General features: G+C 67.8%; 109 protein-coding genes and 1 tRNA gene (1 of these 110 only partly in view). 67 read left to right on the top strand and 43 right to left on the bottom strand.

Features of this window, described 5'->3' with window-relative positions:
* The 6 genes in view from VAPA_RS00540 to fahA are tightly spaced (at most 39 nt apart) and all read left to right on the top strand, a layout consistent with a single transcriptional unit that may run on beyond the window.
* A protein-coding gene (locus VAPA_RS00540) for an ABC transporter substrate-binding protein (protein ID WP_021004814.1) crosses the window boundary here: on the top strand, positions 1-669 show its 3' portion. Its footprint begins 276 nt before the window's first position; only the last 669 of its 945 coding nucleotides appear in the window; its start codon lies beyond the left edge, outside the window; its stop codon occupies positions 667-669.
* A complete protein-coding gene (locus VAPA_RS00535; RefSeq protein WP_021004813.1) occupies positions 666-1,448 on the top strand; it encodes an ABC transporter ATP-binding protein in 783 nt (260 codons plus the stop codon). The genes VAPA_RS00540 and VAPA_RS00535 overlap by 4 nt, the downstream gene beginning before the upstream one ends.
* Positions 1,441-2,211 carry an ABC transporter permease gene (locus VAPA_RS00530; protein ID WP_021004812.1) on the top strand — a complete coding sequence of 257 codons (771 nt, stop codon included), beginning with the start codon at positions 1,441-1,443 and terminating at the stop codon, positions 2,209-2,211. The genes VAPA_RS00535 and VAPA_RS00530 overlap by 8 nt, the downstream gene beginning before the upstream one ends.
* Positions 2,208-3,005: an ABC transporter permease gene (locus VAPA_RS00525; protein WP_021004811.1), complete on the top strand. Its 798-nt coding sequence runs from the start codon at positions 2,208-2,210 to the stop codon at positions 3,003-3,005. The genes VAPA_RS00530 and VAPA_RS00525 overlap by 4 nt, the downstream gene beginning before the upstream one ends.
* 39 nt (positions 3,006-3,044) lie before the next feature.
* Complete coding sequence (locus VAPA_RS00520) at positions 3,045-3,851, top strand: cyclase family protein (RefSeq protein ID WP_021004810.1); 807 nt, start codon at positions 3,045-3,047, stop codon at positions 3,849-3,851.
* A 19-nt stretch (positions 3,852-3,870) separates the two neighbouring features.
* On the top strand, positions 3,871-5,196 hold the full coding sequence (gene fahA, locus VAPA_RS00515; protein ID WP_021004809.1) for a fumarylacetoacetase: 1,326 nt from the start codon (positions 3,871-3,873) through the stop codon (positions 5,194-5,196).
* 58 nt (positions 5,197-5,254) lie between these two features.
* On the opposite strand, the gene VAPA_RS00510 is transcribed toward fahA, so the two are convergent.
* The 3 genes from VAPA_RS00510 to VAPA_RS00500 form a co-directional block, all read right to left on the bottom strand.
* Positions 5,255-5,330, bottom strand: a tRNA-Gly gene (locus tag VAPA_RS00510).
* Between the two features lie 54 nt (positions 5,331-5,384).
* Positions 5,385-6,293: an NAD(P)/FAD-dependent oxidoreductase gene (locus VAPA_RS00505; protein WP_021004808.1), complete on the bottom strand. Its 909-nt coding sequence runs from the start codon at positions 6,291-6,293 to the stop codon at positions 5,385-5,387.
* A complete protein-coding gene (locus tag VAPA_RS00500; RefSeq protein WP_021004807.1) occupies positions 6,283-6,744 on the bottom strand; it encodes an RrF2 family transcriptional regulator in 462 nt (153 codons plus the stop codon). Before VAPA_RS00500 ends, VAPA_RS00505 begins: the two co-directional genes overlap by 11 nt.
* Positions 6,745-6,860: 116 nt before the next feature.
* On the opposite strand from VAPA_RS00500, the gene VAPA_RS00495 reads away from it, so the two are divergent.
* From VAPA_RS00495 to VAPA_RS35385, 4 genes are all read left to right on the top strand, one after another.
* Positions 6,861-7,697, top strand: coding sequence for a hypothetical protein (locus VAPA_RS00495; protein ID WP_230558938.1), 837 nt, complete (start codon positions 6,861-6,863; stop codon positions 7,695-7,697).
* On the top strand, positions 7,661-7,978 hold the full coding sequence (locus tag VAPA_RS35010) for a helix-turn-helix domain-containing protein (protein ID WP_021004805.1): 318 nt from the start codon (positions 7,661-7,663) through the stop codon (positions 7,976-7,978). Before VAPA_RS00495 ends, VAPA_RS35010 begins: the two co-directional genes overlap by 37 nt.
* 115 nt (positions 7,979-8,093) lie before the next feature.
* Positions 8,094-9,128, top strand: a complete 1,035-nt coding sequence (locus tag VAPA_RS00490) for an alpha/beta hydrolase family protein (protein WP_021004804.1) — start codon at positions 8,094-8,096, stop codon at positions 9,126-9,128.
* Between the two features lie 174 nt (positions 9,129-9,302).
* A complete protein-coding gene (locus VAPA_RS35385) occupies positions 9,303-9,866 on the top strand; it encodes a hypothetical protein (protein ID WP_021004803.1) in 564 nt (187 codons plus the stop codon).
* 52 nt (positions 9,867-9,918) lie between these two features.
* Here VAPA_RS35385 and VAPA_RS00480 read toward each other — a convergent pair whose 3' ends face one another.
* The 5 genes from VAPA_RS00480 to VAPA_RS00460 form a co-directional block, all read right to left on the bottom strand.
* On the bottom strand, positions 9,919-10,359 hold the full coding sequence (locus VAPA_RS00480) for a MaoC family dehydratase (protein WP_021004802.1): 441 nt from the start codon (positions 10,357-10,359) through the stop codon (positions 9,919-9,921).
* A 10-nt stretch (positions 10,360-10,369) separates the two neighbouring features.
* Positions 10,370-11,668, bottom strand: a complete 1,299-nt coding sequence (gene boxA, locus VAPA_RS00475) for a benzoyl-CoA 2,3-epoxidase subunit BoxA (RefSeq protein WP_021004801.1) — start codon at positions 11,666-11,668, stop codon at positions 10,370-10,372.
* 128 nt (positions 11,669-11,796) lie between these two features.
* Positions 11,797-13,224 carry a benzoyl-CoA 2,3-epoxidase subunit BoxB gene (gene boxB, locus VAPA_RS00470; RefSeq protein WP_021004800.1) on the bottom strand — a complete coding sequence of 476 codons (1,428 nt, stop codon included), beginning with the start codon at positions 13,222-13,224 and terminating at the stop codon, positions 11,797-11,799.
* A gap of 34 nt (positions 13,225-13,258) precedes the next feature.
* Positions 13,259-14,935 carry a 2,3-epoxybenzoyl-CoA dihydrolase gene (boxC, locus tag VAPA_RS00465; RefSeq protein WP_021004799.1) on the bottom strand — a complete coding sequence of 559 codons (1,677 nt, stop codon included), beginning with the start codon at positions 14,933-14,935 and terminating at the stop codon, positions 13,259-13,261.
* 129 nt (positions 14,936-15,064) lie between these two features.
* Positions 15,065-16,015: a helix-turn-helix transcriptional regulator gene (locus VAPA_RS00460; protein WP_021004798.1), complete on the bottom strand. Its 951-nt coding sequence runs from the start codon at positions 16,013-16,015 to the stop codon at positions 15,065-15,067.
* A 199-nt stretch (positions 16,016-16,214) separates the two neighbouring features.
* Here VAPA_RS00460 and VAPA_RS00455 point away from each other — a divergent pair, with 199 nt between their 5' ends.
* The 11 genes from VAPA_RS00455 to VAPA_RS00405 all read left to right on the top strand — a co-directional run bounded on the left by VAPA_RS00455 (position 16,215) and on the right by VAPA_RS00405 (position 29,460).
* The gene (locus VAPA_RS00455) at positions 16,215-16,688 is read left to right on the top strand and encodes a 4-hydroxylaminobenzoate lyase (protein ID WP_021004797.1); all 474 of its coding nucleotides are present in this window, start codon (positions 16,215-16,217) and stop codon (positions 16,686-16,688) included.
* A complete protein-coding gene (locus VAPA_RS00450) occupies positions 16,685-18,235 on the top strand; it encodes a 3,4-dehydroadipyl-CoA semialdehyde dehydrogenase (RefSeq protein WP_021004796.1) in 1,551 nt (516 codons plus the stop codon). Before VAPA_RS00455 ends, VAPA_RS00450 begins: the two co-directional genes overlap by 4 nt.
* 35 nt (positions 18,236-18,270) lie before the next feature.
* Entirely contained in the window at positions 18,271-19,818 is a 1,548-nt protein-coding gene (locus tag VAPA_RS00445) for a benzoate-CoA ligase family protein (RefSeq protein ID WP_021004795.1), read from the top strand.
* Positions 19,819-19,954: 136 nt separating this feature from the next.
* Positions 19,955-20,758: an alpha/beta fold hydrolase gene (locus VAPA_RS00440; RefSeq protein WP_021004794.1), complete on the top strand. Its 804-nt coding sequence runs from the start codon at positions 19,955-19,957 to the stop codon at positions 20,756-20,758.
* Positions 20,755-21,927 carry an ABC transporter substrate-binding protein gene (locus VAPA_RS00435; RefSeq protein ID WP_021004793.1) on the top strand — a complete coding sequence of 391 codons (1,173 nt, stop codon included), beginning with the start codon at positions 20,755-20,757 and terminating at the stop codon, positions 21,925-21,927. Before VAPA_RS00440 ends, VAPA_RS00435 begins: the two co-directional genes overlap by 4 nt.
* 154 nt (positions 21,928-22,081) lie before the next feature.
* Positions 22,082-22,954: a branched-chain amino acid ABC transporter permease gene (locus VAPA_RS00430; RefSeq protein ID WP_021004792.1), complete on the top strand. Its 873-nt coding sequence runs from the start codon at positions 22,082-22,084 to the stop codon at positions 22,952-22,954.
* A complete protein-coding gene (locus VAPA_RS00425; protein WP_021004791.1) occupies positions 22,951-23,925 on the top strand; it encodes a branched-chain amino acid ABC transporter permease in 975 nt (324 codons plus the stop codon). The genes VAPA_RS00430 and VAPA_RS00425 overlap by 4 nt, the downstream gene beginning before the upstream one ends.
* The gene (locus tag VAPA_RS00420) at positions 23,922-24,671 is read left to right on the top strand and encodes an ABC transporter ATP-binding protein (RefSeq protein ID WP_021004790.1); all 750 of its coding nucleotides are present in this window, start codon (positions 23,922-23,924) and stop codon (positions 24,669-24,671) included. Before VAPA_RS00425 ends, VAPA_RS00420 begins: the two co-directional genes overlap by 4 nt.
* 1 nt (position 24,672) lies before the next feature.
* Positions 24,673-25,374, top strand: coding sequence for an ABC transporter ATP-binding protein (locus tag VAPA_RS00415; RefSeq protein WP_021004789.1), 702 nt, complete (start codon positions 24,673-24,675; stop codon positions 25,372-25,374).
* 148 nt (positions 25,375-25,522) lie between these two features.
* Positions 25,523-27,562, top strand: a complete 2,040-nt coding sequence (locus tag VAPA_RS00410) for a sigma-54-dependent Fis family transcriptional regulator (RefSeq protein WP_021004788.1) — start codon at positions 25,523-25,525, stop codon at positions 27,560-27,562.
* A 95-nt stretch (positions 27,563-27,657) separates the two neighbouring features.
* A complete protein-coding gene (locus VAPA_RS00405) occupies positions 27,658-29,460 on the top strand; it encodes an NAD(P)/FAD-dependent oxidoreductase (protein WP_021004787.1) in 1,803 nt (600 codons plus the stop codon).
* Between the two features lie 31 nt (positions 29,461-29,491).
* On the opposite strand, the gene VAPA_RS00400 is transcribed toward VAPA_RS00405, so the two are convergent.
* The gene (locus VAPA_RS00400) at positions 29,492-30,202 is read right to left on the bottom strand and encodes a Crp/Fnr family transcriptional regulator (protein WP_021004786.1); all 711 of its coding nucleotides are present in this window, start codon (positions 30,200-30,202) and stop codon (positions 29,492-29,494) included.
* 146 nt (positions 30,203-30,348) lie between these two features.
* Between VAPA_RS00400 and VAPA_RS00395 the strand changes: the two genes are divergently transcribed.
* The 4 genes from VAPA_RS00395 to VAPA_RS00380 are packed head-to-tail and all read left to right on the top strand — an operon-like array spanning position 30,349 to position 35,089.
* The gene (locus VAPA_RS00395; protein WP_021004785.1) at positions 30,349-31,272 is read left to right on the top strand and encodes a beta-keto acid cleavage family enzyme; all 924 of its coding nucleotides are present in this window, start codon (positions 30,349-30,351) and stop codon (positions 31,270-31,272) included.
* Between the two features lie 50 nt (positions 31,273-31,322).
* The gene (locus VAPA_RS00390) at positions 31,323-32,315 is read left to right on the top strand and encodes a Bug family tripartite tricarboxylate transporter substrate binding protein (protein WP_021004784.1); all 993 of its coding nucleotides are present in this window, start codon (positions 31,323-31,325) and stop codon (positions 32,313-32,315) included.
* Between the two features lie 10 nt (positions 32,316-32,325).
* Positions 32,326-33,270, top strand: a complete 945-nt coding sequence (locus VAPA_RS00385; RefSeq protein ID WP_021004783.1) for a 3-hydroxyacyl-CoA dehydrogenase NAD-binding domain-containing protein — start codon at positions 32,326-32,328, stop codon at positions 33,268-33,270.
* A 1-nt stretch (position 33,271) separates the two neighbouring features.
* The gene (locus VAPA_RS00380; protein WP_021004782.1) at positions 33,272-35,089 is read left to right on the top strand and encodes a feruloyl-CoA synthase; all 1,818 of its coding nucleotides are present in this window, start codon (positions 33,272-33,274) and stop codon (positions 35,087-35,089) included.
* Between the two features lie 23 nt (positions 35,090-35,112).
* Here VAPA_RS00380 and VAPA_RS00375 read toward each other — a convergent pair whose 3' ends face one another.
* Entirely contained in the window at positions 35,113-36,030 is a 918-nt protein-coding gene (locus tag VAPA_RS00375; protein ID WP_021004781.1) for a LysR family transcriptional regulator, read from the bottom strand.
* 134 nt (positions 36,031-36,164) lie between these two features.
* Between VAPA_RS00375 and VAPA_RS00370 the strand changes: the two genes are divergently transcribed.
* From VAPA_RS00370 to VAPA_RS00360, 3 genes are read left to right on the top strand one after another with little or no spacing between them, the layout of a single operon-like run.
* Positions 36,165-37,532: an MFS transporter gene (locus tag VAPA_RS00370; RefSeq protein ID WP_021004780.1), complete on the top strand. Its 1,368-nt coding sequence runs from the start codon at positions 36,165-36,167 to the stop codon at positions 37,530-37,532.
* Positions 37,533-37,542: 10 nt separating this feature from the next.
* Entirely contained in the window at positions 37,543-38,052 is a 510-nt protein-coding gene (locus VAPA_RS00365) for a GAF domain-containing protein (protein WP_021004779.1), read from the top strand.
* Positions 38,049-39,296 carry a metal-dependent hydrolase family protein gene (locus tag VAPA_RS00360; protein ID WP_021004778.1) on the top strand — a complete coding sequence of 416 codons (1,248 nt, stop codon included), beginning with the start codon at positions 38,049-38,051 and terminating at the stop codon, positions 39,294-39,296. Before VAPA_RS00365 ends, VAPA_RS00360 begins: the two co-directional genes overlap by 4 nt.
* Here VAPA_RS00360 and VAPA_RS00355 read toward each other — a convergent pair.
* The gene (locus tag VAPA_RS00355; RefSeq protein ID WP_021004777.1) at positions 39,280-40,671 is read right to left on the bottom strand and encodes an aminotransferase-like domain-containing protein; all 1,392 of its coding nucleotides are present in this window, start codon (positions 40,669-40,671) and stop codon (positions 39,280-39,282) included. The genes VAPA_RS00360 and VAPA_RS00355 overlap by 17 nt on opposite strands.
* 137 nt (positions 40,672-40,808) lie before the next feature.
* Here VAPA_RS00355 and VAPA_RS00350 point away from each other — a divergent pair, with 137 nt between their 5' ends.
* From VAPA_RS00350 to VAPA_RS00340, 3 genes are all read left to right on the top strand, one after another.
* Entirely contained in the window at positions 40,809-42,095 is a 1,287-nt protein-coding gene (locus tag VAPA_RS00350) for a hydroxymethylglutaryl-CoA reductase, degradative (RefSeq protein WP_021004776.1), read from the top strand.
* Between the two features lie 107 nt (positions 42,096-42,202).
* A complete protein-coding gene (locus VAPA_RS00345) occupies positions 42,203-42,655 on the top strand; it encodes a hypothetical protein (protein ID WP_021004775.1) in 453 nt (150 codons plus the stop codon).
* The gene (locus tag VAPA_RS00340; protein WP_021004774.1) at positions 42,652-44,040 is read left to right on the top strand and encodes a tripartite tricarboxylate transporter permease; all 1,389 of its coding nucleotides are present in this window, start codon (positions 42,652-42,654) and stop codon (positions 44,038-44,040) included. The genes VAPA_RS00345 and VAPA_RS00340 overlap by 4 nt, the downstream gene beginning before the upstream one ends.
* A gap of 63 nt (positions 44,041-44,103) precedes the next feature.
* Here VAPA_RS00340 and VAPA_RS00335 read toward each other — a convergent pair whose 3' ends face one another.
* Positions 44,104-45,438, bottom strand: a complete 1,335-nt coding sequence (locus tag VAPA_RS00335) for a hypothetical protein (protein WP_021004773.1) — start codon at positions 45,436-45,438, stop codon at positions 44,104-44,106.
* Positions 45,439-45,521: 83 nt separating this feature from the next.
* Here VAPA_RS00335 and VAPA_RS00330 point away from each other — a divergent pair, with 83 nt between their 5' ends.
* From VAPA_RS00330 to minE, 5 genes are all read left to right on the top strand, one after another.
* Positions 45,522-45,944, top strand: coding sequence for a hotdog fold thioesterase (locus VAPA_RS00330; protein ID WP_021004772.1), 423 nt, complete (start codon positions 45,522-45,524; stop codon positions 45,942-45,944).
* An 86-nt stretch (positions 45,945-46,030) separates the two neighbouring features.
* Entirely contained in the window at positions 46,031-47,317 is a 1,287-nt protein-coding gene (locus VAPA_RS00325; protein WP_021004771.1) for a solute carrier family 23 protein, read from the top strand.
* Positions 47,318-47,438: 121 nt separating this feature from the next.
* Positions 47,439-48,215 carry a septum site-determining protein MinC gene (gene minC / locus VAPA_RS00320; RefSeq protein WP_021004770.1) on the top strand — a complete coding sequence of 259 codons (777 nt, stop codon included), beginning with the start codon at positions 47,439-47,441 and terminating at the stop codon, positions 48,213-48,215.
* Positions 48,216-48,270: 55 nt separating this feature from the next.
* Complete coding sequence (minD, locus tag VAPA_RS00315) at positions 48,271-49,086, top strand: septum site-determining protein MinD (RefSeq protein WP_021004769.1); 816 nt, start codon at positions 48,271-48,273, stop codon at positions 49,084-49,086.
* A gap of 3 nt (positions 49,087-49,089) precedes the next feature.
* On the top strand, positions 49,090-49,368 hold the full coding sequence (gene minE, locus VAPA_RS00310; RefSeq protein WP_012745230.1) for a cell division topological specificity factor MinE: 279 nt from the start codon (positions 49,090-49,092) through the stop codon (positions 49,366-49,368).
* A gap of 51 nt (positions 49,369-49,419) precedes the next feature.
* Here minE and VAPA_RS00305 read toward each other — a convergent pair whose 3' ends face one another.
* Together VAPA_RS00305 and VAPA_RS00300 are read right to left on the bottom strand one after the other, a co-directional pair.
* Positions 49,420-50,337: an alpha/beta fold hydrolase gene (locus VAPA_RS00305; protein ID WP_021004768.1), complete on the bottom strand. Its 918-nt coding sequence runs from the start codon at positions 50,335-50,337 to the stop codon at positions 49,420-49,422.
* A 216-nt stretch (positions 50,338-50,553) separates the two neighbouring features.
* Entirely contained in the window at positions 50,554-51,156 is a 603-nt protein-coding gene (locus VAPA_RS00300; RefSeq protein WP_021004766.1) for a TetR/AcrR family transcriptional regulator, read from the bottom strand.
* A gap of 191 nt (positions 51,157-51,347) precedes the next feature.
* Here VAPA_RS00300 and VAPA_RS00295 point away from each other — a divergent pair, with 191 nt between their 5' ends.
* A complete protein-coding gene (locus tag VAPA_RS00295) occupies positions 51,348-52,292 on the top strand; it encodes a CysB family HTH-type transcriptional regulator (RefSeq protein ID WP_021004765.1) in 945 nt (314 codons plus the stop codon).
* A gap of 114 nt (positions 52,293-52,406) precedes the next feature.
* Positions 52,407-52,667 (top strand): hypothetical protein, encoded by a 261-nt coding sequence (locus tag VAPA_RS00290; RefSeq protein ID WP_021004764.1) that lies wholly within the window; start codon positions 52,407-52,409, stop codon positions 52,665-52,667.
* 100 nt (positions 52,668-52,767) lie between these two features.
* Here VAPA_RS00290 and VAPA_RS00285 read toward each other — a convergent pair whose 3' ends face one another.
* Positions 52,768-53,208, bottom strand: coding sequence for an RcnB family protein (locus tag VAPA_RS00285; protein WP_021004763.1), 441 nt, complete (start codon positions 53,206-53,208; stop codon positions 52,768-52,770).
* Between the two features lie 218 nt (positions 53,209-53,426).
* On the opposite strand from VAPA_RS00285, the gene VAPA_RS00280 reads away from it, so the two are divergent.
* Both VAPA_RS00280 and VAPA_RS00275 read left to right on the top strand, forming a co-directional pair.
* Positions 53,427-53,609, top strand: a complete 183-nt coding sequence (locus VAPA_RS00280) for a hypothetical protein (RefSeq protein ID WP_021004762.1) — start codon at positions 53,427-53,429, stop codon at positions 53,607-53,609.
* A 51-nt stretch (positions 53,610-53,660) separates the two neighbouring features.
* Positions 53,661-54,299, top strand: coding sequence for a GDSL-type esterase/lipase family protein (locus VAPA_RS00275; RefSeq protein WP_021004761.1), 639 nt, complete (start codon positions 53,661-53,663; stop codon positions 54,297-54,299).
* A gap of 9 nt (positions 54,300-54,308) precedes the next feature.
* Here VAPA_RS00275 and VAPA_RS00270 read toward each other — a convergent pair whose 3' ends face one another.
* From VAPA_RS00270 to VAPA_RS00255, 4 genes are all read right to left on the bottom strand, one after another.
* Positions 54,309-54,827, bottom strand: a complete 519-nt coding sequence (locus VAPA_RS00270) for a class IV adenylate cyclase (RefSeq protein ID WP_021004760.1) — start codon at positions 54,825-54,827, stop codon at positions 54,309-54,311.
* Positions 54,828-54,963: 136 nt separating this feature from the next.
* The gene (locus VAPA_RS00265) at positions 54,964-55,329 is read right to left on the bottom strand and encodes a hypothetical protein (protein ID WP_021004759.1); all 366 of its coding nucleotides are present in this window, start codon (positions 55,327-55,329) and stop codon (positions 54,964-54,966) included.
* The gene (locus VAPA_RS00260) at positions 55,326-55,931 is read right to left on the bottom strand and encodes a cob(I)yrinic acid a,c-diamide adenosyltransferase (protein ID WP_021004758.1); all 606 of its coding nucleotides are present in this window, start codon (positions 55,929-55,931) and stop codon (positions 55,326-55,328) included. The genes VAPA_RS00265 and VAPA_RS00260 overlap by 4 nt, the downstream gene beginning before the upstream one ends.
* Positions 55,932-55,944: 13 nt before the next feature.
* Positions 55,945-56,451, bottom strand: coding sequence for a DinB family protein (locus tag VAPA_RS00255; RefSeq protein ID WP_021004757.1), 507 nt, complete (start codon positions 56,449-56,451; stop codon positions 55,945-55,947).
* Between the two features lie 86 nt (positions 56,452-56,537).
* On the opposite strand from VAPA_RS00255, the gene VAPA_RS00250 reads away from it, so the two are divergent.
* Positions 56,538-57,962 carry an FAD-binding oxidoreductase gene (locus tag VAPA_RS00250; protein ID WP_021004756.1) on the top strand — a complete coding sequence of 475 codons (1,425 nt, stop codon included), beginning with the start codon at positions 56,538-56,540 and terminating at the stop codon, positions 57,960-57,962.
* 79 nt (positions 57,963-58,041) lie between these two features.
* Here VAPA_RS00250 and VAPA_RS00245 read toward each other — a convergent pair whose 3' ends face one another.
* The 9 genes from VAPA_RS00245 to VAPA_RS00210 all read right to left on the bottom strand — a co-directional run bounded on the left by VAPA_RS00245 (position 58,042) and on the right by VAPA_RS00210 (position 65,451).
* Positions 58,042-58,944: a CsgG/HfaB family protein gene (locus VAPA_RS00245; protein WP_021004755.1), complete on the bottom strand. Its 903-nt coding sequence runs from the start codon at positions 58,942-58,944 to the stop codon at positions 58,042-58,044.
* A gap of 108 nt (positions 58,945-59,052) precedes the next feature.
* Entirely contained in the window at positions 59,053-60,000 is a 948-nt protein-coding gene (locus VAPA_RS00240; protein WP_021004754.1) for a ParB/RepB/Spo0J family partition protein, read from the bottom strand.
* Positions 60,000-60,548, bottom strand: coding sequence for an RBBP9/YdeN family alpha/beta hydrolase (locus VAPA_RS00235; protein ID WP_021004753.1), 549 nt, complete (start codon positions 60,546-60,548; stop codon positions 60,000-60,002). Before VAPA_RS00235 ends, VAPA_RS00240 begins: the two co-directional genes overlap by 1 nt.
* 40 nt (positions 60,549-60,588) lie before the next feature.
* Positions 60,589-61,503, bottom strand: a complete 915-nt coding sequence (locus VAPA_RS00230) for a ParA family protein (RefSeq protein WP_021004752.1) — start codon at positions 61,501-61,503, stop codon at positions 60,589-60,591.
* A gap of 7 nt (positions 61,504-61,510) precedes the next feature.
* Positions 61,511-62,125, bottom strand: coding sequence for a LysE family transporter (locus VAPA_RS00225; protein ID WP_021004751.1), 615 nt, complete (start codon positions 62,123-62,125; stop codon positions 61,511-61,513).
* 116 nt (positions 62,126-62,241) lie between these two features.
* The gene (gene rsmG, locus VAPA_RS00220) at positions 62,242-62,883 is read right to left on the bottom strand and encodes a 16S rRNA (guanine(527)-N(7))-methyltransferase RsmG (protein WP_021004750.1); all 642 of its coding nucleotides are present in this window, start codon (positions 62,881-62,883) and stop codon (positions 62,242-62,244) included.
* Positions 62,880-64,838, bottom strand: a complete 1,959-nt coding sequence (gene mnmG / locus VAPA_RS00215; protein WP_021004749.1) for a tRNA uridine-5-carboxymethylaminomethyl(34) synthesis enzyme MnmG — start codon at positions 64,836-64,838, stop codon at positions 62,880-62,882. The genes rsmG and mnmG overlap by 4 nt, the downstream gene beginning before the upstream one ends.
* Before the next feature lie 281 nt (positions 64,839-65,119).
* Entirely contained in the window at positions 65,120-65,266 is a 147-nt protein-coding gene (locus tag VAPA_RS34770) for a hypothetical protein (protein WP_021004748.1), read from the bottom strand.
* Entirely contained in the window at positions 65,266-65,451 is a 186-nt protein-coding gene (locus tag VAPA_RS00210) for a DUF1328 family protein (RefSeq protein ID WP_021004747.1), read from the bottom strand. The genes VAPA_RS34770 and VAPA_RS00210 overlap by 1 nt, the downstream gene beginning before the upstream one ends.
* 187 nt (positions 65,452-65,638) lie before the next feature.
* On the opposite strand from VAPA_RS00210, the gene gstA reads away from it, so the two are divergent.
* The 4 genes from gstA (at position 65,639) to VAPA_RS00190 (ending at position 70,240) form a co-directional block, all read left to right on the top strand.
* On the top strand, positions 65,639-66,247 hold the full coding sequence (gene gstA / locus VAPA_RS00205; protein ID WP_021004746.1) for a glutathione transferase GstA: 609 nt from the start codon (positions 65,639-65,641) through the stop codon (positions 66,245-66,247).
* A 152-nt stretch (positions 66,248-66,399) separates the two neighbouring features.
* Positions 66,400-67,185, top strand: a complete 786-nt coding sequence (locus VAPA_RS00200) for an enoyl-CoA hydratase/isomerase family protein (RefSeq protein WP_021004745.1) — start codon at positions 66,400-66,402, stop codon at positions 67,183-67,185.
* Entirely contained in the window at positions 67,182-69,044 is a 1,863-nt protein-coding gene (locus VAPA_RS00195; RefSeq protein ID WP_021004744.1) for an acyclic terpene utilization AtuA family protein, read from the top strand. Before VAPA_RS00200 ends, VAPA_RS00195 begins: the two co-directional genes overlap by 4 nt.
* A 92-nt stretch (positions 69,045-69,136) precedes the next feature.
* Positions 69,137-70,240: an alkene reductase gene (locus tag VAPA_RS00190; protein ID WP_021004743.1), complete on the top strand. Its 1,104-nt coding sequence runs from the start codon at positions 69,137-69,139 to the stop codon at positions 70,238-70,240.
* 44 nt (positions 70,241-70,284) lie between these two features.
* On the opposite strand, the gene VAPA_RS00185 is transcribed toward VAPA_RS00190, so the two are convergent.
* Positions 70,285-71,691 carry a sensor histidine kinase gene (locus VAPA_RS00185; RefSeq protein WP_021004742.1) on the bottom strand — a complete coding sequence of 469 codons (1,407 nt, stop codon included), beginning with the start codon at positions 71,689-71,691 and terminating at the stop codon, positions 70,285-70,287.
* The gene (locus tag VAPA_RS00180; protein ID WP_021004741.1) at positions 71,688-72,377 is read right to left on the bottom strand and encodes a response regulator transcription factor; all 690 of its coding nucleotides are present in this window, start codon (positions 72,375-72,377) and stop codon (positions 71,688-71,690) included. The genes VAPA_RS00185 and VAPA_RS00180 overlap by 4 nt, the downstream gene beginning before the upstream one ends.
* Positions 72,378-72,520: 143 nt before the next feature.
* Between VAPA_RS00180 and VAPA_RS00175 the strand changes: the two genes are divergently transcribed.
* From VAPA_RS00175 to VAPA_RS00160, 4 genes are all read left to right on the top strand, one after another.
* Positions 72,521-73,399, top strand: coding sequence for an alpha/beta hydrolase (locus VAPA_RS00175; RefSeq protein WP_021004740.1), 879 nt, complete (start codon positions 72,521-72,523; stop codon positions 73,397-73,399).
* Positions 73,400-73,412: 13 nt separating this feature from the next.
* Positions 73,413-73,709, top strand: a complete 297-nt coding sequence (locus VAPA_RS00170; RefSeq protein WP_021004739.1) for an acyl carrier protein — start codon at positions 73,413-73,415, stop codon at positions 73,707-73,709.
* Positions 73,706-74,932, top strand: a complete 1,227-nt coding sequence (locus VAPA_RS00165; RefSeq protein ID WP_021004738.1) for a beta-ketoacyl-[acyl-carrier-protein] synthase family protein — start codon at positions 73,706-73,708, stop codon at positions 74,930-74,932. The genes VAPA_RS00170 and VAPA_RS00165 overlap by 4 nt, the downstream gene beginning before the upstream one ends.
* Positions 74,933-74,999: 67 nt before the next feature.
* The gene (locus VAPA_RS00160) at positions 75,000-75,482 is read left to right on the top strand and encodes a GNAT family N-acetyltransferase (RefSeq protein WP_021004737.1); all 483 of its coding nucleotides are present in this window, start codon (positions 75,000-75,002) and stop codon (positions 75,480-75,482) included.
* A gap of 13 nt (positions 75,483-75,495) precedes the next feature.
* Here the strand turns inward: VAPA_RS00160 and VAPA_RS00155 are convergent, their stop codons facing one another.
* Positions 75,496-77,739: a heavy metal translocating P-type ATPase gene (locus VAPA_RS00155; RefSeq protein WP_021004736.1), complete on the bottom strand. Its 2,244-nt coding sequence runs from the start codon at positions 77,737-77,739 to the stop codon at positions 75,496-75,498.
* Between the two features lie 141 nt (positions 77,740-77,880).
* On the opposite strand from VAPA_RS00155, the gene VAPA_RS00150 reads away from it, so the two are divergent.
* On the top strand, positions 77,881-78,075 hold the full coding sequence (locus VAPA_RS00150) for a heavy-metal-associated domain-containing protein (protein ID WP_021004735.1): 195 nt from the start codon (positions 77,881-77,883) through the stop codon (positions 78,073-78,075).
* Positions 78,072-78,476 carry a Cu(I)-responsive transcriptional regulator gene (gene cueR / locus VAPA_RS00145; protein WP_021004734.1) on the top strand — a complete coding sequence of 135 codons (405 nt, stop codon included), beginning with the start codon at positions 78,072-78,074 and terminating at the stop codon, positions 78,474-78,476. The genes VAPA_RS00150 and cueR overlap by 4 nt, the downstream gene beginning before the upstream one ends.
* Positions 78,477-78,487: 11 nt before the next feature.
* Here cueR and VAPA_RS00140 read toward each other — a convergent pair whose 3' ends face one another.
* Entirely contained in the window at positions 78,488-79,438 is a 951-nt protein-coding gene (locus tag VAPA_RS00140) for a YcjF family protein (protein WP_021004733.1), read from the bottom strand.
* A 567-nt stretch (positions 79,439-80,005) separates the two neighbouring features.
* On the opposite strand from VAPA_RS00140, the gene creB reads away from it, so the two are divergent.
* Together creB and creC are read left to right on the top strand one after the other, a co-directional pair.
* On the top strand, positions 80,006-80,788 hold the full coding sequence (creB, locus tag VAPA_RS00135) for a two-component system response regulator CreB (RefSeq protein WP_021004732.1): 783 nt from the start codon (positions 80,006-80,008) through the stop codon (positions 80,786-80,788).
* Positions 80,785-82,224: a two-component system sensor histidine kinase CreC gene (gene creC, locus VAPA_RS00130; protein WP_021004731.1), complete on the top strand. Its 1,440-nt coding sequence runs from the start codon at positions 80,785-80,787 to the stop codon at positions 82,222-82,224. Before creB ends, creC begins: the two co-directional genes overlap by 4 nt.
* Positions 82,225-82,229: 5 nt before the next feature.
* Here the strand turns inward: creC and VAPA_RS00125 are convergent, their stop codons facing one another.
* The 3 genes from VAPA_RS00125 to creD all read right to left on the bottom strand — a co-directional run bounded on the left by VAPA_RS00125 (position 82,230) and on the right by creD (position 86,830).
* Positions 82,230-82,835, bottom strand: a complete 606-nt coding sequence (locus VAPA_RS00125) for a hypothetical protein (RefSeq protein WP_041945959.1) — start codon at positions 82,833-82,835, stop codon at positions 82,230-82,232.
* Positions 82,836-82,913: 78 nt separating this feature from the next.
* A complete protein-coding gene (locus VAPA_RS00120) occupies positions 82,914-85,301 on the bottom strand; it encodes a penicillin-binding protein 1A (RefSeq protein ID WP_021004729.1) in 2,388 nt (795 codons plus the stop codon).
* A 47-nt stretch (positions 85,302-85,348) separates the two neighbouring features.
* Positions 85,349-86,830, bottom strand: coding sequence for a cell envelope integrity protein CreD (gene creD / locus VAPA_RS00115; RefSeq protein ID WP_021004728.1), 1,482 nt, complete (start codon positions 86,828-86,830; stop codon positions 85,349-85,351).
* Between the two features lie 209 nt (positions 86,831-87,039).
* Between creD and VAPA_RS00110 the strand changes: the two genes are divergently transcribed.
* The 8 genes from VAPA_RS00110 to VAPA_RS00075 all read left to right on the top strand — a co-directional run bounded on the left by VAPA_RS00110 (position 87,040) and on the right by VAPA_RS00075 (position 95,522).
* Positions 87,040-89,115: a VIT and vWA domain-containing protein gene (locus tag VAPA_RS00110; RefSeq protein ID WP_021004727.1), complete on the top strand. Its 2,076-nt coding sequence runs from the start codon at positions 87,040-87,042 to the stop codon at positions 89,113-89,115.
* A gap of 21 nt (positions 89,116-89,136) precedes the next feature.
* Complete coding sequence (gene xrtQ / locus VAPA_RS00105; RefSeq protein WP_021004726.1) at positions 89,137-90,069, top strand: exosortase Q; 933 nt, start codon at positions 89,137-89,139, stop codon at positions 90,067-90,069.
* A complete protein-coding gene (locus VAPA_RS00100) occupies positions 90,050-90,619 on the top strand; it encodes a hypothetical protein (RefSeq protein ID WP_021004725.1) in 570 nt (189 codons plus the stop codon). Before xrtQ ends, VAPA_RS00100 begins: the two co-directional genes overlap by 20 nt.
* An 88-nt stretch (positions 90,620-90,707) precedes the next feature.
* Positions 90,708-91,904 (top strand): biosynthetic peptidoglycan transglycosylase, encoded by a 1,197-nt coding sequence (locus VAPA_RS00095; protein WP_230558937.1) that lies wholly within the window; start codon positions 90,708-90,710, stop codon positions 91,902-91,904.
* Positions 91,901-92,653 carry a GNAT family N-acetyltransferase gene (locus VAPA_RS00090; RefSeq protein WP_021004723.1) on the top strand — a complete coding sequence of 251 codons (753 nt, stop codon included), beginning with the start codon at positions 91,901-91,903 and terminating at the stop codon, positions 92,651-92,653. The genes VAPA_RS00095 and VAPA_RS00090 overlap by 4 nt, the downstream gene beginning before the upstream one ends.
* A 79-nt stretch (positions 92,654-92,732) precedes the next feature.
* On the top strand, positions 92,733-93,632 hold the full coding sequence (locus tag VAPA_RS00085; RefSeq protein ID WP_041945958.1) for a pirin family protein: 900 nt from the start codon (positions 92,733-92,735) through the stop codon (positions 93,630-93,632).
* 75 nt (positions 93,633-93,707) lie between these two features.
* Positions 93,708-94,799 (top strand): flavodoxin family protein, encoded by a 1,092-nt coding sequence (locus VAPA_RS00080; RefSeq protein ID WP_021004721.1) that lies wholly within the window; start codon positions 93,708-93,710, stop codon positions 94,797-94,799.
* Positions 94,800-94,949: 150 nt separating this feature from the next.
* Entirely contained in the window at positions 94,950-95,522 is a 573-nt protein-coding gene (locus tag VAPA_RS00075; RefSeq protein ID WP_021004720.1) for a Spy/CpxP family protein refolding chaperone, read from the top strand.
* Between the two features lie 84 nt (positions 95,523-95,606).
* Here the strand turns inward: VAPA_RS00075 and VAPA_RS00070 are convergent, their stop codons facing one another.
* Positions 95,607-96,035, bottom strand: a complete 429-nt coding sequence (locus VAPA_RS00070) for a hypothetical protein (RefSeq protein WP_021004719.1) — start codon at positions 96,033-96,035, stop codon at positions 95,607-95,609.
* A gap of 203 nt (positions 96,036-96,238) precedes the next feature.
* Here VAPA_RS00070 and VAPA_RS00065 point away from each other — a divergent pair, with 203 nt between their 5' ends.
* From VAPA_RS00065 to VAPA_RS00055, 3 genes are all read left to right on the top strand, one after another.
* Positions 96,239-97,021, top strand: coding sequence for an endonuclease/exonuclease/phosphatase family protein (locus VAPA_RS00065; protein ID WP_021004718.1), 783 nt, complete (start codon positions 96,239-96,241; stop codon positions 97,019-97,021).
* 33 nt (positions 97,022-97,054) lie between these two features.
* Positions 97,055-98,323, top strand: coding sequence for a cardiolipin synthase ClsB (gene clsB, locus VAPA_RS00060; RefSeq protein WP_021004717.1), 1,269 nt, complete (start codon positions 97,055-97,057; stop codon positions 98,321-98,323).
* A gap of 103 nt (positions 98,324-98,426) precedes the next feature.
* Entirely contained in the window at positions 98,427-99,398 is a 972-nt protein-coding gene (locus VAPA_RS00055) for a lysylphosphatidylglycerol synthase domain-containing protein (RefSeq protein WP_021004716.1), read from the top strand.
* Here VAPA_RS00055 and VAPA_RS00050 read toward each other — a convergent pair.
* Positions 99,395-99,970 (bottom strand): acyloxyacyl hydrolase, encoded by a 576-nt coding sequence (locus VAPA_RS00050; RefSeq protein WP_021004715.1) that lies wholly within the window; start codon positions 99,968-99,970, stop codon positions 99,395-99,397. The two genes, VAPA_RS00055 and VAPA_RS00050, sit on opposite strands and share 4 nt — an antisense overlap.
* Before the next feature lie 198 nt (positions 99,971-100,168).
* On the opposite strand from VAPA_RS00050, the gene VAPA_RS00045 reads away from it, so the two are divergent.
* Positions 100,169-100,666: a polyhydroxyalkanoate granule-associated phasin gene (locus VAPA_RS00045; RefSeq protein ID WP_021004714.1), complete on the top strand. Its 498-nt coding sequence runs from the start codon at positions 100,169-100,171 to the stop codon at positions 100,664-100,666.
* Between the two features lie 13 nt (positions 100,667-100,679).
* Here the strand turns inward: VAPA_RS00045 and VAPA_RS00040 are convergent, their stop codons facing one another.
* The 3 genes from VAPA_RS00040 to VAPA_RS00030 all read right to left on the bottom strand — a co-directional run bounded on the left by VAPA_RS00040 (position 100,680) and on the right by VAPA_RS00030 (position 103,190).
* Positions 100,680-101,927: a metallophosphoesterase gene (locus VAPA_RS00040; RefSeq protein WP_021004713.1), complete on the bottom strand. Its 1,248-nt coding sequence runs from the start codon at positions 101,925-101,927 to the stop codon at positions 100,680-100,682.
* Positions 101,928-102,059: 132 nt separating this feature from the next.
* Positions 102,060-102,548: a hypothetical protein gene (locus tag VAPA_RS00035; protein WP_021004712.1), complete on the bottom strand. Its 489-nt coding sequence runs from the start codon at positions 102,546-102,548 to the stop codon at positions 102,060-102,062.
* 129 nt (positions 102,549-102,677) lie between these two features.
* A complete protein-coding gene (locus tag VAPA_RS00030; protein ID WP_021004711.1) occupies positions 102,678-103,190 on the bottom strand; it encodes a hypothetical protein in 513 nt (170 codons plus the stop codon).
* A gap of 301 nt (positions 103,191-103,491) precedes the next feature.
* Between VAPA_RS00030 and VAPA_RS00025 the strand changes: the two genes are divergently transcribed.
* Together VAPA_RS00025 and VAPA_RS34365 are read left to right on the top strand one after the other, a co-directional pair.
* Positions 103,492-103,761, top strand: a complete 270-nt coding sequence (locus tag VAPA_RS00025) for a hypothetical protein (protein ID WP_021004710.1) — start codon at positions 103,492-103,494, stop codon at positions 103,759-103,761.
* 52 nt (positions 103,762-103,813) lie between these two features.
* Positions 103,814-104,476: a DUF4124 domain-containing protein gene (locus VAPA_RS34365; RefSeq protein ID WP_021004709.1), complete on the top strand. Its 663-nt coding sequence runs from the start codon at positions 103,814-103,816 to the stop codon at positions 104,474-104,476.
* A gap of 9 nt (positions 104,477-104,485) precedes the next feature.
* Here the strand turns inward: VAPA_RS34365 and gyrB are convergent, their stop codons facing one another.
* From gyrB to dnaA, 3 genes are all read right to left on the bottom strand, one after another.
* Positions 104,486-107,110, bottom strand: a complete 2,625-nt coding sequence (gene gyrB / locus VAPA_RS00015) for a DNA topoisomerase (ATP-hydrolyzing) subunit B (RefSeq protein WP_021004708.1) — start codon at positions 107,108-107,110, stop codon at positions 104,486-104,488.
* Positions 107,111-107,244: 134 nt separating this feature from the next.
* Positions 107,245-108,351: a DNA polymerase III subunit beta gene (gene dnaN, locus VAPA_RS00010; RefSeq protein ID WP_012745167.1), complete on the bottom strand. Its 1,107-nt coding sequence runs from the start codon at positions 108,349-108,351 to the stop codon at positions 107,245-107,247.
* 89 nt (positions 108,352-108,440) lie between these two features.
* A complete protein-coding gene (gene dnaA / locus VAPA_RS00005) occupies positions 108,441-109,820 on the bottom strand; it encodes a chromosomal replication initiator protein DnaA (RefSeq protein WP_021004707.1) in 1,380 nt (459 codons plus the stop codon).
* Positions 109,821-109,920: the final 100 nt, after the last annotated feature.

Genomic DNA, 109,920 nt, shown 5'->3' with positions numbered 1-109,920 from the left:
GTGGACGGCGGGCTCGACCTGGTGCTGGTGGCCGGCGGCGGCCTCACGTCGAAGACGATCACTGGCTTCGGCCTGGTGGCGCGCGCCGGCTCGGGCATCAAGAACCCGCAGGACTGCGTGGGCAAGAAGATCGGCGTGCCCGGGCTCGGCGCGTTCCTGCACGTGACCTTCCGCGCCTGGCTCAAGGAGAGCGGCGTGGACTACCGCAAGGTCAATTTCGTCGAGGCCTCGTTCCCACAGCATGCCGACCTGCTGCGCGGCGGCTCGGTCGACGCGGTGGTGTCGGCCGATCCGTTCATGAGCCGCATCACCGAGAGCGGCGCGGGCTACGTGGCCTCGTACTACTCCACGTTCCTGCCGGAGAACAACCAGACCATCGTGCATGCGGCCAAGCGCGAATGGGTGGCGAAGAACCCGGCCACCGCGCGCGCGTTCCGCGAGTCGCTGGTCGAGGCCGCCGGCTTCATGCAGCAGCCGAAGAACGACGCCCGGGTGCGCGCGGCCATCGGCAAGTACATCAAGCTGCCGCCCGAGGTGCTCGCGAAGATCCAGATCTCGCCGCCCGGTGCCACGGTGAACGAGAAGCAGCTGGGCTACTGGGTCGGGCTGATGAAGGACCAGGACATGCTCAAGACCTCCATCGACGTTGCGAAGCTGATCGCCAAGTGAGCACGGCCGCCGACTTCCTTCGCTTCGACGGCGTCGCGATCCGGCTCGGCGGGCGCGATATCCTGTCGCCCACCTCGTTCGACGTGGCGCGCGGCGAGTTCGTCTGCATCGTGGGCCCGAGCGGCTGCGGCAAGACCACGCTGCTGCGCGCGGCCAGCGGGCTGGTGGCGGCAAGCGCCGGCGAGGTGCGGCGCAACGGCGTGAAGATGAGCGAGCCGTCGCGCGAAGTGGCCTTCGTGTTCCAGGACTACGGCCGCGCGCTGCTGCCCTGGCGCACCGTGGAAGGCAACGTGAGCCTCGCGCTCGAGGCGGCCGGCGTGCCCGCGGCCGGGCGGGCTCCGCGCATTGCCGAGGTGCTGGGCAAGGTGGGGCTTGCGAAGCATGCGCAGAAGTTTCCGGTGCAGCTTTCGGGCGGCATGCAGCAGCGCGCGCAGATTGCCCGCTGCCTGGCGCAGAAGCCCGAACTCATGATGATGGACGAGCCCTTCGGCGCGCTCGATGCGCTCACGCGCCAGAGCCTGCAGGACGAGCTCGCGCGGCTGGTGCGCGACGACGGGCTCACGGTGCTGTTCGTCACGCACGATCTCGAAGAGGCCATCTACCTCGGCGACCGCGTGATCGCGCTGCAGGCCAACCCCGGGCCTGGGCGGCCCAGCCTGGCGCGGATGATCGACGTGAAGATTCCGCGCCCGCGCGACCAGCTCACGACGAAGGAGCATCCGGAGTATTTGCAGCTACGCCGTGAGCTCTTCGCCTTCATCGAGCAGGGCCATGACTGAACGCCGCCTCCTGCGCTGGCTGCGGCCGTGGGTCTTTCCGGCCCTGCTGGTTGGCGCCTTCGAGTGGTATGCGCGGCGCGCGGCCGCCTTGGGCAGCGATGCGCTTGCCCCGCCGAGCGCGGCCGCCAAGGCCTTCGTCGGTGCGGCGCTCGACGGCTCGCTGTGGCAGGCCACGGGCTTCACGCTGGGCACGGCCGCGCTCGGCCTGCTGCTGGGGGCGGTGCTCGGCATTGCGCTGGGCCTGGTGCTCGGGCTCTCGCGCCGCGCGGCGCAGCTCGGCTCGCTCTCGATCGAGGTGCTGCGGCCCGTGCCCTCGGTGGCGCTGATTCCGCTCGCGATGCTGACCTTCGGATTCGGCGTGCGCATGGAGCTGGCCATCGTCGCCTTTGCCACCTTCTGGCCGCTGCTGGTGCTGGTGCAGTCGGCGGTGCAGCAGATCGAGCCGCGGCTGCTCGAGGTGAGCCGCGTGCTGGGTCTCTCGTCGCGCGAGCGCGCCTTCAAGATCGTGCTGCCGGCCATCGCGCCGCGCCTGTTCGTGGCGCTGCGGCTGGGCGTGGCGGTGGCGCTGGTGGTGGCCGTCACGGTGGAGATTGCGGCCAATCCCAACGGCATGGGCTACGCAATGATGATCGCGCAGCAGAGCTTCGATCCCGCGCTGATGCTTGCGTGGCTGGGCTGGATCGGCGTGGTGGGCTTTGCGGTCAATGCGGGCATGGTGCTGCTGCAGCGCGTGGTGGCCCGACGCATGGGGGTGCTGCCATGAACGGCAATGACCGCGGCCGGGTTGGCATCTTCATGAACCGGCTCGGCTCGCTCGCCGTGCTCTGCGCATTGATTGCGCTGTGGTGGATGGCGAGCAACGCGGGCTGGGTGAGCCGCGTGTTCCTGCCGACACCGCAGGCCACCTTCGCAAGCCTGCTCGAAGGCCTCAACCTCTCGGGCGGCTCGGGCAACGGCGAGCTGCTCGCCTTCACGCAGGCCACGGTCGGCCGCATGGTGCAGGGCTGGCTGCTGGCCTCGCTCTTCGGCGTGCTGCTGGGCGCGGCCATCGGCGTGTCGCCCGCGGTGCGCGCGTGGGTGCAGCCGACGCTCGAATTCATTCGCCCCCTGCCCGCCTCCGCGCTGCTGCCGCTTGCGATTTCGATCTTCGGTCTGAACCCCGGCATGGTGCTGTTCGTGGTGGCCTTCGGCGCGATGTGGCCGGTGCTGCTGGCCACGGTGCACGGCTTCGCGGCCGTGGAGCCGCGGCTTTCGGAAGTGGCGCGCTGCCTGCAGATGTCGCGCGCGGCTTTCGTCTGGAAGATGGGCCTGCCCAACGCCATGCCCGACATCCTGGCCGGCATGCGGCTTGCGCTGACCATCGCTCTGATCGTCGCGGTGGTGGGCGAAATGATCGCCTCGCAAAGCGGCCTGGGCCAGGCCATTCTTCTGGCCGCGCGCGCATTTCGCGCCAGCGATCTTTTCGCCGGCATCGTGCTGCTCGGGCTGATCGGCTTCGCGAGCAACGCGCTGCTGGCCTTTGCAGAGAAGCGGCTGCTGCGCTGGCAGCAGCCCTGAAGCCGCCCCTTACATCCCCATTCCACAAGGAGCCCCGCCATGCCACGCAAGTTCGTCGATCTCTCGATCTTTCTCGAAAACGATGTGCTGTCCGATCCGCCGGCCTTCGCGCCGAAGATCCAGTACTTCACGCACGAGCAGACCTACGAGCAGATCGAGCCCTTCTTTCCGGGCCTCAAGAAAGAAGACCTGCCCGACGGCGAAGGCTGGGCCGTGGAGCTGGTGCAGCTTTCGACGCACAACGGCACGCATCTCGATGCGCCCTATCACTTTCACTCGACCATGGACAAGGCGCTGGGCGAGAAGAAGCCCGCCATCGCGATTCATGACGTGCCGCTCGAATGGTGCTTCCAGCCCGGCGTGAAGCTCGACTTCCGCCACTTTGCCGATGGCTACGTGGTCACGGCCGGCGACGTCGAGGCCGAGCTCAAGCGCATCGGCCACACGCTGAGCCCGCTCGAGATCGTGGTGGTGAACACGCGCGCGGGCTCGCGCTACGGCCATCCCGACTACGTGGCGGCCGGTGCGGGCATGGGCTACGAAGCCACCATGTACCTGCTGGAGCGCGGCGTGCGCCTCACGGGCACCGATGCCTGGAGCTGGGATGCGCCCTTCGTTCACACGGCCAAAAAATACGGCGAGACGCACGACGCCTCGCTGATCTGGGAAGGCCACAAGGCCGGCCGCGACATCGGCTACTGCCACATCGAGAAGCTGCACAACCTCGAGGCGCTGCCGCCCACGGGTTTCTTCATCAGCTGCTTTCCGCACAAGATCCGCGGCGCGTCGGCCGGCTGGACGCGCGCGGTGGCGATCTTCGACGATGCGCTGATGGCGTCGGTCTGAAACGCGAGAGGCCAAGCCAATGATTGCAGCGCTCAACCACACGCACGACGCCGGTGCCAGGAGCTGGGTCGCATCGGCCAACGTCGCGGGCAGCGACTTTCCGATCCAGAACCTGCCCTGCGCAGTGTTCCGCCGCACGGGCAGCCCGGAGCCGTTTCGCGGCGGCGTGGCCATTGGCGACCAGGTGCTCGACATGGCCGCGCTCTCCGCGCGCCAGCTGCTCGATGGACTCGCGCTCGATGCGGCCCGTGCCGCCGCGCTGCCGGCGCTGAACGATTTCTTCGCGCTCGGCGGTGCCGCCTGGAGTGCGCTGCGCCACGCGGTGTTCGCATTGCTGCGCGACGACGCGCCGCCGGCCACGGTGCACGCCGTGCGCGACTGCCTGGTGCCGCAAGCCGAGGTCGAATACACGGTGCCCGCACGCATCGGCGACTACACGGACTTCTACACCTCCATCGACCATGCGCTGAACATCAGCCGCCTGATGAATCCCGAAGGCGACGTGACGCCCAACTTCCGCTGGATTCCGACGGCCTACCACGGGCGCGTGTCGACCATCGGCATCAGCGGCCAGCGCTTTCATCGCCCGATGGGACAGACGATGGCGCCGGGCGCCAGGGCACCCACGTACCACGCCTGCGCGCGGCTCGACTACGAACTCGAACTCGGCATCTGGATCGGCGAAGGCAACGCGGCCGGCGAACCGATTCCGCTCGAACGCGCGGAGGAGCACATCTTCGGCATCTGCCTGCTCAACGACTGGTCGGCGCGCGACATCCAGTTCTGGGAGATGGCGCCGCTCGGTCCCTTCCTCGCGAAGAACTTCGCGACCACCCTCTCGCCGTGGATCGTGACGATGGAAGCGCTCGCGCCCTATCGCCAGGCCTGGACGCGGCCCGCAAACGAGCCCCAGCCGCTCGGCTATCTCGACAGCCACGCCAACCGCGAAAGCGGCGCGATCGACATCCGCCTGGAGGTCTGGCTCGAAAGCGAGAAGGCGCGCAACGACGGGAGCGGGCCTTCGCGCCTGTCGCGCACGAGCTTCAGGCACCAGTACTGGAGCGTGGCGCAGATGGTGGCGCACCACACCGTGGGCGGCTGCAGCCTGAACCCGGGCGACCTGTTCGGCAGCGGCACCATCTCGGGACCGGGGCCGGGCGAAGCCGGCGCGATCATCGAGCTGACGCGCGCCGCGCAAGACCCGGTCACGCTGGCCAACGGCGAGCAACGCGGCTTCCTGGAAGACGGCGATGCGGTGCTGCTGCGCGGATGGTGCGAGAAGCCGGGCCATGCGCGCATCGGATTCGGCGAAAGCCGAGGGACGGTGCTGCCCGCGAAGGGCTGAAGACATCCGGCGCGCCAAAAGAAAAGGCCACCGGTGAGGTGGCCTTTTGCATGAAATGTGGAGCGGGAAAAGAGTCTCGAACTCTCGACCTCAACCTTGGCAAGGTTGCGCTCTACCAACTGAGCTATTCCCGCATTTCGAGCCGCAGATTATAGCCTGGTTTTTTCAGGCCTCCTTCCCCTCCTCGGTCAGTTGCCGAACACCGACGCGCGGTGCAGCGAAATGCCGGCCATCACGCCATCGGCCGAAGCCAGCGTGGCGTTGTGGAACATCATGGCCGCATCCCCGGCCGCGAACACGCCGGGCACCGTGGTCATCTTCATCGCGTCGGTGCGGATCAGCGGGCCGAAGCCGCCCTCGTCGATCACGCATCCGAGCTGCTCGGCCAGCGGGCTCGCCAGGCGCGTGCGCGGCACGAGGAACATCGCATCGAGCGGCACGCGCCGGCCGTCCGCGAGGCGAACGCCCGAGAGCTCGGCAGGCGACGGCCCCTCGAGCGCCGCGATGCGGCCCGGCTCGATCGCCACGCCGCGCGCCTGCAGCCTGGCGCGCGTCTCCTCGTCCACCGTGTTGTTGCCGTTGAGGAACAGCGTGGCCGATCCCCATTCGGCGAACAGGATCGCATGGTCGGGCGCATGCGGCCGCTCGATCAGGATGCCCAGGCGCCGGCCGCCGACTTCATAGCCGTGGCAGTACGGGCAGTGCAGCACGCTTCGGCCCCAGCGTTCGCGCACGCCCTCGATCTCCGGAAAGCCGTCCTCGACGCCGAAGGCGAGCACGATCCGGCTGCCCGACAGCGGCGCGCCGCCGCCCTCGAGCGAAACAGCGAACCCGCCCGCGCCGTCGGCATGCGCCTGCGCGACGCGGCCCTCGACGAAGCTGGCGTTCGGGTACGCGAGCACCTTGGCGCGCGCATCGGCAATCATCTTCAGGGGCGGCGTGCCGTCCTGGCCGAAGAAGCCATGTGAAGCGGCGGCGAAGCGGTTGCGCGGCGCGCCCGCATCGACGATGCAGACCGTTTTTCGCGCGCGCGCAAGCTGCAGGGCAGCGGAAAGGCCGGCAAAGCTGCCGCCCACGACCAGAGCGTCATAGTGCATGTTCGATGTCCTTGCGAGTGAAGCCGCCGCCCGTCATGCGGCGATGAAAATCCTTCGAGAGATCCGCCAGCGTGATGCTGTTGAAACGCTTGAGCAGCAGGGCCTCGGCCTCCCCGCAGGCGCCGTCGAGCGCCGCGTTCACGGCCTGCTCGACCACGCAGCCGGGGCTTTCGGTGCGGTTGCCCATGGCCAGCAGCGCGGGCGAGCCGACCGCGTTGTGGATGTCGCCCAGGGTCACCGCGGCCAGCGGGCATGACAGCACCCAGCCGCCGCCGTGGCCCTTGGCCGAACTCACGAAGCCGGCCTGGCGCAGGCCCGACATGAGCCGGCGCACTACCACCGGATTGGTGTGCATGGCCGCCGCCAGCGATTCGGAGGTGATGGGCCCGTTCATCTCGGCCATGTGCAGCAGCACGTGGAGAACGCCTGAAAGCTTGCTGTCTCTTTTCATGCAACATTATTAGTTGCATAAGAACTCGGGCACAGGAGGCAAGCGTTCTTGACCCTGCGGGCGGAACGGTTGTCGGCCCGCGGCCTGTTATCGTCGGCCGCCTTCACGACGACCGCATGCCCGCCGCCCTTCCCTCGACCCTGCTCGACGCCGCCCTGCGCGGCGTGGCGATCGCGTTGCTGCTCCTGCTGGCGCTGGTGCTCGGACGCGACCGCCCCCGCCTGCCGGCTGCGCGCGCCGGCGTGGCATTGACGCTCGGCCTTTGCGTGCAGGTCATCGGGTCCACGCCGCTGTTCGAAGCGCTGGTGCCCAGGCTCTGGCAGGCGCCGCTGGTCGCCGTCTCCGTCGGCAACGCCGTGCTGTTCTGGGTCTTCGTGCAGGCGCTGTTCCACGACGATTTCGCGCTGCGCCCCCTGCACGTCGCAGCCTGGGTCGCGGTCGCCGCGCTGGCGGCGTTCAACTGCGCGGTCGTGGCCGGCAGCGCCTCGGTGCTCGCGCCGATCAGCATGGGTTTGCAGCGCGCCGTGCCGCTGGTGTTCGCGGTGCTTGCCGCGCTGGCCGCGGCCTCGCACTGGCGGGAAGACCTGGTGGAGCGGCGCCGCAGGCTGCGCGTCTTCATCGTGGTGACCGGCATCGGCTACAGCCTGGGGATGCTGGCGGTCCGGCTGGCTTCGCCGCATGGCCGACTCTCGGGGTTGTCGGCCACGGCGGACGTGGCAATGTTGCTCGCGATCGTGGCGGTGGTGGCCTGGCGGATGGTGCGGTTGGCGGGTCGGACCTGTTCCCCGCGGCGGGCGTGCCGGCTGCGATGCCCGTGGCCGTTCTTGAAGACGCGCGGCCGCCCGAAGCGCTCCCAAGCCCGGACCCCGAGCCCGATCCGGCCGAAGACCGCCTCGCCGAATCCTTGCAGCACGCCATGGCCGTCGACCGCGCCTATCGCAGCGAAGACCTGAGCATCGCCAGCCTCGCCACGCGGCTGTCGGCGCCTGAATACCGGCTGCGGCGGCTCATCAACCAGCGCCTGGGGCACCGCAACTTCAACGCCTTCGTCAACGGTTTCCGGCTGGCCGAGGCCATGGCCGCGCTGGCCGATCCGGGCAAGCGCGACCTGCCCGTCCTCACCATCGCGCTCACGGCAGGCTTCCAGTCCATCGGCCCGTTCAACCGCGCGTTCAAGACCGCCACCGGGCTCACGCCCACCGAATTCCGCAGGGAAAAGCTGGCCGAATCCTGAAATCGGCCAGCCGAAAACCGCGCTTGCAGCTTTCGGCAAGACGCGGCGGGCATGCCGCGGCATCGTCCGGGCCGCCGAGGGCAATGGGCCTTCGATGACACAAGGAGTCCGGTCGATGCGACGTCTGTTTTTCTTCCTTGCGGCCACGGTGCTGGCGCTGCTTTCCGGGCTGGCCCAGGCCGCGATGGGCCTGGCCGAGATTGCCGGCCTGGTCGGCGACGGGCCGGTCACGGTGTTCTACCCGTCCAGCGGCGAGGTCCAGCCAGTCCGGCGCGGCCGCTTCATGCTGGACGTGGCGGCACAGGGCGCGCCCATTCGCGGCAACGGCCGGCTGATCGTGGTCTCGCACGGCTCGGGCGGCGCGCCATGGGTGCATGCGGACCTGGCACGCACCCTGGTGGAAGCCGGCTTCATCGTGGCGATGCCCGAACACAGGGCCGACAACTACAAGGACGACAGCAATCCGGGCCCCGACAGCTGGACGATGCGGCCGGCCGAGGTGTCGCGCGCCATCGACGCGGTGGGGCGCGATGCGCGCTTCGCGCCGCTGCTCCAGCTCGACAAGATCGGGATGTACGGCATGTCGGCCGGCGGCCACACCGCGCTGAGCCTGGCGGGCGGACGCTGGTCGCCGGCCGCGTTCAGGCAGCATTGCGAGGCTGACCTGGAAAGCGACTTCCAGACGTGCGTCGGCCTGATCACACGGCTGACCGGGAGTGGGTTGGACAGCATCCGGAAATGGGCCGCGCTGCTCGTGATCCGCCACCGCTTCGCCGACGCCACGCCGCGCGAGTACCAGGACCCGCGCATCGCCGCCATCGTGGCGGGCGTACCCGGCTCGGCCGATTTCGACATGGCCTCGCTCGCCACGCCGCGCGTGCCGCTGGGGCTGATCACCGCACAGCAGGACCGCTGGCTGGTGCCGCGCTATCACAGCGACCGCGTGCTCGCGGCTTGCCTGCCGCGCTGCGAGTTGATTGCCGATCTGCCCACCGGCGGCCATGGCGCGCTGCTCTCGCCGCTGCCGCCGGGGCTCACCGGGCTGATCGGCGACATGCTCAACGATCCGCCGGGGTTCGACCGCGCAGCACTGCTGCCGGAGGTGAACCGCAAGACGACCGCCTTCTTCAGCACGCATCTGCTGCCTTGAGCCGGCAGCGCCGCACCAACGCATCACCCTGCGTTCCGGACGACGGACACGTCCCACAAGCGAGAGCGAAAGCCCCGCACACGGCGACATGGTGCGAAGTGGTCACGGTAGCGACCGAACTGGCCCCAAGCCGGTTCTGGTCAATGACCATTCAAACGAAAGGAAAAGTCACCTATGAAGCAGCAACAACACAAATCCCTTTTCGTCGGCGCCTTGCTCGCAGGCCTTCTTGCCATGAGCGGCTTCGCACAGGCACAAGGCGTGGGGGTCGGTGTGGGCGTGAATGCCGACGTCAGCACATCGGGCAGCGCGAACGCGCCTCAACGCCAAGGCGCCGCGGGCGCCGGTGCACGCACCGATGCGGCCGCGCAGACGCGGGCCGAGGGAAGTGCCGGCAGCGGTGCCGCCCCGGGGGGCGGCGTGCAACCGGTCGAAGTCCCCGGCAAGGCCGCAGGCGGGCTGGGCAATACCCTGGGCGGCGTGGTCGGCGGCGCAACGGGTGCGGTCGGCGGTGCCACCGGCGCAGTCGGCGGTGCGACCAGCGCAGTGGGCGGCGCCACGAATGCCGTCAGCGGCGCGGCCGGCAACGTGACCGGCGCGACCAATGTCGTGGGTGACGCGGTGGGCGGCGCGACCGGCGCCGCGGGCTCGGCCGGCAGTGCGCTGAAGGCGCCGGCCGTGGGCGCCAAGGCCAGCGGCAAGGCCAAGGGATCCGGCGCGGTCGACGTCAAGAAATAAGCACTTCGCTCAGGGAAAGAAGCCCGCGGTGCGCCTGCGCCGCGGGCTTTTTTTAGTTTGCTTCCAGCCTGAACAGGCTGGTCACTTCCACGTCGAGCACCATCAGCTCGCGCTGGTTGAAGAGCCGCCAGCGCCAGCGCAGGATGCCGAGCGTGTGCCGTTTTTCGGAGCGCCGCGCCTCGATGACGTCGGCCACGAGCCGCAGGGCATCGCCGGGCCGCACGGGGTGGGGCCAGCGCACATGCTCGAGCCCCGGCGACGCAAAAGACTCCGAGCCCCTGAGCGCGGCATCGACCACGAGCCGCATCGCGATCGAGCAGGTGTGCCAGCCGCTCGCGATCAGCCCGCCGAATGCGCTGTCTGCCGCGGCCACTGCATCGGTGTGGAACCACTGCGGGTCGTAGGCCTGCGCGAACCCGATGAGCTCCGCTTCGGAGACGACATAGGGACCGGCCTCGATGACCTGGCCGGGGTGGAAGTCGGCGAACTTCATTCGCCGCAGCTTAGTATGTTTCCAGGTGCAAACGGCCTTCGCGCTTCAACGCGGCGCCGACGGTGTCCCAGTCGAGCCCCGCTTCCTTCGCCACGTCGCGCAGGGCCAGCACCACGCCCTCTTCCATGCTCTTGAGTCCGCACACGTAGAAGTGGCTGCTGCCGTCTTTCAGCAGCGCGGCCAGGTCGGCGGCGCGCTCGCGCATCAGGTCCTGCACGTAGCGCTTGGGGCTTCCCGGCGTGCGCGAGAACGCGAGGTTGATGTCGATGAAGTCCTTGGGCAGCGACTGCAGCGGGCCGAAGTACGGCAGCTCCTGCTGGGTGCGCGCGCCGAAGAACAGCATCAGCTTGCCGCCTTCGAACTTGCCGCTCTTGCGCAGGCGCCGGCGCCATTCGGTCATGGCGCGCATCGGCGCGCTGCCGGTGCCGGTGCAGATCATCACGATGTGCGACCTGGGGTGGTTCGGCATCAGGAACGAGGAACCGAAAGGTCCCACCACCTGCACCGTGTCGCCCACCTTCAGGTCGCAGACGTAGTTCGAGCACACGCCGCGCACCGGGTCGCCCTGGTGATCCTCGGTCACGCGCTTCACGGTGAGCGACACGTTGTTGTAGCCGGGCCGCTCGCCGTTGCGCGGGCTGGCCACCGAGTACTGGCGCGCATGGTGGCGTTTGCCGATGGCGTCGACGCCCGGCGGCACGATGCCGATCGACTGGCCTTCGAGCACCGGGAACGGCACCATGCCGAAGTCGAGCACGATGTGGTGGGTCTCGCTGTCGAAGCCCGCCTCGGTGCAGTTGAAGTTGCCCACCACGGTGGCGGTGGTCGGCGCCTTGGGCGCAAACAGGTTGGTGTAGGCGTGCGCGGCCGACCAGGGCGGCACGCTGGCGCCGTACTGCGCGGAGTTGAAGGCGGGCTCGACGGACTCGACCGCGGCCTGGGCCTGGGCTTGCGCCTGGGTCTGCGCGGGCACGGCAGCGGCCGCGTCGCCGGCCGCTTCGGCGGAAACGCCGGCGGCTTCCAGCTCTTCGGGCGACAGCTCGGCGGGCAGCGATTCCCAGGTGAGCTGCTCCTCGATCGTGTAGGCACGCACCAGGGGCATGGTGCGCCAGTTGTCGATCGAGCCCGTGGGGCACGGCGAGATGCAGGCCATGCAGCCATTGCAGACGTCGGCCCGCACGACGTAGTTGTTGTCGTCGTGCGTGATCGCGTTGACGGGGCAGGTGGCCTCGCAGGTGTTGCAGCGAATGCAGATCTCGGGGTCGATCAGGTGCTGCTTGATGACCCCGGCTTCAACGGCCATGTCCATGTTGTTCTCCTAGAGCCCTCCCCTTTCGGGGGAGGGTTGGGTGGGGGCGAGCGGCGCTTGTCGTGGTCGCGCTGCTGAGCCCCCATCCCAGCCTTCCCCGGAAGGGGAAGGAGCAATACCAATACCAATCAGCCGAAACGCACGTATTCGAAATCGACCGGCTGGCGGTTGATGCCCATCACCGGCGGCGAGATCCAGCCTGCGAACTTGCCCGGCTCGACCACGCGGCCCATCAACGATGCCACGAAAGCGAAGTCTTCGGCGCTCGGCAGCCATTCATTGCGCTTGGCGGCCCATTCGATCTCGTTCACCACGCGGCCGTCCGGCGACATCTTGATGCCGGCGAGCGCGCCGATCTGGCGGTTGAAGGCCTTGTGCGGCACGGCCAGCCGGGTCGGGATGCCGGCCTTCTCGAGCACCTTGTTCCAGCGGCCGACGCCAGCCATCGAGTCCTTGATGAAGTCGTCGCGCAGCACTTCGTTGAGCGCGTTGAGCATCGGCACGTCCTTTTCGACCAACTGGCCGTCCTTCACCTCGAGCACCTTGTAGGTCTGGCCCTTGAGCACGTGGTCATCGGTGCGCTTGCCCTCTTCATAGCGGCCCTTCAGGCCCGAGCTGTAGAAGATGGCGGCGTTGCTCGACTGGTCGGCGCCGAACAGGTCGATGGTCACGCTGTAGTGGAAGTTCAGGTAGCGCTGGATGGTGGGGAGATCGATGGCGCCGGCGGCGCGCACCTTCTGCGGGTCGTCGGTCTTAAGTTCGTTCATCACCTGCGCGGTGCGCGCCAGGACGCGCGAGACACCGCTTTCGCCCACGAACATGTGGTGCGCTTCCTCGGTCAGCATGAACTTCGTGGTGCGCGCGAGCGGATCGAACGCGCTCTCGGCCAGCGCAGCCAGCTGGAACTTGCCGTCGCGGTCGGTGAAGTAGGTGAACATGAAGAACGCCAGCCAGTCGGGCGTCTTCTCGTTGAAGGCGCCCAGGATGCGCGGGTTGTCCACGTCGCCCGAGGTGCGCTGCAAGAGCGCCTCGGCTTCCTCGCGGCCGTCGCGGCCGAAGTGCTTGTGCAGCAGGTAGACCATCGCCCACAGGTGGCGGCCTTCCTCGACGTTGATCTGGAACAGGTTGCGCAGGTCATACATCGACGGCGCGGTCAGACCCAGGTGGCGCTGCTGCTCGACCGAGGCGGGCTCGGTGTCGCCCTGCGTCACGATGATGCGGCGCAGGTTGGCGCGGTGTTCGCCGGGCACGTCCTGCCAGGCCTTCTCGCCCTTGTGGTCGCCGAAGTGGACCTCGCGGTTGGCGTCGCCCGGGTTCAGGAAGATGCCCCAGCGGTAGTCGCGCATCTTCACGTGGCCGAACTGGGCCCAGCCCTGCGGATCGACGCTCACGGCCGTGCGCAGGTAGACCTCGTGGTTGGTCGAGCCCTCCGGGCCCACGTCGTCCCACCAGTTGATGAAGTTCGGCTGCCAGCCTTCGAGCGCGCGCTGCAGCGTGCGGTCTTCGCCGAGGTTGACGTTGTTGGGAATCTTCTCGCTGTAGTTGATCGTGCTCATCGCTGTTCCTTGGGTTGTACGGACTGCGGGTTCTTCAAACGCGGTTCAAATCGAAGCCGGCTTTCTGGCCGGTGCCGTAGACCTTCAGCGCGCCCTTCTCGCCGACGGCGTTGGGGCGGTTGAAGATCCAGTTCTGCCAGGCGGTGAGCCGGCCGAAGATGCGGGTGGCCATGTTCTCCTTGCTTGCGAAGCGCAGGTTGGCTTCGAGGCCGGTGAGCGCGTCGGGCGACATGGCGGCGCGCTCCTCGATGGCGATGCGGATCTCGTCTTCCCAGTCGATGTCGTCGGGCGCGGCGGTGACGAGGCCGAGCTTGAGCGCCTCGTCGGCGTCGAGCGGCTTGCCGGCTGCCGCGCGGGCGGCCTCCAGCGGCGCGGCTTCTTCGTAGAAGCGGCGTTGCAGGCGGCTCTGGTCGTTCACCATCGGGAAGAAACCGAAGTTGAATTCGTTGAGCACGAGCTTCGGCGCGCGCTCGGCATCGTCGGGCAGCGCGAGCATGTAGCTGCGGTCGGCGGCGAAGGCCACTTCGGCCAGCGTGCCGGCGAAGCACGAACCCGCTTCGACCAGCGCGAACAGGCTGCGCGACGACACGTCCAGGCGCGCCAGCGTGCGGCGCAGCGCGCCGATGGTTTCGCGCACCAGCCAGTGGTCCTTGTGGGCGAGCATCACGGCGTCCGATGCGAGCACGGCGGCCGCGTCGCCCTCGGTCTTGAGCAGCCAGGTGCCGATGTCGAGCTCGTTGGTGCGCAGGTTGAGGATGGCGTCGTCGAGTTCGCGGCACATCGCGAGCGGCCACCAGGCGGCGCCCGCGGCTTCGATGGCGGCGATGTCGGCCGGCTGCTTGCCCGTGGGCGCCTTGATGGTGATGGCGGCGGTGCGCTTGCTGCGGTCGATCTGGATGTCGACGTGCGAATAGCTGATGCCGTCGGCGCTGTCGGTGCGCTCGAGGCGGGTCAGCGCCACGCCCTTGCCGCTGGCCGGGCGATCGCTCGCGGCGGCGAGCTGCGAAGCGCGGTCCTGCACGGCGGCAGCGAACTGCGCGGGCTTGGCCACGGCATCGACCAGGCGCCAGTCGACCGCGCGCTGGCCGCGCACGCCTTCGACGCTGGTGCAGAAGATGTCGGCGAGGTCATGGCGCACGTGGCGCTTGTCGGTCACGCGGGTCAGGCCGCCGGTGCCGGGCAGCACGCCGAGCAGCGGCACTTCGGGCAGCGACACGGCCGAGGAGCGGTCGTCCACCAGCAGGATTTCGTCGCAGGCCAGCGCCAGTTCGTAGCCGCCGCCGGCGCAGGCGCCGTTCACGGCCGCGATGAACTTCAGGCCCGAGTGCTTCGACGAATCCTCGATGCCGTTGCGCGTCTCGTTGGTGAACTTGCAGAAGTTCACCTTCCACGCATGGCTCGACACGCCGAGCATGAAGATGTTGGCGCCCGAGCAGAAGATGCGGTCCTTGCCGCTGGTGACGATCACGCTGCGCACTTCGGGGTGCTCGAAGCGCACGCGGTTGAGCGCGTCGTTCAGCTCGATGTCCACGCCCAGGTCGTAGCTGTTGAGCTTGAGCTTGTAGCCGGGGCGGATGCCGCCGTCTTCCGCGATGTCGAGCACCAGGCGCGCCACCGGGCCGTCGAAGCTGAGCTTCCAATGCCTGTATTGCGCGGGTTCGATGCGGTAGTCGACGCGCGGGGGCGCCTGAAGGGTCGTGGTCTCGGTCATACGGAAGTCTCCTGTGTGGGGCAGATGCAAACCGGAAGAATAATGCAGCCTCTGGTTCCGATGACATGCATCATGCTGCATGTGAACAGGCAAGTCAATGCCTGAATCTCTTTTTTTCAAAACCTCAGTTCAGACGTTCAGGCCGATGGATTGACGTGCCATGGCGCGCAGCGCCTGGAAGCTCTGCGCCAGGGTCTTGCCACTGGTGTCCACCGAGAGATCGGCCTTCGAATAGAAGGCGGCGCGGCCGTTCAGGATGCGCCGCAGGTCTTCCATGGCCTCCTTGCTGGCCGCCATCGGACGGGTGTCGCCCTGCGCGGCCACGCGGCCCATGTGCTCCTCGGGCGCGGCCTGCAGCCACACGGTGGTGCAGTGCGCGAGCAGCTCGTTGAAGGTGGCGGGGTCGGACACGATGCCGCCCGGCGTGGCAATGACCACCTCGCTGTAGATCTGGATGGTTTCCTCGAGGGCGCGGCGCTCGTAGCGGCGGTAGGCGTTGGTGCCATAGAGGTCGTGGATCTCGCGCACGCTGCAGCCCGCGAGCGTTTCGATCTCGCGGCTCAGCTCGATGAAGGGCACTTCGAGGTCTTCGGCCAGCATCTGGCCGAGCGTCGACTTGCCCGCGCCGCGCAGGCCCACGAGGGCGATGCGGCGGTGCCGGGCCGGGTCGACCGAGGCCGTGCCCAGCAGCTCGCCCAGCGCCACGCGCACGCGGCGCAGGTCGGCCTCGCTGCGGTTTTCGAGCAGCTCGCGGATCAACAGCCACTCGGGCGAGCTGGTGGTCACGTCGCCGACCAGCTCGGCCAGCGAGCAGTGCAGCGCGCCGGCCACCTGCTGCAGCACCAGGATCGACGCGTTGCCGATGCCGTATTCGAGGTTGGCGAGGTGCCGCTCCGACACGTCCGCCGAAATGGCCACCGCCTTGCGCGTGAGGCCGCGCTGCGCGCGCAGGTTGCGCACGCGCTCGCCCAATGCCGCCAGCAAGGGGTTCCTGGCGGCCTCCACGGCCGGCGCTGCTGCGTTGGCGGCGCGGTGGCCACCGGGCGCGGTGGCCAGCACCGCGTCTACGTGCTCGTTCATGCAAGTCCTCGTTCTTGGCCGGGATTGTGCGCGCTCAGGGTAAACACCATATATGCACTATATTGCTTGACACTCATTGTCTCGATGCTTATTGTTCGGCCACACGCAAGATACTGCACGCACAGCGATCCTGCAAGGTAGTTCAAAAGTTTGCTCCGGCAGCCACCTGCCAGCCAGCCTCCAAAAAGGAAGCCCGCCAATGTCCAGCAAGGAAGCATTTCACCAGTTGATCGCCGGCCTGACGGCCGAAATCGCCGGCCGGCCGCTCGACGAACAGCTCGACCAGTGGCTGAACGCCGCGCACGGCGCGGGCAGCGCCAGCTTCGAACGGCTGCGCCAGGCCTGTATCGGCGGCGTCGCCGAAGGCTGGCTGTGCGAGCGCGAGGGCGGCGGCATCCGGTACGGCCGCGTGTTCAAGGCCGAGGACGCGCTGCACCGCTTCTCGGTCGACGTGGTCGACATGCAGGACATCGCCGGCCCGCACCACACGCATCCGAACGGCGAGATCGACCTGATCATGCCGGCGGACGGCAGCGCCGATGCCACCTTCGACGGACGGCCCGCGGGCTGGTGCGTCTACGGGCCCGGCACCGCGCACCGCCCGACCGTGGCACAAGGCCGCGCACTCGTTCTCTATCTCTTGCCCGAAGGGCAGATCAGGTTCACCCCATGACCGAACTCCTCCCCAACCACGTCGCCGGCCGCTGGCAAGGCGGATCTGGCGCCGGCACGCCTCTTTTCGATCCGGTGCTGGGCACCGAGCTCGTGCGCGTCGACGCCACCGGCCTCGACCTGCCCGCGGCCTTTGCCTTTGCGCGCGAACAGGGCGGCCACGCGCTGCGCGCCCTCAGCTACCGCCAGCGTGCCGGGCTGCTCGGCGCCGTCGTGAAGGTGCTGCAGGCGAACCGCGATGCCTATTACGAGATCGCCACCGCGAACTCCGGCACGGTGAAGAACGACTCGGCCGTCGACATCGACGGCGCGATCTTCACGCTGGGCCAGTACGCGAAGTGGGGCGACACGCTCGGCGACGTGCGCGCGCTGCGCGACGGCGACGCGGCCAGGCTCGGCAAGGAGCCGGTGTTCCAGTCGCAGCATCTGCAGGTGCCGACGCAGGGCGTGGCCCTCTTCATCAACGCCTTCAATTTCCCGTCGTGGGGCCTGTGGGAAAAAGCCGCGCCGGCGCTGCTCTCCGGCGTGCCGGTGATCGTGAAGCCCGCCACGGCCACCGCCTGGCTCACGCAGCGCATGGTGCGCGACGTGGTCGACGCGGGCGTGCTGCCCGCGGGTGCGCTCTCGGTCGTCTGCGGCAGCTCGGCGGGCTTGATGGATGCGCTGCAGCCCTTCGACGTGGTCTCCTTCACCGGTTCCGCCGAGACGGCGGCGCTGATCCGCTCGCACCCGGCCGTGGCCGAACGCTCGGTGCGCGTGAACATCGAGGCCGACAGCCTCAACAGCGCCCTGCTGCTGCCCGGCGCCGCGGCCGGGAGCGAAGCCTTCAACCTGCTGGTGCGCGAAGTGGTGCGCGAGATGACGGTGAAGTCGGGCCAGAAGTGCACCGCCATCCGCCGCATCCTGGTGCCGGCCGAGGTGTACGACGCCGCGGCCGAAGCCATCGGCGCGAAGCTCATGGGTGTGACGGTGGGCAATCCGCGCAACGAGAGCGTACGCATGGGTTCGCTCGTGAGCCGCGCGCAGCTGAATGCAGTGAGCGAGGGCTTGGAAGCACTGTCCGCGCAGACCACCGTACTGTACGACGGCCGCAACACGCCGCTGATCGATGCCGAACCGGCCGTGGCCGCCTGCATCGGCCCGGTGCTGCTGGGCGCGCGCGATGCCGATGCGGCGCAGCGCGTGCACGACGTCGAGGTGTTCGGGCCCGTTGCCACGCTGCTGCCGTATCGCGATCTTGCGCACGGCATCGCGCTGGCGCATCGCGGCCAGGGTTCGCTGGTGACTTCGCTCTACGGCAGCGACGATGCCGCGCTGGCGCAGGCCGCGCTCGCCGTCGCGCCGAGCCACGGCCGCGTGCACGTGATCACGCCCGAGGTCGCGCAGGCCCACACCGGCCACGGCAACGTGATGCCGATGTCGATGCACGGCGGTCCGGGCCGCGCGGGCGGCGGCAGCGAGCTCGGCGGACTGCGCGCGCTCGACTTCTATCACCGCCGCAGCGCGGTGCAGGCGAGCCCCGGCGTGCTCGCCCACCTCGGCCTCTAGAGAAGAGAAATGCACAGGCCCCACGGAGACACACGATGAGCCCACCCGCACGATTCAATTTCGCCGAACACCTGTTCGCCCTCAACCGCGGCCGCGCCGACCGCGCCGCCTACATCGACGACCGCGGCACGCTGAGCTACGGCCAGCTCGAAGACCGCGCGCGCCGCCTGGCCGCCGCGCTCAAGGCCGCCGGGGTGCGGCGCGAAGAGCGCGTGCTGCTGCTGATGCTCGACTGCAGCGACTGGCCCGTGAGCTTTCTCGGTTGTCTCTATGCAGGCATCGTGCCGGTGGCCGTCAACACGCTGCTCACGCCCGAGGACTACGCCTACATGCTCGAACACAGCCGCGCGCAGGCCGCGCTGGTGTCGGGCGCGCTGCTGCCCACGCTGCAGGAGGCAATGGGCCGCGGCACGCATGAAGTACACACGCTGATCGTCTCGCAGCCCGCGGGCGCGCTGCCCGAGGGCGCGCAGGAATTCGATGCCGCGCTCGCCGCCGCCCCCCCGATGGCAGCGCCCGCAGCCACGGCCTCCGACGACCCCGGGTTCTGGCTGTATTCCTCCGGCTCCACCGGCAAGCCCAAGGGCACGGTCCACACGCATGCCAACCTGTGGTGGACGGCCGAGCTCTACGGCAAGCCGGTGCTCGGGCTGACCGAGAACGACGTGTGCTTCTCGGCCGCCAAGATGTACTTCGCGTACGGCCTGGGCAATGCCCTGACCTTTCCGCTGTCGGTCGGCGCCACGGTGGTGCTGATGGCCGAACGGCCCACGCCCGACGCCACCTTCCGCCGCTGGGTGGAGCACAAGCCCACCGTCTTCTTCGGCGCGCCCACCGGCTTTGCCGGCATGCTCGCCTCGCCGAAGCTGCCGGCGCGCGAGCAGGTGGCGCTGCGCATGTGCTCTTCCGCCGGCGAGGCCCTGCCCGGCGAGATCGCACAGCGCTTCAAGGCGCACTTCGGCTGCGAGATCATCGACGGCATCGGCTCCACCGAGATGCTGCACATCTTCATCTCCAACCGCCCCGGTGACGTGCGCTACGGCACCACGGGCCGGCCGGTGGAAGGCTACGAGGTCGAGCTGCGCGGCGAGGACGGCCGCCCGGTGCCCGACGGCGAAGTGGGCGACCTCTACATCCGCGGCCCGAGTTCGGCGCTGATGTACTGGTGCAACCGCGAAAAGTCGCGCGAGACCTTCCAGGGCGGCTGGACCAAGAGCGGCGACAAGTACACGCGCGACGCCGACGGCTACTACACCTATGCCGGGCGCAGCGACGACATGCTGAAGGTCAGCGGCATCTACGTGTCGCCGTTCGAGGTGGAAGCCACGCTGATGCAGCACCCCGCGGTGCTCGAGGCCGCGGTGATCGGCAAGGAAGACGCGGACGGGCTGACCAAGACCAAGGCCTTCGTCGTGCTGAAGGACGGCCAGTCGGTCAGCGACGAGGAGCTGAAGGCTTTCGTGAAGGAGCGGCTCGCGCCGTACAAGTACCCGCGCTTTTTGGAGTTCGTGCAGGAGCTGCCGAAGACGGCGACGGGGAAGATCCAGCGCTTCCGTTTGCGCGAGCGGGAAAAGCAGGCATGACGCGCGCCCTGTCTTTCTCCCTCCCCTCCCGGGGGAGGGCTGGGGCGGGGGCATCGGCGTTTGCATACGCACAGCCCCTGCCAGCGCCGCGAGCCCCCATCCCGGCCATCCCCCGGCGGGGGAAGGAGCAACAGCCATGACTCCCGAGTTCGCAACGATCAACTGGCGCGGCCGCCCCGTGCGCATCGAATGCCAATGGATCGCCCCCGAGCGCACCGATGCCCCGCTCGTCGTCTTCCTCCACGAAGGCCTCGGCTCGATCGCCATGTGGAAGGACTTCCCTGCGCAAGTCTGCGACGCCGCCAACGCCCGCGGCATCGTGTTTTCTCGTCCCGGCTACGGCCGCTCGACGCCGCGCGCCGACGACGAGATCTGGGACGTCGACTTCATGCACCGGCAGGCGCACGAGGTGCTGCCCGCCCTCTTCAGCGCCCTGAAGCTCGACGATGAAAAGCCCTGGCTCTTCGGCCACAGCGACGGCGGCTCGATCTCGCTGCTTTACGCCTCGCGCTTCCCGGACCGCGTCAACGGCCTCGTGGTGCTCGCGCCGCACATCTTCGTGGAAGACGTGACCGTCGCGAACATCGAACAGGCCCGCACCGCCTACCTCTCGACCGACCTGCCGAAGAAGCTCGGCCGCTACCACGACAGCGCCGACTCGGCCTTCTGGGGCTGGAACCGCATCTGGCTGCACCCGCCTTTTCGCGAATGGAACATCGAGGCCGGGCTCGACACCATCCGCTGCCCGGTGCTCGCCATCCAGGGCATCGACGACGAGTACGGCACGCTCGCGCAGATCCGCGGCATCGCGGCGCGCGTCAGGGGATGCGAGCTGCTCGAAATCCCGGAATGCGGGCATTCCCCGCATCGCGATCAGCCGGATCGTGTCATCGTCGCGGCCACCGCTTTCATCACCAAAAACAGGAGACAGACACCATGACCATCCGCACCGCCCGCCTGGCCCTCACCGCGATCGCCTTCGCCGCCCTGGCCACCGCCGCCGGCGCCCAGGGCACCGGCAAACTCAAGGTCGGCCTGATGCTGCCCTACAGCGGCACCTACACCGCCCTGGGCGTCGCCATCGAGAACGGCTTCAAGCTCTACGTCGACGAACACGGCGGCAAGCTCGCCGGCCGCGAGATCGAATACTTCAAGGTCGACGACGAGTCCGACCCGGCCAAGGCGACCGACAACGTCAACAAGCTCATCAAGCGCGACAACGTCGACGTGATCGTGGGCACCGTGCACTCCGGCGTCGCCATGGCCATGGCCAAGGCCGCGAAGGAAAGCGGCACCGTGCTGATCGTGCCGAATGCCGGTGCCGACGCGGTCACGGGCCCGATGTGCGCGCCCAACATCTTCCGCAGTTCGTTCAGCAACTGGCAGCCGGCCTACGCCATGGGCGAAGTCGCCGCCAAGCAGCAGGGCAAGAAGAAGGCGATGACCATCACCTGGAAGTACGCGGCCGGCGACGAGTCGGTCAACGGCTTCAAGGAAGGCTTCGAGAAGAACGGCGGCAAGGTCGACAAGCAGCTCACGCTGCCCTTCCCCAACGTGGAATTCCAGGCGCTGCTGACCGAGATCGCGGCGGCCAAGCCCGACGCGGTGTATGCCTTCTTCGCGGGCGGCGGCGCGGTGAAGTTCGTCAAGGACTACCAGGCCGCTGGCCTCAACAAGACGATTCCGCTCTACGGCCCGGGCTTTCTGACCGACGGCACCTTGGACGCGCAGGGCGAAGCCGCGCAAGGCATGTTGACCACGCTGCACTATGCCGACGGCCTGAACACGGCGCGCGACAACGCCTTCCGCGTCGGCTACGCCAAGGCCTTCAAGCTGCAGCCCGACGTGTATGCCGTGCAGGGCTACGATGCGGCGCAGATGCTGGGCGTGGGCCTGGCCGCCACCAAGGGCGACATCGGCAAGAAGGCCGAATTCACGGCCGCCATCGAGAAGGCCAAGATCGACAGCCCGCGCGGCACGTTCACCATGAGCAAGTCGCACAACCCGGTGCAGGACATCTACCTGCGCAAGGTGGAAGGCAAGGAGAACAAGCTGGTGAGCATCGCGATCAAGGGCCTGACGGACCCGGCCCGTGGATGCAAGATGTAGCCCACCCCCGTCCCTCGCTCACGGCGTGTAGCTCGACTCCCCCCTCGAGGGGGCGACACCGGCGGACCGGCAAAGCCGGATCCGCGGTGTCTCACGAACAATCGCAGGCGCCTGGCGCCTGCTCCTTTCACGGTCTAACCGGGATGATCTCAACGTGGATTTCGGCACCTTCCTTGTCCAGTGCCTGAACTCGGTTCAGTACGGACTTCTTCTGTTCCTGGTGGCCTCGGGGCTCACGCTGATCTTCGGGATCATGGGCGTGATCAACCTTGCGCACGGCAGCTTCTACATGATCGGCGCGTACATGGCGTTCGCGCTCGCGCCGCTGTTCGGCGACCAGTTCCTGCTGATGCTGGTGGCCGGCGTGGTGCTGGCGGCGATCTTCGGCTACCTGCTCGAATGGGCCTTCTTCAGCTACCTCTACCAGCGCGACCACCTGCAGCAGGTGCTGATGACCTACGGGCTCATCCTGGTGTTCGAGGAGCTGCGCTCCATCCTCGTGGGCAACGACGTGCATGGCGTGAAGGTGCCGGCCTGGCTCGACGGCAGCTTCGCGCTCGGCAACGTCATGAGCTATCCGTGGTACCGGCTCTTCGCTTCGGCCGCCTGCATCGTGCTCGCGGTGGCGCTGTACTGGGTGGTCAACCGCACGCGGCTGGGCATGATGATCCGCGCCGGCGCGAGCAACCGCGACATGGTGCGAGGCCTCGGCATCGACGTGAAGCGGCTCTACCGCATCGTGTTCGCGGCCGGCGTGGCGCTCGCGGCGCTGGCCGGGATGATCGCGGCGCCGATGTCCTCGGTGTATCCGAACATGGGCGCGAGCGTGCTCATCATCTGCTTCGTGCTGGTGGTGATCGGCGGCATCGGCTCGATCACGGGCGCCCTCGTGGCCTCGCTGCTGGTGGGCTTCGTCGACACCTTCGGCAAGGTGTTCTTCGCGGACCTGAGCGGCATCGGCATCTACCTGCTGATGGCCATCGTGCTGATCTGGAAGCCCGAAGGGCTGATGGGGAGGCGGCCATGACGCAGGTCCACACTTCCTCCATGCGGCGCGGCGCGTTTCTCGTGCCGGTGATCTGCGCCATTGCCATCGGCGTGCTGGGCCCGCTCATGGGCAACTACGTCTCGGACTTCGTCGTCAAGGTGATGATCCTGTCGATCTTCGCGCTGAGCCTCGAACTGCTCGTCGGCATGACGGGGCTCGTGAGCCTGGGCCATGCGGCGTTCTACGGCATCGGCGCCTACGTCACGGTGCTGGCTTCCGGCAGCGAAGGCGGCAACCTCGCGCTGCTGCTGCCGCTGGCCATGGGCGCGGCGGCGCTCTATGCATTGTTCGTGGGCGCCCTGAGCCTGCGCACGCGCGGCGTGTACTTCATCATGGTGACGCTGGCCTTCGCGCAGATGGCCTTCTTCGTGTTCCACGACACCAAGGTCGGCGGCGGCAGCGACGGCATCTACATGTACGTGCGGCCCGCCATCGGCAAGCTCGACATGGAAAACCGCATGGTGCTGTTCTACGTGGTGCTCGCATCGCTGGTGTTCACCTACGGGCTGCTGGCGCTGGTGCGCCGCTCGCGCTTCGGCGCGGCGCTCGCGGGCATCCGCGTGAACGAGCAGCGCATGCGCGCGGCAGGATTCCCGGTGTACGGCTACAAGCTCGCGGCCTTCGTGCTGGCGGGTGCGCTGGCCGGGCTCGCGGGCTTTCTGCTGGCCTCGCGCGACGGCGTGGTCAACCCCGAGCTGATGGCCTGGCACAATTCGGGCGAGGTGCTGCTGATGGTGATCCTCGGCGGTCTCGGCCACCTGCGCGGTGCGGTCATCGGCGCCATTGCGTTCACGCTGCTGAAGGAAATCTTCTCGACGCACGCCGTGATGGGGCCGTTGGCGGACCACTGGCAGCTGACCCTGGGCATTGCGATCATCGTGTTCGTGGCGTGGCTGCCCAAGGGGCTGATCGGCTTGGCAAAGCGGCTCTCGCCGAAGGGGGCTGCATGACAACTGCACTGCTTTCCGTCGAAGGGCTGACGCGCCGCTTCGGCGGCCTCACCGCCGTCAACGCCATCACGCTCGACCTGCACGTCGGCGAAGTCCATGCGGTGATCGGCACCAACGGCGCGGGCAAGTCGACGCTGATCAACATGCTCTCGGGCGAGATCGAAGCCTCCGAAGGCCGCATTGCGCTCGACGGCATCGACATCACGCGGCGCGCGCAGTGGCGCCGTGCCCGCGCGGGCGTGGGCCGCAGCTACCAGCGCACGACCATCTTCCCGGAGTTCAGCGTGCACGAGAACTGCCGCCTCGCGGCACAGGCCGCCACGGCGCGACCCTGGACGGTGTGGCAGTCGTCCGAGCGCTGCGCGGCCAGCAATGCGGCGGCCGATGCGGCCCTCGAAGCCGCGGGCCTCTCGAACGAAGCCCTGCGCATCGCCGGCACGCTGAGCCACGGCGCGCAGCGCCAACTCGAAGTGGCGATGTGCCTTGCCACCAAGCCCCGCGTGCTGCTGCTCGACGAGCCGCTCGCGGGCATGGGCGCCGAGGAAACCGACCGCATGCTCACCCTGCTCGCGCGGCTGAAGGCCACGCATGCGATCCTGCTGGTGGAGCACGACATGGATGCGGTGTTCCGCATTGCCGACCGCATCACGGTGATGGTGAACGGCACGGTCATCGCCACCGGCGACCCTCGGTCGATCCGCGAGAACCCGGAAGTCCGCACCGCCTACCTCGGAGAAGACCACTGACATGCTCGTCGTCCGCGATCTCAACACCTACTACGGCAGCAGCCACATCCTGCGCGGCGTGCATGCCGGCATTCCGGCCGCCACCTCGGTCGGCCTGCTCGGGCGCAACGGCATGGGCAAGACCACGCTGATCCGCAGCATGATGGGCTACGTGCGCCCGGCCTCGGGCGAGGTGCAGGTCGATGGCCGCACCGTCACCGGCTGGCCGCCCGAGAAGATGGCGCGTCTCGGCATCGGCTACGTGCCCGAGGGCCGCGGCATCTTCCCGAACCTCTCGGTGCGCGAGAACCTCGTGATGAGCGAGCGCGCGGGCATTGACGGCCGGCGCGCCTGGACCTTCGACCGCGTGATGGCCACCTTTCCGCGCCTGGCCGAACGGCTGTCGCACGGCGGCCAGCAGCTCTCGGGCGGCGAGCAGCAGATGCTCTCGATCGGCCGCGCGCTGATGACCAATCCGCGCCTCCTGATCCTCGACGAGGCCACCGAGGGCCTGGCACCGCTGATCGTGGCCGAGATCTGGCGCGTGATCGGCGAGATCCGCGCCACCGGCATCGCCACGCTGATCGTGGACCGCGACTACCGCAAGGTGCTCGCGCACACCGACCTGGCGGTGGTGATGGAGAAGGGGCAGATCGTGCGGCACGGCGCGTCGGCCGATCTGTTGGCGCAGCCGCAGGCGCTGGAGGAATTGCTGGGGGTGTGACGGGCGGCTCACTCCCGCTGTGAGGGGGAGTAACACGTCCGTTCCACCGGGTTTCACCTCTTACCCGCGGCGATGCGGCAGCCGAATGATGTGCGGCTGCACGCCCCATGAATCCCCGGCAGGGCCGTGCGCCACCGCGAGGTTGAGCATGACTTCCCTGCAATCGCGTCACATCGACAACGTCTATTCGATCGCCACCGGCACGGCGCTGGCCGACCCGGCGGCGAGCCTGGTCCACAAGTCTTGGGCGCGCTGCGTGCGCGAGCATGGGCTCGACCCGACGAGGCCCAGCCCCGCGCGCATCCTGCCGGCACAGGAGGTGCGGGCGCACCAGCAGCAGCTGGAGCATTTCCTGCGCGCGGCGCGTGCCGGCATGGAGGACATCTACCGCCGCGTGGCGGACCTCGGCTACATGGTGCTGCTGACCGACGCCGAAGGCATCACGGTCGACTACATCGGCAACCCGGCCTGGGACGACCAGCTCCGCAAGGCCGGCCTCTACCTGGGCGCCGACTGGAACGAGGCCCACGCGGGCACTTGCGGCGTGGGCACCTGCCTGGTCGAACGCCAGCCGATGACCTGCCACCAGACCGAGCACTTCGATGCCACGCACATCGCGCTGACCTGCACGACGGCGCCGCTGTTCGACCACAGCGGCAAGCTCACGGCAATTCTCGACGTGTCGGCGCTGCGCTCGCCCGAGGCCAGGGAGAGCCAGCACCTCGTGCGGCACCTGGTGTCGATCTATGCGCGGATGATCGAGGACGCCGATTTCCTGCGCAGCTTCCGCGGCCACTGGATCCTGCGGCTGGGCACGGCCTACGGGCTGGTCGACGTGGCGGGCGAGGTGATGCTGGCCTTCGACGAAGGCGGCACGGTGGTCGGCGCCAACGGCGGTGCACGGCAGGCCTTGGCCGGAAACCCGCTGGGCCGCGAGGTATCGCAGCTGCTGCACATGCCGATGGACGCGATCTGGCGCATCGGCAACGGCGGCGCATCGGCCATGCCCTTCGCACACACGGTGCTGCTGCCGGGCGGCGGCGAATACCACGCCTCGCTGCTGGCGCCGCGCGTGCGCCGGGCGGCAGCGCCCGCAGCTGCCGCATCGGGCAATGCCCGTCCCTGCGATCGCCTGCCGCCACTCGAGCGCATCGCCGGCAACGACCCGGCCATGCAGAAGCTTCTCGCGCAGGCACGCCGTCTGGTGGACCGCGGCATTCATGTGCTGGTCGAAGGCGAAACCGGCAGCGGCAAGGAAGTGCTGGCGCGCGCATTGCACGGCGCGAGCAGCCGTGCGGCGATGCCCTTCGTGGCGGTGAACTGCGCCGCCATTCCCGATTCGCTGATCGAGAGCGAACTCTTCGGCTACACGCCCGGCAGTTTCACCGGCGGCCGTGCCAAGGGCATGAAAGGGCTGATCGCGCAGGCCGACCACGGCACGCTGTTCCTCGACGAAATCGGCGACATGCCGATGGCGCTGCAGACGCGGCTTTTGCGCGTGCTGTCCGAAGGCGAGGTGCTGCCGCTGGGAGCGGAATCGCCGCAGCGCGTGGACATCGCGGTGGTGGCGGCCACGCACCGGCACCTGCCGGAACTGGTGGCCGCAGGGCGCTTCCGCGAAGACCTGTACTACCGCCTGTGCGGCGCGGTGCTGAAGCTGCCGCCGCTGCGCGCGCGGGGCGACCGGCGCTACCTGATCGAGGCCATGTTCAACGAGGAAGCCGCGGCGATGCGCTCTTCCACCGCGCGGCTGTCCGACGCGGCACTGCAGCGGCTGCTGGCGCACGCGTGGCCCGGCAACCTGCGCGAGCTGCGCAACGTGCTGCGACTGGCGCTCGCGCTGTGCGCGGACGGCACGGTGAGCGCGGAGATCTCCAGCTTCCCGCCCCCTCGATGCCGCGGCGGCGGTGCCGCCGCCCGTCGCTCGCGCCGAGGCCGGCGATGGCCGCGACCTTGCGAGCGCGGACGAACTGCGCGCCTTGCTCCAGCGCCATCGCTGGCACGTGGCGCGTGCGGCAGCCGAACTTGGCGTGTGCCGCGCCACCGTGTACCGGCACATGAAGCGGCACGGCATCGCACCGCCACAGCGGATGTGAGCCGGGCCCTCGCTGCGACAGATGTCGCACCGGTGTCGCATGCGACAGGCGACAGCCCGGGGCGTGCGACAAAACCGCTGCCAAGTCATTGATTCCCCGTCGCGCGCAGCACGGCACGAAAGCTGCGCAACGAATGCCGCGTGCGCCTTGCCGCGCCGCGCCTTCATCCAACGCACGGAGACATTCAATGACAGACCCGACCACAGCCCCCACCCGGGCCGCCGCCACCTGGCTCGCCGACTTTGCCGCCGCCCTCGCGCGCGGCGACGTCGACGCGGCCGTCTCGCTGTTCGAGGCCGACAGCTACTGGCGCGACCTCGTCGCCTTCACCTGGAACATCCGCACGCAGGAAGGCCCCGGGGCCATTCGCGCGATGCTGCAGGCGCGGCTGGCCGACACGCAGCCCACGGCCTTCGCGCTGGAGGGCGAGGCGACCGAGGCCGACGGCGTGGTCGATGCCTGGTTCACCTTCGAGACCCGCGTCGCGCGCGGCCGCGGCCATGTGCGCCTGCGCAGCGGCAAGGCCTGGACGCTGCTCACCACCATGACCGAGCTCAAGGGCTTCGAGGAAAAGACGGGCGACAACCGCGTCAAGGGCGCGGAGCACGGCGTGCACAAGGGCCGCAAGAACTGGCTCGAGAAGCGCCGCGACGAAGAGGCCGCGCTCGGCTACACCGAGCAGCCCGAGGTGGTGGTCATCGGCGGCGGCCAGGGCGGCATCGCGCTCGGCGCGCGGCTGCGCCGGCTGGGCGTGCCGACCATCATCGTGGAGCGCAATGCGAAGGCCGGCGACTCCTGGCGCAAGCGCTACAAGTCGCTGTGCCTGCACGACCCGGTCTGGTACGACCACCTGCCCTACATGCCCTTCCCGGACGACTGGCCGGTGTTCGCCCCCAAGGACAAGATCGGCGACTGGCTGGAGATGTACACGAAGATCATGGAGCTCAACTACTGGAGCTCCACCCATGCGAAGAAGGCCCGCTTCGACGAGGCCACGCAGCGCTGGGAAGTGACGGTGGAGCGCGAAGGCAAGCCGGTGGTGCTGCGGCCGAAGCAGCTGGTGTTCGCGCTCGGCGTCTCGGGTTACCCGAACGTGCCGAAGGTGGCAGGCGCCGAGAGCTTCCTGGGCGACCAGCACCACTCGAGCCAGCACCCCGGGCCCGAGGCCTATGCCGGCAAGAAGTGCGTGGTGCTGGGCTCGAACAACTCGGCGCACGACATCTGCGCGGCACTGTGGGAGCACGGCGCGGACGTCACGATGATCCAGCGCTCGTCCACGCACATCGCGCCTTCGCAGTCGCTGATGGAACTGGCACTGGGCGGGCTCTACTCCGAGCAGGCGGTGAAGAACGGCATCGACCACCACAAGGGCGACCTGATCTTCGCCTCGGTGCCCTACAGGATCATGCACACCTTCCACATCCCGGTGTACGAGGAGATGAAGAAGCGCGATGCCGACCTGTACGCGCGGCTGGAGAAGGCGGGCTTCCTGCTGGACTTCGGCGTCGACGGCTCCGGGCTCTTCATGAAATACCTGCGGCGCGGCTCGGGCTACTACATCGACGTGGGTGCCTCCGAGCTGGTGGCCAACGGCAGCATCCACCTCAAGAGCGGCGTGAACATCGAGCGGGTGAACGAGCGCTCGGTGACATTGACCGACGGCACCGAGCTGCCGGCCGACCTGCTGGTGTACGCCACCGGCTACGGCTCCATGAACGGCTGGCTGGCCGACCTGATCTCGCCCGAGATCGCCGACAAGGTCGGCAAGTGCTGGGGCCTGGGCTCCGACACGCCGAAGGACCCGGGTCCCTGGGAGGGCGAGCTGCGCAACATGTGGAAGCCCACGCAGGTCGACAACCTCTGGTTCCATGGCGGCAACCTGCACCAGTCGCGCCACTACTCGCAGTTCCTGGCGCTGCAGCTGAAGGCGCGGATGGAAGGGATCGACACGCCGGTGTACGAGCGCGCGCCGTCGTACCACACGCGCTGAGCCGCCCTGCCCCTCTCTTTCGAAGAGAGGGTCACTCCTGGATGAAGCGGCGCAAGCCTTCCAGATCGATCACGGTGATCCCCCCGTACTCGATCCGCAGGAATCCCGCTTCCTTCAGCCGGTTCAGTGCCGCATTGCAGCGCTGGCGCGACACGCCGGAAAGATTGGCGATCTCCTCCTGCGAAGTCTGCAGATGCAGCTCGCTGCCCGGATACAGCCACGGATGGAACAGCCCCGCGAGCGCACGGGCCACCTGGCTGTCGGCGTCGAGCAGCCGGTGCGCCGCGTAGTTGCCCATGAACCAGTGCAGCCGCTCGTTGAGCTGCTGCAGCAGGAAATGATCGAAGCCGCGCTGCGTGCGGTGCAGCCACTCGAAAGTCTCCAGCGGCAATTGGGCCACGCGGCTGGGCCGCAGCGCGATGACGTCGGCCGAGCGCGGGGCGCCGCGCAGCAGCGTGCCTTCGCCGAACCAGCTGCCGACCGACAGACCGCCGAAGGTGACCGAGCGGCCGTCGCTCGAGGTGATCGACCACTTGAGCAAGCCTTCGAGCGTGCCGTACCAGTGCAGCGGCGTATCGCCGCGCCGGCACAGCGCGGCGCCGGCCGCGACTTCGACCTCGCGGATTTCGTCGAGCACGCGCTCGCGCGCCGCTTCGTCGAGCGGCGGAAACCAGGCCGAGCGCTGAAGCAGCTGCGCAACCGTCAGCGATGCCGCCTTGATGGCCGGCTTCGTCGTGGACATGAAAAGAAAGCTCCTGATGGCGTGGAAATGGGGCCGCGCCGCGTAAACCCTGACTCCAAATGTCGTCGCAATGACTGAGTGTGCCCGCGCCGCCAAAAATAATAGCGCGCCCCTCATGAAAGAAGACACCCCAGGAGACCCGGAGCATGTCGTCGAAGCGCAAAGTGATCGTGACCATCGCCCCCACCGGCGGCATGGCGCACAAGTCGCAGAACCCCCACCTTCCCACCCAGCCCGACGAGATCGCGGCCGACGTGCTGCGCTGCTGGAACGCCGGCGCGAGCGTGGCCGCCATCCATGCGCGCCGCCCCGACGACGGTGCGACCTGCGACGCGGACGTGTACCGCGACATCAACAGCCGAATCCGCAATGCCGGCTGCGACATCGTCATCAACAACTCCACCGGCGGCGGCGTCCACGGCGACATGGTGAAGCCGCTGGCCGGCGATCGTTGGGAGATCGCCTGGGAAGAACGCATCAAGGGCATGGACGCGGGCGCCGAAATGTGCACGCTCGACGCGACCACGCTGAACCTGAGCTTCGAGGGCAGGCAGATCCTGATGGACACGCCCATCACCAAAGGCCGCGAGCTCGCCGCCGGCATGAAGGCGCGCGGCATCAAGCCCGAGTGGGAGGTGTTCAGCCCCACGCACATCCTGCAGGACACGGCCACGCTGATCGAGGAGGGCCATGACGACGAGCCCTACTTCATCAACCTGGTGATGAACGTGCACCGCAACTTCCAGAACGCGATGCCGTATTCGCCGCGCTTCCTGCAGATGATGGTCGACACATTGCCCCGCGGCAGCATCTTCGGCGTGAGCGGCATCGGCACCTCGCAACTGGAGGCCAACGTGGCCGCGCTGCTGCTGGGCGGCCATGCGCGCGTGGGGCTCGAAGACAACCTCTACTTCCGCCATGGCGAGCTGGCCACCAACGTGCAGCTCACCGAACGCATCGTGCGCGTCATCCATGAGCTCGACATGGAAGTGGCCACGCCGGCCGAAGCAAGGCAGATGATGGGGCTGCCCCGCAGGGGCGGCCCGCGTCCCGAATTCGCGCCGCGCTGAAGCGGCCGTTCAACCCGCCAGAAACGCCACCAGAAGACAGGAGACATCCCATGAACACCCGCCGCCACTTCCTCCACACCCTGGGCGCAGCCACTGCGCTGGGCGCCCTCTCGCCGCTGGCCGCACTGGCCCAGGCGCTCGAGCAGGTCAAGATCTACTACGGCTTCCCGGCCGGCAGCGCCGGCGACAGCGTGGCGCGCCGCGTGGGCGAAAAGCTCGCGGGCTCGGCCTATTGCCGCAACGCGGCCGTGGTCGAAAACAAGCCGGGCGCCGGCGGCCGCATCGCGCTGGAAACCCTCAAGAGCGCGCCGGCCGACGGCAGCGTGCTTGCGCTCTCGCCCTTCTCCTGCACCTCGATCTATCCGCACATCTACAGCAAGCTCAGCTACGACCCGGGCAAGGACTTCGTGCCGGTGTCGATTGCCGCCGTCATGCACCACGGCCTCGCGGTCGGCCCGCTGGTGCCGCCCGAGGTGCGCACGGTGAAGGACTTCCTCGCCTGGGCCAAGGCCAACCCGAACCAGGCCAGCTACGGCTCGCCGGCGGCCGGCTCGACGCCGCACTTCATCGGCGCGCTGCTGGGCCTCCACAACGGGGTCGATCTCAAGCACGTGCCCTACCGCGGCTCCATTCCCGGCGTGACCGACGTGGTGGGCGGCCAGATCGCCGCCATGGTCACGCCCAGCGGCGACTTCATTCCCAACCACAAGGCCGGCAAGCTGCGGCTGCTTGCCACCTCGGGCAAGGCGCGCTCGCCCTTTTCGCCGGAGGTGCCGACCTTTGCCGAACAGGGCTTCGCCGAGCTGACCACCGAGGAATGGTTCGGCTTCTACGCACCGGCCAGGACGCCGGCCAGCGTGGTGGCCACGGCCAATGCCGCGATCAACGCGGCCATCAAGGAAAAGGTGGTGACGGACAGCCTGGCCGTGGTCGGCCTGATCGCCCAGGGCTCCACCGCCGAGGAGATGGCGCGCTCGCAGCGGGCCGAGGCCGAACGCTGGGGCCCGCTGGTCAAGAAGATCGGCTTCACGGCCGACTCCTGAGGCGATGCAGATGGAACCGATTGCCACGACACGCGTCGCGGTGGTTGCCACCGGCGTCATCGGCGCCAGCTGGGCCGCCTTCTTCCTCGCGCGCGGCCTCGACGTGGAGGCCACCGACCCCTCGCCCGATGCCGAGGCGCGGCTGCGCGCGGCCGTGGCCGCGCACTGGCCCACGCTCGAACGCTTCGGCCTGGCCATCGGCGCCTCGGCCGGGCGGCTGCGCTTTCACGCGCGGCTCGAAGACGCGGTGGCGCAAGCCGACTTCGTCCAGGAGAGCGGCCCCGAGCGGCTGGATTTCAAGATCGACCTGTTCCGGCGCATGGACGAGGCCGCGCCGGCCCACGCGATCCTGGCGTCGAGCTCTTCGGGGCTTGCGATCAGCGCGGTACAGGCCGAATGCCGGCACCCGGAACGCGTGGTGCTGGGCCATCCCTTCAACCCGCCGCACCTGATCCCGCTGGTGGAGGTGGTCGGCGGCGAGCGCACCTCGGACCAGACCATCGAGCGCACGATGGCCTTCTATGCCGCCATCGGCAAGCGGCCGATCCACGTGAAGCGCGAGGTCAAGGGCCACATCGCGAACCGGCTGCAGGCCGCGCTCTGGCGCGAGGCCTTCCACCTGGTCGATGAAGGCGTGGCGAGCGTGGCCGACATCGACACCGCCATTGCGCACGGCCCCGGCCTGCGCTGGGCGGTGATGGGGCCGTTCATGAACCTGCATCTTTCGGGCGGCGCGGGCGGCATCGAACACGTGCTCGCGCACCTGGGCGGGCCGATCGAGGACTGGTGGAGGGACCTGGGCGCGCCGACGATGACGGAAGAACTCAAGCAGAAGGTGGCCGAGGGCGTGGCCGAGGAACTGGGCGCGCGGCGCGTGGCCGACCTCGAGGCCGCGCGCGACATCCTGCTGTTAGACCTGATTCGCGCCAAAGCCGACACCGGCAGACTCGATTGAAATGAAAGACGACGACTTCCTCCTCGACGAAAGCCAGATCGCCCCGCCGCGCACCGTGCGCATCGACTTCGACGACGGCTCCTTCGCGCTGCGTTCGCCGATGGCGCTCAAGCCGTACGCGCGCTGCATCGGCGAATGGCTGGAGCGCTGGGCGCGCGAGACGCCCGAGGCGCTGGCCTTCGCGGAACGCGACGACAGCGGGGAAGGCTGGCGCAAGCTCGACTACCGCGCGCTGCGCCAGGCCGTGGGCGCGGTGGCGCAGGCCCTGCTCGACCTGGAGCTGCCGGCCGACAAGCCGATCGTGATCCTCTCGGACAACGCGATCGACCACGCGGTGCTGATGCTCGCGACCATGCACATCGGGCGCGCCGCATGCTCGCTGTCGAGCGCGTATTCGCGCATGGCCAAGGACCCGTCGCGGCTGCACGGCATGCTGCAGGCGCTGCAGCCGGCATTGATCTATGCCTCGGACGCCAAGGTGTACGGCGGCGCGCTCGCGGGCTGCGGCGTCGAGGCCGTGGCGGTGTTCAGCCGCAACGCCGATGCACATGCCGGCGCCCTGCCCTTCGCGCAACTGCTGCAGGCCAGCGAGACACCGGCCGTGATGCAGGCCTACGAAGCCATCCTGCCCGACATCCACGCCAAGTACCTGCTGACCTCGGGCTCCACCGGCAAGCCCAAGGTGGTGATCAACACGCACCGCATGCTCTGCGCCAACCAGCAGATGATGGCGCAGACCTGGCGCTTCCTCGCGCAGGAGAGCCCGGTGCTGGTCGACTGGCTGCCCTGGAGCCACACCTTCGGCGGCAACCACAACCTGCACATGGTGCTCGCCCATGGCGGTGCGCTCTACATCGACGAAGGCCGGCCCGCGCCGGGGCTCATCGAAAAGACCGTGCGCAACCTGCGCGAGGTGAAGCCCACGCTGCTGTTCAACGTGCCGCGCGGCTTCGACATGCTGCTGCCTTTTCTCGAAGCCGACGATGCGCTCGCACGCGAAGTGCTGTCGCGGCTGCGGCTGGCCTTCTATGCGGCCGCGGCGCTGGCGCCCTCGACGTGGCAGCGGCTCGAAGCCGTGGCGCAGCGCGTGCGGCCCGAGCGCCCGCTGTGGCTCACCACCTCATGGGGCGCCACCGAGACTTCACCGGCCATCACCTCGGCCCACTGGAAGCTCGACGGCGCGGGCTGCATCGGCGCACCGCTGCCGGGGCTCGAACTCAAGTTCGTGCCCAACGGCCAGAAGCTCGAGATGCGCGTCAAGGGCGTCTCGGTGTTCCCTGGCTATCGCCATGCGCCGCGCGAAACGGCGGAAGCTTTCGACGAAGAAGGCTACTACCGCATCGGCGATGCCGGCTTTCTTGCAAACCCCGCCGAACCCTCGCAGGGCGTGATCTTCAACGGCCGCGTGGCCGAGGACTTCAAGCTCTCGAGCGGCACCTGGGTCTCGGTGGGCACGCTGCGCGTGAGGCTGGTCTCGATGCTGGCGCCGCACGTGCAGGACGTGGTGCTCACGGGCCATGACCGCGACGAGATCGGCATGCTGGTGTTTGCCAGCCCGCAGGCCGCTTCGCTCGCACCGCAGACACTGGCCGGGCGGATCGCCGAGGTGCTGCGCACGCTGCGGGGCGAAGGCGCGGGTTCCTCGCAATGCCCGACGCGCGCGCTGGTGCTCGCCGAACCACCGAACCTCGACGCGGGCGAGATCACCGACAAGGGCTACATCAACCAGCGCGCGGTGCTGACGCGCCGCGCGGCCGAGGTGGCGCGGCTGCATGCCGGCGCGGATCACGACCTGCAGATCATCCGCCTGCGCGACTGATCGGCTCCATCGGGCCCACGGCCTCAGGAAGGCTGCTCGAACAGCGCCAGCAGCATGTTCTTGAGCCACTGGTGCAAGGCCGAGGTCTCGTGCCGCTGGTGCCAGAACAGCTCGATGATGCGCGGCGGGGCCTCGAGCGGCACGGGCATCCGGCGCAGCCCGGCCAGGCGCGCGGGCTCGAAGCGCCCGGACCACGGCAGCACCGCGATCAGGTCGGAACGGCGCACCACCTCATAGGCCGCGTGGTAGTGGTTCACCGTGGCGACCAGGTTGCGCTGCAATCCGCGGCTGTGCAGGAAGAGGTCGTAGGTCGGCATGGTCTTGCCGACCAGGCTCACGTCGACATGGCGCGCGGCCAGGAATTTCTTCAGCGGGATCTTGTCCGCGCGTGCCAGCGGATGTCCGGTGCGCAGCACGCAGACGAAGTCGGGCGACCACAGCGCCCTCGACTTGAGGAACGCCGGCCGCTGCACTTCCTCGTTGTAGACGCTGATCGCGAAGTCGGCCTTGTTGTCCGCCAGCACCTTGTCGAAGTCGACCAGCGTGTTGGGTATGGCATGGATCTGCATCGACGGCGCGGCCTTGCTCAGCTTGGCGGCCAGCCGGGGCACGACGATGCTCGACACGTAGTCCGACATCGCGATGCTGAGGCTGGCGGTGCTGCGCAGGGCGTCGAAGCGCTCCACGTCCAGCGTGCCGCGGATCGCATGCAGCGACTGCGAAAGCGGCTCCCACAGGTCGATGGCGCGCCGCGTGGGGTTGACGCCCGCGCCGCTGCGCACGAACAGCGGATCGTCGAAGGTCTCGCGCAGGCGGCGCAGCGCGTTGCTGACCGTGGGCTGGGTGAGCGACAGCTTGCGGGCGGCGCGCGTGACGTTGCCTTCGGTCATGAGGGCCTCGAACACCTTCAGCAGGTTGAGATCGGCGGAGCGGTAGTTCATTCAGTCAGCCGTTCTTTCATTCACGGTGTCTATAAACACAATTGCCAGTATAAATTTGCCGTTATATCCCGTCGATCCTACGATCGGGCGCGTCGTCCATGCCGCGTTCTTGAACCGTCGTCGAGGGAAACCACATGACCATGCTGTCGGCTCGCATCGAGCGCCTGCCCTTCTCCGGCTTTCACCGCCGGCTGCTCATGATGGGAGGGCTGGGCTACACCTTCGATGCAATGGATGCCGCGGTCATCGCCTTCGTGCTGCCGGTGCTGCGCACCGACTGGGGCCTGAGCAGCGTGCAGATCGGCGTGCTGGCCAGCGCGAACTTCATCGGCTTCTTCTTCGGCGCGCTGGCAGCCGGCGCCTGCGGCGACCTGATCGGCCGGCGCAAGGTGATGATGTCGGCGCTGGCGATCTACTGCGTGGCGTCGCTCTTCAGCGGCATGGTCAACGACTGGACGCTCTTTCTCGCGCTGCGCATCGTGGCGGGCTTCGGCGCCGGGGCCGAGAGCGCGATCATCGCGCCCTACCTGTCGGAGTTCGTGGCACGCCGCTACCGCGGCACCTTCACGGGCGCGCTGGCGGGCTTCTTCTCGTTCGGCTTCGTGGCCGCGGCCCTGCTGGGCTACTTCATCGTGCCGGCGCATCCGCAGGGCTGGCGCATCGTCATCTTCATCACGGCGCTGCCCGTGGTGCTGCTGCTGTGGTGGCGCCGGGCGCTGCCGGAATCGCCGCGCTGGCTGGAAAGCCAGGGGCGGCTGGGCGAGGCGGACGCGATCATGGATGCGATGGAAGCCGACCACGTGCAAAGCGGCCACGCCCTCCCGGTGCTGAACGCCCAGGACGTGGCCGCGCCGCCGCCCAGCATGAGCCGGGGCAAGCTGCTGAAGAACTACGCGACACTGGTGTCCGGCAAGCTCGTCCGCATCAGCAGCATGACCTGGCTGATGTGGCTGTCGATCACCTTCAGCTACTACTCGTTCTTCACCTGGATCCCGAGCCTGCTGATCCAGAACGGCATGACGATCACCAAGAGCTTCGGCTACTCGCTGGTGATCTACATCGCGCAGATTCCGGGCTACTTTTCGGCCGCATGGCTCAACGAGCGCATCGGCCGCCAGGCCACCATCGTGAGCTACATGCTGCTGGGCGGCGCCTCGGCGCTGGGGCTGGCGTTCACCCACAGCGACGGGCAGATCATGCTGGCCGGCGTGCTGCTTTCGTTCTTCATGAACGGCACCTACGCGGGCGTCTACGCCTACACGCCCGAGGTGTTCCCGACCCAGGTGCGCGCCACCGGCTCCGGCCTGGCGTCGGCCATCGGCCGCATCGGCGGCATCACCGCGCCGATCCTGGTCGGCTTCGTCTATCCGTCGCTGGGCTTCGCGGGCGTGTTCGGCATGACGACGGCGGTGCTGCTGCTGGGCGCGGCGGCCGTCACCTTCATGGGCATTCCCACGCGCGGCCGCTCGCTCGAAGACATTGCCGCGAGCGAACTTTCCTGAAACATCCCCCATGTTGCCAAGCTCCATCACCGAATCACTCTGCGCCGTGGCGCAGGCCCACGCCGGCACGCAGCAGCCGCAAGCCACCTTCGACGCGCTCGACAAGGCGGTGGCCGCGACCATCGGCCATCGGCTGTTCACCATTCTTGTTCACCACCGCGCAGAGCGCGAGTCCGAGCGCGTGTACACCAACATGCGCGAGGCCTACCCCGTGGGCGGGCGCAAGCCGATCACCGATTCGCCCTGGATGCAGCAGGTGATGCAGCGCGGCCTGCCCTACATCGGCCGCAATGCCGACGACCTGCGCGACGTGTTCTACGACCACGAGCTCATCGTGTCGCTGGGCTGCCGCAGCGTGCTGAACATCCCGCTGCGCTGGCGGGGCGAGACGCTGGGCACGCTCAACATGCTGCACGAGGAAAACTGGTACGGCACCCGGCACATCGAACTCGCGCGCCTGTTCGCGCAGCTGGCGGTGCCGGCCGTGATGGCCCCGGGCACCAAGGAGTCCATGGCATGACGAACACGGTACTTTTCAGGAACGCCCACCTGCTCGACCCGCTGCGCGGCGAGCTGCTGGAAGGCCACGACGTGCTGGTCGAGCAAGGCGTGGTGCGCGAAGTCTCCGACAAGCCGCTGCAGAGCAAGGCGGCGCGGGTCATCGACGTGAAGGGCAAGACGCTGATGCCCGGCCTGATCGACCTGCACGTGCATGTGATCGCGGTGGAACTCAACCTCGCGCGGCAGGTGCACATGCCGAACGTGCTCGTCACGCTGCGCAGCGTGCCGATGCTGCGCGGCATGCTGCGCCGCGGGTTCACCACGGTGCGCGATGCGGGCGGCACGGGCTTCGCATTCAAGCAGGCGGTGGAAGCCGGCCTGGCCCAGGGGCCGCGCCTGTTCGTCTCGGGGCGTGCGCTGAGCCAGACCGGCGGGCATGGCGACATGCGCGCGCGCTCCGATTTTCTCGACCCCGGCGCGAGCTGCCCGACCTGCGTGCGCGTCGGCGCACTGGCACGCGTGGTCGATGGCGTCGACGCGGTGCGCAGGGCCGTGCGCGAAGAACTGCAGATGGGCGCGGACCAGATCAAGATCATGGCCTCCGGCGGCGTGGCCTCGCCGACCGACCCGGTGGGCGCCTTCGGCTACAGCGAGGACGAGATCCGCGCCATCGTGCAGGAGGCCGAGGCGCGCGGCACCTACGTGCTGGCGCACGCCTACACCGCGGCAGCCATTGCGCGGGCCGTGCGCTGCGGCGTGCGCACCATCGAGCACGGCAACCTGGTGGATGCGCCCACGGCGGCGCTGATGGCGCAGAGCGGCGCCTACGTGGTGCCGACGCTGGTCACCTACGACGCGCTGGCCAACGAGGGCGAGCGCTTCGGCCTGCCGAAGGAGAGCGTGGCCAAGGTGGCCGACGTGCGCGAGGCCGGCCTGCGCTCGCTCGAGATCTACAAGGCGGCGGGCGTGAAGATGGGCTTCGGCTCCGACCTGCTGGGCGAGTCGCAGCGGCTGCAGAGCGACGAGTTCCGCCTGCGCGCCGAGGTGCTGTCGCCAGCCGAGGCCATTGCCAGCGCCACCGTGGTCGGTGCCGAGGTGCTGGGCATGCCCGACCGCCTGGGCCGGCTGGTGCCGGGCGCATTGGCAGACATCCTGGTCGTCGACGGCAACCCGCTGCGCGACGTGTCCTGCCTGCTCGGGCAGGGCGAGCGCATTCCGCTGGTCATGAAGGAAGGGGCGATCCAGTTCAGCGAACTGGAATGAGGCCCTTCAGCGCGGTACGCAGCGCCTTCGCGAAGCGCGGGTCGGCCATGGCACCGACGTTGAAGCGCGACCAGCGCGAGACCTGCGTCGAATCGACGCTGAAGATGCGGCCCGGCGCCATCACGATCTTGCGCGGCAGCAGTTCCTTCGCCAACACCAGCGAGTCGGCCACGCCGGGAAGCGCGGCCCAGACATAGAGCGACTGCGGGGTGCGCGCGAAGACCTCCGCATCGACCGAATCGAACAGCTGCAACGCCTTGCGCGTGGCCGCGCCGAGGCGGTTCTGCAGACGGTTCAGGTGCCGCTGGTAGTGGCCTTCGCTCAGGATCACGTCGACCGTGCGCTCGCTGTACTCCGAGCTGCTCACGTGGATCAGCGCCTTCAGGTCCGCGAGGTCGCTCGCGAGATCGGCCCCGCAGGCGATGAAGCCCACGCGCAGCGCCGCCGAGAACGACTTCGAGAAGCTGCCGATGTAGATGGTGCGCTCCAGCTGGTCGAGCGCCGAGAGGCGCGGCAGGGCCGTGGGCTTGAAGTCGGCCAGCGGGTCGTTCTCGACGATCATCAGGTCGTACTTCTGCGCGAGCTGCAGCACGCGGAAGGCCTTGGCCGGCGAGATGTCGGAGCCCGTGGGGTTGTGGGCGAGCGACTGCGTGAAGAAGAGGCGCGGGCGCTCGGCGATGAGCAGTCGCTCCAGCACGTCGAGATCGGGCCCGTCGGCCAGCCGCGGCACGGCCAGCATCTGCACGCCCGCGAGCTTGAGCTTTCCGAACAGCGGGTAGTAGCCCGGGTCGTCCACGAGCACCTTGCCGCCGGGCGGCACGAAATAGCGGATGACGATGTCCATCGCCTCGTTGGCGCCGTGCGTGAGCACGATCTGCCGCGGCTCGGCGCCGATGCCGAAGTCCGCCAGCTTGCGCACGAGGTGGTCGCGCAGCGGCGCATAGCCGAAGCGGCTGCCGTAGCGGAACAGCGCGCCGAGCCCGGTGCGGACCACCTTGGGGTGGTACTTGTCGAGCCGCACGTCGGCCAGCCATTCGACCGGCGGGAAGCCGTCGCCCACCGCCACCGCGTCGGGCTGCGTCTTGAGCTGCTCGCGCATGAGCCACACGATGTCCATGGCGCGGCCGAGGCTGCCCGCGTCTTCCTCGGGCGGCTTGGGCGTCGACTGCGCGAGCACGAAATAGCCCGAACCGCGCCGCGGCTCGACGAGCCCGCGCGACACCAGCAGCTCGAACGCGGCCACCACGGTGTTCTTGGCGTAGCCGTGCAGCAGCGCGAGCTCGCGAAGCGACGGCAGCTTGTCGCCGGCCTTGTAGGCGCCGCTCGCGATCTGGCGCGCGAGGGTGTCGGCAAGCGAATCGGCGATCGTGGTCATGGGCTGCGACTGTGACACAGCAGGCCCCCGCGGCGAACCACTGTCCGCACTGTCCCGCCAAACTGTGCCTTCCGCGGCCGGTACAGCCGGCCTAAATTGCCTGCTCCCGAATTCATCTTCCGAAGAGACAAGCAACGATGGTCGCCGATTCCCGCATTCCCAACTTCCGCGCGCTCACGCCCGCGCAGCGATTCGCCCACATCGCGCAGGCCGCCTCGCTCACCGACGACGAAGTGGCGCTGCTCGCCCAACCCGGTGCGCTGAGCGTGGACCGCGCCAACGGCATGGTCGAGAACGTGATCGGCACCTTCGAGCTGCCGCTGGGCGTGGCCGGCAACTTCACCGTGAACGGGCGCGACTACCTCGTACCGATGGCTGTCGAAGAGCCGTCGGTGGTGGCGGCCGCTTCCTTCATGGCCAAGCTGGCCCGCGAAGGCGGCGGCTTCGAGGCCTCGAGCACCGGGCCGCTGATGCGGGCGCAAGTGCAGGTGATCGGCATCGCCGACCCGCATGGCGCGCGGCTCGCGCTGCTGCGTGCACGCGACCAGATCCTGGCCGTGGCGAACAGCCGGGACAAGGTGCTGATCGGCCTGGGCGGCGGCTGCCGCGACATCGAGGTGCATGTGTTCGGCGACACGCCGCGCGGCGCGATGGTGGTGATGCACCTGATCGTCGACGTGCGCGACGCGATGGGCGCGAATACCGTCAATACGATGGCCGAGGCGGTGTCGCCACTGGTCGAGAAGCTCACGGGCGGCACGGTGCGCCTGCGCATCCTGTCGAACCTGGCGGACCTGCGGCTGGCGCGTGCGCGCGTGCGGCTCGCCCCCGCGGTGCTGGCCACGCGCGAGCGCAGCGGCGAGGAAGTGGTCGAGGGCGTGATCGACGCCTACACCTTCGCAGCCATCGACCCCTACCGCGCGGCAACGCACAACAAGGGCATCATGAACGGCGTCGATCCGGTGATCGTCGCGACCGGCAACGACTGGCGTGCGGTGGAGGCCGGCGCGCATGCCTATGCATGCCGCAGCGGGCGCTACAGCTCGCTGACCACCTGGGAGAAGGACCGGGCGGGCGCATTGGTCGGCACCATCGAGATGCCGATGCCGGTGGGGCTCGTCGGCGGCGCGACGAAGACGCACCCGCTCGCGCGGCTCGCACTGAAGATCCTCGACGTGAAGTCTGCACAGGAACTTGGCGAGGTTGCCGTGGCCGTGGGCCTCGCGCAGAACCTCGGCGCGCTGCGCGCGCTCGCCACCGAAGGCATCCAGCGCGGCCACATGGCGCTGCATGCCCGCAACATCGCGCTCGTCGCGGGTGCCACCGGCGACGAGATCGACAGCATCGCCAGGCAGATGGCCGCAGAGCACGACGTGCGCACCGACCGCGCCGTGGCGTTGCTCGAAGCGCTGCGCAAGAGCTAAGCAAGCAAGAAAGGCCATGCGGGAGAGCCCCGCACGACGGACCGCGGCCGATACCGCGGCGGCCGCACGGCGGCCGTCACATAACCACAAACGGAGACACTCGAAAAATGAATGCAGACAGTGCAACGCGCGCCAGATGGCGGCTGGTGGAGATATGGGGCGACACGGCCGACCTGGGCCATCTCGGATGGTCGATCGTCATCGGTGTCGCGGTGAGCCTCGCGGGTTATCTCGTGGCCAGCCGCGTGCTCGCGAGCGCCGTGAGCACACCCGAGCTGGCACGCGCCTACGCCATGCTCGCCGGCCTCGGCGGCTGCGTGGTGTCGGGCCTGATCTGCGCGAAGCTCTTCACGCCGAAGCGCGAAGTGGTCGAGGGCACCGAGGCCGATCCGCGCTGGCGCGAAGAAGTGCTGGCCGAACTGGCCGGCGAGCACGGCGACCTGGGCTCGATGGACGACCTGCCGCCGGCCGTGGTGCGCGAGATGAAGGAGCTGGAGATCTATGACCTGTTCGCGTCGTACAAGCCCCGCTCCAGGAATGCCGAAGGAGCCGCACCGTGATCGACGCCGCACTCCTCGACCAGATCCTCGTCGCCACCGGCATGGGCCTGGTGGGCGCCATCGTGTTCGCGGCCATCGGCCTCGTCTCGGGCACCGACGAGACCACCACGCTCGCGCCGCTCACCCTGCTGGTGGTGCTGCTCGGCGTGCCGCCCGAAGGCGTGTTCACCTTCTTCCTCGCAGCGGCCGTGGCCAAGCACATGACGCATGCAGTGCCCACCGCACTGCTGGGCATTCCGGGCGACACCATGGCCACGCCGCTGCTGCAGGACGCGAACGTGCTGCGCAACCTGGGCGTGCCGCACATCGCGCTGCGCAAGATGGTGTCGGGCGCGATCATCGCGGCCTTCCTCGCGGTGCCGCTGGCCGTGCTGTTCGCGGTGCTGCTGGCGCCCTATGGCGCGGCCATCACCAAGGCGGCGCCCTGGATCTTCGTGGTGGCGGCCGTGGCCATTGCGTATTTTTCGAGCGGACGCTGGGCCTCGGTGGCCACGCTGGTGCCGTTCGTGATGGTGATCGTGGCGCTGCAGGCGCTCACCGGCAAGTACGGCGTGAAACTCAGCATCAGCTACTTCCTGGGCATCGCGATCGGACCGCTGGTGGCCGATCTGTTCTCGGTGATCTCTCCCGCGGCCCGTGCGCGCATGAAGCGCGACAAGGTCCGTACCTTCTCGCTCGCTCCGGACGTGAAGGGCTGGTCGGGCTACTTCCCGAACCCGTTCAAGGTGCTCGACCGCGGCCAGCTGAAGTGGACCTTCGCGACCGCCGCGATCTCCAGCGCCACCTTCGTGTTCAGCCCGGTCGCGATGACGGTGGTGCTGGGCGAACTGGTGGGCTCGCGCATCAAGCACGCCTACCACCGTCTCACCACCACGCTGGCCGCGCGCAACGGCGTGACCGAGGCCACCTACATTGCCGAGGCATTGATCCCGCTGATCGCGATCGGCCTGCCGCTGAGCCCCGTGGCGGCCGGGCCGGCGGCGCCGCTCTTCAATGCGCCGCCGGTGTTCACCATCGACACGGCCACCGGCCAGACACACAACCTGCACAACCTGCTGAACCACTGGGAGTTCCTGGGCTACGGCATGCTGGCCGTGGTGCTCGCGGCGCTGGTGGCCTATCCGTTCACGATGAATTTCGCGCGCCGCGCGGCGCTCTTCGTCTCGCGCAAGGTGAGCCACGAGGCCATCATCGCGACCTTCGTCGGCCTGATCGTGGTGATCAGCGTATGGGAAGGGCAGCTGCTCGGCCTGCTGGTGATCCTCACGATGGGCCTGCTCGGCGGCCTGCTGTCGCGCGCCATCGGCTTCAACACCGGCGTGCAGTTCATGGGTTACTACACGGCGGTGCTGACGGTGCCAGCCGTCGTCAAGGCCTTCGGCTGACGCCTCTCGAGATGCGCAGCAGCGCGGCTTCAACGGGCGTCAGCCGCAGGCCCCGCCGGCACCTCAAGGAGAAACCGACGGGCCCTTGCGAGCCCCCGGCGCCGCCTTCTTCCCGGGCTCTTCGGTGCCGAATAGCTTTTCTATCTGCTGCCCCGCACGGGCGCCGATGGCCGTGCCCACGCCCGGCAGCAGCGCGGTGCCGACCGCCGCGCCGGCCAGCGCGCCACCCGTCAGCGACACCTCGGGCTCGCTCATCGTCCCGCCGATCTTGAGCGGCATGCCCACCACGCCGTCGACCAGGTCGACCGCCATCTCGCCGTCCAGCTTGCGGTTGAAGAGCCGCAGGTGGCCGCTGGCCGTGAGCATGCCCGAGCGCGCCTTGAGCCCGGTGTAGCGCATCACGACGCCGTCGTCGGTGCCCTGCGTTTCGAGGGTGCCCGTGAGTTCGTCCAGCGGCGTGGTGCCGCCGCGGCTGATGCCCGCGGTGGTCACGGCCTTGGCCAGGTCCAGCCGCGTGAGCATGGCGGGCTGGACCGAGAAGGCGGTGCGGGTGCGCAGGTTGCGCATCAGTGCGCCCAGCTCGCCCGCCTCGGCCACCAGCGTGGATTGGCCCGAGAACCTGCCGGCCACGGCGCTGCGCCGGCCGAAGGCCTGCACCAGGCCCTCGACGTCCACCTGCCGGGGCTCGAGTTCGGCCGACACGCGCAGCAGGTCGTTCGGCATGGCCTCGAACCAGGTCACGCCGTTCGCCGTTCCGCCGCCCACGTCGATGCGGGTGCGCCACCGGTCCTGTCCGGCGACGCGGTCCAGGCGCAGCCGGGCGGGCGGCGATGCGCCGGCGCGCTCGATGCGCAACTGGCGCGGACGCCAGCCGGCATCGAAGGTGATTTCGCCGTCGTAGGCCAGCGCAATGTCGCGCCGGTCGATCCAGCTCAGGTCGCGCCAGCGCAGCTTTTCGAGCGGAACCGGCGCCAGCGTCCAGGGCACGGGCAACACGACGATGTGGGCGCCCTCCTTCGGCTTGGGGCCCTTGCCGCGGAACGCGCGCACCGACTCGCGCGGCAGCACCAGGCTTTCGATCTCGACTTCGTCGATGGCGATGACCCGTCGCAGCAGCTCCCGCAGCTTGAGCTGGACCGTGATGCGGCGCAGCGTGACGGGGCGCGGCTGATCGGTGGCCACGTCGGACAGCACCAGCACGGGGCTGGGCCACAGCGTCCAGTGCGCGCCGCCGATCTTCAGGCCGACGCCGAGGCGCTTTTCGAAGCTGTCGGCAATCCGCGCGGCCACTTCCTCGTCGCTGGGCAGGCGGGCGCTCACCACCCACACCAGCGCGCCGATGCCAAACAGCAAGACCGCGGCAATGCCGATGAGCCAGCGTCGGACGGGGTGCTTCATCGGACCAACTTAGCACGCAAAGGCGACTGCCGTTGTCAGCCACCGTCGCTATAGTTTCCAAAACCCTGCACCGGAGAAACCGAATGCGTATCTGGAAAAAAGACATCTCTGTCGAGGAACTGACCCGCAACCACATCGGCACCGCCGTGTCCACGCTGGGGATGGAATTCCTGGAGGTGGGCGACGACTTCATCCGCGCCCGCGTGCCGGTGGACGAACGCACCCGCCAGCCCTACGGCATCCTGCACGGCGGCGTGTCGGTGGTGCTGGCCGAGACGCTGGGCTCCTGCGGCGCGCACTACTCGGCCCCCGAGGGCGACCGGGCCGTAGGCCTGGACATCAACGCCAACCACATCCGCTCCGCCACGAGCGGCTGGGTCACGGGCACCGCGCGGCCGGTGCACCGCGGGCGCACCACGCAGGTGTGGCAGATCGACATGACCAACGACGCGGGCGATTTGACCTGCGTCTCACGCATCACAATGGCGGTGCTGCCGCCGCGCTAGCGAAGAAGAAAACCCGCCCGGCACGCGGGCGGCAGCGGGCCGAGAGAAGCCCCCCAGGAACATAACTACCGAGGAGATAACCACTCATGAGCAACCTGTTCAGCTGGCGCGAAGTCGCCGCCACCGAGGGCAGCGTGGTCGCACCCGACGAACGCCTGCCCTGGCTGCAGACCGGCGCGATGGGCGTGCAGCACGTGATCGCGATGTTCGGCGCCACGGTGCTGGCGCCCATCCTGATGGGCTTCAATCCCAACATCGCCATCCTGATGAGCGGCATCGGCACGCTGATCTTCTTCCTGGTGACGGGCGGCAAGGTGCCCAGCTACCTGGGCTCGAGCTTCGCGTTCATCGGCGTGGTGATCGCGGCCAGCGGCTATGCGGGCAAGGGGCCCAACGCCAACATCGCGGTGGCGCTGGGCGGCATCGTGGCCTGCGGGGTGGTCTACATCCTGATCGGCGCCCTCGTGCAGGCCATCGGCACCGGCTGGATCGAGCGCTTCATGCCGCCGGTGGTCACGGGCGCGGTGGTGGCGGTGATCGGGCTCAACCTGGCGGGCGTGCCGATCAAGAACATGGCGGCCAGCAATTTCGATTCGTGGATGCAGGCCGTCACCTTCCTCTGCGTGGGGCTGGTGGCGGTGTTCACGCGCGGCATGCTGCAGCGGCTCCTGATCCTGGTCGGGCTGATCCTGGCCACGCTGGTCTATGCGGCGCTGACCAACGGCATGGGCCTTGGCAAGCCGGTGGACCTGAGCGGCATCGCCAACGCGGCCTGGTTCGGCCTGCCGACCTTCACCGCGCCGGTGTTCACGGCCAATGCCATGCTGCTGATCGCGCCCGTGGCCATCATCCTGGTGGCCGAGAACCTCGGCCACCTGAAGGCGGTCACGGCCATGACCGGCCGCAACCTCGACCCCTACATCGGCCGCGCCTTCATCGGCGACGGCATCGCCACCGTGGTGAGCGGTGCCTCGGGCGGCACGGGCGTGACCACCTATGCCGAGAACATCGGCGTGATGGCGGCCACGCGCATCTACTCGACGGCGGTGTTCGTGGTGGCCGCGCTCATCGCGCTGGTGCTGGGCTTCAGCCCCAAGTTCGGCGCGCTGATCCAGGCCATTCCGCTGCCGGTGATGGGCGGCGTGAGCATCGTGGTGTTCGGGCTCATCGCCATTGCGGGCGCCAAGATCTGGGTCGACAACAAGGTCGACTTCTCGCAGAACAAGAACCTGATCGTGGCCGCCATCACGCTGATCATCGGTACCGGCGACTTCACGCTGAAGTTCGGCGACTTCGCCCTCGGCGGCATCGGAACCGCCACTTTCGGCGCGATCATTCTTTACGCACTGCTCGGCAGATCGCGCAACGCCTGAGCCTTTTAAAAGTGAAACCTCGTGCAATAAATGTTCTGCGGGGCAATTGAAGCGGGGGCCGGTCACTGGCCGGAAGCCCGCGCCCGTTAGACTTCAACGCTTTTCGCACCGACGTTTTCCAATGGCCGATGTCTCCGCCGCGCGCACCAAGGCGGTTTTCGAATTCAAGAGCGCCACGCTGCCGCTGATCGCAGTGATCCTCAAGACGGCCGATCTGGCCGTGCTGGCCGAGGCCCTCGACGCGCAGCTGGCCGATTCGCCTGATTTCTTCGAGCAGGAGCCGGTGGTCATCGACCTCTCGCAACTGCAGCCGGACGAAGAGGGCGGCGAGGAACCCGCCGAGCTCGACTTTGCGGCGCTGCGCGGCCTGCTGGCGCGCCACCAGACGCAGCCGATTGCGGTGCGCGGGGGTAACAACGCCCAGAATGCCGCGGCGCGCGCCGCCGGCCTGTCGCTCACGGCCATGCCGGTGGCGCCCGCGCCGCGCTCCCCAACGCCGCCGGCCGCGTCGCCGGCGCCCGCCAGCGAAGCACCGCAGATCGTGCGCGAAGTGCCGGTGCCGGCCAACGGCACCCTGCTGATCGACAAGCCGCTGCGTTCGGGCCAGCAGGTCTACGCCCGCGGCGGCGACGTGGTGGTGACCGCGGTGGTGAGCTTCGGCGCCGAGGTCATTGCCGACGGCAACGTGCACGTCTACGCGCCGCTGCGGGGCAAGGCCATTGCCGGCGCGCGCGGCAACACCGAGGCGCGCATCTTCTCGACCTGCATGGAAGCGCAGCTCGTGGCCATCGCGGGCATCTATCGCACCAACGAAGTGCCGCTGCCCGACCCGGTGCTCGGCAAGCCGGCCCAGATACGCCTGGACGGCAAGAAGCTGGTGATCGACGCGATTCCCTGACGGGCCGCGCCGCATCCGACAACCAACAACCGAATCGAAACAAGAAGGAATGGCCATGGCCAAAATTGTGGTGGTGACCTCAGGCAAGGGCGGCGTCGGCAAGACCACGACGAGCGCCAGCTTCGCGTCGGGCCTCGCGCTCGCGGGCAAGAAGACGGCGGTGATCGACTTCGACGTGGGCCTGCGCAACCTCGACCTCATCATGGGCTGCGAACGCCGCGTGGTGTACGACCTGATCAACGTGATCCAGGGCGAGGCCAACCTGAGCCAGGCGCTCATCAAGGACAAGCAGTGCGACAACCTGTTCGTGCTCGCGGCCTCGCAGACGCGCGACAAGGAAGCGCTCACGCAGGAAGGCGTGGAAAAGGTGCTGACCGACCTGGCCGCCATGGACTTCGACTACATCGTCTGCGATTCGCCCGCCGGCATCGAGACCGGCGCAATGATGGCCATGCACTTTGCCGACGAAGCGCTCGTGGTGACCAACCCCGAGGTATCCTCGGTGCGCGACTCCGACCGCATCCTGGGCATGCTGAGCAGCAAGACCAAGCGGGCGAAGGAAGGCGGCGACCCCATCAAGGAGCACCTGCTGATCACCCGCTACAACCCCAACCGCGTGGCCGGCGGCCAGATGCTCTCGCTGGAAGACATCCAGGACATCCTGCGCATCAAGCTGATCGGCGTCATTCCCGAATCGGAAAGCGTGCTGCAGGCGTCCAACCAGGGCGTGCCCGCCATCCACGACAAGGAAAGCGACGTGGCCAAGGCCTACAGCGACGTGGTGGCGCGCTTCCTGGGCGAAGACAAGCCCATGCGCTTCGTCGACGCCGAAAAGCCGGGCTTCTTCAAGCGAATTTTCGGAGGCAAGTAGGCCATGTCCTTTTTCTCGTTCCTGCTCGGCGAAAAGAAGAAGACGGCCAGCGTCGCCAAGGAGCGGCTGCAGATCATCCTCGCGCACGAGCGCTCCAGCCTCAGCGGCAAGAAACGCCCCGACTACCTGCCCGACCTGCAGCGCGAGCTGATGGCGGTGATCTCCAAATACGTGAAGATCAATGCCGACGACATCAAGGTTCACCTGGAAAAGCAGGACGACCTCGAAGTGCTCGACATCAAGATCGAGCTGCCCGACCCGGCACCCTCGCCGGCGCGCTGAAGAAAGAACGCGCGGCGGGCGGCGATGTCCGCCCGAGCGCTCGCCTGCCGCTCAGGATTGCGCCAGGAAGCGCGTCACCTGCCGGACCACGTCCTCCTCCTTGAGGATGCGGCGGTGCCCCAGTCCCTGCGTGGCCACCAGCTGCGCCCCTTCGATGGCATCGCGGTAGGCCTCGGCATCCGCAAAACGGTTCACGCGGTCGTCGCGGTCATGCACGATCAGCGTCGGCTGCGCGATGCGCGGACCGACGGCCGCCGGCTCGAGCTGCGCCATCAGGATGCCTTCGCGCGCCTCGAACAGCCGCTGCATGGCCAGGCGCGTCGCCTCGCTGAGACCGAAGGTGTGCGCGAAGTAGCGCGTGTATTCGCGCGGCGACGCGGGCGGCGCAAGCAGCACCAGCCGTTCGGCGCCAAGGCCCTGCGCGGCCGCCAGAGCGAGCCCGTTGGCGCCCAGCGAATGGGCGACCACCGCGCGCAGCGCATGGCCGTCGGCCGCCAGCCTTGCAACGACATACGCAATGGCGCGGGCGAACTGCGGCGAATTGCTCATCGTGCCCGCGCTGCGGCCATGGGCCGGCAGCTCGAGCAGCACGGGCCGCAGGCCCGCATGGGCCGCCGCCTGCGCCAGCGCCAGCATCTGCCCCGCATGCCCGCCCCAGCCGTGCACCAGCAGCACGACAGGCGCCGATTCCGCACCTGAGTCCTGCGCGGCGAGGTGATAGATGCCGACGCCGGCGTTCTCGAAGGCCCAGCCTTCGCGCCGCCAGCCGGTGCCGGGCCCCTGGCCGCGGTAGAGCCACTTGGGCGGCAGCGGCGTGCCGAACACGCGGTAGGCAGCGCGCACGCCCAGCGCGGGCCAGAGCCGCTGCGAGGCGGTCAGGCCGAAGCGCAATGCGCGCATCAGGCGGCCCGGGCGGTAGTAGTTCGACTGGGCGGCATGTGCGGCCGCGGAGGTGGTGGTGCTCGTCATGCAATGGGCTCCTGCGTTCTTCATTCAGTACCAGACCCAGTCCTCGTTGCTGCGCGGCAGGCTGCGCAGCGCATCGCGGACCGCTTCGGCGCCGATGGCGCCCACGTAGACGACAAGACAGAGGACGATGATCAGCATGGTGCTTCTCCTTTTTTATCGCACAGTCGTGCGAAATTGGGGCAAAGAAAGACGTATGAAACTTGGCCCGGCCGTGGCTCAGGCGCGGTAGCTGGAAAGAAGCCGCTGCCAGGTCTGCGTGGCGCGATCCGCGGCTTGGGGGTCGCGCAGGAAGCGCGCGTCGTGCAGCAGGCCCATGACGAGGCCGTTGATTTCGCTGACCACCTGCGCGGCATCGGTGTCGGGCCGGAGCTCGCCGGCGTCCACGGCCTGGAGCACCGTGCGGCGCAGCGCGGCGCGCCAGCGCGTGATTTCGTCGAACAGCAGGTCGCGCAACTCGCCTTCGCGGTCGTCGTATTCGAAGGCGCCCGCCATGTAGATGCAGCCGGTTTCGGCCTCGACGTCGCGGGTGCGGGCGATCCAGCGCCCGACGATGTCGTTGAGCCGCGCAAGGCCCTTGGGCTTTTGCATGGCCGGCACGAACACGTCGGCCAGGAAGCGGCGGCCGTATTCCTCGATCACCGCCTTCTGCAGCGCCTCGCGCGAACCCACGCGCGAGAACACGCCGCTCTTGGAGAGCGCCAGGCGGCTGGCCACGGCCTGCAGCGTGATGGCCTCCAGGCCTTCGGCCAGGGCGAGATCCATCGCCGCGCCGACGATGGCGGTGCGGGTGAGTTCGCTTTTCTGGGTCTTGGCGTCCATGCGAACAACTTTAGCACAGTCGTGCGAAATTGCAAATTCGCCCGCAGCCGCGGCGGCAGATGGCCGGTACAGATGATTTGCTCATGTGGAACCAACAAACGCATCGTTCCCCGCATAAGCACTTCTGCCGAGAATCGCCGCTCGGCCCGCTCCGGGCCTTTCTTTTTCTCTCCGATCTTCCTCCGCGCCAGATGAACTTCCAACAACTGCGCTCGGTACGCGAGGCCGTTCGTTGCGGCTTCAACCTGACCGAGGTCGCCCATGCCCTTCATACCTCCCAGCCGGGCGTGAGCCGGCAGATCCGCGAGCTGGAGGAAGAGCTCGGCATCGAACTCTTCGTGCGTGCCGGCAAGCGGCTCACCGGGCTCACCGAGCCGGGCGGCCACGTGCTGCCGATCATCGAGCGCATGCTGATGGAGAGCAGCAACCTGCGGCATGCCGGCCAGGAGTTCGTGGCGCAGCAGAGCGGCCTGCTCTCGGTGGCGGCCACGCATTCGCAGGCGCGCTATGCGATGCCGGTGGCGGTGCAGGAATTCCGCGCGCAGTTTCCCAACGTGAAGCTGCATCTGCACCAGGGCTCGCCCAAGCAGATCGCGCAGATGCTGATCGACGGCGAAGCCGACGTGGGCATCGCAACGGAGGCGCTGGGCGACTATCCCCAGCTGGTGGCCCTGCCCTGCTACCGCTGGACGCATTCGGTCATCGTGCCTCCGGGCCATGCACTGCTGGATGCGCCGCTGACGCTCGAGGCGCTCACGCGCCATCCGCTGATCACCTACGACACCGGCTTCACCGGGCGCTCGCGCATCGACGAGGCCTTTGCACAGCGCGGGCTCGCGCCCAACATCGTGCTGGCCGCGATGGACGCCGACGTGATCAAGACCTACGTGCAGCTGGGCATGGGCGTGGGCATCGTGGCCGGCGTGGCGTACGAGACGGAGCGCGACACGCAGCTGCGCGCGCTCGATGCGGGCCGGCTCTTCGGCATCAACATGACCAAGCTCGCGGTGCGGCGCGGCAACTATCTGCGCAAGTACGTCCATGCCTTCATCGAGTCATTCGCACCCACGTTGACGCGGGCAGTGGTCGAAAAGGCTCTGGGCGATGAAGCGAAGGGATCGCACTGCGAAATCTAGGCCTCGCGCAACCTATTCAACGCTTGCCGCAACAGGTTTGAAAAAGATGCGTGCGGCTTTACACAGCGGGCGTACATTCGGACTAATTCCTTGGCTTCCCGGAACGGATCAGCAATGGCATCGACCCCGCAGCAGCAACAGAAAACAAAGGCCGCCCTGAAGGCCGCCGATGCCGCCGAACGGCGCGAGCGGCTGAGACGGGCGCTTCCCGCCACGGTGGAACTGCTGCAGAGCCGCCAGGCGGATCGCATCGACGACAGCGACATCGACGCCTACGTGAGCCTGAACTGGCTCGAATGGCACGGCGGCGGCTTGCGGCTCACCATCACCGGACGCAATGTCTGCGCCCAGTCACTGCCCACCGTGGCCGCCTGAGAGGCTCGCTCCTTTCTTCAAAAACAAAAAGACCGCCGCAGGAAGCCTGCGGCGGTCTTGATGAAGCCTGGCGTGCGCTACGGCCTGCGCGCAAGGCTCTTTACTGGCTGCCCACGATGATCTGGGCGATCACGCCGGTGGCAATGGCCGCGAGCACATAGTCGCCACCCACGCCCACCCACTGGTAGCCGCGCGGCGGCTGCTGCAGGCGATAGGCGCGCCAGTCGTTCACCACGTAGTTGCGGCCACGGTACTCGCTGGGCACGCGTCCGCCGCGACGCCACTCTGCGTGAGGTTGGGGGTAGCCGGCGCGGTCGAACTGGCGGCCCGGCCGATAGTCCTGGCGACCGGCGCGGTCGCCGCGGCGGTTGTCATGCCGGTCGAAGCGGCGGTCCTGCTGTTCGTAGCGGCCGTTGCCTTGATCGTTGCCGCGGTCATGGCCGCGATCGTGGCCTCGGTCCTGTGCGAAGGCGCTTCCCGCTGCCATGCACATCGCGAGCGCCGCAGCAGCGACGGCCATGCTCTTTGAATTGATGATCATCTGGAACTCCTTCGTGTTGATGACGAGTCCATTGTCAGCGGCGCTTGTGTCTGCCTTGCGCCCATCAGGTCGCGGTCAGGTGAAATCAGGTAAGTGCTGGTATCGGGGCGGCGCGTTGTCCTTCAAGCCGGTTTTCGCGGAACTGATTTGCGCCGGGCCCGGGGCTCTGGCGACAATGGGCCTGCAAACCATCAGGCGCGGAGGCGCCATCCATCAACATGCGTGACAAGATCATTGGTGCCATCGGCATCGTGTGGGGCGGGGGCATGCTCCTGAGGTGGCTCATGTCGGGCCCGCCTGCTGGAATCGGCGGCTATCAAGGCGGCCAGACCGCCGGCGCTCTCCTGGGCGCCGTCATGCTGGTTGCGGGCCTGTACCGCTTCTTCAAGCGTTCCGATTGAGCGAAGGCGCAAGCAGGCGACTCCTGGACTGCGCTTAAGCTCGCACGCAGCATGAAGCGACGACACCTCCTCCACCTGCTGGCCGGCATGCCCGCAGCCGCCATCCTGTCCGCCTGCGGCAAGCGCAAGTCTTCCGCCGCCGCACTGAAACCCGATGCCCGCGTGCTCGCACTGGGCGACAGCCTGACCTTCGGCTACGGCGCGCCGCCCGAAGCCGCCTGGCCCGTGAAACTGGGCGAGCTCACCGGCTGGCAGATCGAGAACGCGGGCCTCAATGGCGACACCTCGGCCGGCGCGCTGGAGCGCCTGCCGCCGCTGCTGGCCGCCGGCAGCTACGACGCGGTCCTGATCGGCATCGGTGGCAACGACATGCTGCGCGGCGTGTCGCCAGCGGCCACGCGCGAGAACCTCGCGGCCCTTGTCAGCCAGGCGCGCGCGCACACGCCCTACGTGGCGCTGCTGGCCACGCCCTCGCCCGACGCGATGCGCGCAGCCGTCGGTTCGCTGAGCGATGCGCTGTTCTACGAGGAGGTCGCGAAGACGGGGCAGGCGCTGCTCGTGCCCAATGTGTATTCGAGCGTGCTGTCGGACGCATCGCTGCGCTCCGACCGCATCCATGCCAATGCCGAGGGCTATGCGCGCGTTGCGCAGCAGCTCGCCGACCAGCTCAAGGCCGCAGGCTGGCGCTGACGGCAAGGCTCAGGCGGCCTGCAGCAGGTCGACGTAGGCGCCCTGCACCAACTGGTCGGATGCAATGCCCAGCTGCGCCATGAGCGCATGCGCTTCGGCCGTGCCAACCTCGGCAGGCTCGCCTTCTTTCAGCACCACCTCGAGTTCGAGGAATTCGCCCAGGCCTTCCACGCGGTCGAGGTGCACGCGCGTGCGGCCCACGATGAAGAGCCGGCGCTGCTTGCGCACGCGGCCAGCCTGGCCCCAGGCGAGCGTGAGCGATTCGCGCAAGGTGTCGGGCGTGGTGGTGGGCGAGATCAGGTAGAACGATTCCTTCGGGCCGCTGCTGTTGGCGCGGCGATAGAAGATCAGCTCGGCGCGGTCGGGCGCGAAGGTGCGCAGCTTGAGGCGATCGGCGCCGTTTTCGCAGCGGAAGAAAGTGTCGTCCTGTGCGATTTCGACAGGGCCTGAATCGGCGAGCTTCGCGGCGATGAGTGCCACGCGTTCCACGCTGTCGATACGGGCCTTGATCTCTATGTTTCTTGCCATTTCGGGTGGTCGATGTGTTCCGGGCTTTTGTCTTTGTTCGGGGCGCGTGCACAGGCCACCGGGTACTCCCCTCCGCGAATGTCCCCCGTCGGCGGGAGCGCGCCCTGAACAAAGCGAGCCACGCAAGACGCCGAGATCAAGGCGCGTTACCCTGCGGCCCCACAGGCGGCGGCGCAGTACGCCCGCTGGAACCGGGCGCCAGCTTGCGTCCGAAGGACTCCCCCACCCTGCGCACCGGCCGGCTGGCTTTTTCCGAAACGTTGTTGACGCCGCGCCGCGTCGCGTTCTCGGCGCGGTCGATGCCGCGGCCGGCGGCGTTGGTGCCGCGCTGCACGCTGTTCACGACCTTGCTGCCCTGCGGCGGTGGCTTGAGCGTGTGTGCGGGCTGCGCCTTGGGCGGATTGTCGGCGCTCTGCGCGTGGACGGCGGCGGCGGACAGCAGCAGGAACACGGCGCCGCACGCGGCCTGCGTGAATGCATGGGCAAATGTCTTCTTTGTCATGATGGGCTTCCTTCTTCGTCGATGGGCTCGGCTGCATCCGCCGCCGCCGCGCGCGCCATGCGTTCGCTCTTCCAGTAGACGTCGTCGCCGCCGTTCATCCGGTTGAGCACGCGCGCGAGCACGAAGAGCAGATCGCTGAGCCGGTTGAGATACTGGCGCAGTGCGTCGTTGAGCTCGGCCGTTGCGCCGAGCGCGACCACGGCACGTTCGGCCCGCCGCGCCACCGTGCGGCACACGTGCGCGAGCGAGGCCGCGCGCGTGCCCGCGGGCAGGATGAATTCGGCCAGGCGCGGCAAGGCGGCGTTGTGCTCGGCCAGCGCGTTGTCGAGCTGCAGCAGTGCCTCGGCCTTGAGCAGCGTGTAGCCCGGCATCGAAAGCTCGCCGCCCAGGTTGAAGAGCTGGTGCTGCACGTCGACCAGCAGCTCGCGCACGGGCTCCGGCATGGGCTCGCAGAGCAGCAGGCCGATCTGCGAGTTGAGCTCGTCCACGTCGCCCATTGCGTGCACGCGCAGGTGGTCCTTCGGCACGCGGGTGTTGTCGCCGAGGCCGGTGGTGCCGTCGTCACCGGTGCGGGTGGCGATCTGCGAGAGTCGGTTGCCCATGGGAGCTCCTGGTTTATGCGGCGATGGCTGCCTTCGACGCGTCGATCTTGCCGGCCAGCCATTGCAGGCCCGCAAGATGCTGCTGGTCGTGGCTGCAGAGGTAGTGGACAAGGCTGCGCATCGTGAGCGGTCCATACCCTTCGAACACGGCCGTGCGCGCAAGTTGCACGTCCGTCAGGTTCGAGATGATTTCCATGGTTCGGGCGCGCGCGATGCGAAATTCAGCCAGCACCTTTGTCGCGTCGGCCATGCCATAGGCGCGCGCGATGGCAAGCGCCTCGCTGTCGATCGAGGCCAGCGTCGGGCGGCCTTCTTCCAGCGTGCGGCGAAGGCGGACGTGGTAGCCGTCGACCTCGATGTCGCGCACATGGCAGAGCTGCTCGATGGCCGTGAAGGCCTCGCTGGGAACGCCTTCCCACGAAGGCGGCGCCCAATGCCGGAACGCGTCGGGAATGGCCGCGTAGTGGGCTTCGAGCTGCGAAGGGAATGCGGCGAGCGCAGCGAGGGTCGTAGGGTTCATGGCTTTTTCCGAAGCGCATTATGGTGCTCGCTCCGTAAAATGACCGAACAGAGCCCCCGCCCCCCTTTCACCCCAGGAGACGCCCGATGAACGCCCCGACCCAAACCTCGCACCTGATGCCGGAGCTTCATCTGCGCGATGTGCCCGACAGCCTGATCGAGGGTTTGAAAGCGCGCTTCGGCGGCAACTGTTCCACGGCCATGGCCGTGCGCACGCAGCATGGCCGCGACGAGTCCTCGTTCGATGCGCCGCCCCCTTCGGCCGTGGTGTTTGCCGAAAGCACGCAGGACGTGGCCGATGCGGTGAAGCTCGCGAGCGAGCACAGCGTGCCGGTCATTCCCTTCGGTGTCGGCTCGTCGCTCGAAGGCCACCTGCTGGCGGTGCAAGGCGGTATCAGCATCGACGTATCCCGCATGAACAAGGTGCTGTCGGTCAATGCCGACGACCTCACGGTCACGGTGCAGCCCGGCGTCACGCGCAAGCAGCTCAACGATGAAATCAAGAGCACGGGCCTGTTCTTCCCCATCGACCCCGGTGCGGACGCCTCCATCGGCGGCATGACCGCCACGCGCGCGAGCGGCACGAACGCCGTGCGCTACGGCACCATGCGCGAGAACGTGCTGGCGCTCGAAGTGGTCACGGCCGGCGGCGACGTCATCCGCACCGGCACGCGCGCGAAGAAGTCGTCCGCCGGCTACGACCTCACGCGGCTCATGGTCGGCAGCGAAGGCACGCTCGGCGTGGTCACCGAAGTCACACTGCGCATCTATCCGCTGCCCGAGGCAGTGTCCGCCGCGATCTGCTCGTTCCCGAGCATCGAGGCCGCGGTGCGCACCACCATCGAGACCATCCAGCTCGGCGTGCCGATCGCGCGCGTGGAACTGATCGACGTGAACACGGTGCGCATGGTCAACGCCCACGCCAAGCTGAACCTGCGAGAGGAACCGATGCTGCTGATGGAATTCCACGGCTCGCCCGCGGGCGTGAAGGAGCAGGCCGAGACGGTGCAGGAGCTCGCGAGCGGCCACGGCGGCAATGCCTTCGAATGGGCCAGCACGCCGGAAGAACGCACGCGCCTGTGGACCGCACGGCACAACGCCTATTTCGCGGCCGTGCAGTCGCGCCCCGGTTGCCGCGTGATCTCGACCGACACCTGCGTGCCCATTTCGCGCCTGGCCGACTGCCTGCTCGACTCCGTCGCCGAGGCCGATGCCAGCGGCATCCCCTACTTCCTGGTCGGCCACGTGGGCGACGGCAATTTCCACTTCGGCTATCTGCTCGACCCGAACATTCCCGAAGAGCGCGTGAAGGCCGAGGAGCTGAACCACTCGCTCGTGAGCCGCGCACTGGCGCTCGAAGGCACCTGCACCGGCGAGCACGGCGTGGGGCTGCACAAGATGGACTTCCTGGTGACCGAGGCGGGCGTGGGTGCGATCGACATGATGCGCACGATCAAGCGCGCGCTGGACCCGAAGAACATCATGAACCCCGGAAAGATCTTCGCGCTCTGATCCCTTCGGAAGCGCCCATGAAAAAGCCCGGCGGCTCGCAAGAGCCCCGGGCTTTTTTGTCGGTGGCCGCGCGCCTTGCTTACCTGCGGCGGCGTGCGGGCGCCGGCTGCTCGGCCGGCACGTAGGTCTGCGATGGTGCAGCGCCGCCATCCACGCCCAGGCGGCCGCCGCCACCGAGGCCCTGGCCGCGCACCGTCTGCGCCTTGTAGCTGCGCAGCGAACGGACCATCTGGTTGAAGGCATCCATGAACGCCGCGGCAATCACCTTGCCTTGCGCCGTGTTGGTGTAGCCGCCGAGGCCGCCACCGCCACTCCGGCCGGCCAGGGCACCGAAGGCGCCGAAATCGGTCTTGGAGGCGCTGCCTTCCGAAGCCGCGACCTGCACACCCGAGCGGTTGTCGATGAGCGTCAGGAGCGCGCTGGCTTCCTTGGTCTGCATGTTGCCGCCGATGGCCGCCAGGGCGCGGCCGCGGCCGCCGCCCACCAGGCCGCCCAGCGCACCGCCAATGCCGCCGGCATCGCTGTTGCTGAACACGATCTCGGGCGAAAGGCCGTAGTCGGAAGCCACCATCTGGCCGCGCCCGAAATTGCTGCCGCCGCGCATTTCGCCCGACTGCATGAGCGCGCGCTCGCGCGTCATGGCATTCATGCCGGCCGCGCCGCGCTCGACCACCACGAAGCAGTTCGACTGCTGCACCAGGAGGCGCAGCAGGTTGGCCGTGGGCGGCAGGCGGTATTCGCCGGTGAGGATGGTGTACCAGCCGGAATTCACGTTCTCGATCAGCGAAACGGTACCGAGCGGCGATTCGCAGCGCTCGAGCTGGCTGCTTTCGCCTGCGGTGGCGGAACCCGCCGCACTGCCGGTGGCCATGGTCTTGGCCGACTGACTGCCCATCTGCATGTCGGTGGTCGCGCAGCCGGCCAGCAGCAGCAGCGCGCCCACGGCCACGGCCGTAGCCGGAAACTTTGTCGTGAACTTCATGGAGAACTCCCCCTCGTCAGGATCTGGTGTTGAAACGTCAGCGGCGAGGATACGCGTAAAAGATTGCAAGAATCAATCACGCGAATGTCCGACTGGACGCCCCCGCGCCTAGGCCGTTCGGCGGATGCGCTCGATCAGCCCGTTGAGCGCCTCGATGGAGCCGAAGTGAATCGCCAGCTCACCGCTCTCCTCCACCTTGCCGCCGCGCTTGCTGCGCTTCTTGATGCGGACTTCGACCTCGGCGGTCAGCAGGTCGGCCAGTTCCTCTTCCACGCGCTGCAGATCGCGCGACTTCTCGCCGTCGTTGCTGCGGCGCGACGGCGTGAGGGTGAATTCGGCCGCCAGCCGTTTCACCAGCGCTTCAGCTTCGCGCACCGACATCTTCTTGGCCGCGATCTGGTTGGCGGCGGTGATCTGCGTGCCGCGGTCGAGCGAGAGCAGCGCGCGGGCATGGCCCATGTCGATGTCGCCCGCCATCAGCATCTGCTGCGCCGGCTCGGCCAGGTTCAGCAGGCGCAACAGGTTGCTCGCCGCGCTGCGCGACCGCCCCACGGCTTGCGCAGCGGCTTCGTGAGTGAGCCCAAACTCTGAGACCAGGCGTTGCAGGCCTTGGGCTTCTTCGAGCGGGTTGAGGTCTTCGCGCTGGATGTTTTCGATCAGCGACATGGCCGCCGCGGCCTCGTTGGGCACGTCGCGCACCAGCACCGGCACGCGGTCGAGGCCCGCGAGCCTGGCGGCGCGGAAGCGGCGTTCACCGGCGATGATTTCGAATTCGGCGTTCTTGGTCTCGGCCGATTCCGCATCGAGCCGGCGCACCAGGATCGGCTGCATGATGCCCTGCACCTTGATGCTTTCGGCGAGCTCGTACAGTGCGCCTTCGTCCATGCGGGTGCGCGGCTGGTAAACGCCGGCCACCATCTGGTCGAGCATCAGCGTGGTCGGGTTCTGCGCGGCCGCGCCCTCGTGCGTTCCTGCGTTGTCGGCGGCCGGCGCGGCCGTCGGGCCGAGCAGCGCTTCGAGGCCGCGCCCCAGGCCCTTGGGTTTCTTGGTCGCCATCAGTGCTTGTCTTTCGAGATTTCGTTCAATAGTTTCCGGCCCTCGGGCCAGTCGCCCAGTCCGGATTCGGCATTCAGATGGCCGCCCGGGCCGGCGTCGACGAAGCGCACGCCCCAGTCGGCCGCCAGCTGCCGCGAGCGCGCGGCGTCGCAATAGGGATCGTCATTGGCGGCAACCAGTACCGCAGGAAACGGCAGCGGCTGCCGCACGATGGGCGCCCAGCCTGGGATGAGCTGGCGCAGATCGTCGCGCTCCAGGTCGCCGGGCGCGACCAGCAGCGCGCCGCGCACCCTGTGCGTGTTGCGCGAATGCGCGGCCCAGGCCGCAACGAGGATGCAGCCCAGGCTGTGGGCCGCAAAGACGACCGGGCCGGGCGCGGCGAGCACTTCTTCCTCGAGCCGCGCGGACCAGTCGCCACGCAGGGGGCGCATCCATTCGTGCTGCTCGACGCGGTGGTCGCCATAAGCGGACTCCCAGCGGGTTTGCCAATGGCCGGGGCCGCTGTTCTGCCAGCCCGGCAGCAAGAGGATGCGGGAAGAAATTGTCATCTGCGACGAACTTGATGGCGCTTGCCCATGGTGGACCGCGTCAGAGGCTTTTTTCGCTGGTGGAATCGGGAGCAGCCGCCGGTGCCAGCACGTCCTCCGGAATGGCCAGGTTGGGCGCCCCGGGGGCGACAGACGCAATGGGAGGCGCAACCGCACCCGCTGCAAAAGCGCTGGCGGGCGGCAGCTTCTCGACCAGTTCCCTGGCAAAGGCAATGAAGGCCTGGCTGCCACGGGCGGCCGGATCGAACACCACGCCCGGCAAACCATAGCTGGGCGCTTCGGCCAGCCGCACGTTGCGCGGAATCACGGTGTCGAACACCTTGTCGCCGAAGTGGGACTTGAGCTGCTCGCTGACCTGCTGCTGCAGCGTGATGCGCGGATCGAACATCACGCGCAGCAGGCCGATGATCTGCAGGTTCTTGTTGAGATTGGCATGCACCTGCTTGATGGTGTTGACCAGGTCGGTGAGCCCCTCGAGCGCGAAGTACTCGCACTGCATCGGCACGATCACGCCATGGGCGGCACACAGGCCGTTGAGCGTCAGCAGGCTCAGGCTCGGCGGGCAGTCGATCAGCACGAAGTCGTACTCGGCGCCCACCGCCGCCAGCGCCGTGCGCAGGCGCTTTTCGCGGCGATCGAGTGCCACCATTTCGACTTCGGCACCGGCCAGCTCGCGGTTGGCGCCCAGGACGTCGTAGCCGCAGCCGCCCTCCACCAGCTTGTCGGCCTTGACGCGTGCCTCGGCCACGGAAGCAGACTCGAGCAGCACGTCGTACACCGTGAGCTCCAGCTGACGCTTGTCGATGCCCGAACCCATGGTTGCATTGCCCTGGGGATCGAGGTCGATCATCAGCACCCGCTGGCCGACCTTGGCCAGCCCTGCGGCGAGGTTGACGGTGGTGGTGGTCTTGCCGACGCCGCCCTTTTGGTTGGCAATACAGAAAATCTTGGCCATGTTCGGATCAGCGGGAAATGGCGAGCTTGACGCCGAAGGCAATCAGGAAGACGCCCGCGAGCTTTTCGAGCGTGCCCGAAATGCGCGGGTTGGCGCGAATGCGCTCGGCCAGAAAGTGCGTGAGCAGCGTCGAAGTCAGGCCGTAAAGGAAGGTCAGCACGGCAATCGTCACGGCCATGGCGCCGAACGTGACCAGGCCCTGGTGGCGTGCCGGGTCGACGAACAGCGGGAAGAAGGCCATGTAGAACACGATGGCCTTGGGGTTCAGCAGGGTGATGGCGAGGGTTTGGCGCAGGAAATGGCTGGGGCGAATGTTGAGGATCGGTGCCGCGCCGGGCTTGGCCAGCAGCATCTTGGCACCCAGCCATGCGAGGTAGGCGGCGCCCAGCCATTGCACCGCCTTGAATGCGGCCGGATACGCCGCCAGCACGGCCGCCACGCCCGCCACCGCCGCCCACATCAGGAACTGGTCGCCGATGATCACGCCCAACGTAGCTGCCAGCCCGCCACGGATTCCGCCTTTGCTGGTCGAAGTGATCAACGCCAGGTTGCCCGGACCGGGAATCAGGAGAAAGAGGACGATGGCGGCGACGAATGCGCCGTAGTCAGCAATGCCGAACATGGGATTTGCCTCGAGAAAGAGAGCCAGGGGGGAGGCGTCGAGTCTAAGCGAGGCCGGCCCGGCGGGGACCATCCGGCATCGGCTTTCACCGATGCGGCGGCTTCTTTTTTGGCGATTCAGGCCGCTTCTTGGCGCGCCCAGACGATGCAGCGCTCGGCGTCCAGGCCCGGAACGGTCAATTGTTCCACGTGAAACACTGCGATACCTTGGGGCAAGGCAGCAAGTTCATCGGCGGGCACTTTCCCCTTCATGGCCAGCCAGACACCGCCCGGCGCGAGCAGATGCTTGGATCCGTTGAAGAAATCAGGCAGCGAGGCAAAGGCTCGGGAGCTGATGACTTCATAGCTGCCCGTCAGCGATTCGACACGTGCGTGCAGGCCGCGCAGGTTGGGCAATTCGAGCTCGGCAGCCACCTGTTGGACAAAGGCTGCCTTCTTGGCGACGGCATCGAGGCAGCTCACCTCGAGATCCGGCCGCATGACGGCAATCACCACGCCGGGCAGGCCGCCCCCGGAACCGACGTCGAGCAGCTTGCCCTTCCCTGCCCATTCGCGCTGCAGCGGTGCCACGGCCGCCAGGCTGTCGAGCAGATGGTGCGTCAGCACGCTGGCCGGATCGCGCAGCGCCGTGAGGTTGTAGACCTTGTTCCACTTGAGCATCAGCGTGCCGTAGGCCAGCAACTGTTCCGCTTGTTGATCGGACAAGGCCGTGCCCAAGGCTGCCGCGCCCTGGCGCAGCGTGTCGATGGGCGCGCTCATTGGGCGGGCTGCGATTCTGCGGCGGCTTCCGTGGCGGCGTCGCGGTTGAATGCCTTGTGGCCGCCTTTTCGCAAATGGATCATCAGCAGGGAAATTGCGGCGGGCGTGACGCCCGAAATGCGCGACGCCAGGCCCAGCGTTTCAGGCCGGTGCTTGTCGAGCTTCTGCCGGACCTCGAAACTCAGCGCCTTGACCTGGCTGTAGTCGAAATCGGCCGGAAGGCGCAGGTTCTCGAAATGCGCAGCGCGCTCCACTTCGTCGTGCTGGCGCTCGATGTAGCCCGAGTACTTGGCCGAGATTTCGATCTGCTCGATCTCGGTTTCACTGAGCGCGGCCCCTGCGCTGTACTTTCCGCCGTCCAGCGACATCAGCGTCTGGTAGTTCACATCGGGCCGGCGCAAGAGGTCGGCCAGGTTGTATTCGTGCTCGATGGCCTTGCCGAGCACGCGCTCGGATTCGGACGCCGGCAGGTTGCGCGGGTTCACCCAGATCGACTTGAGGCGTTCTGTTTCACGTGAAACAGTGTCGCGCTTGCGGCTGAAGGCATCCCAGCGCGCATCGTCCACCAAGCCCAGCTTGCGCCCTGCTTCGGTCAGACGCATGTCGGCGTTGTCCTCGCGCAGCTGCAGCCGGAATTCGGCGCGGCTGGTGAACATGCGGTACGGCTCGGTCACGCCCTTGGTGATCAGGTCATCGACCAGCACGCCCAGATAAGCCTCATCCCGGCGCGGCAGCCACGCTTCTTCGCCACGGCATTGGAGCGCGGCATTGATGCCGGCAAACAGGCCTTGGGCCGCAGCTTCTTCATAGCCGGTGGTGCCGTTGATCTGTCCGGCAAAGAACAGGCCCTTGATCGAACGGGTCTCGAAGCTGCTCTTGAGTTCGCGCGGATCGAAGTAGTCGTATTCGATGGCGTAGCCCGGCCGCAGGATGTGGGCGTTCTCCAGCCCGGGCATCGAGCGCACGAGCTGGTACTGGATGTCGAACGGCAGGCTGGTCGAGATTCCGTTGGGGTAGTACTCGTTGGTCGTCAGGCCTTCAGGCTCGAGGAAGATCTGGTGGCTTTCCTTGTCGGCAAAGCGGTTGATCTTGTCTTCCACGCTCGGGCAGTAGCGCGGGCCGACGCCATCGATCTTGCCCGTGAACATCGGGCTGCGGTCGAAGCCCGAGCGGATGATCTCGTGCGTGCGCGCATTGGTATGGGTGATCCAGCACGGCATCTGCTGCGGATGCATGTCGACCCGGCCCATGAAGCTGAACACGGGCATCGGCCCCGCCCCGCCCGGCATGCCGTCGCCCGGTTGTTCGGTGCACTTCGAAAAATCGATGCTCCGGCCGTCGAGGCGCGGGGGCGTGCCGGTCTTCAGCCGCCCCTGCGGCAGCTTCAGTTCCTTGAGCCGCGCCGACAGGCTGATGGCCGGCGGATCACCCGCGCGTCCGGCCTGGTAGTTGTCGAGGCCGACATGGATGCGGCCATCGAGAAAAGTCCCGGCGGTGAGCACCACGGTGCGCGCGCGAAAGGCGATGCCGACTTGCGTGACGGCGCCGACCACGCGATCGCCCTCCACCATCAGGTCATCGACCGCTTGCTGGAACAGGCTGAGGTTCGGCTGGTTTTCCAGGCGATGGCGGATCGCCGCCTTGTACAGCACACGGTCGGCCTGCGCACGGGTCGCACGCACGGCCGGCCCCTTGCTCGAATTGAGAATGCGAAACTGGATGCCTGCTTCATCCGTGGCAATGGCCATCGCACCACCGAGCGCATCGACCTCTTTCACGAGGTGGCCCTTGCCGATGCCGCCGATCGACGGGTTGCAGCTCATCTGTCCCAGCGTCTCGATGTTGTGGGAGAGCAGCAGCGTCTTGGCGCCCATTCGGGCAGCCGCGAGCGCGGCCTCGGTGCCGGCATGGCCACCGCCGACGACGATCACATCGAATTCTTCGGGATACAGCATGAAAGAGGGGGCGCACTGACGCGTGCGCTGCGCAAAGGGGGCACCAATTTTAATCGGGGGTGCCCTTTTGCGCCCAGAATGGGGGCAACGTGGTTAATGGCATAAAAACCACGCAAATCCTTTGCCCACCACAGATAGTTTGCTATATATTTTATAGCAAACTATCTGTGGCAATCACGGGTCTCGGCCCGCCGCGGCCGCCAACTCCACCACGGGCACGGGCTTTTCGATGCACTTCGTAGCGCAGTTCCGCCTCGATGCGGGAGAGGTGCATGCGCGCCTCAGACACGCCGCCGGCGCGAGCGGTGTTCAGGAAGCTGCCAGTGCGACTGCGTGACGAGCAGCACCCGCACCACGCGATGCGCCGGGGTCTGCAGCAGCAGGCCGAGCGGGCGGGCGCGTGGCCAGCGCAGTACCAGGCGCTGCATCAATCGATCGCCTTTTTTACTGCGCCGACCCCCAGTGCCGCCAGCACCACGAACAGCACCGCCAGCACCAGGAACAGGCCGAACAGCAGCTTGGCAATACCCGCCGCGCCCGCGGCCACGCCACCAAAGCCCAGCAGGCCGGCCACCAATGAAATCACCGCAAAGATAACTGCGTATTTCAACATCTGAAAACTCCTTGCAGCGGGCCCTGCCCACCGTGCGGAGGAGCTTAGAAACCCGCCGGGGCCGTCCCGATAGTCAGCCCGCGCGAGCGGCCGTAGGACAAACGCGCGGCGCACAAACCCGCTAGCATCCCTCCGTCCATGGATCGATTCCCGCTATCCATATCCCTACATCTGGAGATTTCTTCGCATGAAGCTGTATTACTCGCCCGGTGCCTGTTCCCTTTCGCCCCACATCGCGCTGCATGAGGCAGGCATTGCCTTCGAGCCCGTGCTGGCCAGCACCAAGAGCCACAAGCTGCAGGACGGCACCGACTACTACGGCATCAACCCGCTGGGCTACGTGCCCATGCTCGAGCTCGACGACGGCACCCGCCTGCGCGAAGGCCCGGCCATCGTGCAATACATCGCCGACATGGCACCCACCAAGAACCTGGCGCCAGCCGCCGGCACGCTGCAGCGCTATCGCCTGCAGGAGTGGCTGACCTTCATTGGCACCGAGATGCACAAGGGCTACAGCCCGCTGTTCAACCCGAACATGCCCGAAGAAGCCAAGACCATCTTCAAGGACAAGCTCAAGTCGCGCTACCAATGGCTCGACGGCCAGCTCGCCGAGAAGCAATACCTGATGGGCGATCAGTTCAGCGTGGCGGACGGCTACCTGTTCACCGTCACCAACTGGACCAAGCCCACGGGCGTCGACATCTCGGACTTGCCCAACGTCCAGGCCTGGCACGCGCGCGTGGCCGCCCGCCCCGCCGTTCAGGACGCGATGAAGGCCGAAGGCCTGCTGAAGTAAGAAGAAGCCGGCACAAGCTCGCAAGAGCCGCAAGGCCGTCCGTCCCGGCCCCGGAAAAACCCGGACTGCTTCAGCCACAAGCCGCATGCCGCGGCTTTTTTTTCGGGTCACGCTACGGTCGAACCCCAGACTCCGAAGCGAAGGACCCGACGATGGCCGAAACCCCTGCCCTTCATCAAGAACTGCGTGAGGAGATGCGCGGGCCCGTGCTGTGGCTCACCATCGACCGCGAGGAACGCCGCAACGCCATCAGCGCCGGCGTGCTTTCGGCGCTGTCGGCGGCGCTGCAACGTGCCGACACCGACCGCGCCGTGCGCGCGGTGGTCATCACCGGCGCGGGCACGCGCGCCTTCTGCGCCGGTGCAGACCTGCAAAGCGGCAGCTCGTTCAGGTTCGACCATGCCGAGCCGTACCAGGCCTTTGCCAACCTTCTTCGCCAGGCGCGGCAATTGACCGTGCCCCTGGTCGCGCGCGTCAACGGCGCCTGCATGGCGGGCGGCATGGGCATCCTGGGCATGTGCGACATGGCGGTGGCCGGCAGCCAGGCCGTGTTCGGCCTGCCCGAAGTCAAGGTCGGCCTCTTTCCCGCGCAGGTGCTCAGTGTGCTCGGCAACCTGCTGCCGCGCCGCGTGCTGGCCCAGATGTGCCTCACCGGCGAGCCCATCACCGCCGCGCAGGCGCTCGAACATGGGCTCGTGAATCGCGTGAGCGAGGACGTCGACGAAAGCGTCGACTGGCTGCTCGGCCGCATGCTCGACAAGTCGCCCGCCGCCATTCGCCGCGGCCTGTACACGATGAAGAAGATCGAGGCCATGGCCTTCGAGGAATCGATGGCCTTCACCGAAAGCCAGATCGGCCTTTTTGCGCTGACGGAGGATGCGGCCGAAGGCCAGCTCGCCTTCCGCGAAAAGCGCAGGCCGCAATGGAGCGGCCGATGAACGCCCACAGCAGCAGCAACAACCACAACGAACGCATCGTGCGCATCGGCGGCGCCTCGGGCTTCTGGGGCGACAGCAGCGTCGGCGCGCCGCAGCTCGTGGCCAGCGGGCAGATCGACTATCTGGTGTTCGACTACCTGGCCGAACTCACGATGTCGATCCTCGCAGGAGCGCGGCTCAAGAAGCCGGAGCTCGGCTACGCCACCGACTTCGTCTCCGTCGCGATGAAGGCGGTGCTCGAGGACGTCGTGCAGCAAGGCATCCGCGTGGTGAGCAATGCGGGCGGCGTCAATCCGCAGGGCTGCGCCGATGCGCTGGCCGCGCTCGCGGCCGAGCAGGGCATCGCACTGAAGATCGCGGTGGTCAGCGGCGACGACGTCTCGGCGCTGCTGCCGCAGCTGCGGCAGCAGCAGCCCCCTGTGCGCGAACTGCAGAGCGGCGCGCCGCTGCCCGAGCGCGTGCTCACGGCCAATGCATATCTCGGCGCACGGCCGATCCAGGCCGCGCTCGATGCGGGCGCGCAGGTGGTCATCACCGGCCGCTGCGTCGACTCGGCCGTGACGCTCGGCGTGCTGATGCACGAGTTCGGCTGGCAGCCCGGCGACCACGACCTGCTCGCGGCCGGCAGCCTCGCGGGCCACATCATCGAATGCGGCTGCCAGGCCACCGGCGGCCTGCACACCGACTGGGACACCGTGCCCGACTGGCCCAACATCGGCTATCCCATCGTCGAGTGCAGCGCCGATGGCCGCTTCGTCGTCACCAAGCCCGCGGGCACCGGCGGCAAGGTCACGCCGGCCGTGGTGGGCGAGCAGATGCTGTACGAGATCGGCGATCCCTCGGCCTACCTGCTGCCCGACGTGGTGGCCGACTTCACGCAGGTGCGCATCGAGCAGGCCGGCGAGCACCGCGTGCGCGTGCACGGCGCGCGGGGCCGCGCCCCCACCGCGAGCTACAAGGTCTGCGCCACCTATGCAGAGGGGTTCAAGACCGCGGCGCAGCTCACCATCGTCGGCTTCGATGCCGTGGCCAAGGCCAGGCGCACCGGCGAGGCGATCCTCGCGCGCACCCGCACGCTGTTCGCCCGGCAAGGCTTCGAGTCCTACAGCGGCACGCAACTCGAGGTGCTCGGCGCCGAGTCCTGCTACGGCCCGCACGCGCAGGCCCTGCAGACGCGCGAGGCCGTGCTGCGGCTCGCGGTCACGCATCCGCGCAAGGAGGCGCTGGAACTCTTCGCGCGCGAAGTGGCGCCGGCCGGCACCTCGTGGGCGCCGGGCACCACGGGCGCGGGCGGGCGCCCCTCGGTCTCGCCGTCGATCCGGCAGTACGCCTTCCTGCTCGACAAGTCGAAGGTCGAGGCGCGCGTGAGCCTCGACGGGCAGTGCATCGAGATGCCGCGCGACGCCGTGGTTGCGGCGGTTGCCGACGCGCCTTCGCCACGGCATGCAGCCGGCGATGCGAATGCCGCGGCATCCGCCGCTGCCGATGCCATCGAGGTGCCGCTCATCCGCCTGGCCTGGGCCCGCAGCGGCGACAAGGGCGACACCTCGAACGTCGGCGTCATCGCACGCCACCCTGCCCTGCTGCCGCTGCTGCGCGAGCAGCTCACCGAAGCGCGCGTGGCCGAATGGCTCGCGCACCTCGTCGAAGGGACTGTCACGCGCTACGAAGTGCCGGGCATCGGCGCCTTCAACTTCGTCTGCGAGCAGGCGCTCGGCGGCGGCGGCATGGCGTCGCTGCGCAACGATCCGCTCGGCAAGGGCATGGGGCAGATCCTGCTCGCGATGCCCATGCGCGTGGGCGCGGCACTGCTCGCGCTTGCAGAGGCGGGGCCAAAGCCGCTCGACACGCCGCCCTGAACGCCTAGCAGCAAACGGACAACCGTGCGACAGCAGGTTTGCCCGCGCAGGTTTAGCCTCGCGGCCCCTGTCCCACTCTTTACGTTCCCGCCATGCCCTCTCTCTTCGATCCCGTACAGGCCGGTGACCTGCGCCTCGCCAACCGCATCGTGATGGCGCCGCTCACGCGCAATCGCTCGCCCAACGCGATTCCCCAGGACATTGCCGCCACCTACTACGCGCAGCGCGCCACCGCCGGCCTGCTCATCACCGAAGCCACCGCCATCAGCCACCAGGGCCAGGGCTATGCCGACGTGCCGGGCCTCTACGGCACCGAACAGCTCGATGCCTGGAAGCGCGTGACCGATGCGGTGCATGCCAAGGGCGGCAAGATCGTGGTGCAGCTCTGGCACGTGGGCCGCGTCTCGCACACCGAACTGCAACCCGACGGCGGCAAGCCCGTCGCGCCCTCGGCCATCACCGCCAGGACCAAGACCGTGCTCATCAAGGACGGCATACCGACTTTCGTCGAGACCTCCGAGCCGCGCGCACTCGACGCCGAAGAACTGCCCGGCATCGTCCATGCCTATGCGGCCGCCGCGCGCAACGCGGTGGAAACCGCCGGCTTCGACGGCGTGGAACTCCACGGCGCCAACGGCTACCTGCTCGACCAGTTCCTGAAGGACGGCAGCAACAAGCGCACCGACGACTACGGCGGCAGCATCGAGAACCGCGCCCGCCTGCTGCTGGAAGCCACGCGCGCCGTGGTCGACGCGGTCGGCGGCGGCAGGACCGGCATCCGCCTGTCGCCCGTCACGCCGGCCAACGACGTGCACGACTCCGATCCGCAGCCGCTCTTCACCTACGTGGTGAAGCAGCTCGCCCCGCTCGGCCTGGCCTACATCCACATCATCGAAGGCGCCACTGGCGGCCCGCGCGAGATCGAGGACCGTCCCTTCGACTACGAGGCGCTCAAGGCCGCCTACCGCCAGGCCGGCGGCAGGGGCGCATGGATGGTCAACAACGGCTACGACAAGCCGCTGGCGGACGAAGCCGTCAAGGAAGGCGACGACCTCGTCGCCTTCGGCAAGCCCTTCATCGCCAACCCCGACCTGGTGCGCCGCCTGCGCGAGAACGCACCGCTCAACGCCGTGGACAAGGCCACGATGTACGGCGGCGGCATCAAGGGCTACACGGACTACCCGGCGCTGGACTGAATCCGCGCAGGCCTTTCGCGGCTACGACATCCCGCACTTCGGCCTCACGCCGCCGCCGGGCGAATCTCCGCAAAGGCCACGCTCACCCGCAGCCCCCTGGGCTCGGCCGCATCGAGCCGCAGCTCGGCGCCCAGCAGTTCCGCATAGCGCGCCACGATCGACAGGCCCAGGCCCGAGCCCTGCCCCAGCTTCTGGCCCGCGGGGCCTTGCGCCCACCGCTGCATCAGGTCGCGCTGCGCTTCCAGCGGAATGCCGGGGCCGTCGTCGATCACGCTCAAGGTGCGGCCCGCCAGCTCGACGGTGATGGTGCGCCCGCCGTAGCGCAGCGCGTTGTCGATCAGGTTGTCGAGAATGCCTTCGACCAGCGCTTCGTTCGCAAGCACCGTCACGCGCTCGTCGAGGCCGCGCGCGCCCAGGTCGACGCCGTGCGCGTCGGCGCGGGCCAGGTGCCGCAGCACCGTCTGCTCGGCCAGCATGTCGAGCCGCACCGGTTCGCGCGCGAGGCCGGTGCGCGCCTCGTCGGCCAGCGCGAGCGCCAGCAGCTGGTCGATGAGATGGCTCGCGCGGGCCTGGCGTTCCGCCACGCGCGCGAGCTGCTCGCGCCACACGGTGGAGTCGTGCTGCGCAAGCCCGTATTCGGCCAGTGCGCGGATGCCCGCCAGCGGCGTGCGCAGCTCATGCGCCACGTTGCCCACGAACTCGCGCTGCGCACGCACGCTGTGGTTCAGCCGGTCGAACAGCGCATTGACCGCATTGCCCAGGCGCTGCACTTCGCGCGAGGTGCGGACCACCGCGACCGGAGAGAGGTCGTACACGTCGCGGCGGTCCAGCGCCTGCTGGAGCTCGCCGAGCGGGCGCAGGTCGCTTCGAATGCCATGCCACAGCCACACGGCCAGCAAAATCAGCAGCAGCACCTGCGGTGCCAGCGCATAGCCGAGCAGCCGCTGCACCAGCGCCGCGCGGCTCAGCGTGGTCTGCGCAATCACCACCCGGTAGGGCATCAGCTGGCCGGGCTCGGTGACGGGCTCGAGCACCACCGCGCGCAGGACCTTGCCTTCGTAGTCCACGTCCGAAAAACGATAGTGCGCACCTGCCGCCGGCAGCGGTGCATTCAGGCCCCCCTGCCCCGAGATCAGCGTGCCGTCGAGCCGCTGCACCGCAAAGTAGATCTTGTCGACCTGGTCGAACAGCACCGTGGCCACCTCGCGCGGCGTGAGCAGCAGCTCGATGCCGCGCTCGCCCGCCTGCACGTTGGCAGACAGCGCATAGGCATCGTCGAGCATGGCGCGGTCGAAGGCCTGCTCGGAGAAATAGTTGGCGATGACCAGCGCAATCACCGCACCCACCATCCACGTGAGTGCCAGCGGCACCAGCACATTGCGCAGCACGCGCCGCGTGAGCGAAGGCGCGGCCTTCGATGTCCCGGGTGCGGCCGGTTGCGTGCGGCTCACACTTCGGCTTCGAGCAGGTAGCCGATGCCGCGCAGCGTGCGGATGCCCGCGCCCGAACCGGCCAGCTTCTTGCGCAACCGGGAGATGAAGGCCTCCAGCGCGTTGTCGCCCAGCGATTCGTCGAAGCTGGAGAGCTTGTCGGACAGCGCCCGCTTGCTCACCGTTCGGCCCGGCGGGCTCATCAGTTCCCACAGCACCTCGAACTCGCGCGCGGGCAGGTCGAGCGGCCCGCTCGCGGTGGAAAAACGGCGCGCCTTGCGGTCGAGCTTGAGCTGGCCCAGCAGCACGATGTCTTCGGTGCCCTTGGCCCGCCGCACCAGCGCGCGCAGCCGCGCCTCGACCTCGGCCAGGTCGAAGGGCTTGCCAAGGTAGTCGTCGGCGCCGGCATCGAGGCCCGCGATGCGCTCCTCGGTGCGGCCGCGCGCCGTCAGCACCAGCACCGGCGTGCGGTCGCCGCGGGCACGCGCCTGGCGCAGGGCGTTGAGGCCGCTTGCCAATCCGCTGGTCGGGCTTGCCGTGGCCGGCAGGTTCAGGTCGAGCAGCACCGCATCGAAAGGCTGCACGCGCCAGAGGTGGTCGGCGTCCTCGACGTTGGTCGACACGTCGACCCGATGGCCGGCATCCGCAAGGCTGCGCAGCATCACGTCGCGCAACACGGCATCGTCTTCGACAAGCAGGATTCGCATGGTGTGTGTGGTGGGTTGAAGGTGCCTATTCTTGCGCGAAGGAGGGTCAGCGGCCGGTCAGCACACCCCGGCGATAAACGCGCCATGAGCATACGACAGCAACCTGCGGCACGGGCCTCTTTCCAGCCCTCTGCAACAACGCGATGAGCGCCCGCGATCCCTCCGATCTCCTGAGCGTGGTGCACCCCGCGGTGCGGCGCACGGCCGTCGTGCTGCTGCATGGTTTATGCAGCACACCTGACGAGCTCCTGACCGTGCAGTCGGCATTGCGCGCCAGCGGGTACTCGGTGCATCCGATGCGTGTCGACGGCTACTCCTTCGATGCCGCCGCACCGGTGCAGCAGGCCCTGCCGTACGAGTGCTGGATCGACGCCATCGAGGCGCAGGTCAAGCTGCTGCGCACGCAGCATGACCGTGTGATGCTGGTGGGCATCTCGGCCGGATCGTCGCTGGCGCTCGGCGCAGCCATCCGCTGCGGCAGCGGCGTCGATGCGCTGGTGCTGATGTCGACCACGCTGCGCTTCGACGGCTGGGCCGTGCCGCGAACGCAGGTGCTGCTGCCGCTGGCCTTCTACACGCCGCTCGGGAGGTTCTGGCAATACCGCGAACGCCCGCCCTACGGCGTGAAGAACGAACGCGTGCGCGCCTGGATCGAGCGCGAGCTGCGCCACCGCAAGGTGTCGAGCGCCGGCAGCGCAGTGATCGGCGTGGGCCACCTGCGCGAGCACGACCGGCTGATCCGCCATGTGAGGCGCAATCTCCATCGCGTGCAATGCGACAGCGTGCTCGCGCTGCATGCACGCGAGGACGAGGTGGCCAGTGTGGCCAATCTCGGCCTCCTTGCGCGCGGCCTTCGCTGCAGGACGTTCCGCAGCGTGGTGCTGGCCAACAGCTACCACATGATCACGATCGACAACGACCGCCACCAGGTGGTGCGCGAAACGTCCGCCTTCGCCGATGCCGTGGCCCATGGCACGCCCGACGCCATCGACGCCTTGTCCGCGCGCTCCCTTGCCGCCTGAAAGAAAGCACGCCATGCCCTCTTCTTCTTTCTCTGCTTCGCCCGTCTTCAACAGCATCGCCGCCATCCTGGTGAACCAGTTCGACGTGGCGCGCGACATCATTGCGCCCGATGCGGCCCTGTCCGAGCTCGGCCTCGATTCGCTTGCGCTGATGGAATTCGTGTTCGCGGTGGAAGACGCCTTCCATCTTCGCCTTCCCGAAGACCGGCTCGATCCGCGCGAGGCGGGCATCACGCTCGGCCGCCTGTGCGAGGCGATCGAGACCCAGATCGACTGCAAGCTCGATTCGCCGATGGCTGCGCAGGCGTGAACAGCGCCCGCGTGCACGTCGCGGGCATCGGGTTCGTCACGCCGCTGGGCTGCACCGTCGAGTCGTTCGACGATGCGCTCTTCAACGGGCATTCCGCGGTGCGCGCGCGAACCCTCGAGATCGAAGGCCTGGATCCGATCGAGCTTGCCGTGGCCGCCTGCGATTTCGATGCGGCCGCCGTGCGCAGCAACTCGCGCCTGCCGCTCGATCGAGGCACCGCCATGGCGCTCGCGGCCGCGCGCGATGCCGCCGCGCAGGCCGGGCTCGGGGCGGGCAGCGTCGACCCAGAGCGCCTCGGCATCTTCTGGGGCAGCGGGCTGGCGGGGGCCGGGACCTTCGACGACACCACGCGCGCACTCTATGGCGAAAAGCGCCGCATGCGGCCGACGACCGTGCTCACCGTGATGCCGAACGCCGCGGTGGCGGAGCTCGCCCTGCAGTTCGGCGCACAGGGCGCGGCCATTGCGTACGCCTGCGCCTGCGCCTCCTCGGCCGTGGCCATCGGCGAGGCGATGCGCGCCATCCGGGGCGGCTGGCTCGACGCGGCCATCGTCGGCGGCCACGATGCCATGCTCACGCCGGGCGTGATGGCCAGCTGGCATGCAATGCGCGTGACGGCGCCGCCTCCGCCCGATGCGCCCGGCAGCGCCTGCCGGCCGTTCTCGAGCGATCGCGCGGGCTTCGCGCTGGGCGAAGGCGCCGCCGCGCTGGTGCTCGAATCGGAAGCGCATGCCAACGCGCGAGGCACCGTTCGTGCCTCTTCGCTCATTCTTGCGGGCTATGCCACCAACTGCGACGCCACGCACATCACCAACCCCGACACCGCCGGCCAGGTGCGCGCCATGCGCGCCGCGCTGCGCGACGCGGGCATCGAGGCGGCTCAGATCGGCCACATCAATGCGCACGGCACCGCGACGATCGCGGGCGACGCCGCCGAGGCCGCCTCCATCCGCGAGGTGTTCGGCAATACCACGCCCGTGAGCGCCACCAAGGCCATCCATGGCCATGTGCTGGGGGGCGGCGGCGCCATCGAGCTGGTGGGGGCGCTGCGAACGCTGGCGCAAGGGATGCTTCCGCCCACCGCCAACCTGCGGGTGCCCGATGCGGCCTTCGACCTCGACCTGGTACACGGCGAAGCGCGCGAAGCCGGGAGCCTGCGCTACGTGCTTTCCAATTCGTTCGCGTTCGGCGGCACCAACGCCGTGCTGATCGCGGGCCGCTGAAGAACGAAACACCTGCGGGACTGGGTATGCTGGCGCCTTCTTCGCATCCGCAGAAAACCCGTCATCCATGCGCAGGCTCGCCACACCCCAGGACCTCGAAGCGGTCTTCTCCATCTACATGCACGAGAGCGTGGTGCCCTTCCTGGGCTACGACCCGATGCCGCTCGATGAATTCCGCGCCATCTACAAGGAGCTGGTCGACAGCCGCAGCTTCTACGTCTACGAAGTCGATGGCCGCGTCGCGGGTTTCTACCGCGCGACACGCTATCCCGGCCGCGTGCGGCACGTGGCCTGCTTTGGCACGCTCGCGGTCGATCCGTCGCTGCATGGCAAGGGCATCGCGCAGGCGATGGTGAGCGATGCCATTGCCCGGCTCAAGGCCGACGGCGTCAAGCGCATCGAGCTCTATGCCGAAAGCGACAACGCGCCGGGGTTGCGCTTCTACGAGAAGCTGGGCTTCGAGTACGAAGGCACCCTGCGCAAGTTCTACAAGCGGGCCGGCGAGGCCGACTACGTCGACGACCACCTGCTGGCGCTGCTGATCGACTGAGATCGGCCAGGGCTCATGGCTTCCAGCGCCGCAGCAGCAGCGCGTTGGCCATCACGCTGACGCTCGACAACGCCATGGCCGCACCCGCCACCACCGGGCTCAGCAGCCCGAAGGCGGCCAGCGGAATGCCGGCCACGTTGTAGGCAAAGGCCCAGAACAGGTTCTGCCGGATCTTGGCCACCGTGCGCGCCGAGAGCTCGAGCGCCTCGGCCACAAGCGCCAGGTCGCCGCGCATCAGCGTGATGCCCGCCGCTTCCATCGCAACGTCGGTGCCGCCGCCCGAAGGTGCCATGGCAATGCCCACGTCGGCCGCGGCCAGCGCGGGTGCATCGTTGACACCGTCGCCGATCATCGCGACCACCTGGCCGTTCTTCCTCAAGGCGCTGACCTGCGCCGCCTTGTCGGCGGGCAGCACATCGGCGCGCACGTCCTCGGCGGCAATGCCGAGCCGCGCCGCCATGGCCTGCGCGGCGCGCAGGTTGTCGCCCGAGATCATCACCACGCGCAGGCCGCGCGCATGCAACGCGCGAATGGCTTGCGCGGCCTCTGGCTTGGGCTCGTCGGCAAAGGCCAGCAGCGCCTGCACCCGGGCGGCCCCCACCGCATCGAAGCGCAGCAGCGCCGACACCGTGGCGCCCTGGGCCTGCAGGCGCTCGACCTGCGCGGCGTCGGGCACGGCGCCGAGCTCCGCGCACCAGCGCAGGCTGGCAATGGCCCAGGATTCGCCCTTCACCTCGCCGCGCACGCCACGTCCCGGCATCGCCTGCATCGCACTCAATGGCGGCGCCTGCACGCCGCGCTGTGCGGCCGCTGCCATCACGGCACGCGCCAGCGGATGCTCGCTGCCGCCTTGCAGGCTCGCGGCCGTGGCGAGCAATCCGGCTTCATCGCCGCTGCCTGCCACCGGCACCAGCGCCGTGAGCACCGGACGGCCCAGCGTCAGCGTGCCGGTCTTGTCGAAGGCCACGGTGCCGACACGGTGCGCAAGCTCCAGCGCACGCGCATCCTTGATGAGAATGCCGCGACGCGCCGCCACGCCGGTACCGGCCATGATTGCGACCGGCGTCGCGAGACCCAGCGCGCAGGGGCAGGCAATGACCAGCACGGCCACCGCGTGGATCATGGCGACCTCGATGCCGGCGCCCGCAAGCAGCCAGCCCGCCAGCGTCGCCAGCGCAATCGCCAGCACCACCGGCACGAACACGGCCGCGACCTGGTCCACCAGCCGCTGGATCGGCGCCTTGGCCGCCTGTGCGTCCTCGACCAGGCGGATGATGCGCGCCAGCACGCTCTCGGCGCCGACCGCGCTCACCTCGACGACCATGCGGCCGTCGCCGTTGACCGCGCCGCCCGTCAGTGCGTTGCCCGGCCCCTTCGGCACCGGCAACGGCTCGCCCGTGAGCATCGATTCGTCGACCTCGGACTGCCCTTCGATCACGCGTGCGTCGGCGGGCACGCGTTCGCCCGGCCGCACCGCCAGCCGGTCGCCGACCATCACCTCGGCCAGCGGTACGTCGCTTTCGCCGCGCGGCCCCACCAGGTGCGCGGTCTCGGGCCGCAGCTGCTGCAGCGCGCGGATGGCCGAGGTGGCCTGCCGCTTGGCGCGCGCCTCCAGCCACTTGCCCAGCAGCACCAGCGTGATCACCACGGCCGAGGCCTCGAAATACAGATGCTGCACGCCGCCGTGCCCCGCGTGCGCGCCCGTGGCCGCGCGCCACCAGAGCCAGAGCGACAAGCCGAACGCCGCGCTGGTACCGAGCGCCACCAGCAGATCCATGTTGCCGGTACCTGCCTTCGCGGCATGCCAGCCCGCGCGGTAGAAGCGCGCGCCGAGCCAGAACTGCACCGGCGCCGCCAGCAGCAGCTGCAGCCAGGCCGGCAGCATCCAGTCCTGGCCAAAGGGCTGGCCGAGCATCGGTGCCAGCAGCGGTATCGACAGCAGGAGCCCGATGCCTACAGGCCCGAACCCGTGCCAGGGCGACAGCGCTGCGGCCTCGTCGGCCGCGCTGCTTGCCGCACGCGGCTCGTAGCCTGCGGCGCGCACGGCGCGGCGCAGCCGGGCATCCATGGCTTCGCCGCCGGCGGCCGTCACCACGCGCGCCGATTCCGTGGCGAGGTTCACGCTGACATCCTGCACGCCCGGCACGTTCTTGAGCGCGCGCTCCACGCGCATCACGCAAGAGGCGCAGGTCATGCCGCCGACGGAAAGATCCAGGGTGCTCATCGGATGGAGTGGGTTTTGCAGCAGATTTTCCATGCCCCGAGGCTAAAGTCTCACATCATGGCAAGGTCAAGCCCAAAGACGCAGTGTCCCTGCACTGGACATTGACATCATGAGAAGGTTCAAACTGGCGCCTCGCTTCATTCAATTTCATTTCATTCAACAGGAGCAAAGACGATGAGCCAGAAATTCCAGGTCTCGGGCATGAGCTGCGGCCACTGCGTGAGCGCGGTGCAGAACGCAGTACAGACGGTGGATCCCGAAGCGCAGGTGACGGTGGACCTTGAAACCGGCCATGTCGATGTGCTGAGCGCGCAGCCTCGCCAGGACATCGTCGCCGCAATCGAGAACGCCGGCTACAAGGTCCAATGAGCGGCTTCGGCACTGTCTCCATCGGCGAGGCCGCACGGCTCTCGGGTGTCTCGGCGCGCATGGTGCGGCATTACGAAGGCCTGGGCCTGCTGCCCGCGGTGGCGCGCACCGAAAGCGGCTACCGCCAATATGGCGATGCCGACATCCACACGCTGCGCTTCATCAAGCGCTCGCGCGACCTCGGTTTCTCGATGGAGGAAATTGCCGAGCTCGTGGGCTTGTGGAACAACCGCCGGCGTGCGAGTTCGAGCGTGAAGCGCATTGCACAAAAGCACCTGGGCGAACTGGAGCAGCGCATTGCCGACATGCAGTCGATGCGCAGCACGCTGGCGCACCTGGTGCACTGCTGCCACGGGGACGCGCGCCCCGACTGCCCCATCCTCGACGACTTGGCGAAATAGCCGAAAAAGGATCAGGCCCCTCTGACCAGCGACAGCACTTTTCCGGCGTCCAGGGTGCGGGCCTTTTCCTGGATGGCCGGCAGGTACTGGGTCTGCAGGCTCTTGCCCTCCTGCACCACGCCCGAGAACGTCTCCTTGAGCATCTGCGCCGAGAGGGTGCGGCCGCCGGCGTAGTAGCGCTTGGCCACATGCCCCAGCGCGTAGGTCGAGGCGAAGCTCATGCCCGAGCTCACCGCCTGGTTGCCGAGGCCGCGCAGCAAACCTCCACCCACCTTGCCGAGCAGGCCGCCGAGCAGCTTGCGCCCGGCCTGTTCCAGGTACTGCGAAGTCAGGCCGACGCCGAGCGTGGCCAGGAAATCCTTCACGTGGCCGCTGTCGAGCTCGTAGCCGTAGGCCTTGCCGATGCGATAGACCAGTTTCATCTGCAGCGGAATGATCGCCATGGTCGACAGCGTTTCAGGCAGCAGTTCGAGCGCGCCATTGAGGATGGATGCGTTGAGGATCGACTTGTCGAGTTCCGCGCTGTCGGGCGATTGCGCAGCAGCGGCGGGTGCCACGGCCGCGGCCGCGCCGGTGGCCGCCATCGGAACCGCCGCCGCAATGTCTTCCGCCTGCTGCGAGAACTGCGCCGCCGAGGCATCGAGCCCGAGCGAGGTGCGCACGTCCGCCAGGAACATGCGCTCGGCATCGGACTGCGTGCCGTCCGCATCGCACACGCACACCGCCATCTCGTAGGCCAGCTGCTTGGATTCCGTGCTCTTCAGCTCGCCGGCGACCGAAGCCAGCGAGACGCGCTTCATCAGGACGTCTTGGTAGAGCGTGGGCAGGTTCACGCCGTCGGCCTGCGAAAGCCCCTCGGCAATGCGCTTGATCTCGGCACGTTCGCGCTCGTGCTTCTCGCCGTCGACGAAGGCGGCCAGGAGGCTGAGGGTCACGATGGACCGGGTTTCGGAAGGTGTCACGTTCGGATTTCCACTGGTTGAGGGACAAAGTTCGTTCGGCATGCGGCTCAAAGGTTCCACCGCGGGTTCTCCCCACAAAGCTTGGGCAACTCTGTGGATAACACTCGCACTTCCTTGTAAGAGAAAGCTAAGTCATTGATCTGAAAGACAAATCTACAGTCTGCCCAAATATGAGGCAATGAATTTCTCGTGCCGAAAAACGCCTTTGGCAGATTTTCCGGACCGTGTCAAAGGACAACTCTGGGGAGATTTCCGGCACAAGCAGGGCGTTATCCACAGGGCGGACGCTTCCCGCGATGTTGTTCCTTTTGGCGCGACAGCACGGAAGCGCAGCTGCGCACAGTGACGCGGGTGTGACAAGTCCATGTCACGCAAGGGAAAAAGTGCCCTGTCCACAGACCGGCGCTGCCCTTATCTACTACTACTAATTTGAATAAGAGAAATAAGAAATAGAAACGGGGACAGCGCCGCGCCCGAAAAAAAAGCCGCGAACGGCCGCGCCGTGTCCGCAGCGCCACGCACGAAAACCAGCCTCGCCGATCGGCGCCCGCTCGCTAACATCCGGGGATGAGTTTCAAACCGCGGATCCTGATCGCCGAAGACGAATCGGGCATTGCCGACACGCTCCAGTACGTCCTGAAGAGCGATGGCTTCACGCCGGTCTGGTGCGCCACGGCCGAGGACGCCATCGCGCAGTTCGCACAGGAGCCGCCGGCGCTCGCGATCCTGGACGTGGGACTGCCCGATCTCAACGGGTTCGAGCTGTTCAAGCGGCTGCGAGCGCTGAACCAGTCGCAGGGCGGCGCCGAGGTGCCGATGCTGTTTCTCACGGCCAGGAGCGACGAGATCGACCGCGTGGTGGGACTGGAACTCGGTGCCGACGACTACATCGCCAAGCCCTTTTCTCCGCGCGAACTGGTGGCGCGGGTGCGCACCATCCTCCGGCGCAGTGCACGAGCGGCCCCTGGAGCGCCCGCAGCGCCGGGCAACGGGGTACCCCATCAAATTCCGGGCGCGGCGCCTCCAGCGGCCGCCCAGCCCCCCGCAATGCCGTTTGCACTGGACAACGAGCGCATGCAGATCCGCTACTACGGACGCCTGCTCGAGCTGTCGCGCTACGAATACGGGCTGCTGCGGCTGCTGGTGCAGCGCCCGGGACGCGTCTTCACGCGCGACGAACTGCTGCAAATGGTCTGGGACGACGCGAGCGACAGCTTCGACCGCACGGTCGATGCGCACGTGAAGACGCTGCGCGCCAAGCTCAAGGCCGTGGCGCCCGACGTGGAGCCGATCCGCACGCTGCGCGGCACCGGCTATGCACTGAACGAAGAATTGCCCCAGACGCCGTGAGCCGGCGCACGCGGATATTCATTGGGATCCTGCTGATCTACACGGCGGGCATCGCGTTCCTGCTTTACCGCGTGGTGTCGGACATCGATCCGCGCTACCGCGAATCGGCCGAGGAATCGCTGGTCGAGACTTCGCAGCTCCTGGCCAGCCTGGTCGAGCAGGACGTGATCGCGGGCGCCATCAACACCGCGCGGCTCGAGCCGCTGTTCCGCACGGTCTATGCGCGCGAGTTCTCCGCGCAGATCTACAACCTGCACAAGAACCGCGTCGAGCTGCGCGTGTACGTCACCGACCGCAGCGGCCGCGTGATGTTCGACTCGCTCGGCAGGCACCTGGGCGCCGACTACTCGCAGTGGAGCGACGTGAGCCGCACGCTCGCCGGCCTGTACGGCGCGCGCACCTCGCGCGACGTTGACGGCGACCCGCGCACCTCGGTGATGTACGTGGGCGCGCCGATCCGGTGGAACAACGAGATCGTCGGCATGGTCAGCGTCGGCAAGCCGGTGCAGAGCTTCGGCCAGTTCGTCGAAGACGCGCGCGCCCGCACGCTGTGGGTGGGCGTGGGCTCGGGGCTGGCGCTGCTGCTGCTGGCGGTGATCGTCTCGGTCTGGCTGGTGCGGCCCTTCGGGCTGATCTCGGACTACTGGGCCTGGGTGCGCGCGCAGCGCACGCTGAGCTTTTCGCGTATGGCGCGGCGCGCGGTGGATGCGGTGCGCACCGGCTTCAGCGAAATGCGCGACGCGCTGACCGGCCGCAACTACGTGGCCGACTACGTGCAGACCTTCACCCACGAGGTGAAGAGCCCGCTCTCGGCCATCCGCGGCGCGGCCGAGCTGCTGCAGGAGCCGTCGATGCCGCATGCGGAGCGCGAGCGCTTCCTGAAGAACATCGAACGCGAGACGCAGCGCATCCAGGAAATCGTCGACCGCATGATGGAGCTCACCGCACTGGAAACACGCCACGGGCTCGACCGCACGGAGCCGGTGGCGCTGGCTTCGCTGATCGAGGACATCGCCATCAGCGTGCAGCCTGCGGCGGCCAAGCGCAACATCAGCGTGCGCGTGAACATCCGCGCCGAGGCCCGCACCGAGGGCGATCCGTTCCTGCTGCGGCGTGCCATCAGCAACCTGCTCGACAACGCCATCGATTTTTCACCGCAGGGCAGCGAGGTGCTGCTGACGCTGGAGACCACCTCGAAGCTGGCGCGCGTGAGCGTGCGCGACCACGGCCCGGGCATTCCGGATTACGCTCAGGAAAAGGTCTTCCAGAAGTTCTATTCGCTGGCGCGGCCGCACAGCCGGAAGAAGAGCACCGGGCTCGGGCTGGCCTTCGTGAAGGAGATTGCCGCGCTGCACCGCGGGCGCATCGAGCTCGGCAATGCGGCGCGAGGCGGCGCGGTGGCCACGCTCACGCTGCCGCTCCTGTCACATCACTGAACGGGTCACTGGCCGGTGAGCGCCGCGTAGGCCTTGCGCGTTCCGGGGCTCACGGCGCCGAGCAACTGCTCGTACGAGGTCTTGTGCCGCGCCAGCATGCGCGCCGACGCCACCGTCTTCGACTTGCAGAACCAGTGGCAGGTGTGCTGCATCAGGAACAGCTCGGCCGACATGGTGAAGGCCTTGGCCTTCGGCGTGCGGCCCGATTCGTTGCGCATCACGTCGGCAATGCCGCGCGCGTGGATGGCCAGCGCTTCGCGCAGATCGAAGGTGGCGGCCGGAAACAGCCGGTGCGCGAACGGAATGGCCACGGGCAGCTTGCTCACGCGCGCATCCGCCGCGTCGACGCGCGCAAACTCGGCGGCAAAGCTGTCGAACTGGGCCGAGAGCTTTTCCTCGGTGGAGTCGAGCAGGCTCCAGATCTGCTGGCGCCGCGCGGCGTCGTCCTCGCCCAGGCAGCGCAGGTAGCCCTCGGTGAGCGTTTCCATCAATCTTTCGATCTGGTATCTGCCGAGATGGCTGCCAAGCAGCGCGATGCGATGGCGCTGGTCCCTGGACTTGAGGATGTAGGCGCCGACGACGATCAACGTCGCCAGGGTAAGAATTTCCATGGGAAGAAGCGTGGGAAGGTGAAGCGGGAAAGGCCGCACCGAGTGTAGAGACTCGGTACGGCTCCTTTCTGCCATGCCTCAGCGGAAGAACTCGAGGATGCGGTTGCGCTCTTCCGGCTGTGGCGGCGGGCCCAGCGGCACGCCCGTGAGTTCTTCCGCCGGCGCTGGCGGCGCCTCGCTCTCCACACCCAGGCTCGCCACGCTGTGGCCCGGCGTGAAGTCGTCGAAGTACCACTCGCCATCGATGTTGACGACGCCCGGCGGCTCCGGAATCTTGCTCACCGGCACGCCCTTCAGCGCCGCCTGCATGTAGCCGATCCAGATCGGCAGGCTCAGGCTGCCGCCGGTTTCGCCGCGCACCCCGAGCTGGCGCGGCGTGTCGTAGCCGATCCATGCAATGCCCACCGTCGTGGGCTGGAAGCCCGCGAACCAGGTGTCGAAGGAGTCGTTGGTGGTGCCGGTCTTGCCGAACAGGTCGTCGCGCTTGAGCGCCTGGTAGGCGCGCGCGGCGGTGCCGCCCTTCACCACGCTCTGCAGCAGCGAATCCATGATGAAGGCGTTGCGCTCGGGAATGGCGCGGCGGGTTTCGTCGAGCGCCGGCGGTTCGGTTTCGAGCAGCACCTTGTCGCGCAGGTCGGTGATGCGCGTGACGAGATACGGATTGACCTTGTAGCCGCCATTGGCGAACACCGAGTAGGCGGTGGCCATCTGCATCGGCGTGACGGAGCCCGCGCCGAGCGCCATCGGCAGGTAGGCCGGATGCTTGTCCTTGTCGAAGCCGAACTTGGTGATCCACTCTTGCGCATACGGCGCGCCGATGGACTGCAGCAGGCGCACGGTCACCAGGTTCTTCGACTTCATCAACGCGGTGCGCAGCGGCATCGGTCCTTCGAAGCCGCCGTCGAAGTTCTTCGGTTCCCAGGGCTGGCCGCCCGGGGTGCCCGGCTCGAAGTACAGCGGCGCATCGTTGACGATGGTGGCCGGCGTGAAGCCCTTCTCGAGCGCGGCCGAATAGATGAAGGGCTTGAAGCTCGAACCCGGCTGGCGCCAGGCCTGCGTGACGTGGTTGAACTTGTTCTTGCCGAAGTCGAAGCCGCCCACCAGCGACTTGATGGCGCCGGTGCGCGGATCCATGCCGATGAAGGCGCCCTCCACTTCGGGCAGCTGGGTGATTTCCCAGGTGTTCTTCGGCGTCCTGGCCACGCGGATCACCGCGCCGCGGCGGATCTTGATGTGGGGCGGCGCCTTCGCCGCGAGCCCCGACTGCGCGGGCCTGAGGCCCTCGCCGGTGATCTGCACGGTCTCGCCGTTCGCACGCACCGCGTTGATTTCCTTGCTGTTGGCCTCCAGCACCACGGCGGCCATCACGTCGCCGTTGTCGGGGTGCTCGGCCAGCGCGTCGTCCACCGCCTCGTCGGCTTCCTTTTGATCGGCCGGCAGATCGACGAAACGTTCAGGCCCGCGATAGGGCTGGCGCCGCTCGTAGTCCATGATGCCCTTGCGCAGCGACCTGTAGGCCGCTGCCTGGTCGGCCGCGACCAGCGAGGTGTAGACCTTCATGCCGCTGGTGTAGATGCTGTCGCCGTACTGCGCGTACATCATCTGGCGCACCGTCTCGGCCACGTATTCCGCATGCAGCCGGTCCGGGTCGGCCGCATCGCGCAGGTGCAGTTCTTCCTTCTTGGCCTCGGCCGCCTGCTCGGCGGTGATGAAGCCGGTTTCCTGCATGCGGTCGATCACGTAGAGCTGGCGTGCGCGTGCGCGCCGCGGGTTGGACACGGGGTTGTTCGCGCCCGGCGCCTTGGGCAGGCCGGCCAGCATGGCGGCTTCGGCCAGCGTGACGCTGTGCAGCGGCTTGCCGAAATACGCCTCGGATGCAGCGGCAAAACCATAGGCGCGATTGCCCAGGTAGATCTGGTTCAGGTAGATCTCCAGGATCTGGTCCTTGGTGAGCTGCTGCTCGAGCCGCAGGGCCAGCAGGATCTCGTAGGCCTTGCGGCTCAGCGTGCGTTCGGAGCTCAGATAGACGTTGCGCGCCACCTGCATCGTGATGGTCGATGCACCCTGCTTGCGGCCGCCCTTCAGGCTGGCCACGGCCGCGCGCGCGAAGCCCTTGTAGTCGACGCCGCCATGGTCATAGAAGCGCGCGTCTTCCACGGCAAGCACGGCGTCCTTCATGACCTTGGGAATGCTGGCAAAGGGCGTGAGCGTGCGGCGCTCCTCGCCGAACTCGCCGATGAGCGTGCCTTCGACCGAATACACGCGCAGGGGCAGCTTGGGCCGGTAGTCGGCGAGCTCGGAAATATCGGGCAGCCGGGGATAGATGGCGGCCACCGCAACGACGGCGGCAACCAGCAGCACCAGCGCGCCGGAGCCTGCCGCGATGGCGCTCCACCGTGCCACGCGCCGCAGCTGCATCGAACGCTGCGAACGCGCCGGTTCGGCGGAAGGAGAAGAATCGTCCATGGAGGTCACTGGCAATAGGTAAGGAAAAAAACAGTCCGTAGCGTCGGTTACACGGACGCGGCCGCTTCAGGTAAGACCGGCTCGGGCGCTCGGGGGTTCCCGGTCGACAGCGCATACCAGTCGACCTTGCGCGTGGCGAGCATCAGCACCGTCAGCATGCCGAACGTCAGCAGGGCGCCGAGCAGCAGGGCATTGCTTTCCGATGCCAGCAGGCCGTAGAGCGCGCCATAGAGTACCGCGACATAGGCCCCGAAGCCCGCGCCGCGTCTCCAGCTTTGCAATACCGCGCTGAAATAGATGCCGAGCAGCAGCACGCTCGCACCGGCCGCGCTGGCATAGGCCAGCCAGAAAGCCAGCTTCTCGGACAAGGCCAGCAGCAGCAGGAAAAACAGCGCGATCGAGAGGCCGACCAGCCCGTATTGGACCGGATGCATGCGCTGCCTGCGGAAAAGCTCGAACATGAAGGCCGCCATGATCACCAGGCCGATGAAGAGCGCGCCGTACTTGCCGGCGCGCGTGCTCATCGAATACACGTTGACCGGCTGCGCGAGCGACACGTCGAAGGTCTGCAGCGGGCCGAGGTTGCGTTGCGCGCGGCTGGTTGCAACCACGGCTGCCGCCGTGGCGGCATCGGCGACATCGCCGCGGCCCGACAGTCCGGCGCGCACCTGCTCGCGCGCGGAGGTCACGAGCGACGACACGCGCCAGTGCGCATCGAAGCCCTGCGGCGTCACTTCGCGCTGCGTGGCGAGAAAGCGGCCGCCGAAACTCGGATGCGCCCAGGGCGAGCTCAGGTGGGCGGTGGTCTCCTCGGCAATCGGCACCATCGAGAGCGTGTCCTGCCCGACGAGGCCGAGCTTCATCTCGAAGGGCAGCGGCGCCTTCGCCTCCCATGCGGCGAGCGCGGCGCCGGTGAGCGGTGCGTGGATGCCATCGGCCAGCGAGGCGTCGTCCGCCAGGCCGGGCACGCGCTGCCTGAAACGCAAAGCTTCGCCGTTCATCGCGATCGAAGGCGAACCGTCGAGCCCGCGCAGGTCGCTCACGCCGACGACGACGAAAGGTGCCTTGAACTCGATGCGGGAATCGGTTTCGCTGTGCGCCACGGACTTGGGATCGAAGGCCGCGAAGCCGCCGCCGAGCGTGGCATTGAGCGTATAGAACGGAATCCTGAAGATGCCCCGATAGCGCTCGTGCGGCGCCATCGAGCCCTCGATGTGCAGCTTGTCGGGAAATACCACGTGGGTCATTTCCTTGCTGCGGGCCTCCTGGCTGATCACCTTTCCTTGTGCATTGCGCAGCGGCTCCATCCAGTGCTCCACATAGGGCACCAGCAGCAGCGGGCCCACCACGGTCTGGGCGCCGGCGTAGGTGGCGGCGAGTTCCTCGGCCGCCTCGCGCTGGCTGTGGCCGCGCTCGCGGTTGATCGAATTGATCTCGGCCAGCGGAATGCACAGCAAGAGCGTGAGCATCAGCAGCCCGGCCACCTTGACCAGCATCGAACCCTGCAAGGCCTTCAACAACTGAAACATGTTCTTTTCTCCTCATCGATAGCGAAGCCGCGATGCTCGCTGCCCAACCCGAAGCTCGTGTGAAGCGCAGCCGTCGGCGGACTTCACACAGGCTTCACACAACGCTGCATCCGGTGGCCGGACTTCAAGCAGCCTTCCAATTTCCTTCTCGCGCGGTGCCGACAGTTGCGGCTGTGCAAGTTCGCACGGACACCAACACCCACACCGCCATGGATGCCCACACTTCCACCCGTCCCGGCCGCTGGCTCTGGCTCGCCACCGTGAGCCTGGCCACGGCGGGCTTCGTCGCGCTCAGCCTCAACCCCGTGCATGCCCAGGAAGCACCCGGCCCGCGGCTGAAGACCGAGAGCCCGTATTTCTTCGTGAAGAGCGACGATCCCTCGGTCGACCGCTTGCCGCTCAAGGCCACCGAGGTGGCGGTGAAGATCTCGGGCGTCATTGCCGACGTGACCGTCACGCAGACCTACCGCAACGAAGGCCAGCGCGCCATCGAGGCGAAGTATGTTTTTCCGGGCTCGACCAAGGCCGCGGTCAGCGGCCTCAACGTGCGCCTGGCCGATCGCCTGATCACCGCGCAGATCCGTGAGAAGCAGCAGGCGCAGATCGAATACGACACCGCCAAGAAGGAAGGCAAGACCGCCGCGCTGCTCGAGCAGCACCTGCCCAACGTGTTCCAGATGAACGTCGCCAACATCCTGCCGGGCGACGACGTGAAGGTGGAGCTGCGCTATACCGAACTGCTGGTGCCTCAGTCGGGCAACTACGCGTTCGTGTTTCCCACCGTGGTGGGCCCGCGCTACAACAGCCCGCAGTCGGAGAACGCCCAGGCCAAGTGGGTGGCGCAGCCCACGCTGCGCGCGGGCGTGGCGCCCAACACCGGCTTCAGGCTCAAGGCCAGCATCGACACGCCCATGGGGCTGAAGGAGGTGCGCTCGTCGTCCCACACCATCGAGGTGAAGAAGAGCGATGAAGACCGGCACGCCGACGTCGTGCTCGCGGCCGACGGCCGCCCCGCCGACAACCGCGACTTCGTGCTCGACTACCGCCTCGCCGGCGAAAAGATCGAATCGGGCCTGATGCTCTACAAGGGCCAGAACACCGATGGAAGCGCAGAGAACTTCTTTCTCGCGATGGTCGAGCCGCCCAAGGCCGTGGCCGCCAGCGCCATTTCGCCGCGCGACTACATCTTCGTGGTCGACATCTCGGGGTCGATGCACGGCTTTCCGCTCGACACCGCCAAGACGGTGCTCGAACGCCTGATCGGCGGCCTCAGGCCGAGCGACACCTTCAACGTGCTGCTGTTCTCGGGCAGCAACAAGATGCTCTCGCCCAGGTCGGTGCCGGCCACGCGCGCCAACATCGAGCAGGCGCTGGCCACCATCCAGAACTACGGCGGCAGCGGCAGCACCGAGCTGATTCCCGCGCTCAAGCGCGTCTACGCCGAGCCGAAGGAAGAGAAGGTGTCGCGCACCGTGGTGCTGGTGACGGACGGCTACGTGAGCGTCGAGCGCGAGGCTTTCGAACTGGTGCGCAAGAACCTTTCGAAGGCCAATGTGTTCGCCTTCGGCATCGGCTCGTCGGTGAACCGCAGCCTGATGGAAGGCATTGCGCGCGCCGGCATGGGCGAGCCCTTCATCATCACCGACCCGATCCAGGCGCCAGAACAGGCCGCGCGCTTCCGCCGCATGGTGGAGTCGCCCGTGCTCACCAATGTGAAGGTCACTTTCGGCGGGCTGGACGTGTACGACGTGGAGCCGCAGGCGCTGCCCGACGTGCTGGGCGAACGCCCGGTGATCGTGTTCGGCAAGTGGCGCGCGGACGCCGAAGGCAAAGCCAAGGGCCGCGTCATCGTGGAAGGCCAGGGCGCCAACGGCCCGTACCGCCAGGAACTGCGCATCGACCCGCAGCTGCGCCAGGACACCGCTGCGCTGCGCACGCTGTGGGCACGCCACCGCATCCAGAGCCTGAGCGACCAGGAGACGCTCGAGGGCGGCGGCGCCTTCAAGGAGCGCATCACCGAGCTCGGCCTGAAGTACAGCCTGCTGACCCAGTACACCAGCTTCATCGCCGTGGACAAGGTGGTGCGCAACCCCGCGCCGCAGAACAGCGTGGACGTGAACCAGCCGCTGCCGCTGCCGCAGGGCGTGAGCGAGCTCGCACTCGGTGCCGAGGTGCCGAGCACGCCGGAGCCCGAGACGCTGGGCGCCATTGCCGTGGTGCTGTCGATGCTCGCGATGCTGCGCCGCCGCGCGCGCCGCAACGATCCGCGCCGCTTCACGGCCTGAGCGCGAGGGAAGGAAAAGAAAATGTCACTGGCCGCACTCGCCCATCGCCATCCGCGCATCGTGGATTGGGGCATCCACATCGACCGCACACCGGCCGCCGGCTGGCTCGCACTGCAATTCGCCGCGCTCGCGCCGACCTGGGCCTGGATGGTCCGGCGCCTGCGCGATGGCTCCGACGATCCGCTGGGCCCGTTGGCGCTGGCCGCCCTGGCCGCGCTGGCATGGCACTGCCGGCGCGAACTGCGGGCCGCGCCGCAGCTGGGCTGGCTGGCACTGGCGGGCGCCGGCACCGTGCTGGCGACCTTGCTGCGCACCGGGCTGGGCGGCGCCCTGCCTGCGCTGCCGCCGCTTGCGGCGGGCCTGGTGGCCGTGCTGGCGCTGGCGTGCGGCCTGCTGGCCTTCCTGCCGCGGCGTGTGGCCGCGCTGCCGGTGGCCGGCCTGGCGGTGCTCGCCCTGCCGCTGCTGTCGTCGCTGCAGTTCTATGCGGGCTATCCGCTGCGCGTGGTCACGGCCGAGGCGAGCCGCTGGCTGCTGGCGCCGGGCTTCAGCGTGGCGCGCGAGGGCAGCAGCCTGGTGGTCGATGGCCGGCTGGTGATCGTCGACGCGCCGTGCTCGGGCGTGCAGATGGTGTGGCTCGGCTACTTCACGGCCTGCGCCGTTGCGCTCTGGGCCCGCCGCAGCGATCGGGGCTTCCTGCGCCGGCTGCCGATGGTCGGCCTGCTGGTGCTGGGCGGCAACATCCTGCGCAACAGCGTGCTGATTGCGTTCGAGGGCGCAGGCCATCCGCTCGCACCCTGGGCGCACAACCTGCTCGGGCTGCTGGTGCTGGCCGCCGTGTGCGGCGGCATCGCCCGCCTGATGGTGCCGGCGCGCACCCTGTCCGCGTTCGCCGACCAGCCGATTCCGGGCCTGATCACCGCGCAAGGAGGCCGCCATGTCGACACGGTTCTTTGAAGCCCTGTTTGCCAACCATTTCATCAACCGCATCGGCCACAAGACGGCCTTTGCGCTCGCAATGCTGCTGTGCATGCTGTGGTCGACCGCGGCAGCGCTGCGCGCGCCGCCGCCGCCGCTGGCGGCAGCAGCCTCGCACGAATGGCCCAGCCAGTGGGACGGCGTTCCACTGCGGCCGCTGGCGCTCGGCGACGTCGAGCAGCGCTTTGCCGATCGCTTTCCGGGCGTCATCGGACGCATGACCGACGGCACGCAGACGATCGTGATGCGCGCGGTGAACGCGCCCACGCGCATGCTGCATCCGGCCGCCGACTGCTATCGCGCGCTGGGTTTTCGCATCGAACAGGCGCGCCTCGAACGCGACGCGCAGGAACGCCTGTGGCGCTGTTTTGTTGCGCAACGGCACAGCACGCAAAAGATCCGCGTTTGCGAGCGCATAGTCGATGCCGAAGGCACGGCTTTCACCGACACTTCAGCCTGGTACTGGGCGGCGGCCAGTGGACGGTCCAACGGTCCGTGGCAGGCCGTGACGGTGGCAAGGCCGATGTGATGAGAGTTTTGTGAAACAGTTTCTGCGATTCGTGATCTACGGGCTGCTGGCCCTTGTCGTGACGACGTGTGTTGCTATCTTCTTGATAGTGAAACTGGTGCTTGCGCCGGCGGCGGGCGAATGGAGCACCACGGTCGAGGCCGGCCCGCTGCGCATTGCGGTGGGCGTGCCGACGGCAGTGCGCCTGGCCACGTCCTCCTGGCTCGCGCCGCGGCTCGACGGACATTCGTACGACACCCGGTTCGGCATCGTGCACTTCGCATGGAAGGAAGCGGCAGGCTTGCTCGAATTGCGCTGCGCGCCCTGCAGCGCCGAGGTTGCGGCGCTCGGCACGCAACCGATCGTGTTCGAGGGCCTGGTCGCCACCGTGAAGCGGGACGGCAACACGCTGGCCGGCACCATCGACGCCACGCCTCGCAGCGCCGATGCCGCCGCCATGCTCCAGGGCCAATGGGAAGGACACCTGCCGCCCAAGGGCAAGGGCCTGCAGCTCAGCGCCGACATCAAGGACGCGCCGATTGCCCGCTGGTATGCGGTGCTCGCGCCCAACCTGCCCGAACTGCAGCGTGCCCGCATCGGCGGCACGCTGGCGCTGCGTGGGCAGGTCGCGCTGCCCGAGGCCACGTTTGCGGTGCATCCCACCATCAGCCAGTTCACCGTCGAGGGGCTGGGCACCGAAGCCATGCTCGGCGCGCGCACCAGTTGCGGCGCACCCTCGAGGCTGGCCAACGACAGCTGGCTGGCGCGCGCCGTCATCGCGGCCGAAGACCAGCGCTTCTTCACCCACGCCGGCTACGACCTGGCGGAGATCGTCGCCTCGATCGACAACAACCAGAAGGAAGGCCTGCCCAAGCGAGGCGGCAGCACGCTGACGCAGCAGCTCGCCAAGATGCTGGTGACCGGCAGCGACCGCACGGCAGAACGCAAGCTGCGCGAACTGCTCTACGCGGTCGAAATGGAACAGACCCTGGGCAAGGCGCGCATCCTGCAGCTCTACCTGGACAACGCGCCGTGGGGCGGCAACCTGTGCGGTGCCGAAGCCGCCGCCCGGCGCTACTTCAAGCGTTCCGCGCGCAGCCTGGAACCCGCGCAGGCGGTCTGGCTTGCGTCCATGCTGCACAAGCCGCAGGCGGTGCTCGAGCAATGGCGGCGCGACGGGCAGATCGACCCGGACCGCACCAAGTGGGTCGCCGAGAGCGTGCGCGGCATCAGCCGCAACCAGCGCGAGGCGCTGCTCAAGAGCGTGGCGGCCGCCAGATTCACCGCACCGGAGGCTGTCCCATGAACGAAGTCGAAGCCATCGAGCGCGCCACCGTGGCCGCCGTCTCGCCCCTTGCCGTCGAAGAGCTCGACGGCTGGCTGCTCCCCTTCGACGACGGCACCGTCAAGCGCGCCAGGTCGGCCGTTCCGCTGCACCGCAACCCGGTCGACGGCGCCACGATCGACCGCATCGAGGACCGCTACGACAGCCGCCAGTTCGTGCCCGCGTTCCGCCTGGCCGACGTGCCCTGCTTCGTGGCGCTGCAGTCCGAACTGGAGCAGCGGCACTATGTCGGGGACTCGCCGACCTGCGTGCAGATCGGCTCCGCGAGGCGCATGCGCGAGGTGGCGCCGCCCGGCGCCGTGCCGGCCGACGTCGACCTTGCGCCCGACGACGCCTGGGCCACCCTGTTCCTCGGCGAGGGCTTCGATCCCGTGGATGGCGCCCATCGCGTGCGCGCGCTGTCGCGCGCCCAGGGCTCGCTCTATGCCAGCGTGCGCGAGGGCCGCCGAACCGTGGCGGCAGGCGCCATGGCCTTCGGCCAAGGATGGGCCAGCGTGCACGGCATGCGAACCGAGCAGTCGCAGCGCGGCCGGGGCCTGGCCGGACGCGTGCTGGCGGGCCTCGCGCAGGCTGCGCTCGAGCGCGGCTTCGAGCAGGTGTTCCTGCAGGTCGACGCGCAGAACATGGCGGCCCATGCGCTCTACCGGCGCGCCGGTTTTTCGACGCAGTGGCAGTACCGCTACTGGCAGCGCCAGCAGTGGCCGCGTTGAGGGGGCGCTGAGGCGCCGAGGCAGATCCTGCAACCCCCCACGGGTGGCGCGGTCGGGCCGTTAGTGCCACCATGGCTGCATGACGAATGCAAATCATCACGCCAACCACCCGACCGATCCCGTGGCCACGCCGCGTGGCATCGACCACATCGTGGCCGGTGTTTCCACCAGCGATGGCGATGGCGTCAAACTCACCCGCGTGCTGCAGCAGCCGCTGCAAAAAAGGCTCGATCCCTACCTGATGCTCGACGCCTTCGGCAGCGACAACCCGGGCGACTACATCGGCGGCTTTCCCAATCATCCACACCGCGGCTTCGAAACCGTGACCTACATGATCGCGGGCCGCATGCGGCACCGCGACAGCGCAGGCCACGAAGGGCTGCTGCAGAACGGCGGCGTGCAATGGATGACGGCCGGCCGCGGGCTCGTCCACAGCGAACTGCCCGAGCAGGAGGACGGCCTGATGGAAGGCTTTCAGCTCTGGCTCAACCTGCCGGCCAAGGACAAGATGCGCGAGCCCTGGTATCGCGACATCCAGAACGAGGAAATCCCGGAATACACCACCGCGGCGGGCGTGCACGTGCGCGTGATCGCGGGCGCGAGCCACGGCATCGAGGGCGCGGTGCGGCGCGAGCACACCGAGCCGCTGTACCTCGACATCACCCTGCCGCCCGGCGCCGAATTCGCCCAGCCCCTGCCCGACGACCACAACGTGCTGGTGTATGCGTTCCGCGAATCGGTGTGGATTGCGGGCAGCGAGGTGCCGACGCGCCGCATGGCCATTCTTGCGAACGACCCCGGCAGCGACGGCGTGGTGCTGCGCGCGGGGGCCACCAACCACAGCCCGGCGCGCGCATTGCTGATTGCCGGCAAGCCGCTGCACGAGCCGATCGCGCAGTACGGCCCTTTCGTGATGAACACGCAGGAGCAGGTGAAGCAGGCCGTGCAAGACTTCCAGAGCGGCAAGTTCGGCGGTTGATGTAGTCGCAGGCCTACCGAAAATCGGCATCGCCCGCAGGTCACGGGCGCACGCATGGGGCATAGATTGGCCGCCATGCCCCACCGCACGATCAAAGCCCCCGAAGTCCGCAAGGGACAGGCGTCCGAAACGCTCAAGCGCGACCAGTTCCACGAGCGCTTCATGCAATCCTTCCAGGATCCCGCCTTCCAGGCCGAGAAAGATGCGCTGCAGCGCATCGAGCTCATCGCATGGGAGGCCTACCAGGAAGGCCGCAAGGCGCCCGTCACGCGCAAGGCCGGCCCCGGCCATGCCGATCCCGACTACGAACTTTCCGTCGACTGGCTCGAAGCCAGGGCGCGCATCGACGCGGCGCAGGCCGCCTGGGGCAGCCCGCAAACGAGGTCGCGCGTGCTGCTGGTCAACGGCTCGCCCCGCAACGACGGCACCTGCCCGGGCGAAGTCTCCAAGACGTGGCGGCTGGTGCAGCTCGCGCGCGAAGTGCTCGATGGCTGCGGCATCGACGTCGACGTGCTCGACCTGAGCCTGCTCGCCTCCGAATACGGGCGCCACATCCATCCCTGCAAGGGCTGCGTGTCCACCGCCATGCCCCTGTGCCACTGGCCCTGCAGCTGCTATCCCAACCATGCGATGCGCCAGACCGGCGACTGGATGAACGAGATCTACGAGCGCTGGGTTGCCGCGCACGGCGTGATCGTGTTCACGCCCACGCATTGGTACCAGTCGGCCAGCCCGCTCAAGCTCATGGCCGACCGGCTGGTGTGCGCCGACGGCGGCAACCCCGACCCCACCAGCACCCACGGCAAGAAGCCCGACGAAGCCAAGGCCCTCGAACTCGAGGGCTGGGGCTATCCCAAGCACCTGGCGGGACGGGTCTACGGCGTGGTGGTGCACGGCGACGTGGCCGGTGCCGAGAGCCTGCGGCGCAACCTGTCGGACTGGCTCGACTGGATGGGCCTGGTCGATGCAGGCGCGCAGGCCCGGCTCGACCGCTACATCGGCTACTACGAGCCCTACGCCACCAGCCACGACAGCCTCGATGCCGACGCAGACGTGCAGGAGGAAGTGCGCAACGTGGCCCGTGCCGTGGCACTGGCCGTCGGCGAGCTGCGCTCGGGCAAGCTGCAGCCGCCCGACCGCGGACTGAAGCCGCCAAGGCCCAAATAAGCCACGGCGCGGGCGGCGAAAAAGGTCCGCGCGTTCATGATTCTTTACGCACGCTCACTTCCGGCTCACCTGGGGGATACAGAGGTCTTCCACACTTCGTCTCACCTGCTGCCCATTGGTGGCGGGCTTCTTCGAAAGGAAGCACTTCTCATGATCTCTCTTCGCCAACGCATCGTCTGGGCCAGCCTTGTGGGGTCGGCCGCCCTCGCCTCTTCGGGCGCCTTTGCACAGGCCCCGGCCGCACCCGGCACTTCTTCTTCCACGCCCCCTGCCGCCGTTGCACAGGCCGAAGGCAGCGCACCCAAGGCGCAGCACAGGCGCATGGACCCGGCCCAGCGCATGGAGCGCATGCAGGAACACCGCGCCAAGCGTCTTGCCGCGCTGAAGGAAAAGCTCAAGCTGAACGCCGCACAGGAAGGCGCGTGGACCACCTTCACTGCGGCCAGCCAGCCGCCTGCCGGGGCCCGTCCGCAGCGCATGGACCGCGCGGAATTCGCCAAGCTCACCACGCCCGAGCGCCTGGAGCGCATGCAGGCCCGCCAGGCCGAGCGCAGCGCAAGGTTCGCCAAGCGCGCCGAGGCCACCAAGGCCTTCTATGCCGCACTGACGCCCGAACAGCAGAAGACCTTCGATGCGGAAACGGTGCATGCCGGCATGCATGGCCACCGTCATGGTCACGGGGGCCATGGCGGCGAGCATAGGGCAGCGCCCGCCAAGAGCTGACCTGCAGACAGGGCGCCCGAGCCGGCGCACGATGAAAAGCCCGCGATGCCCCGAGCACCGCGGGCTTTTTTCGTACACCGGCGCTTATTGAGGCGTACCGGTCTTTTCGGTCGGATTCGTGGGCACGTCCGGCCGCTCGCCCGGCTGGCCGAACTGGGGCTTGGTCTTGCGGGCCAGCTGGCTCACCTCGGCGCGCGACATTTCGCCGGTGGGCCGCGGCATGGCGTTCGGCTGCCCATTCACGGTGGTGCTGGCCTCGCCCTTGGGCACCAGGTTGTTGGTGTTGTTGCGATTGTGGGCGCGCGCCTCGGCCTTCACGGCTTCGCGCGAAACCGGCATGCTCGCATCGGGGCGCTGCGGCGGGTTGGGCACGCCGGCGGGTGTCTGCGTGCTGGCCTGGCCGCCCACGGCCGGGTCCGGCTGGGCGGGTATCGACGTGGCTTGCGCCATGGCGGCACCGGCCGCGGCCATCAGGCCGGCCAGCACCGTGGCGTGGAGGATTGCGTGCTTCATGGTGTGTTCCTTTAAAAAATGATGAAAAAGACCGGCTTGTTTCTGCGGCCTGAAAAATCACCGTAGGAGGCCCCGGATGCGGGCCGTGTCGGGGTGCGGCAGGCCTGCCTGTAGGAGCCGGCCGTCCCGTCGCGACAGGCGGTGAAGAAGGTGGCGCGTTCCTACAGGCGCGACGGGCGCGGCAACGTACAACCTCAAGACCGATGCCTTCCTCCCCGATTCCACTTGCCGCCGCGGCGCCGACCTCGCTCAAGGTCATGACGGTGAACACCCACAAGGGCTTTACCGCGCTCAACCGCAAGTTCATCCTGCCGGAGTTGCGGGACGCCGTGCGCACGGTGGGGGCCGACGTGGTGTTCCTGCAGGAAGTGCTCGGCACCCATTCGCGCCATTCGCGCAAGGTCAACAACTGGCCCGAGGCGCCGCACTACGAATTCCTCGCCGACACCATGTGGCCGCAGTTCGCCTACGGCCGCAACGCCGTGTATCCGAGGGGCCATCACGGCAACGCGGTGCTGTCCAAGTTTCCGATCGTGCATTTCCGCAACCACGACGTGTCGGTGGCCGGGCCCGAAAAGCGCGGCCTGCTGCATTGCGTGCTGCGCCTGCCGGGCCGCACGGTGGACGTCCATGCGATCTGCGCCCACCTGGGCCTGGCCGAGGCGCACCGGCAGCAGCAGCTGGAGCTGCTGCTGCACATCGTGCGCGACGAGGTGCCGGCCGATGCGCCGCTGATCGTTGCGGGCGACTTCAACGACTGGCGCGGCCGTGCCCACCAGGTGCTGGAAGAAGGCGCCGCGCTGCGCGAGGTTTTCGTGCATGCGAACGGCGCAGCCGCCAAGACCTTTCCGGCGCGCTTTCCGCTGCTGTCGCTCGACCGCATCTATGTTCGCAACGCGGGCGTGCACGCGCCTGTGGTGCTGCCGCGCAAGCCCTGGTCGCATCTGTCGGACCACGCGCCGCTGGTTGCGAACATCGACCTTTGAAGCGGACCACGCCCATGACCTGCGGTGAACGCCATGGATAACGTCGGCCGATGGGTGGGCGGCAACCGCGTGGCGCTGCTCGAGAACGGCGAGGAGTTCTTCACGCGCGTGTTCGACGCCATTCGCCAGGCGCAGCGCGAAGTCATCATCGAAACCTTCATCCTGTTCGAGGACAAGGTGGGCCTTGCGCTGCACGCCGCCATGCGTTCGGCGGCCCAGCGCGGCGTGAAGATCGACCTGATGGTCGACGGCTTCGGCTCGCCGGATCTGTCGCGCGAATTCATCGGAGGGTTGAGCGCCGTGGGCGTGAGGGTGCGGATGTTCGATCCGGGTCAGCGCATCCTCGGCCAGCGGCTGAACGTGTTCCGCCGGATGCACCGCAAGATCGTGGTGGTCGATGGAGAGCTCGCGTTCGTGGGCGGCATCAATTATTCGGCCGACCACCTGCTGGACTTCGGGCCCAAGGCCAAGCAGGACTACGCGGTGGAACTGCACGGACCTGTCGTGGCGCAGATCCACCAGTTCGTGCTGCGCGCCATTGCGCTCGGCGACAAGGGGCCGCGCTGGTTTCGCCGCCGGCTCAAGCAGGCACCGCCCCCCGACCGGGGGCCCGTCGGCGATGCGCAGGCCGTGCTCATCACACGCGACAACCGCCGCCACACCGGTGACATCGAACGCGAGTACCTCGCCGCGATCCGCGCCGCACGCAAGCGCATCGTGATTGCCAACGCGTATTTCTTTCCCGGCTACAGGCTCATCAAGGAGCTGCGCCGTGCCGCCCGGCGCGGCGTGGATGTGCGGCTCATCCTGCAAGGCGAGCCCGACATGCCGATCGTCAAGACGGCCGCGACCATGCTCTACCACCACCTGCTGCGTGCGGGCGTGCGCATCTACGAATACTGCGACCGCCCGCTGCATGCCAAGGTCGCGCTGATGGACGACGTGTGGACCACGGTCGGCTCGAGCAATCTCGATCCGCTGAGCCTGTCGCTGAACCTGGAGGCCAACGTGTTCGCGCGCGACAGGGCCTTCAACCAGCTGCTGTGGGAACGCATGGACACGCTCATGTGCAAGAGCTGCCAGCAGATCGGCGCGGCTGACCTGGAAAACGGATGGAGCGGCTGGCGGCTGGTGCGCAGCTTCTTCATCTTCCACTTTCTGCGCTGGTATCCGTCATGGCTGGGCTGGCTGCCGCGGCAGGTGCCGCGCCTCACCCCGGCCGAGGCCACCGAGCTTGCCGAGAAGCGCGAAAAGCGCGAGGGCGCCGGCGACAACGGGGCCGCGCCGACGGAAGCGGCATGAGCACCTGTCCAAGGCAGCGTCAAGAAGGAGGTTGCCTTATGAGCGCAGCGCCGGGCCGCCCCAAGCGAGCTCGCACCGCAGCGCGAAGCACGGAGGTTATCCAGTGAAAACCCGCACCGCGAGGCTCGCGCACCGGCGCTGGTGGCCCTGGCTGCGCCGCATCGCGGTCTGGGCTTTCTTCGGCCTGGTTGCCTGGCTTCTCGTGAACCAGGCACGCGCCATCGACTGGCAGGAGGTGTTCGATGCCATGCGCGCGCTGCCCGCGGCCACGCTGTGGCTGGCCGGCGCGCTGGCCGCCGGCAGCTTTGCGACCTACAGCACCTACGATCTGCTGGGCCGCCATCTCACGCACCACCCGCTTGGCGCCCGCACCGTCATGGGCGTGACCTTCATCAGCTACGCCTTCAACCTCAATCTCGGTTCTCTGGTGGGCGGCGTGGCGTTCCGCTACCGGCTCTATTCGCGCCTGGGCCTTCCCAACGGCACCATCACGCGCGTGCTCGGCTTCAGCATGCTGACCAACTGGCTCGGCTACCTGGTGGTGGCGGGTGCGGCCTTCTGCTTCTGGCCGCTGGTGCTGCCGGCCGAATGGAAGATCGGCAACGGTGGCCTGCGCATCCTGGGCGCGGTGCTGCTGCTGCTGGCCACGGCCTATTTCGTGCTGTGCGCCTTTGCCAGCGGGCACGTCTTCCGGCTGCGCCACTATCCGTTCAAGGTGCCGTCCCTTCGGATGGCTTTGCTCCAGCTGGCCATGTCGTGCCTGAACTGGGCGCTGATCGGCGGCGTGATCTGGGTCCTGCTGCAGGGCGCGGTGGCCTATCACGCCGTGCTCGCGGTGCTGCTGGTGGCCGCAGTGGCGGGCGTGGTCACTCACGTGCCGGCAGGCCTGGGCGTGCTCGAGGCGGTGTTCCTTGCCCTGCTTTCGCACGAGGTGGCGCAAGGCCGGCTGCTGGGTGCGCTGCTGGTCTACCGGGGGCTCTACTACCTGTTGCCGCTGGGTGTGGCCACGGTGGCCTATTTCGTCACTGAACTGCGCGCGCGGCGCTGGCGGCACGCCACGTCGCCGAAGCCCTAGAAGTGGTCGGTGTAGCGCACCCGGACGAAGTTTTCGCCCGGGTTGGGCTTCTTGATGCCCGCATTCGAAAAATGCTGCAGCCGCAGTGTCAGGTCGTGCTTGCCGTTCTCGCCGAAACTGCGTCCGACGCCCAGCACTTCGGTGAACTGGAACGCGGTGCTGAAGGTGCGGTCGGGTGTCCTGTAGATGTGGTCCATCACCGTGCCACCGACGCCGCCTTCGGCAAACCACGGCGAACTGCCGCCGTCGAAGCGGTAGCGCCAGGTGTAGATCGCGCCGATCTGCGTGTAGTTGCGCGAGCCGCTGCCCAGGGCCGGCGCATGCCATTGGCTCGCGAACAGATCCCAGTAGGAAGTGAGCGCGCCTTCATGCACCGGCTGGCGCGGCGACCACGGCAGTGTCACGCCCACGGTGGCCGAATCGGTGCCGCCCTTGTCGCCATGCGGTGCATGGCCGCCCTCGAGATAAAAGCCGCGTGCGCTGTCTTCGAACGCATGAGCCGGTGCACCCAGCAGGCCAAGAACGCCTGCGAACACGGCGGCCCCGAGGGACGCGGACCTGTGTGTTTTCATGATGTGGTTGTTGTCTGCAAATAATGAAAGAAAGGAAATAATGACTTTCTGCCGTGGTCCGCGCCCTCGGCCGCGGCTGTTGCCACGTCGAAAAGTAGGACTTGTTCAACAAAATTGCAGAGTCGATTTTGTTGCGGCGCAGCAATTCCTGCAGCTCGGGCCTATAGTGGTGTTCATCCGTCCTCATACATCGCGCCCATGCCGTCCTTCACCTCTGTCGCCCGCCTGTCCAACCCACTGATGCTGTGGGTGGACGTGGCCCTCAAGACCCAGGAGATGCTGCTGTCCTCCGGGTCTGTCATCCAGATGCGCACCGAGCGCATGGCCAAGGCGGGGCTCGCGCCCAGCGCGGCCGATCTCGCGGAATTTCAGCTCATGGGCGATGAAAAACTTGCCGCTGCAGGCGAATCGGGGGCCGCCATGGTCAGGCAATGGCACAGCAGCCATGTCTCGCTGGCGAGCCGCGCGCTGCAGCAATGGCTTCTGAGCGCCGGGGCCTTTCTGTCGATGGCCGGCAGCGTCACCCCCGCGCAGGCCGCGGAGCGCAGCGATGCCTTCGTCCAGGCCACGGCCCGGGCGGCGGGCACGGCCAGCCGGCTTTCGGGCGCGGCAGTGCGCATTGCACGCGAAGGGCTGAAGCCGATCCACGCCGCCGCCACCTCGAACGCCCGGCGGCTGGCCGAGCTGCGCGACTGACCGGGCGGGCGCGTCAGCCGCGCGCCACGACCAGGGTCAGCAGCGTGATTTCGGACGGCGCACCAAAACGCTTCGGCGGACCCCAATAACCCGTGCCGCGGCTCACGTAGACCCACATGTCGTGCAGCCGGTGCAGGCCGGCGGTGAAGGGCTGCTGCATCGGCACGAACAGGTTCCACGGAAAGAACTGGCCGCCATGCGTGTGGCCCGACAGCTGCAGCTGGTAGCCGGCCTGGGCCGCCAAGGTTGCGCTGCGCGGCTGGTGCGCAAGCAGCACCCGCGTGTGCACCAGCGGCGGCGCGTCGAACAGCGCCAGGTGCGGGTCGCTTGCGTGCGCGGCATCGAAATGGCCGGCGGTGAAATCGGTCACGCCCGCCAGCACCAGCTGGCTTTCGAACAGCTCTTCGTCGTTCTGCGCGCCGCGCACGTTGCGCGTCTGCAGCACCACATGCTCGTTGAGCAGCACCTTCAGGCCCAGCCTGCGCAGTTCGTCGATCCAGGCGTGCGCACCGGCGTAGTACTCGTGATTGCCCGTGACGACGAAAGTCCCGTGGCGCGCGCGCAGGCCGGCCAGCGGCGCAATGTGCTCGCGCAGCTCGGCCACGCTGCCGTCCACCAGGTCGCCGGTGATCGCGATGGCGTCGGCGCCGAGCCGGTTCACCGCATCGACGATGCGCTGGATGTAGGCGCTCCTGATCGTCGGGCCGACGTGGATGTCGCTGAGCTGCGCGATCGTGAAACCCTCGAGCGCCGCGGGCAGGTCGTGGATCGGAACCTCCACGCGCTTCACGTCCGCCGTGCGGCGGGCATTGAGAAAACCCACCATCGACACCAGCGTGGCCAGCACCAGCACGGCCATTGCGCTCCATGGCAGCACGGCATGCCAGGGCACGGCGGCGCCGGACAGCACGCTCGCGAGCCAGGCGAGCAGCAGGCCCGCATCGCGCAGCAGCGTCGACACGAACAGCGAGGAGAACCAGCCCATGCTGATGAGGCCCGTCCATTGGAGCAATTCGCCCACCGAGGCGCCGCGCTCCCCGCCGCGCGAGACAAAGGGCAGCGGGATCGTGAGGGCCGAGATGGCGAGTGCGGCCAGGGCCAGCGGCCAGGCCGGAGTGAGCATGGCCAGCGCGGGCAGCAGGCGCAGCGCGATGTAGGCATGCAGGAGCGCGGTGAGCACGCTCAGGGAACGTATCGGCATGGGGGCAATGGGAACGGGCGTTGCCCGGGATACGGCATCTGCAAGGCGCATGCCGCGCATTCAAGGCGGCCTGCGATCGCCGGTTCGCTATTTTTTCTATAGCGCTGGGCTTCCGGATAGCGGGCGCCGCGAGCGACACGGACTGGAAAGCCGGAGGCCCCAGCGGCCCTTCTCCAGACGGTGACTCTCAGCCTACTGCACCGTGCGCGTGCCGGCGGACGCCATATCGGTGCCCGCCGGCCACAGGAATGCCGCCCGCGCGGGCGCTCCCGGCATGACCTGCAGCGTTTGTTTGAGCGTGTTTCCGCGCAAGCGAGCCTCCACTTCATAGGTGCCGGGGTCGAGCCGCGCCACCATGAACGGACCGGCCGACTCCACGTTGTCGAGCAGCACGGCGCCATGGCTGTCGCGCACGGTCACGCGGACGTCGGATGCGAACTCGGCGCCCTTGTGATCCTTGATCGCGAATTCGAAGGTGGCGGGCCAGCGCGGCGCCACCGTCTCCATCAGCTTGGCTTCATCGCTGCCGATGCCGCCGCTCATGTATTCGATGCCGTGCGTCATGAGGATCGGCGGATTGAACGCCGCATGCGCCGAAGAGGAAAGCGCCGCGAGAAGAACGGCGCCGCACAGCATGGCGGCCGCCAGGGGCCGCGCATGCGATGAAATCCGGGTGGTCATGGTCTGAGTCCTTTCTTGCTTGTCTGCGTGGCCGGAGAGACGCCACGGCGCCACTGTGCGGCGCGCGGCTTAGACAAGGCTTAACGGGAAGGACCAGACCAGGCCGAGGCCGGGGAAAGAAAGGGAAGCTCAGCGCGCCGCGGACGTCTGCGCGAGCGCTTGCGGCATCGGCGGCAGCACCGAGGCCATGTCGAAGTTCGACGGCCACATGAACACGGCCCGGGCCGGCACGCCTGCAATCACCGTCAGCGTCTGCGTGATCGTGAGGCCGCCGAGCGTGACGTTCACGTCGTAGGCGCCCGGATCCAGCCGCGCGAGCATGTAGGGGCCCTGCGACTGCGCCTCCATCACGGGGCGGCCCGTGTACTTTTCGCGCACCTGGACCGCGGCGCGCAACGGGAAATTGCCGCGCTGCGCGCTGTCGTTGATGCCGAACTCGATGGTGGCCGCCCAGCGCGGCGACACCATCTGCATGAAGGCGGCCTCGGCCTTGTTCGTGCCACCGCACATGTATTCGACGCCCTGCGCCATCTGGATGGGCGGGTTCGAGAACGCATGGGCCGATGTCATCGCCCCGAAGAATGCTGCTGTGCCGCCCAGTACCAATGCAGCCATCGGCTGCCGCAGACGCATAAGGTTCATTGCTTCGATGTCCTCGATCATGGGGAGACGTGAAATCCGTCGAGGATTTTGCTTAGCAAGAGTCGGGCTAGATATAGCGTTTACGAGGAACGATCCTCGCGGACGTGTTGAACGCTATTGTTTTAATAGCTGATGACAAATGTGTGACGGGCGTTCACGCCCTTTCTGCAGCACCTCCCTATGAAAACCCTGAGAGGCAGCGCTGTGGGCCCGATTCGACGCGGCGCACGTCATCGGCGCCTACAGCGGTGCACCGCATCGCTGGTTATGAAGAAAGTTCGTACAGAAAAGGAGCTTTCCAATGACCATCGAATCCAGGATCGAAGCAATCAGGAAGATGGACGCCCGCCGCCCGGGTTTTCCGGGCGAGCATCTCGCCGTGCTGGGCACGGGTCTCCTGCTCCTGCTGACCGCGGGGCGAAGCCGCTCGCTGGGACGCCGCCTGCTGGCGGGCGCCGCCGGCGGTGCGCTGGTCGGCCGCGCGGCGAGCGGAACCGGCGGGTTGGCGCGCGTCGCGCGGATGATGCAGGGCGGCAGCAAGCGCGGCGTTCGCGTGCACCGGTCGATCTGAACCTCAGGCCGATCGGCCGGCCAGGCGCCGAAGCGGGGGATACTCGACCTTCATGAATCCCGACCATCGCGACCCGCTGCACGACAGCCGCAACGCGATGACGGAATGGGAGCGCAGCTTGCGCCCGACGCGGGAGCGCCATTGGGCGACGTGGATCGCGCTGTCGGCTTTGCTCTTGTTCGGACTCTATCGCGGCGCCGAATGGCTGTTGGCGCAGCGTGCTGAGCGGCCAGGCAGCGTGGAATCAGCGCTGCCGCCTGCGCCAGGCTCGGCCGCGGAGCGACGTCGCCCCATCCCATCGCCTCCGGCAAATCTCCCGGCCAGCCCTTCAGCGGCGCCAGCTGCTCTCGAAGTCAGCAAATGCACGAGCGCAGCGGGCAAGACCGCTTATTCGGACGGGCCCTGCCCCGCAGGTTCGACCGCCACGACCGTTCGCCTCGACCGCAACCAGAATCTGGCGGATGGAATGAGCGCCGAGGCGCGCGAAGCATCGAATCGGAGCAGCGCTGCACTTGCGGCGCAGCAGCAGTCCTACGAGCGCCAGGTCGCTCGCAACGCCGTGGGCGACACACGAGCCGATTGCGATGCGCTCGATGCCCAGGTCAAGGGGCTCGACACCATGGCGCGGCAGCCGCAGGGCGCGGCCATGCAGGACTGGCTGCGCAGCGAAAGGCAGCAGGCCCGGGACCGGCGGTTCCGCCTGGGCTGCCGCTGATCATCTCGATCAAACGTCGATATTCGCCGCCCGCAACGCGTTCTGCTCGATGAACTCGCGGCGCGGTTCGACCTCGTCGCCCATCAGCATCGTGAACACGCGGTCGGCTTCGATGGCGTCGTCGATCTGCACGCGCAGCAGGCGGCGCACGGTCGGGTCCATGGTGGTTTCCCACAGCTGCGCGGGGTTCATTTCGCCCAGGCCCTTGTAGCGCTGGCGCGAAGTGGCGTTCTCGGCCTGGCCGATGAGCCACTTCATCGCGACGCGGAAGTCGGCCACCTTTTCTTCCTTGGCGCGTTCGCCTTCGCCGCGGCGGACGATGGCACCCTCGCTGCTCAAGAGGTTGCGGAAGGTGTTGGCCGCTTCGGAGAGCGCGGCGTAGTCGGCGCCGTGCACGAAGTCCTGCGTGAGCACGCTGCTCTTGATGTTGCCGTGGTGGCGGCGGCTGATGCGCAGCAACGGCTTGTCGGTGCGGGCGTCGAATTCGCTGCTCACTTCGGCCGGCACGCCGGTGGTGTTGAGCTCGCGCAGCTTGGCCTGCAGCGCCACGGCCGAGGCTTCGGCCGCGGGTGTGGTGTCGAGGTCGAGCGCCACGCCGTCGGCAATGGCGCGCAGGGCTTCCGCATCCATGAAGTTGCGCAGCCGCGCGATCACGGCTTCGGCCAGCTGGTGCTTGCGCGCCAGCTCGGCCAGGGTGTCGCCGCTCAAGGTGGTCGAGTTGGGACCGCCGGTCTCGATGCTCGCGTCCTTCAACGCCACCTTGAGCAGGAAGGCGTCCAGCGCGGGGCCGTCCTTCAGGTATTGCTCTTCCTTGCCGACCTTCACCTTGTAGAGCGGCGGCTGCGCGATGTAGATGTGGCCGCGCTCGACCAGCTCCGGCATCTGCCGGTAGAAGAAGGTGAGCAGCAGCGTGCGGATGTGGGCGCCGTCGACGTCGGCGTCGGTCATGATGATGATGCGGTGGTAGCGCAGCTTGGCGACGTTGAAGTCGTCCGCCCCGCCGCCCGCGCTGGTGGCGCCGGCGCGGCCGATGCCGGTGCCCAGAGCGGTGATCATCGTGAGAATTTCGTTGCTGGTGAGCAGCTTCTCGTAGCGCGCCTTTTCCACGTTCAGGATCTTGCCGCGCAGCGGCAGGATGGCCTGGAACTTCCGGTCGCGGCCCTGCTTGGCGGAGCCGCCGGCGGAGTCGCCCTCCACCAGGTAGACCTCGCACAGCGCCGGATCTTTTTCCTGGCAGTCGGCCAGCTTGCCGGGCAGGCCCATGCCGTCGAGCACGCCCTTGCGGCGCGTCATTTCGCGGGCCTTGCGCGCGGCTTCGCGGGCGCGTGCGGCCTCGACGATCTTGCCGCAGATGATCTTGGCGTCGTTCGGGCGTTCCTGCAGGTAGTCGGTGAGCAGCTTGCCGACGATGTCTTCCACCGGCGCGCGCACTTCGCTGGACACCAGCTTGTCCTTGGTCTGGCTCGAGAACTTGGGCTCGGGCACCTTCACGCTCAGCACGCAGCACAGGCCTTCGCGCATGTCGTCGCCGGTGACTTCGACCTTGGCTTTCTTGGCGAACTCGTTCTCTTCGATGTACTTGTTGATGACGCGGGTCATCGCGGCGCGCAGGCCCGTGAGGTGGGTGCCGCCGTCACGCTGGGGAATGTTGTTGGTGAAACAGAGGACTTGCTCGTTGTAGCCGCTGTTCCATTGCATGGCGACTTCGACGCCGATGTGCGTGCCCGGGATACCGCCGTAGGTGTCGGCCGGGCGCTCGCCTTCGGCGTAGAACGAGTTCGGGTGCAGGACGGTCTTGCCCTTGTTGATGAACTCCACGAAGCCGCGCACGCCGCCGGCGCCGGAGAAGTCGTCTTCCTTGCCGGTGCGCTCGTCCTTCAGGCGGATGCGCACGCCGTTGTTCAGGAAGCTCAGTTCGCGCAGACGCTTGCTGAGGATCTCGTAGTGGAAGTCCGAGTTCTCCTTGAAGATCTGGGTGTCGGGCAGAAAGTGCACCTCGGTGCCGCGCTTGTCGGTGTCGCCGATGATCTTCATGGGCGACACCTCGAAGCCGTTCACGGTTTCGAGCAGGCGGTTCTGCACGAAGCCGCGGCTGAACTCGAGTTCGTGGATCTTGCCTTCGCGGCGCACCACAAGGCGCAGCATCACGCTCAGCGCGTTCACGCAGCTCACGCCCACGCCGTGCAGGCCGCCCGAGACCTTGTAGCTGTTCTGGTTGAACTTGCCGCCTGCGTGCAGCTCGGTGAGCGCAATTTCGGCTGCCGAACGCTTGGGCTCGTGCTTGTCGTCCATCTTCACGCCGGTCGGGATGCCGCGGCCGTTGTCGGTGACGGAAATCGAGTTGTCGGTGTGGATGGTGACGACGATGTCGTCGCAGTGGCCGGCCAGCGCTTCGTCGATGGAGTTGTCGACCACCTCGAACACCAGATGGTGCAGGCCCGTGCCGTCGGAGGTGTCGCCGATGTACATGCCGGGGCGCTTGCGCACCGCCTCGAGCCCTTCGAGGATCGTGATCGAGCCTTCGCCGTAGCTGGTGTCGGCGGGCGTGATCTCGATCGGCACCGCACTCTCGATCTCGGGCGTGTAGACCGGCTCGGTGTGGGGTACTTCGGGCTTGCTTTCTTCTGCACTCATTCGGATATTCCTCTATCTCTCACGGCATTCACGGGATTTCTCGGGCTCTGGGAGCCTGTTTTTCCTGCCTCTTGAAAGCGCAAACCCGCGGAGGACCGCGGGCTGTCTGCGCAAGGCGCTGTGTTTTCTGTCTTCTAGATTCGCATCGGCATCACGACATATTTGAAGGATGCGTTCTCGGGGATGGTCAGCAACGCCGAGCTGTTGGAGTCGGCCAGGTCCAGCTTGACCATGTCCTGGTCCATGTTCGACAGCGCGTCGATCAGGTAGGTGACGTTGAAGCCGATCTCGATGGCGTCGCCGCCGTAGTCGATGTCGAGTTCGTCTTGCGCCTCTTCCTGTTCGGCGTTGTTCGATGCGATGCGCAGCGTGCCGGGCTCGATGTTCAGGCGCACGCCCTTGAACTTCTCGCTGGTCAGGATGGCGGTGCGCTGCAGGCTGGCCAGCAGCGGCGCGCGGCCCAGCGTGACGCTGTTCTTGTGGTTCTTGGGAATCACGCGGTTGTAGTCGGGGAACTTGCCCTCGACCAGCTTGGTGACGAACTCCATGCCGCCGAAGCTGAACTTGGCCTGGTTGTTCGCAAACTGCATCTCGATGGCGCCTTCGGCGTCCGACAGCAGGCGCTGCATCTCGAGCACGGTCTTGCGCGGAAGAATGACTTCCTGGCGCGGCACTTCGACGTCGAGCGTGGCCGACGAGAACGCCAGGCGGTGGCCGTCGGTGGCCACCAGGCTCAGCTGCTTGCCTTCGGCCACGAACAGGATGCCGTTCAGGTAGTAGCGGATGTCGTGCACGGCCATGGCGAACGAAACCTGCGAGAGCAGGTCCTTCAGCGTCTTTTGCGGCACGCTGAACACGGGGCCGAAGTTGGCGGCTTCCTGCACCAGCGGAAAGTCCTCGGCCGGCAGCGACTGCAGCGTGAAGCGGCTCTTGCCGCCCTTGAGCACCAGCTTGCTGGCGCTCGATTCGAGGCTCACGGTCTGGTCGGCCGGCATGGTGCGCAGGATGTCGATCAGCTTGCGCGCGCCGATGGTGGTGGTGAAGTTGCCCTCATCGCCGCCGAGCTCGGCCGTGGTGCGGATCTGGATCTCGAGGTCGCTGGTGGTCAGCTGCAGCTGGCCGCCGGTCTTGCGGATCAGCACGTTGGCCAGGATCGGCAGCGTATGGCGCCGTTCCACGATGCCTGCCACCGATTGCAGCGCGGCGAGGACCTTGTCTTGGGTAGCCTTCAAAACGATCATGTCTTCTTCCTCTTCTCTTATCTCTTTGAATCCGCCAGTGAGACGCCATTCTCCGCTGTTGCGAGGGGCATTCCTGATGACATCCGGGATCAGCCCTTGAGCGTCTGCTCGAGGACGTGCAGCTGCTGGTTGAGTTCGGTGAGCTGCTGGCGCTCGCCCGAGATCTTGCGCACCGCGTGGAGCACGGTGGTGTGGTCGCGCCCGCCGAACAGCTCGCCGATTTCCGGCAGGCTTTTCTGCGTGAGCTCCTTGGCCAGGTACATCGCGATCTGCCGCGGCCGCGCAATGCTGGCCGGGCGTTTCTTGCTGTACATGTCGGCGACCTTGATCTTGTAGTAGTCGGCCACCGTCTTCTGGATATTTTCGACCGAGATCTGCCGATTCTGGATCGACAGCAGGTCGCGCAGCGCCTCGCGCGCCAGGGCGATGGAGATTTCCTTCTGGTTGAAGCGCGAGTAGGCCAGGATCTTGCGCAGCGCCCCTTCGAGCTCGCGCACGTTGGAGCGCACGTTCTTGGCGACGAAGAAGGCCACTTCCTCGGGCATCTCGGCCGATTCGGCGCGCGCCTTGTTGATCAGGATGGCCACGCGCATCTCGAGCTCGGGCGGCTCGATGGCCACCGTCAGGCCCGAATCGAAGCGCGACACCAGGCGCTCGTGGATGTCCGCCAGGCCCTTCGGATAAGTGTCGCTGGTCATCACGATGTGCGACTTCTTGGCCAGCAGGGCCTCGAACGCATTGAAGAATTCTTCCTGCGTGCGGTCCTTGTTGGCGAAGAACTGCACATCGTCGATCAAGAGCAGATCGAGCGAGTGGTAGCGCTCCTTGAACTCATCGAAAGTCTTGCGCTGATAGGCCTTGACCACATCCGAGACGAACTGCTCGGCGTGGATGTAGAGAACTTTGGAATCCGGACGGTCGGCCAAGAGCCGGTTGCCCACCGCGTGCATCAGGTGGGTCTTGCCCAGGCCGACGCCGCCGTAGATGAACAGCGGGTTGTACAGGTGGCCCGGCATGCCGGCCACGTGCATGGCGGCGGCGCGCGCCATGCGGTTGGCCGTGCCCTCCACCAGGGTGTCGAAAGTGAGGCCAGAATTCAGCCGGTTCTTGAAGCCGGCGTTGGCGGACTCCTCGCCCGGACCGGCCACGTCCCGCGGCACGTCGGTTTCGGCCAGCACGGCAACAGGGGTAGAGCGCACGGGTGCTTCTCGCGGAGCAAGTGCTAACTCAACAGCAACCGGCTGGCCGTACATCTTCTCGGCCATGGCGGCAATCTTGCCGGCGTACTGGGCCCGGATCCAGTCGAGCTTGAAGCGGTTGGCAACGAACACCGTCATGCGCGAAAGGTCGTCCGCGACCTGCGCTGTCAGGGGCTTGATCCAGGTGTTGAACTGCTGCTCCGACAGCTCCTGCGCGAGTTGGTCGACGCAGGCTTGCCAGAGGCTTTCGCCGATGCCGTCAGTGGACATGGGCGCTTGAAAAAATGGTGAGACCCTCGGGCATTTTTTGGTATATGTATTGTGGATATTCTCTGCTGAAGGCGCTCGGCATTCTAACTTGTCAAAACCT

The organism is Variovorax paradoxus B4 (assembly GCF_000463015.1).
Lineage (GTDB): Bacteria > Pseudomonadota > Gammaproteobacteria > Burkholderiales > Burkholderiaceae_C > Variovorax > Variovorax paradoxus_E.
This window is presented reverse-complemented; position numbering and strand designations above follow the sequence as displayed.

What these genes read in the sequence shown, in the direction of transcription:
- VAPA_RS00045 (WP_021004714.1), top strand. Translation starts at nt 100,169, where the DNA reads ATGCCGTCCTTCACCTCTGTCGCCCGCCTGTCCAACCCACTGATGCTG.
- VAPA_RS00080 (WP_021004721.1), top strand. Translation starts at nt 93,708, where the DNA reads ATGCCCCACCGCACGATCAAAGCCCCCGAAGTCCGCAAGGGACAGGCG.
- VAPA_RS00400 (WP_021004786.1), bottom strand. Translation starts at nt 30,202, where the DNA reads ATGTCCACGACGAAGCCGGCCATCAAGGCGGCATCGCTGACGGTTGCG.
- VAPA_RS00355 (WP_021004777.1), bottom strand. Translation starts at nt 40,671, where the DNA reads ATGACCACGATCGCCGATTCGCTTGCCGACACCCTCGCGCGCCAGATC.
- VAPA_RS00210 (WP_021004747.1), bottom strand. Translation starts at nt 65,451, where the DNA reads ATGTTGAAATACGCAGTTATCTTTGCGGTGATTTCATTGGTGGCCGGC.
- VAPA_RS00390 (WP_021004784.1), top strand. Translation starts at nt 31,323, where the DNA reads ATGAACACCCGCCGCCACTTCCTCCACACCCTGGGCGCAGCCACTGCG.
- VAPA_RS00450 (WP_021004796.1), top strand. Translation starts at nt 16,685, where the DNA reads ATGACCGAACTCCTCCCCAACCACGTCGCCGGCCGCTGGCAAGGCGGA.
- VAPA_RS00360 (WP_021004778.1), top strand. Translation starts at nt 38,049, where the DNA reads ATGACGAACACGGTACTTTTCAGGAACGCCCACCTGCTCGACCCGCTG.
- gyrB (WP_021004708.1), bottom strand. Translation starts at nt 107,110, where the DNA reads ATGAGTGCAGAAGAAAGCAAGCCCGAAGTACCCCACACCGAGCCGGTC.
- VAPA_RS00305 (WP_021004768.1), bottom strand. Translation starts at nt 50,337, where the DNA reads ATGACGAGCACCACCACCTCCGCGGCCGCACATGCCGCCCAGTCGAAC.
- dnaN (WP_012745167.1), bottom strand. Translation starts at nt 108,351, where the DNA reads ATGATCGTTTTGAAGGCTACCCAAGACAAGGTCCTCGCCGCGCTGCAA.
- dnaA (WP_021004707.1), bottom strand. Translation starts at nt 109,820, where the DNA reads ATGTCCACTGACGGCATCGGCGAAAGCCTCTGGCAAGCCTGCGTCGAC.
- VAPA_RS00480 (WP_021004802.1), bottom strand. Translation starts at nt 10,359, where the DNA reads ATGAAGTTCGCCGACTTCCACCCCGGCCAGGTCATCGAGGCCGGTCCC.
- VAPA_RS00370 (WP_021004780.1), top strand. Translation starts at nt 36,165, where the DNA reads ATGACCATGCTGTCGGCTCGCATCGAGCGCCTGCCCTTCTCCGGCTTT.
- boxA (WP_021004801.1), bottom strand. Translation starts at nt 11,668, where the DNA reads ATGGACATGGCCGTTGAAGCCGGGGTCATCAAGCAGCACCTGATCGAC.
- VAPA_RS00235 (WP_021004753.1), bottom strand. Translation starts at nt 60,548, where the DNA reads ATGACAATTTCTTCCCGCATCCTCTTGCTGCCGGGCTGGCAGAACAGC.
- VAPA_RS00260 (WP_021004758.1), bottom strand. Translation starts at nt 55,931, where the DNA reads ATGGGCAACCGACTCTCGCAGATCGCCACCCGCACCGGTGACGACGGC.
- VAPA_RS00490 (WP_021004804.1), top strand. Translation starts at nt 8,094, where the DNA reads ATGCGACGTCTGTTTTTCTTCCTTGCGGCCACGGTGCTGGCGCTGCTT.
- VAPA_RS00230 (WP_021004752.1), bottom strand. Translation starts at nt 61,503, where the DNA reads ATGGCCAAGATTTTCTGTATTGCCAACCAAAAGGGCGGCGTCGGCAAG.
- VAPA_RS00505 (WP_021004808.1), bottom strand. Translation starts at nt 6,293, where the DNA reads ATGCACTATGACGCTCTGGTCGTGGGCGGCAGCTTTGCCGGCCTTTCC.
- fahA (WP_021004809.1), top strand. Translation starts at nt 3,871, where the DNA reads ATGATTGCAGCGCTCAACCACACGCACGACGCCGGTGCCAGGAGCTGG.
- VAPA_RS00110 (WP_021004727.1), top strand. Translation starts at nt 87,040, where the DNA reads ATGGATGCCCACACTTCCACCCGTCCCGGCCGCTGGCTCTGGCTCGCC.
- VAPA_RS34365 (WP_021004709.1), top strand. Translation starts at nt 103,814, where the DNA reads ATGAATCCCGACCATCGCGACCCGCTGCACGACAGCCGCAACGCGATG.
- VAPA_RS00455 (WP_021004797.1), top strand. Translation starts at nt 16,215, where the DNA reads ATGTCCAGCAAGGAAGCATTTCACCAGTTGATCGCCGGCCTGACGGCC.
- VAPA_RS00395 (WP_021004785.1), top strand. Translation starts at nt 30,349, where the DNA reads ATGTCGTCGAAGCGCAAAGTGATCGTGACCATCGCCCCCACCGGCGGC.
- clsB (WP_021004717.1), top strand. Translation starts at nt 97,055, where the DNA reads ATGGATAACGTCGGCCGATGGGTGGGCGGCAACCGCGTGGCGCTGCTC.
- boxC (WP_021004799.1), bottom strand. Translation starts at nt 14,935, where the DNA reads ATGACCGAGACCACGACCCTTCAGGCGCCCCCGCGCGTCGACTACCGC.
- VAPA_RS00100 (WP_021004725.1), top strand. Translation starts at nt 90,050, where the DNA reads ATGTCGACACGGTTCTTTGAAGCCCTGTTTGCCAACCATTTCATCAAC.
- VAPA_RS00070 (WP_021004719.1), bottom strand. Translation starts at nt 96,035, where the DNA reads ATGAAGCACGCAATCCTCCACGCCACGGTGCTGGCCGGCCTGATGGCC.
- VAPA_RS00160 (WP_021004737.1), top strand. Translation starts at nt 75,000, where the DNA reads ATGCGCAGGCTCGCCACACCCCAGGACCTCGAAGCGGTCTTCTCCATC.
- VAPA_RS00325 (WP_021004771.1), top strand. Translation starts at nt 46,031, where the DNA reads ATGAGCAACCTGTTCAGCTGGCGCGAAGTCGCCGCCACCGAGGGCAGC.
- VAPA_RS00170 (WP_021004739.1), top strand. Translation starts at nt 73,413, where the DNA reads ATGCCCTCTTCTTCTTTCTCTGCTTCGCCCGTCTTCAACAGCATCGCC.
- VAPA_RS00190 (WP_021004743.1), top strand. Translation starts at nt 69,137, where the DNA reads ATGCCCTCTCTCTTCGATCCCGTACAGGCCGGTGACCTGCGCCTCGCC.
- VAPA_RS00300 (WP_021004766.1), bottom strand. Translation starts at nt 51,156, where the DNA reads ATGGACGCCAAGACCCAGAAAAGCGAACTCACCCGCACCGCCATCGTC.
- VAPA_RS35385 (WP_021004803.1), top strand. Translation starts at nt 9,303, where the DNA reads ATGAAGCAGCAACAACACAAATCCCTTTTCGTCGGCGCCTTGCTCGCA.
- VAPA_RS00240 (WP_021004754.1), bottom strand. Translation starts at nt 60,000, where the DNA reads ATGGCGACCAAGAAACCCAAGGGCCTGGGGCGCGGCCTCGAAGCGCTG.
- minE (WP_012745230.1), top strand. Translation starts at nt 49,090, where the DNA reads ATGTCCTTTTTCTCGTTCCTGCTCGGCGAAAAGAAGAAGACGGCCAGC.
- VAPA_RS00275 (WP_021004761.1), top strand. Translation starts at nt 53,661, where the DNA reads ATGAAGCGACGACACCTCCTCCACCTGCTGGCCGGCATGCCCGCAGCC.
- VAPA_RS00380 (WP_021004782.1), top strand. Translation starts at nt 33,272, where the DNA reads ATGAAAGACGACGACTTCCTCCTCGACGAAAGCCAGATCGCCCCGCCG.
- mnmG (WP_021004749.1), bottom strand. Translation starts at nt 64,838, where the DNA reads ATGCTGTATCCCGAAGAATTCGATGTGATCGTCGTCGGCGGTGGCCAT.
- VAPA_RS00120 (WP_021004729.1), bottom strand. Translation starts at nt 85,301, where the DNA reads ATGGACGATTCTTCTCCTTCCGCCGAACCGGCGCGTTCGCAGCGTTCG.
- VAPA_RS00195 (WP_021004744.1), top strand. Translation starts at nt 67,182, where the DNA reads ATGAACGCCCACAGCAGCAGCAACAACCACAACGAACGCATCGTGCGC.
- creD (WP_021004728.1), bottom strand. Translation starts at nt 86,830, where the DNA reads ATGTTTCAGTTGTTGAAGGCCTTGCAGGGTTCGATGCTGGTCAAGGTG.
- VAPA_RS00245 (WP_021004755.1), bottom strand. Translation starts at nt 58,944, where the DNA reads ATGAAGTTCACGACAAAGTTTCCGGCTACGGCCGTGGCCGTGGGCGCG.
- VAPA_RS34770 (WP_021004748.1), bottom strand. Translation starts at nt 65,266, where the DNA reads ATGCAGCGCCTGGTACTGCGCTGGCCACGCGCCCGCCCGCTCGGCCTG.
- VAPA_RS00270 (WP_021004760.1), bottom strand. Translation starts at nt 54,827, where the DNA reads ATGGCAAGAAACATAGAGATCAAGGCCCGTATCGACAGCGTGGAACGC.
- xrtQ (WP_021004726.1), top strand. Translation starts at nt 89,137, where the DNA reads ATGTCACTGGCCGCACTCGCCCATCGCCATCCGCGCATCGTGGATTGG.
- VAPA_RS00435 (WP_021004793.1), top strand. Translation starts at nt 20,755, where the DNA reads ATGACCATCCGCACCGCCCGCCTGGCCCTCACCGCGATCGCCTTCGCC.
- VAPA_RS00125 (WP_041945959.1), bottom strand. Translation starts at nt 82,835, where the DNA reads ATGGAAATTCTTACCCTGGCGACGTTGATCGTCGTCGGCGCCTACATC.
- VAPA_RS00460 (WP_021004798.1), bottom strand. Translation starts at nt 16,015, where the DNA reads ATGAACGAGCACGTAGACGCGGTGCTGGCCACCGCGCCCGGTGGCCAC.
- VAPA_RS00530 (WP_021004812.1), top strand. Translation starts at nt 1,441, where the DNA reads ATGACTGAACGCCGCCTCCTGCGCTGGCTGCGGCCGTGGGTCTTTCCG.
- VAPA_RS00375 (WP_021004781.1), bottom strand. Translation starts at nt 36,030, where the DNA reads ATGAACTACCGCTCCGCCGATCTCAACCTGCTGAAGGTGTTCGAGGCC.
- VAPA_RS00025 (WP_021004710.1), top strand. Translation starts at nt 103,492, where the DNA reads ATGACCATCGAATCCAGGATCGAAGCAATCAGGAAGATGGACGCCCGC.
- VAPA_RS00500 (WP_021004807.1), bottom strand. Translation starts at nt 6,744, where the DNA reads ATGAAAAGAGACAGCAAGCTTTCAGGCGTTCTCCACGTGCTGCTGCAC.
- VAPA_RS00520 (WP_021004810.1), top strand. Translation starts at nt 3,045, where the DNA reads ATGCCACGCAAGTTCGTCGATCTCTCGATCTTTCTCGAAAACGATGTG.
- VAPA_RS00280 (WP_021004762.1), top strand. Translation starts at nt 53,427, where the DNA reads ATGCGTGACAAGATCATTGGTGCCATCGGCATCGTGTGGGGCGGGGGC.
- creB (WP_021004732.1), top strand. Translation starts at nt 80,006, where the DNA reads ATGAGTTTCAAACCGCGGATCCTGATCGCCGAAGACGAATCGGGCATT.
- VAPA_RS00225 (WP_021004751.1), bottom strand. Translation starts at nt 62,125, where the DNA reads ATGTTCGGCATTGCTGACTACGGCGCATTCGTCGCCGCCATCGTCCTC.
- VAPA_RS00150 (WP_021004735.1), top strand. Translation starts at nt 77,881, where the DNA reads ATGAGCCAGAAATTCCAGGTCTCGGGCATGAGCTGCGGCCACTGCGTG.
- VAPA_RS00255 (WP_021004757.1), bottom strand. Translation starts at nt 56,451, where the DNA reads ATGAACCCTACGACCCTCGCTGCGCTCGCCGCATTCCCTTCGCAGCTC.
- VAPA_RS00265 (WP_021004759.1), bottom strand. Translation starts at nt 55,329, where the DNA reads ATGACAAAGAAGACATTTGCCCATGCATTCACGCAGGCCGCGTGCGGC.
- VAPA_RS00285 (WP_021004763.1), bottom strand. Translation starts at nt 53,208, where the DNA reads ATGATCATCAATTCAAAGAGCATGGCCGTCGCTGCTGCGGCGCTCGCG.
- VAPA_RS00420 (WP_021004790.1), top strand. Translation starts at nt 23,922, where the DNA reads ATGACAACTGCACTGCTTTCCGTCGAAGGGCTGACGCGCCGCTTCGGC.
- VAPA_RS00410 (WP_021004788.1), top strand. Translation starts at nt 25,523, where the DNA reads ATGACTTCCCTGCAATCGCGTCACATCGACAACGTCTATTCGATCGCC.
- VAPA_RS00065 (WP_021004718.1), top strand. Translation starts at nt 96,239, where the DNA reads ATGCCTTCCTCCCCGATTCCACTTGCCGCCGCGGCGCCGACCTCGCTC.
- VAPA_RS00050 (WP_021004715.1), bottom strand. Translation starts at nt 99,970, where the DNA reads ATGAAAACACACAGGTCCGCGTCCCTCGGGGCCGCCGTGTTCGCAGGC.
- cueR (WP_021004734.1), top strand. Translation starts at nt 78,072, where the DNA reads ATGAGCGGCTTCGGCACTGTCTCCATCGGCGAGGCCGCACGGCTCTCG.
- VAPA_RS00030 (WP_021004711.1), bottom strand. Translation starts at nt 103,190, where the DNA reads ATGAACCTTATGCGTCTGCGGCAGCCGATGGCTGCATTGGTACTGGGC.
- minD (WP_021004769.1), top strand. Translation starts at nt 48,271, where the DNA reads ATGGCCAAAATTGTGGTGGTGACCTCAGGCAAGGGCGGCGTCGGCAAG.
- rsmG (WP_021004750.1), bottom strand. Translation starts at nt 62,883, where the DNA reads ATGAGCGCGCCCATCGACACGCTGCGCCAGGGCGCGGCAGCCTTGGGC.
- VAPA_RS00330 (WP_021004772.1), top strand. Translation starts at nt 45,522, where the DNA reads ATGCGTATCTGGAAAAAAGACATCTCTGTCGAGGAACTGACCCGCAAC.
- VAPA_RS00040 (WP_021004713.1), bottom strand. Translation starts at nt 101,927, where the DNA reads ATGCGCGGCATGCGCCTTGCAGATGCCGTATCCCGGGCAACGCCCGTT.
- VAPA_RS00365 (WP_021004779.1), top strand. Translation starts at nt 37,543, where the DNA reads ATGTTGCCAAGCTCCATCACCGAATCACTCTGCGCCGTGGCGCAGGCC.
- VAPA_RS00250 (WP_021004756.1), top strand. Translation starts at nt 56,538, where the DNA reads ATGAACGCCCCGACCCAAACCTCGCACCTGATGCCGGAGCTTCATCTG.
- VAPA_RS00155 (WP_021004736.1), bottom strand. Translation starts at nt 77,739, where the DNA reads ATGGAAAATCTGCTGCAAAACCCACTCCATCCGATGAGCACCCTGGAT.
- VAPA_RS00085 (WP_041945958.1), top strand. Translation starts at nt 92,733, where the DNA reads ATGACGAATGCAAATCATCACGCCAACCACCCGACCGATCCCGTGGCC.
- VAPA_RS00440 (WP_021004794.1), top strand. Translation starts at nt 19,955, where the DNA reads ATGACTCCCGAGTTCGCAACGATCAACTGGCGCGGCCGCCCCGTGCGC.
- VAPA_RS00075 (WP_021004720.1), top strand. Translation starts at nt 94,950, where the DNA reads ATGATCTCTCTTCGCCAACGCATCGTCTGGGCCAGCCTTGTGGGGTCG.
- VAPA_RS00350 (WP_021004776.1), top strand. Translation starts at nt 40,809, where the DNA reads ATGGTCGCCGATTCCCGCATTCCCAACTTCCGCGCGCTCACGCCCGCG.
- VAPA_RS00035 (WP_021004712.1), bottom strand. Translation starts at nt 102,548, where the DNA reads ATGACCACCCGGATTTCATCGCATGCGCGGCCCCTGGCGGCCGCCATG.
- VAPA_RS00525 (WP_021004811.1), top strand. Translation starts at nt 2,208, where the DNA reads ATGAACGGCAATGACCGCGGCCGGGTTGGCATCTTCATGAACCGGCTC.
- VAPA_RS00290 (WP_021004764.1), top strand. Translation starts at nt 52,407, where the DNA reads ATGGCATCGACCCCGCAGCAGCAACAGAAAACAAAGGCCGCCCTGAAG.
- VAPA_RS00180 (WP_021004741.1), bottom strand. Translation starts at nt 72,377, where the DNA reads ATGCGAATCCTGCTTGTCGAAGACGATGCCGTGTTGCGCGACGTGATG.
- VAPA_RS00385 (WP_021004783.1), top strand. Translation starts at nt 32,326, where the DNA reads ATGGAACCGATTGCCACGACACGCGTCGCGGTGGTTGCCACCGGCGTC.
- VAPA_RS00090 (WP_021004723.1), top strand. Translation starts at nt 91,901, where the DNA reads ATGAACGAAGTCGAAGCCATCGAGCGCGCCACCGTGGCCGCCGTCTCG.
- gstA (WP_021004746.1), top strand. Translation starts at nt 65,639, where the DNA reads ATGAAGCTGTATTACTCGCCCGGTGCCTGTTCCCTTTCGCCCCACATC.
- minC (WP_021004770.1), top strand. Translation starts at nt 47,439, where the DNA reads ATGGCCGATGTCTCCGCCGCGCGCACCAAGGCGGTTTTCGAATTCAAG.
- boxB (WP_021004800.1), bottom strand. Translation starts at nt 13,224, where the DNA reads ATGAGCACGATCAACTACAGCGAGAAGATTCCCAACAACGTCAACCTC.
- VAPA_RS00445 (WP_021004795.1), top strand. Translation starts at nt 18,271, where the DNA reads ATGAGCCCACCCGCACGATTCAATTTCGCCGAACACCTGTTCGCCCTC.
- VAPA_RS00345 (WP_021004775.1), top strand. Translation starts at nt 42,203, where the DNA reads ATGAATGCAGACAGTGCAACGCGCGCCAGATGGCGGCTGGTGGAGATA.
- VAPA_RS00495 (WP_230558938.1), top strand. Translation starts at nt 6,861, where the DNA reads ATGCCCGCCGCCCTTCCCTCGACCCTGCTCGACGCCGCCCTGCGCGGC.
- VAPA_RS35010 (WP_021004805.1), top strand. Translation starts at nt 7,661, where the DNA reads ATGGCCGTCGACCGCGCCTATCGCAGCGAAGACCTGAGCATCGCCAGC.
- VAPA_RS00425 (WP_021004791.1), top strand. Translation starts at nt 22,951, where the DNA reads ATGACGCAGGTCCACACTTCCTCCATGCGGCGCGGCGCGTTTCTCGTG.
- VAPA_RS00335 (WP_021004773.1), bottom strand. Translation starts at nt 45,438, where the DNA reads ATGAAGCACCCCGTCCGACGCTGGCTCATCGGCATTGCCGCGGTCTTG.
- VAPA_RS00405 (WP_021004787.1), top strand. Translation starts at nt 27,658, where the DNA reads ATGACAGACCCGACCACAGCCCCCACCCGGGCCGCCGCCACCTGGCTC.
- VAPA_RS00200 (WP_021004745.1), top strand. Translation starts at nt 66,400, where the DNA reads ATGGCCGAAACCCCTGCCCTTCATCAAGAACTGCGTGAGGAGATGCGC.
- VAPA_RS00295 (WP_021004765.1), top strand. Translation starts at nt 51,348, where the DNA reads ATGAACTTCCAACAACTGCGCTCGGTACGCGAGGCCGTTCGTTGCGGC.
- VAPA_RS00415 (WP_021004789.1), top strand. Translation starts at nt 24,673, where the DNA reads ATGCTCGTCGTCCGCGATCTCAACACCTACTACGGCAGCAGCCACATC.
- VAPA_RS00175 (WP_021004740.1), top strand. Translation starts at nt 72,521, where the DNA reads ATGAGCGCCCGCGATCCCTCCGATCTCCTGAGCGTGGTGCACCCCGCG.